Here is a 112703-nt window from a genome sequence, read left to right on the forward strand (position 1 = left end):
TGGGGGGGGGGGGGGGGGGGGGGGGGTGGGGGGGGGGCGGGGGCGGGGGGGGGTGGGCCCGGGGGGGGGCCCCCCCCCCCCCCCGGGGGGGCGGCCCCGCCGCCGTGTGCGCGGGCTACTCGCCGCCGCGCCGCGCCTTGATGGCCGTCAGGTCCAGGTCCAACGGGAAGGGCGCGCTCAGCTTCATCCGCTCACGGAAGATGCCGACGCTGCTGTAAGCGCCGGTTGTGGGCTCCAGCTCGAAGGCGTGGACGACTGCGAGCCCCTTCTCGTTCTCGACCCGCCAGTAGTGGGCGATGCCGGCCCGGGCGTACTTCAGGGGCTTGGTCTCGCGGTCGCGGGAGACGGACTCGGCCGAGACGACCTCGATGGCCAGGGTGACGGCGTCGGCGGGATAGCGGGTCTGTTCCGGGTCATCGACCACGTCGCCCCGCACGACGATGACATCCGGTTCGGGCCGGTTCTGCCGGTCGATGTCGATGGTGAACTCGCGAATGACCTCGAACTCCGCGGGGGCGAGGGCCTGCAGCTGCCATTCGAAGAAGCTCACAGCGCGTGAGTGGAAAAGAGTCTGCGGACTCACGAAGACGAGGCTCCCGTCGATCAGCTCCGTGTGCGGAGGCAGGTTCGGAAGCCGGTCCAGGTCGTCCGCGGTCCAGCCGCCCTCCGGAGGGACGGGCCAGGCGGGCGAGGACGCCTTCGGTGCGACGCTCATCAGTGCTCCCATGGGACGGAGTCTCGCGGGTGCAATCAGACTATCCGCCGGAAACGGACGGGTCTCCCGCGAACGTGTGAACGACTGTCGTGTCCTTGACGCGGCGCTGACGGCCGGCCTGTGGATAACTCCGGGGCTGTCGGTGCGGGCCCCTATCGTTGAGGCAGTGGTCGGGGCAGGACGGACCAGGACGGGCGAGGCAGGACATACGGGGGACGGGACTATGGTCGGGACGGGCGTGATCGGCGAGATGGCAGAGGCAGTAGCGGTGACGGACATGGACAGCGAGGCGCTGGCCACGCTGCACCGGGTCTTCGGGTACGAGGCCTTCCGCGGCGAGCAGGAGGCGGTCGTCGAGCATGTGGTGGCGGGCGGCGACGCCGTCGTGCTCATGCCGACCGGTGGCGGAAAGTCACTGTGCTACCAGATTCCGGCCCTGGTCCGGCCCGGCACGGGCGTCGTGGTCTCGCCGCTGATCGCGCTGATGCAGGACCAGGTGGACGCGCTGCGGGCGCTCGGTGTGCGGGCCGGGTTCATGAACTCGACGCAGGACTTCGACGAGCGGCGCGTGGTGGAAGCCGAGTTCCTCGCCGGCGAGCTGGACCTGCTGTACCTGGCGCCCGAGCGGCTGCGGCTGGAGGGCACCCTCGACCTGCTCTCCCGGGGGAAGATCTCCCTCTTCGCGATCGACGAGGCGCACTGCGTCTCGCAGTGGGGCCACGACTTCCGGCCCGACTATCTCGCCCTGTCCCTGCTCGGGGAGCGCTGGCCGGACGTGCCCCGGCTGGCGCTCACGGCAACGGCCACGCACGCGACGCACCGCGAGATCACCGAGCGGCTGCACATGCCGACGGCCCGGCATTTCGTGGCGAGCTTCGACCGGCCCAACATCCAGTACCGGATCGTCCCGAAGACCGACCCCAAGAAGCAGCTCCTGGGATTCCTGCGCGAGGAGCACCAGGGCGACGCGGGCATCGTCTACTGCCTTTCGCGCAACTCGGTCGAGAAGACCGCCGAGTTCCTCTCCCGCAACGGTGTCGAGGCGGTTCCGTACCACGCGGGTCTGGACGCGGGCACCCGCGCGGCGCACCAGTCCCGGTTCCTGCGGGAGGAGGGCCTGGTCGTGGTGGCGACCATCGCCTTCGGCATGGGCATCGACAAGCCGGACGTGCGGTTCGTCGCCCACCTTGACCTGCCGAAGTCGGTCGAGGGCTACTACCAGGAGACCGGCCGTGCCGGGCGGGACGGGCTGCCGTCGACCGCCTGGATGGCGTACGGCCTCAACGACGTCATACAGCAGCGCAAGCTGATCCAGTCGGGGGAGGGCGACGAGGCTTTCCGGCGCCGGGCCCAGTCCCACCTGGACGCGATGCTCGCCCTGTGCGAGACCGCCCGGTGCCGCCGGGGTCAGCTCCTCGCCTACTTCGGACAGGAGCCGGAGCCGACCGGCTGCGGCAACTGCGACACCTGCCTCACCCCGCCCGAGACCTGGGACGGCACCGTGGCGGCGCAGAAGGTGCTGTCGACCGTGGTGCGTCTGAAGCGGGAGCGCGGGCAGAAGTTCGGCGCAGGACAGATCATCGACATCCTGCTGGGCAAGCGCACCGCCAAGGTCATCCAGTTCGACCACGACCAGCTCTCCGTGTTCGGCATCGGCGAGGAGCTGACCGAGGGCGAGTGGCGGGGCGTCGCCCGGCAGTTGTTGGCCCAGGGCCTGCTCGCCGTAGAGGGGGAGTACGGCACGCTGGTGCTGACCGAGGCCAGCGGGTCGGTGCTGCGGCGGGAGCGCGAGGTGCCGCTGCGCAAGGAACCCAAGAAGCCGGCCGCGGCCCGGACGGCCGGCGGTGGGCGAGGGGACCGCAAGTCCAAGGCCGCCGCGGCCGAGCTGCCCGCGGAGCTGCTCCCCGCCTTCGAGGCGCTGCGCGCCTGGCGTGCGGAGCAGGCCCGCGAGCAGGGCGTTCCGGCGTACGTCATCTTCCACGACGCGACGCTCCGGGAGATCGCGACCGCCTGGCCCACCTCGATCGGGCAGCTCGGAGGCGTCAGCGGCGTCGGCGAGAAGAAGCTGGCGACATATGGGGAGGGCGTGCTGGCGGTGCTGGCGGAGCAGGGTGGACCGGCCGGCACGACGACGCCGAACCAGGGTCCGCCGACCGACTCCGACCCCGGCACGGACGACTGGCCCGAGCCGGAGCCGGAGCCCGACGACTGGATATAGACGACTGGACGTAACGGCCGGGCGAGGCCGGCCGGCCGCGGGCGCCGTCGGCGTCACAGTGCCCGAGCCGCGTACGCCCTGACATCGGCGTCGGTGTCGGCAGTGGCCGTGGCGAGTGCCGACCGGGCGTCCGGGGTGTCGTCCGAGTGCCGGGTCAGAGCCAGGACGGCTGCCTTGCGGACGTCGGCGTTCGGATCGGCGAGGGCCTTGGCGAGGACGGGGACCGCGCGCTCGGAGTCGGCGGCCGCCAGCGCGGTGGCCGCACCGGCCCGGACCTGCCAGGCGGGGTCGGTCAGCGCGGTGACCGCCCGAGTCGCCAGCGGTGCCGGGCAGCCCGTCTCCGCCAGGGCCGCGAAGGCAGCGGCACGGACCAGGGCGTCGGAGTCCTCGGTGAGCCGGTCGAGGGCACTGCCGGTGAGGGGTGCCGCCCTCAGCGTCCCCAGCGCCTTGGCCACGGTGACGCGGACTTCGCGGGACGGATCCGCGGAGGCCGGGGAGAGGGACTCCGCGGCGTCCAGGGAGACCAGCCCGCGCACGGCCTCGATGCGCACGGCGGTGTCCGGGTCGGCGAGGGCCGTGGCGAAGGCGACGGTGCTGCCCAGCCGCAGGATGCGCAGCAGGTCGAGGGCGGTGGCGCGGACGACGGGGTCGGACTGGGCCAGCGCCTGGACGAGCGGCTCGCCCAGCGCGGGTTCCGGGGTCAGCGTCTCGACCAGTTCGCGCAGGGAGGCCGCCGCGGCGGCCCGCACCTCGCCGTCGCTGTCGGACAGGGCGGCGGCGAGCGCCGGGCCGGTGCCGGGAGGCACGGTCTCGGTGAGGACGGTGACCGCCGTACGCCGGACGGCGGGCTCGGGGTCGGACAGGTACGGCCGGAGAGCGGAGAGTTCGGGTTCGCCCTCGGCCAGGGTGAGGAGCTCCAGCAGCCGGGGCGAGGCCGTGGTGGTCGGCTCGGCGGCGTCGGGGCCGCCGTCGGCCGGCGCGGACCCAGCGGGTGGGAGACCCGTGGCGACCGGCGCGACATCGCGTGCGCCGGCCGTCGCGACCTGCTCCGGGTGTACCTCGCCGAGGTGCCGGGAGGGCCCGCCGACCGGCGTGAACTCGTCGATCGGAACCAGATAGGGAGCCACGGGACGTGCCGTGAACTCCATCGCACCGGAGGGGGACTTGTGCAGGTCGAGGTGATGGAACCAGGAGGCGTCGTCGCGCTCGGGGAGGTCGACACGCTCGTGATAGAGGCCCCAGCGGGACTCCGTACGGGCCAGGGAGGCCCGGGCGGCCATCTCCGCGCAGTCGCGGATGAAGGTGACCTCGGCGCAACGCATCAGCTCGTGCGGTGTGCGCGCGCCCATCGCCGCGATGTCCGCGCGCATCCGCTCGAACGACTCCAGGGCGAGCGACAGCCGGGCGCCGGACTTGGGCGGGGCCACGTAGTCGTTCACGAAGCGGCGCAGCTTGTACTCGACCTGGGTCTGCGGAGGGCCGTCCGGGTTGCGCAGCGGGCGGTAGGCCAGCTCGTGCGCCTCACGCAACTGGTCGGCGGGGAGCACGCCTTCGTACGCCGAGTACTGGGACGCGTCCGCGCCCGCCAGGTCGCCGAAGACGAACGCGCCGATCATGTAGTTGTGCGGCACGCAGGCCAGGTCGCCGGCGGCGTAGAGGCGGGGGACGGTGGTGCGGGCGTGGTCGTCGACCCGTACGCCCGAGGCGGAGTGGCCGCCGCACAGGCCGATCTCGGAGATGTGCATCTCGACGTCGTGGGTGCGGTAGTCGTGCCCGCGGCCGGCGTGGAAGGTGCCGCGGGTGGGGCGTTCGGTGGAGTGCAGGATGGACTCCAGGGCGGAGACCGACTCCTCTGGGAGGTGGCTGAGCTTCAGGTACACCGGGCCGCGGTCGCCGGCGATCTCCGCCGCGAACTCGGCCATCATCTGCCCCGACCAGTAGTCGGAGTCGACGAAGCGCTCGCCGTGCCGGTTGACCTGGTAGCCGCCGAAGGGGTTGGCGACGTAGGCGCAGGCCGGGCCGTTGTAGTCCTTGATCAGCGGGTTGATCTGGAAGCACTCGATGCCGGTCAGTTCGGCGCCCGCGTGGTAGGCCATGGCGTAGCCGTCACCCGCGTTGGTGGGGTTCTCGTAGGTGCCGTAGAGGTAGCCGGAGGCGGGCAGGCCGAGCCGGCCGGCGGCGCCGGTCGCCAGGATCACGGCGCCCGCCCGCACGGTCACGAACTGTCCCGTGCGGGTGTTGAAGCCCGCCGCGCCGACGGCCCGGCCCTCCGCGGTCAGGACCCGCACCGGCATCACGCGGTTCTCGATGCGGATCCGCTCCCGCATCTCGCGCCGCCGCAGTTGCCGGTACAGGACCTTCTTGACGTCCTTGCCCTCCGGCATCGGCAGCACGTAGGAACCGGAGCGGTGCACCTGGCGGACCGCGTACTCGCCGTGCTCGTCCTTCTCGAACTTGACCCCGTACGACTCCAGCCGCTGCACCATGGCGAAACCGCGAGTGGCGGTCTGGCGGACGGTGGACTGGTCGACGATGCCGTCGTTGGCGCGGGTGATCTCGGCTACGTAGTCGTCGGGTTCGGCGCGGCCGGGGATGACGGCGTTGTTGACGCCGTCCATGCCCATGGCGAGGGCGCCGGAGTGGCGGACGTGGGCCTTCTCCAACAGGAGGACGTTCGCGCCGTGCTCCGCGGCGGTCAGCGCGGCCATGGTGCCGGCGGTGCCGCCGCCGATGACGAGGACGTCGCAGGAGAGTTCTTCGGCGTCGGTGAGGGCGGGGATCTCCACCAGAGGGCCTTTCAGGAGCCGAGGGATGTCAGGACGTCGCGTCGCAGCGCCACGCGCGCCGGGTCGTCGTGCGCCGAGCGGTCCCGGGGGTGGGGCACGTCGCGTACGGCCGTGAGACGGCCGGAGCCGAGCAGCGCGACGCGGTCGCCGAGGAACAGGGCCTCGTCCACGTCGTGGGTGACGAAGACGACGGTCGCGCCCGTGCCGTGCAGGACCTCCACCAGCAGGTCCTGCATGCCGGCCCGGGTCTGGGCGTCGAGGGCGCCGAAGGGTTCGTCCATCAGGACGGCCCGGGGGCGTCCGGCCAGGGCGCGGGCCAGCTGTGCGCGCTGGCGCTGGCCGCCGGAGACGCGGTGCGGCAAGTGCCCGGCCTGTGCGGCGAGTCCGACCCGTTCCAGCCAGGACGTCGCCTGCGTGCGGCGTTGGGTGCGGGGCATGCCCTGGATGGCCAGGGGGAGTTCGACGTTGGCGCGCAGGGTGCGCCAGGGCAGGAGGGCGTCCTCCTGGAAGACCAGGGCACGGGCCGCAGCCGGGCCGTCGATCCGGTGCCCGTCCTGTTCGGCGGTCCCGGTGAGCGGGGGCAGCAGCCCGGCCAGGGTGCGCAGCAGCGTCGACTTGCCGCAGCCGGACGGGCCGACCACGGCGAGGATCTCGCCGGGGGACACCTCGATGTCCACGCCGGTCAGTGCCGGGACGTCCAGGCGTCCGAGGGTGGCGTCGCGCAGGGCGAGCCTGGTGCCGCGCGGGGACGTCCGCGTGCCGACCGACGACGGGCGGGCCTCACGCCCAGGCCTGGTACGGGCCCCGGTACCGGTTTCAGTCTCGGACGAGGTGCTCATCGCGTGCCTCCTCGGGTCGGGAGCCCTTGCGTACGGCGCTGTGTACGGCGTTGTCGGCGGGTGGGGTGGTGGTCGCGCCCGGCCGGGCGGGTTTCGGGCGGGTGGCGGGGTCGTACGACGTGCGCGGCAGCCAGCGGGTCAGGCGGCGGCCCAGCAGTTCCACGGCGGTGGAGGTGAGCCAGCCCAGTACGCCGATGGTGACCATGCCGACGAAGACGCCCGGGTAGTCGACGACCGTGTAGTCCTGCCAGGTGCGGTAGCCGACGCCGTACTGGCCGGAGATCATCTCGGCGGAGATGACGCAGATCCACGAGACTCCGATGCCGACCGACAGGCCGCCGAAGACGCCGGGCAGGGCGCCCGGCAGGACCACCGAGGCGAGCACCCGCCGTCGGCCGCCACCCAGGGTGCGTACCGCCTCCTCCCACACGGGGGTCAGCGCGCGCACGGAGTGCCGGGTGGAGACCAGGACGGGGAAGAAGGCAGCGGTGCAGGTGATGAAGACGATGCCCTGTTCGTTGGAGGGGAAGAGGAGGATCGCCACGGGGACCAGAGCGATCGCCGGGATGGGACGGACCACCTCCAGCACCGGGCCGAGCAGGTCCTCGGCGAGGCGCGAGCGGGCGACGAGCACGCCGGTGGCCACGCCCAGGACGGCGGCGAGCAGGAACCCGGTGAGGATGCGGGTGAGGCTGTCGGTGAGGTCGGTCCAGTAGTCGGGGCCGGCCAGCCGGTCGGCGAAGGCGTGGGCCACGTCGGTGACGGTGGGGAACTGCGAGAAGCGCAGCCAGAGGTCGATGTCCCGGCTGGTCAGCAGCTGCCAGAGACCGAGGGCGACGGCGAGCGAGGCGACGCGCAGCGCATACCGGGTCACGACGCCCGCTCCAGTGCCTCGGCGTATGTGACGACGCGCGCTCCGTCGTGCCCGGCGACGTACGCCTCGGCGGTCTCCGGTGCCACGAAGGGCAGCAACTGCTCGCCGTCGGCGACCCAGACGGCCTGGTCGGCGAACCAGAGGGTGCCGGTGGTGGTGTCGGGGACGTAGGCCGCCCGGACGTCGGCGCGATGCTCGGCCACGTGCCGCAGCAGCGCCGTGGGGGAGGCGAAGGCGATGGTCTTCTGCGCGCCCCTGGACCAGACCTCGCCGGCCGGTTTCGGGGGTGTGGCGGCGAGTCGTTCGGCGTACTCCGCCGGGCCGAGCGCTCTCTTCACGTACTGGTCGTCGACGAAGGCGTCCACGTCCACGTCACCGGTGAGTTCGGCGTCCTTGAGGATCGACACGTCCTTCTTCAGGGCGGCGACGAGCTGCGGTTTGATCGCCGGGTCGAAGGTGGCGATGCCCTGGGCGCCGTTGTAGAGGTAGACGGCCTCGGCGGGGAGGCCGGTGGCCTTGGCGACCTTCTCGGCGGCGGCCACCGGGTGGTCGTCGAGGTAGTCGGTCGCCTCGGCCTGCGCCTTCAGGAAGGCCTCCAGTACGGCCGGACGCTTCTTCGCGAAGTCCTCGCGGGCGGTGACTCCGTGGAAGGCGGGCAGGTTCAGCTGCGCGCCGTCGTACAGCGCCTTCGCCTTGCCCTGGTGCGCGAGCAGCCCGGGCCAGGCGACGAACTGCGACAGGGCGTCGGCGCTGCCCGAGGAGAGGGCCGAAGCGCCCACCGCCGGCTGCTGGTTGAGCTTCTCGATGTCCTTGCCGGGGTCGAGGCCGGCGCGTTGAAGGGCGCGGACGAGTGTGCCGTCGGCGGCCGAGCCGACGCTCGTCGAGACCTTCTTGCCCTTCAGGTCCTTCAGGGAGGTGAGTGAGGAGCCGGGGGCGGTGACGATCGTGTTGAGACCGCCGCGGAGGTTGTAGCCGGTGATCGAGACCAGGCGGGTCGGCTTGCCGAGCTGCTTGCCGCGGGCCGCGTTGATGAGCAGGGGGAAGTCGCCCATCGAGCCGATGTCGATCTTCCCCGCGGTCATCTGGGCGGTGATGGGGGCGCCGGTCGCGTAGTCCTGCCAGTTGACCTTGTAGGTGACGCCGTCGCCGAGGGCGTTGAGCTGTTTCTCGAAGGAGCCGAGGGAGCGGAGGAGGGTGCCGGCCGTGACCGTGTTGATCGTCCTGGACTGGTAGCCGACGGTGACGGTGACCGTGTTGCCGCCGCCCCCGGCCGCCGCGTCGCCGCCGCAGGCGGTGAGGGGAAGGAGGAGGGCGGCGACGGCCGAGGTGGCGAGGAGAGCGGTGCGTCGGGGTTTCATGGGAGCGGGTCTCTCACCGGAGCAGGTAGGGCATGTTGACCGTGACCGCCCCGGTGGGGCAGCGGGCGGCGCACGGGCCGCAGTACCAGCACTCGTCGACGTGCATGTACGCCTTGCCGTTGCGCTCGTCGATGGCGAGGGAGTCCAGCGGGCACATGTCCACGCAGAGCGTGCAGCCTTCGATGCACTTCGACTCGTCGATGGTCACGGGCACGTCGGCCTGCTGGGGCGCCAAGGGCATGGCTGTCTCCAGGGAGGGTGCGCGAGAGGGCGGGTGATTACAGGGAACGGTGCAGGAGGCCGCTCATCGTGATGCGGTCGCCGCGGAAGCGGATGAACTCCAGATCCACGGGCCGGCCGTCCGCGAGGTGGGTGAGCCGTTCGAGCATGAGGACCGCCGCGCCGCGCGGGGCCTCCAGTACGGCGGCGGAGTGCGCGTCCGCGGCGACGGCCTCCAGCGTGATCTCGGCGTGGCCGAGGGGCCGGCCGGTGACGGACTCCAGGAGGCGGAAGACGTCGGTGTTCTCGAGGTCGGCGCCGAGGAGTTCGGTGCCGATGTCGAGAGGGAGGTAGGTGAGGTCCAGGGAGAGGGGGACGCCGCCCAGGCGGCGCAGGCGTTCGATGTAGAGGACGTCGGCGCCGGGCGGGACGTGGAGGCGTTCGGCGACCGGAGCGGGGGCCGGGACGGGGACGGTCGTACGGACCTCGTTGGTGACCCGGCCGTGTTCGTGGAGGGTTTCCGCGAGGCCCATCAGGCGGTCCAGTCCGTGGGCGTACTTGCGGGCCACGATCACGGTGCCGACGCCGGGCTGGCGGGCCACGAGGCCTTCGGCACGCAGGAGGTCGAGGGCCTGGCGGACGGTGTTGCGGGAGGCGTCGTACTCGGTGGCGAGGGCGTCCTCGTGGGGGAGTACGCCGGCCGGGAAGGCGTCGGTGAGGAGTTGACGGCGGAGCAGGTCGGCGAGTTGACGGGCCCGGTCGGCGCGCAGCCGGCGCCGCGTGCGGTGGGCGGCGACGGTGGCCGCGCCCTGGCCGGCGTGGTCTCGGATGCGGTCGGTGGCGGGCATGGCTGGAACCATACCTATCCGGTCGGGTTGGTGGTGTTGCCGGAATGTTGCGCCACCGGGGGCTCCGCCGGGTGGGCGGGTGAGCTGGGGGTTTGTGGTGGGGTGGAGGAGTTCTGCCACCGGTGTTCACGGGGTGGCCTGCGTGGGGGTGGGCCGGGGGTGGGTCGCGTTGCCCGGCGCCGGCGGGGTGCCGCTGCGCCCACCCGCGCCGCCCCAGCGGCACGACTGCCCGCAGCTGGGGCGGCACGACTGCCGGCCGCTGGGGTGGCACGTTGCCCGCGGCTACGTCAGGGCTGTCAGACCCGGGGCGAAGGTGATCAACAGAGGGAGGAAGGGGACCAGCGCGGCTGTTGCCGTGGTCAGGGCGCGGTGGCGTGGGGTCAGGCGGGGCGGGGGTTCCAGGAGGCGGTCGACGCGTTCGCCGAGGAGGCGGTGGCTGGAGGAGCAGGACAGGACGCCGCGGTGCTGGTTGAGCTCGATCAGGGCCAGCGCGGTGGTCAGGTGGCCGCAGCGGCGGGAGGCGGTGTCGTCGGCGGAGAGTTCGACCAGCCGGTGGGTCTGGTCGCAGAAGTGGGCGAAGAGCGGGACCCGCGGGAAGCCGGTGGCCAGGGCGGTGGACAGATGCAGCAGCCAGTCGTGGCGGGCCCGGGCGTGGCCGCGTTCGTGGGTGAGGACGGCGTCGAGCTGGTGGTCGGTGAGGCGGTGCAGGGCGCCGGTGGTGACGACCAGCTGGGGCGGGTTGCCGGGCATCCACCAGGCGTCCGGGTACTCGTCCTCCAGAACCAGCAGGGGACCGCGGGTGGCGTGGAGCCCGGCGGGCAGGTCGGGGGCGCGTTCGCGCAGGTGGGCGCGGGACCGGTTGCGGCGTCGGCGGGCCTCGACGAGCTCGCGGGCGAGCATGGCGGTCGTCCAGGCGGCACCGGCGGCCAGCAGCAGGGTGACCGCGGCCGCCCAGGGCGGGCCGGCGGAGAGGTTGTAGGCCGCGGTCACCGCCGGCGGCGCCGGTGCGAAGAGCTGAGCGCGCACCGTGCCGAAGACGGCCGCGGCGCCGAGGACGAGCGCCGTCAGACAGCACAACAGGACGGTGGCGACCAGGCACTGCCACACCCACAGCGCGACCACGGGGTCCCGTTCGGGCCACGCGGACCGGGTCAGCGCGCGCGGTGCCGGTACCGCGGCGGTCACGGCGACGACGAACAGCAGGAGCAGGCAGACGGTCATGCCACGGGCTCCGGATCCTGGTCGGAAGGGCGGCTCTGGCTGTGCTGGCGGTGCTGGGGAGGCGCTGGGTGGCACCCCGGGCGGTACCGGGGTGGTGCTCGCCTCGGTTGCGGCTCCGAGGTCTGCTGTGGACGGCGAGCGTGTCGCGCACACCGCCCGACGCCAGTATGACGGCGACGGGCGGTGCGAGTCAGGCCCCGACGGGCAACAGGTCCGGTATGCGGGCATCCGGGACCCCGGCACCAGGCATCCGGGACCCGGCACCGGGCATCCGGGACCCGGCACCGGGCAACCGAGACCCGGCACCGGGCAAACCGATACCCGGACGCGGCACCCAGACGCGCGCGGAGGCTACCGCTCCGTCGGCCGGCCGACCACCCGCCCGGTCACCTCGCCCAGCCCCACCCGGGTGCCGCCCGGACCCGGGGCCCAGGCCGACAGGGTCACCACGTCCCCGTCCTCCAGGAACGTCCGCTTGCCGTCGGGGAGTTCCAGCGGGTCGCGTCCGTTCCACGTCAGTTCCAGCAGGGACCCGCGCTCCCGCTCGGCCGGTCCGCTCACCGTGCCCGAACCATAGAGGTCGCCGGTGCGCAGCGAGGCGCCGTTGACGGTCATGTGGGCCAACTGCTGGGCGGCCGTCCAGTACATGGTGGAGAACGGCGGCTCGGAGACGACGTGACCGTTGACGGCGACGGAGATCCGCAGGTCGTAGCCGCCGGGGCCGTCCCCCTCCCCGTGCGTGTCGTCCAGGTAGGGCAGCAGTTCGTGCGTCCGCTCCGGCGGCGCGACCCGCGCGTCCTCCAGGGCGTCCAGCGGTGTGATCCAGGCCGACACCGAGGTGGCGAAGGACTTGCCGAGGAACGGGCCGAGCGGGACGTACTCCCAGGCCTGGACGTCCCGCGCGGACCAGTCGTTGAGCAGGCACAGCCCGAAGACGTGCTCGCGGAAGTCGCCGAGCGCCACCGGGCTCCCCTGCTCGGACGGCACGCCCACCACGAAGCCGACCTCCGCCTCGATGTCGAGGCGGACGGACGGGCCGAAGACGGGCGCGGCGTCGGCCGGGGCCTTGCGTTGCCCGGACGGCCGTACGACGTCCGTGCCCGACACGACGACCGTGCCGGAGCGGCCGTGGTAGCCGATCGGGAGGTGCTTCCAGTTCGGGGTGAGGGAGTCGGCGGCGTCGGGGCGGAAGATCCGGCCGACGTTCCGGGCGTGGTTCTCGGAGGCGTAGAAGTCGACGTAGTCCGCCACTTCGAAGGGCAGGTGCAGGGTCACCGACGACAGCGGGTGGAGCAGCGGGGCCAGGGTCTCCCGGTGGGAGGGGACCGTCACCCAGGCCGTCAGCGCGCGCCGTACGTCCGACCAGGCGGTGCGGCCGGCCGCCAGCAGCGGGTTGAGGGTGGGCCGCGCGAGCAGGGAGGCGTACGGCGATCCGAGCGCGTGGGCCGCCGCGCCGGCGTCGAGGACGTGGTCGCCGAGCCGGACGCCCACCGTCCGCTCCTGCGTGCCGGGGACCGAGAACACGCCGTACGGAAGGTTGTGCGGGCCGAAGGGATCGCCCTCGGGGACATCGAAGGGGGGCATCGGGTGCTGCCTCGCTTTCGTGCTCGCCATGTGCGCCGTGTGCGCCACGTGATCGGTGTGCGCCACGTGGTCCGTGGTCGGGCCACACGTTACGGGTGACATACCGGTCTTGGGCAGAGCCTCGGGAGGGGGATGCGCGTGGCGGGGGAGGGCGCGTGCAGGCGGGCTGACGTGCGGGGAGTGCGCTGGGCGCCGGTACGTGGGGCGCGGAGAGTGGCCGGTGGGGCGGCTGCGTCGGCGCCCGCGTACGCCCGCGTGAACGGACGGGGTCGTGGCGCTCCGCGTCCGATCGTGTGCGGGAAGTTGTCCACAGGCCGGAACGCAATCTTGACGGAGCGGTGCGAACGGGGCGACTCTGGGCGGGTGCCGGAAGGCCTCGGGGAGGGGGCGTTCAATGCACACCAGGGGGACGGATGGCCATTGGGGAGGCCGGTCCGGGATCGGTGCGGGATGGTTCGCAGCCGAGAAGACGGCTGGAAGAAACCATGCGCGGCCGACTCGGCCGGGAATGCGTGTACGTACCGTCGTGCCGCTTCGGGCTCTATGCGGCCCTGCGTCACTGGTGCCCGCCGGGCGGCCGGGTGCTGATGTCGCCGGTCAACGACGACGTCATCTTCTTCGTCGTGCTCGCGGCCGGACTGCGGCCGGTGCAGGCGCCGCTGAAGCCGTCGGACGCGTCCATCGACATCGATGCCGTACCCACGGAGGTCTGGGGCTCGCTGTCGGCCGTGCTGACGACCAACCTGTACGGAAACCCGGACCCGGCTCCACGACTACGGGCCCGCTGCGACGCCTTGGGCATCCCGCTGTTCGAGGACGCGGCGCACGCCATCGGCAGCGAGGTGGGCGGGCGACCGGTCGGCGCCTGGGGTGACGCGTCCGTCTTCAGCCTGTCCAAGCACGTCGGCGCCAAGGCCGGAGGGATCCTCTCGGTCGCCGACCCGGGGCTGCGGGAGGCGCTGGAGAAGACCTGCGACGCCCTGCTGCTGCCGCGCCGCACGACGGCGGAGCTCGCCTACGCCGTACGGCCGTACGCGGAGGCGGCGGTGCGCGGGCTGCGGCTGCGGCGGGCCGCCTGGGCCACGATGCGGCTGCTGGGGCTGATGGAGCGGGAGGAGATCCGGATGCCGCTGCGTCCGGACGAACTGGCCTGCGCGGTCGCCGCCGCCCCCGATCTCGGCGCCCACGACCCCTGGGTCCGCGTGGACATGCACGACTACCGCCTGGGGGCCGGCCGGTTCCGGCTCGGGCGCATCGGGCGCAGACTCGACCGGCTGGACGGCGTACTCGCCGACTGCCGGGCGGGGACGGAGCTGCTGCTGTCGACGCGCTGGGCCAAGCCGGCCGGATGGCCGGGCCCGCAGAGCCCGCCGACGGGCACGGCACAGCCGCTGTTCCGGGTGCCGTTGCTCGTGGCGGACCGGGAGGCGGCGGTCCGGGCGCTGGCCCGGCGCGGCATCGTCGTCGGCTACCTCTACGACCCGCCCCTGGACGACTACGCGGGCGCCGCCTTCACCGACCTGTCGCCCTCCCCCGAGGGGGCGCGCTGGTTCGCACGGCACGCGCTGCCCGTGGACCCGCTGCGGGCCCGTGCGGCGATCGCGGCGCTGGAGGAGTCCGGGGCGCGGCCTGCCGAGCTGCCGGAGGGACTGGTTCCGTCCGGTGGCTGAGACCCAGGTGCACGAGACCGCCGAGGCCTCCGCGGGCGGCGGCTCGAAGCTGTCCGAGGGAGGGCACGGCGGCGACTCGCTCTTCAAGAACGCGTACTTCCTCATGCTCAGCACCGGCGTCTCCGCCGTGCTCGGCCTCGGCTTCTGGCTCGTGGCCGCCCGGTACTACTCGGAGGAGGCCGTCGGGCAGGGCTCCGCCGCCATCGCCGCCATGCGGCTGCTCGCCAGCATCACGGCGACCACGATGATCGGCGCCGTGGTCCGTTTCGTGCCGCGCGCCGGCCGCGCCACCGGGCCGCTGGTGTGGCGTGCGTACGCGGCGAGTTCGGTGGTCGTCGCCCTGGCCGCCGTCGTCTTCCTGCTCACCCTCGACCTGTGGGGCGCCTCGTACGCCCCGCTCGGCACCGCCGAGGCGGGCGCGCTGTTCGTCGCGGCCTGCGTGGCCTGGGCGCTGCTCACCCTCCAGGACGGGGTGCTGACCGGGCTGCGCCGGGCCGAGTGGGTGCCGGCCGGGAACGCGGTGTTCTCGATCGGCAAGCTGATCCTCCTGGCCGTCTTCGCCACCACGCTTCCGGTGCTCGGCATCTTCGTGTCGTGGGCCGTGGCCATCGCCTTCTCGACGCTGCCGCTCGGCTGGCTGATCTTCCGCAGGCTCATCCCGCGCCAGGCCGCCGCCGACCACGACGTGGAGCCGCCCAAGGCCCGCGAGATGGGCCGTTTCCTGGCCGGGGACTCGCTGGGCGCGCTGTTCAGCCTGGCGATGATCAACCTGCTGCCGGTGATGGTCGCGGTCAACTTCAGCGCCGCGGAGAACGGCTACTTCTACGTCGCTTACACCGTCGGCGGCACGATGGAGTTCATGGCCATCAACATGGCCTCCTCCCTCACCGCGCACGCCTCGCACGACCCCCGCCGCCTCGCCGACGGCGTCCGCGGAGCACTGCGCCGCATGACGCTGCTGCTGGTGCCGGTGGTGCTCTTCCTGGTGGCCTTCGCCCCGCAGATCCTCGCGCCCTTCAACGCGGACTACTCCGAGCACGGCTCCACGGTGCTGCGGCTGCTGGCCATCGGGGCGCTGCCGCGCATCGTCGTCGAGCTGTACATCGGCGTGCTGCGCGTCCAGGGGCGCACCGGCGTGCTCGCCGCCGTGCAGGGCACGATGTGCGTCCTCGTCCTGGGCAGCGCGACGATGCTGTTCACGCCGGCCGGGATCGCGGGCGCCGGCTGGGCGGTGCTGCTGAGCATGACGGTGGTCGCCCTCGGCTGCGCGCCCGGACTGCGCGCCACCCTGCGCGGCGCCGACGAGGCCGGCCGCAAGGCGCCGCGCGCGGGCAGGAGGCCGCGCCGGGGGAGGGGCCCGACCGCCACCGGGCCGGACTACGGCACCCGATGGGCGCGACTGAACGCGACGGCCGGCTACGGCACCAATTGGGCGCGCTGGGCGGCCTACGAGAACAAGGGCACCGACGAGGACACGGCCAGCCTCTTCATCGGCCGTCCCGGATACGAGCGCGAGGCGCTGCAGGCGGACACGCTGGCGCTGGTCGTACGACCGCACCAGCGCGATGCCGATGCCGATGCCGATGCCGATGCCGACGTCGGCGCACGGGCCGCGATGTCCGACGGGCGCGCGTCGACCGGGGAGGACGAGCCCGGCGCCGCGCGCGAGCGGTGGCTGAGGGGCGGCCTGTGGTACGCGCTCGCCGCTGCCACCGTGGTCTTCTGGGCGGCGCTGCGGGGACTGCCGTGGCTCGACGACGCGAACGGCGCGGCCGGGGATTCCACGGCGGAACTGACCGGACGCCGGCTGCTGGAGGGGCTGCCGTTCCCGGCGCTGGTCGCGGGAGGTCTGCTGCTCGTGGTGTTCGTGGCGTCGGTGACGCTGTGCGCGGCGCGTGACGTGTGGCTGCCCGGGGCGGCTCTGGGTTCCGCACTGCTCGCACTGCACGTCACGCCCGTGTCCCTGGGGTGGGAACCCCGGGCTCTCGCCGGGACGTTGTACGTGCGGACGGCCGATGCTCTCACGGGGGCGTTGGGGCTGGGCGGGCCCGAGCCGCTGCTGCGGTGGGTGCCGCAGGTCGCCCTTCTCCTCTGCCTCGTCCCCCTGTGGCTGTTGCTCGCGCGCGCCGTCGGTCGGCTGACGTGGCAGGGGTGCTGGGGGGTCCTGTACCTCGTCGCGGTGGGCGGCTGGGTGTGGCGGCAGGCACTCGCCCCGGCAGCGCTGCCGCTGCTCGCCGTCCTCGTCCTGCTCCTGCTGCTGACCCGCGCCGCCTCGGCGCGACACCTCCCGCGCCCCGACAAGCCGAGCCGCCGACCCGGCCCCTGACCGGGGCCTCGGAGCCCTCCGGGCACCGCGGACAAGGCGCCCATGGGGGCCCCGAAGCTCCGTCCGCGACGACCGCGCCCGGCCCTGGGACCGGGATGCGGTCAGCGGGGTGGCACCGGCTGCCGGAAGTACTCGTTCTTCCCCGCCTCCCGGTAACCCTCGAGCCCCGGACCGTCGTTGACGGTCAGGTCGCACACGGGCTTCTCGGAGGGCGGCCGGTTCCAGTGCACCAGTGCCCTCACCTCCGGGAGTTTCTTCACGTCGGCGGGAATCCGGGTGTACCAGTCGCGCTGGCGCGTCGGGTTCTCGGCGTCGGGCGCGGTGGCGAACTCCGCCAGCATCACCGGCTTGTCGTCGCTGATGTTCTCGCGCAGCCATTCGTAGCTGGGCTGCTGGCTGCGCAGGAAGTCCTTCCAGTCGGTGGTGTTGTGGCACTGGTAGTAGTTGTACTGGTCCATGGCGAGCCAGTCGACGTACTCGTCCCCGGGATAGAGCGCCTTCATCTCGTCCGCGCTGCCGAGATAGCCCGAGACGGTCCACACCCACACGACGTTGTCGGCCCCCAGTTCACGGAACCGGTCGTGGAGATGGCGGTACGCCGCGACGAACTCCTCCGGGGTGCCGGCGCCCTCCTTGATGCGGGCGTCGGTCTCCTGGTCGAAGGAGATGAAGACCCGCTTGCCGTAGGCCTTGATGCGCCGGATCTGCGGATCGAGGATCTCCTCGTCGTACTTCCCCGAGGCGATGTTCTTCCAGCCGAGCTGGGTCTCGGTCCAGTTCTCGTGGTGCGGCTCGGTCCAGATGGTGGACTCCCAGGCCAGCATGAGCAGCCGGTCCCTGCCGAGCTCCTGTTCGTCAGCGGTGAGCAGCTGTCCGTCGAGCTCGGTGCCCGACATGTCGTGGTAGTTGTAGACGAGGTCCAGCTTGCGACCGATCCGCTTCTCGAAGCCGAGCACGGCGTCCTTGAGGGACCCGTTCGCGGCGTACGGCACGTAGGCGCCCCACCAGGCGCCGCAGCCCGGGACCAGTGTGTCGCTGGGCGCGCAGGGACCGGTGGGCATCTTGCCGGAGGCGGCGTTGTCGGGCAGGGCGTCCCCGGAGGCCTCCGGTTCCTCGGAGCGGCCGGCCCAGACGCCGAGCCCGGCGATCAGGGCGGCCACCGCCACCAGTACGACGGCCGTGTAGGCGCGTTTCGCCGCGCCCATGTCCGTCAGCGCGCGGGATTCGGACGGCCCGCTCACCCGGTGCCGGCCCGTCATGTGCCACCACCGGCCGCGGGCCGGCGTTTGGCACGTTCGGCCGCACCCCGCCGGGCGGCGGGCAGGGGCAGCCCCGGCAGGGCCGCGGTGACCGTGGTGAAGACCGCGAGCGAGACGAGGAAGGCGATCATCGAGAAGGCCTCCACCAGGAACAGCGAGGTGGCGGCGAGCACACCGAGCGAGAGGCTGACGGGCGCGGCGAGCGCGATGGCCTCCAGCCGTGCACCGGCGGCCAGCCCGCCCGGCTGTGGATACAGCGCCGCGCAGCCCGGACCGAACAGGGTGAAGAGCAGCACCGGTATCCAGCGCAGCGGTGAGGGGCCGGGGAGGGTGGTGGCGGCCAGCGCGAGCCAGCCGGAGGCCGCGACGAGGAGTCTGAGGTGGGTCGGGGTGACCCTGACGCCCCGGGGCTCTTCGCCGTGGTCGGTGCGCTCCACTCCGTGGCTGGTGTCCTGGGAGTCTGTGGTGTTCATGGACTGACCTGACTGCCCTTCGTCTCTGCGTCTCTGCGTCTCTGCGTCTCTGCGTCTCTTCGGCTCTTCGGTCACCTGGTGGTCGTCATCGGGTGGCGGGGCGGTACTCCAGAACGACGCCGTAGGGGTGGCTCTCGACGGTTCGGAAGAGCGGCGAGGCGGACAGCCTGGTCCGCAGTGTCTCGAAGCCGCCGGCCGGCAGCAGGCCCTCTCCGGCGGTGTAGATGTCCTGCGTGCGGGTGAGGATCACGTAGGCCCTGGTCCCCGGCGGGATGCCGTCGGCGAGGTAACGGGCCGGGTCCTTCAGCATCTTTTCGTTCTCGGGCAGTTCCTGCTCGGCGAAGTACCAGTGCTCGATGCTGTCGTAGCGGTGCAGTGCCTGCGGGAACGAGCCGGTGGTGGCGAGGATCAGCGAGCCCTCGGGGGCGTTGTCCAGGGTCCGGGTGACCAGCGCGGTCTCCGCGGGCGGCGTGTAGTACATCTTCTCCTTGCCGTAGTACGACGGCAGGAAGCCGGCCAGCAGCACCAGCAGTACGGCCGGCAGGGCGACGGCCGCGGCCCTGGTGCGCAGCACCTTCGCCCGGCCGCGGGGCGTGCCCGCGAAGGCCGGTACGAGCGCGGCGGCGGCGAAGAAGGCCCCGCCGGGCAGGCCGAACAGATAGACGCGGAAGAGCATCTCACCGCCGTAGTCGTTGACGACGAACAGCGGCACCGGGGCGACGGAGACCAGCAGCAGCGGCAACGCGCTGCGGGTCAGCCGGCGCCGCAGCACGACGGCGGCCCCGGCGAGGGCGGCGACCGCCAGCACCATCAGTACGTTGGCGGTACCGGCGAGTTCGGGGCCGGGCCCGGTGAGTTGGCCCGCGTAGCCGGCGCGGGAGTTCTGGGTCAGTTCGCCGAGGGACTCCTTGAGGGTGGAGAGCGTCTCGACGAACAGGGGCCGGCCCATGGTCAGGTCCCAGGTGAGCATCAGCAGGCCGGCGACGACCAGCAGCCCCACGTTCCGGTAGCGGCGGGTGAGGTTGAGCGCGAGCAGGCAGATGCAGAGCATCACCGGGGTGAGCTGGTGCGTCGCGTTGACGGCGGCGATCAGCGGGGCGAGGATCACCACGCAGAGCGCGCGCTGTCTGCTTCCCGTCGGGGGCGGCACGGTGGCCGCCGCCGGGTCGAGGAAGGACCGGTCGCGCAGCCGTCCCGCGGAGCCGGGGCGCACGAAGTGCCGCAGCACCACCGCGATGACCGTCAGATGCAGCAGGTAGGCGAGGCCCTGCGGGGCGAAGTAGTCCTGGCCCACCCAGTTGGCGAGCTGGAAGATCCAGACGGCGGTCCACACCAGGCGCCAGTCCCGGCTGAAGGTGCGGTAGATCAGGACCAGCACCGGCATCATGAGCAGGCCGAAGACGATCGGCGCCCAGTTGGCGTATGCGGCGGCGTCCTCCACGCCGAGGGTGCGGACCAGACCCCCGTTGAGCGTGAAGAATCCCGGCCACTGGTCGTACGCCGACATGTTGCCCGACAGTGCCGCCCCCGGCCGCAGTTCGCCGTTGCGGAGCACGGTGTTGACGACGGCGTCGTGCTTGGAGGCCCAGGGATAGCGCACCGCGTCGTAGAGCACCGCCGGTGGCGCCTTGAGGGCGAACAGCAACGCGGCGCAGTGCGCGGCGGGCCACCAGGGTGCGGTGGCCGCGCGCCGCAGGCTGAGGACGAAGCCCGCGGTGAGGACCAGCAGCGAGAGGTAGTAGGCGGCCGGCAGACGGTCCAGCAGGCCGTAGTCGCCCATTTCGCGGAAGCCGATGCGGGGCAGGGCGTACAGCCACAGTGCGGCCGCGAGCAGCAGCGTCAGCAGGGCACCGGTGCGGGGCCGGTGAAGGGCGGTCCGCCAGGGACCGGGCCGACCGGGCCGACCGGATTCACCGCCGGTGGGCCGTCCCGGCTGCCCCGGGCCGGCGGCGGGATCGGGGGCGGGCGGCATGCTGCTCTCGGCGGTCGGTACGGGCACATGTTGCTGCACGCTGAGGCTCCCCTCCCCCGGGGACAAGTATAGGAATTTACTCTGCTTTTCACACCGAAATCGTCAGACTCGCCCCGACGCGGCTGTTGTCCGCCTCATCACGGCGCATCACGGCGCATCACGGCTCACCCGGCGAAGACGGGGCCGTGCACGGCGGCGCGAGCGCGGCGGTACCACCGCCAGCCGACCGTCTTCGGGCCGTCCCGGTACGGCGCGATCCGGGCGCCGCCCCCCGCCAGCCAGCCCTCGAAGTCGGCGAGGGTGTGGCTGCGGCGCACGATGAGCCGGGCGATGCGGTAGGGCTCGTCGCGGTCCGAGCTGAGCGCGTGCCGCACGGCGGTGGCCGTCTCGTAGCCGGCGCGGGCCGACTCGGCCCGTACCCGTGGGCTGTTGTAGCCGTGCGGGTAGGCGAGATGGCGGACGGGATGGCCGAGGACGTCCTCCAGCACGGCCCTGGACGTACGCAGTTCGTGGGCCAGCGCCTTCCCGGACAGCGTGTCCAGCTGGGCGTGCGTGACCGTGTGGCTGCCGATCTCCATGCCGGAACGTTCCAGCTCCGCCGCCCGGTCCAGGGTCATCATCGGCGCGGGCGGCAGCAGGCTGCGGCCACCCGGCGCGATGGCCCCGGTGGTGAGGTAGGCGGTGGCGGGCAGTCCCCGGGCGGCCAGCGCCTCGGCGGTGGGACCCGGCAGGTCGGCGAAGCCGTCGTCGAAGGTCAGCACCACGGGCCGGGGCGGCAGCGGCGCCCGTCCGGCGAGGTGGTCGGCGACCGCGCTGATGGTGACGGGCGTCCGCCCGCTGTCGACGATGGCGTCGAGCTGGGCGGCGAAGTCCCTGGGGCTGACGGTGAACTCGGCGATCCAGGCGGGCGGGTCGTCCATCACGGCGTGGTAGAGGAAGACGGGAATGCCGGGCCCCTCGGCCGGGGCGCCCGCGGGGGCGCCCGCGTCGGCCGGGGCCGGCGCCCGGCGGTGGCGCGGCGCCGGTACGGCCGCCCTGCTCGCGCCGCCGGCCACCGCCGGGCGTCGTCCCGTTCGTCTGCCGCCCGCCGCGTCCCCGCCGCGGCCGTCCGTCGTTCTCATCTCGGCCCCCTGAGCGCCGTCCGGAGGGCGTACCGCGCGCGCAGATAGCCCACAGGTCCGTACACCATTCCCCGCCACTGCAACCGCGAAAGCCGCCGCGGCCACGGATGGGTCCGTTCGTCGTGGTCACCCGGCGCGGCGTCGCCCCCCGTGTCCCGTACGGCGGTCAGCCCCCGCGCGTGCGCCAGTCCGCCCGGCACCCGGGCGAGGAGGGCCGGCAGCAGCGCGGGCCGGTTCACCAGGATCGCCGTGAGGTAGGCGGTGAGGCCCGCGCCGTAGCCGTACGCCTGGGTCTCCAGGTCCCGCCAGGTCTCCCGGTGGTGGTGCCACACCAGGGCAGAAGGGGTGTAGCGCAGCCGGTGTCCCTGGGCGAGGACGCGGACGAACCCGTAGAGGTCGTCGCCGCCCCGCGCGCGCGTGCCCGCGCCGGTCGCCGGGTCGAAGCCGCCGACGGCCCGCAGCGCGGTCGTGCGGAAGGCCATGTTGGCACCGGAGCCGAAGCGTCCCGCGGTGAACGGGAACAGCGGCTCGTCGGCGGGCGGGTGCTCCGGGTCGTACGTCCGCGGGGTGAAGCCCTTCGCGAAGCCGCCGTGGCTCTCCAGCAGGACCTGCGCCGGAGTGCGCAGCCGCGCGGGCAGGATCAGCCCCGTGGTGCAGCCCAGGCGAGGGTCGGCGGCGAAGGGCGCGGTCAGTTCGGTCAGCCAGCGCGGGTCGGCGACCACGTCGTCGTCGGTGAAGGCGACCACGTCGCCCCGTACGGCGGCGAGCCCCCGGTTGTGCGCGACCGCGAGCCCGGGGAGCGGTTCGCACACGTACCGCACCCGCTCGCCGTACTTGCGCTCGACCAGCTCCCGGGTCTCCCGGGTCACGGGCGCGTTGTCGACGACGACGATCTCGAAGTCCGGGTGGTCCTGCGCGAGCAGCGAGTCCAGCGCCCGGGCGAGCCGGCCGGCACGCTCACGGGTGGCGACCACGACACTGACGGCCGACACGCCCCCTCCGCCGCCCCCACCGACCGAGCCGCGCACAGCCCTCCGCGCCGACTCGTGCGGTGCCCCCTCCGGCATGTCCCCGGCGAGCTCCGCCAGGACCTCCGCCGGATCCGCGCCCTCCGGTACCTGGGCCAGCAGGGTGCCGACGGGCAGCCCGTCCCTCCTGACCAGGACGAACACCGCACCGGACGTCACCGGCGGACTCCCCGGCCCCGGTCTGAGGCCCCCCGCCCCGGCGCCGAGGTCCAGTTCGGCCACCTGTACCGGGCCGATGCTCAGGAACCGTGCGATCTCCTCTTGTGTCTCCTGTCGCGCACGCGCCGTACGGAACACGCGCCCACCCCCCTCACTCGAGGCCCCCCGGGCCGCGAAAGTCCCCTCATGACCGGCGCAGCCGGGCCGCGCCCTTCAACGTCCGTGCCGCCAGCGAGGCGAGCCGGGGCCGGGTGCGCACGAAGCCGTGCGCGCGGCGGGCCGGTTCGCGGCCGAGCCAGTGCAGCGCGGCGCCCGCCCCCGGACGGGTCACCGTCCCCTCGTACACGGGAAGTTCACCGGTCTTCAGCGAGTCCTTGTACTCCGCCGCCCCCCGCCCCATGTCGAGCATGCCGATGCCCCCGGCGGCCGCGGCCTCGGCCATCCGCAGATGCAGCACCAGCCCCGGCGAGTACTTGGCGAAGCCGGGGTCGTACGCCGGGAACCAGCAGGCCAGGACCGTCGCCGAGCGCAGCCCGAAGTGGGCGGCGACCGGCCGGCCTCCGGCGTAGAGCACGGACAGCGTGCCGGTGCACTCGGGCGCCCGGGTCTCGGCCAGCCGGGCCACGAGCCGGCTGATCCAGTCCTGCGCGAACCGGTCCCGCCGCCCCGTCCTGCGGTACTGCGCCGACTTCCACTCCATGAGCGTGCGCAGTGCGGCCGGTTCGCGCTCGTCGAACACGAAGCGCACGTCCCCGACCTGGCGGCCGAGCCTGCGCTCCTTGGCGAGGGTGGTCTTCAGGAACTTCGGCGACTGGGCGCGCAGCACGCTCTCGTACGCCTCGTACCCCTTCTCCACGTCGATGACGTAGGCGGTGTGCTCCTCGGCCGCGTGCGGCACGAACAGCCCCTGCTCCGCCTCCAGGTTGTCGAAGGCGAAGCTCGACAGGGAGCAGGCCCGCAGCAGGCGCCGGGTGTCCGGGGCGAGGCCCGGTCGCAGTACCGCGCCCTGGCAGTCCGACACCCCGAGCCCGATCGCCCGGCCCTGGCCCAGCGGTCCGCGTTCGTGCGGCAGGAAACCGGCCGCCTCACCCCCGTCGTACAGCACCGCCACCCGCGCCCGCGGCCGTACCCGGCCCACGACGTCGGTGAACTCCGGTTCCATGAACGGGTTGCGTGGTGTCGTCGCTCCGGCGCGCAGCTCGCGCCAGTGTCCCCGTTCCCCCTCGCCCAGCTCCTCCGGCCTGAGCACACGTACACGTCCGCTGTTCAACCCGACCCCCCGATCAAGTCCCCCTGGACAACAGGAAGGTACCCCCGGGCCGCCCCGGAGGGTAGGTAGCGGAGGATGTTGTTGCCAATCGGTGCACAGGCCTTTAACCGGCTTTAGCCGATGATGTGCCAGGTTTCGGACACGTTCGTGCTGACCTTGCGCTGTCCTCGCGCCTTGTCGTGCGTTGTCGTGCGTCCTCGTTCGGATGCGATCGCGGGTGAGTCGGACAGGTGCGGTGTCCGTATTCTCTGATCATGGACCGCACCCCGTATTCACTCGTCGCCACCGACCTCGACGGCACGCTGCTCCGCGGCGACGACACCGTCTCCGACCGGGCGCTGGCCGCGCTGGCGCGGGTGGCCGAGGCCGGTGCGCGGCATCTGGTGGTGACCGGGCGGCCGGCGCCCCGGGTGCGCTCCCTGCTGGACCGCCTCGGCTGCACGGGGCTCGCGGTGTGCGGACAGGGCGCGCAGGTGTACGACGCCGGTGCGCACCGGATGCTGTGGTCGGTCACCCTGGACCGGGAGCTGGCCGAGACCGCGCTCGGCAAGATCGAGGCCGAGGTGGGGCAGGTGTACGCCGCGGTCGACCAGGACGGCGTCGACGGCCTCACGCTCATCGAGCCGGGGTACCTGATGCCCCACCCGACGCTGCCGGCGGTGCGGGTCGAGCGGCGCGACGAGCTGTGGGACGCGCCGATCAGCAAGGTGCTGCTGCGCCATCCCGACCTGTCCGACGACGAGTTGGCGGCGACGGCGCGCACGGTGGTCGGCTCCCTCGCGACGGTCACGATGTCGGGGCCGGGCACGGTGGAGCTCCAGCCGTGCGGCATCACCAAGGCGACCGGCCTGGCGCTGGCAGCCGAGCACCTGGGCCTGTCCCGGCGCCGGACGATCGCCTTCGGGGACATGCCCAACGACATCCCCATGTTCCACTGGGCGGCCCGCGGCGTCGCGATGGCCGGCGCCCACCCCGAACTCAAGGCGGTGGCCGACGAGGTCACCACGACGAACGAGGACGACGGCGTGGCCGTCGTCCTCGAGCGAATCTTCGGTACCTCTTAGTCCGTCCCGGTTGGTACGTCCCGGGCGGTACGGCTCAGTACGCGCCGAAGACGTTGTCCATGGAGCCGTACCGGTCGGCCGCGTAGTTGCAGGCGGCGGTGATGTTGGCGACCGGGTCGAACGGGTCCCAGGAGGTGCCGGGCACGTGGTACGCCCGGAAGGTCGGGTCGATCACCTGGAGCAGGCCCTTGGACGGGGTGCCGTTGACGGCGTTGATGTCCCAGTTGTTGACGGCCAGCGGGTTGCCGGACGACTCGCGCATGATGTTGCGGTGGATGCCCTCGTAGGAGCCGGGGATGCCGTGCTGGGCCATGATGTCCAGCGACTCGCGGATCCAGCCGTCGAGGTTGTTCGAATACGCCGTCGCCGCCGTGGTGGCGGTCGTGGTGGCGGCGGCGGCCGGGGTGGCCGCGGAGGCGCCGGTGGCACCGACGAGCGGCAGGGCGAGGACGGCGGCGCCGGTGCCGGCCAGGGCGAGCTTGCGAGCGATACGGGCGGTCCGGGCGTGACGGTTCTGACCGTTGGCAGACATGCTGAATCCCTCTCCTGACGCCTGCGAGGTGAGCTGTCGGGTTCGGGCGGGGAGGTGCCCGGCCGTGCCCTGACGGGTACGGCTTCACCCCGAGCCGCTCCGGTGGTGACCGGTGCGGCGACTTACCTGGGTCCCCCGCTCCTGCCGGCGAGTGTGTTGGTGGATGACTGTGCGTTCGGGCGGTGGCAGGACTCGGCGTCCGCCCGACAGGCCGGGAACGTATGCGAGAGCAGATGTCCGAAACAAGTGCAGGAATCACCCAACGCGCATGTTGACCTTGATCTGAGGCGTTTGGGGTGCTTGATCCTTTGCGGTTGCCAAGCCTCAACTGGCCTACGGGGCAAAGGGAAGGCAAAGGGAGGGCGCAGCGTGCGGCAAGGTTGCCCGCGGGGGGTGTGGCGTGAGCCAACTCACGGGCCTCGAGGAGAGCGGCAAATCGGGCATTACGCCCAACTCGTCGTCAACCGGCTGTCGGTGGCGTGCGCTTCGGTGTCGGCCGGCGGTCGGGCGGGGGCGGTCGTCCCGTGCGCCCCGCGATCGGCCCGGGCCCTGTCGGTGTTCTCGCACGCTGAACGGGCATCTGTTCGGGAGCGGGAGAGGGGGAGGTCCGTGTGGAAGGGGAGGGGGGAGAGGGGCGTGCGCCGAGCGGGTGACGTTCCGGGTGTGCGGGTCGCCCGGAGTGGTGGTGGGATCTTCGGCGGCGACTTCCGGCCAACCGTGTTCCGTGCCGCACCTCGCGGGCCGTGTCGATCAATATGTGCTCATATCGGCTGATCAAAAACTTGCCGCGCATGATCCGATACCGACCGGCCTGTAACGGTGGGCGCTAGCGGTGATCGAAACATGACCGGATACGCTGACACGAGTGGTGGCAGCGACCTATCGACAAGCCGGGTAATCGCCAGTAGACACCAGCAGACAGGAGATCCCTCGTGACCGTCGTCGGGCCGTTCGGGCTGAGCGTGCGGGACCAGGCTCTGGAAGCCGATGTCCAGGCCGGATTGGTGGCTGTCGAGGAAGGGTTGCTTGAGGCAACCAAGAGTGAGGTGCCCTTCATCACGGAGGCCGCCCAGCACCTGGTCCGGGCCGGCGGGAAACGATTCCGGCCGCTGCTGGTGATGCTCGCGTCCCAGTTCGGCGACCCCTACGCCCCCGGGATCGTGCCCTCGGCCGTGGTCGTGGAGCTGACCCACCTCGCCACGCTGTACCACGACGACGTGATGGACGAGGCCGCCGTGCGGCGCGGTGTGCCCAGCGCGAACACGCGCTGGGGCAACTCGGTCGCGGTCCTCACCGGCGACTTCCTCTTCGCCCGCGCCTCCCAGATCCTCGCCGACCTCGGCCCCGAGGCGGTCCGCGTGCAGGCCCTCGCGTTCGAGCGGCTGGTCACCGGTCAGATCCTGGAGACCGCGGGACCGCAGGACGGCCGGGACCCGGTCGACCACTACCTGGATGTGCTGGGCGGCAAGACGGGATCGCTGGTGGCGGTCTCCTGCCGGTTCGGCGCGATGATGTCCGGCGCCGACGAGACGGTCGTCGACGTCCTGACCCAGTACGGCGAGCGCCTCGGCGTCGCCTTCCAGCTCGCGGACGACGTCCTGGACATCGCCTCCGACTCCCACGAGTCGGGCAAGACGCCCGGGACCGACCTGCGCGAGGGCATCGCGACCCTCCCGGTGCTGCGGCTGCGCGAGCGGGCGGCCCGGCTGGGGCTCGCCGAGGACCTCGCCCTGTGCGAGCTGCTGGACGCCGACCTGAGCGACGACGCCCGGCACGCCGAGGCGCTGCGCCTGCTGCGCGCCCACCCCGCGCTGGAGCAGGCGCGCAAGGACACCGTCCGGTACGCCAAGGACGCCCGGGCGGCGCTGGCCCCGCTCAGGGAGTGCGAGGCGAAGGCCGCGCTGGTGGAGCTCTGCGACGCCGTGGTGCACCGGGCCGGCTGAGCGCGAGCCCCTCCCCGGGGTGCGTGCGGACCGGCTGAGCGCGAGCCCCTCCCCGTGCCGGGCGGCGTACCCCACCCCTACGGGCCGGGGGAGCCGCCGCCCCTCCGTGTCATCCCGCAGGAGTACGTGGAGTTGAGCCCGGGGTCTGACGATTCCGCGCGGCCGATTTGGTCGGATGGACACCACGGAAAACACCAATCCTCACCGATTCGGGTGAGAATGGCGGCTCACGGGTGAACGAGTGCGAGGTCGAGAGACAGCCGCCGCCGACGACGGAGGTAGGGCACAGATGGCACCGATCGATTCCGACGACAACACGACCGCCGGGCAGGGCGAGGACCTGCGGACCGGACGGCGCAGGGCCGCGCGGTACGTCGTCCCGGTCGCGGTGATGGGAGTGGCGGCCGCGACGATCGGCCTCGTCCCCGCGCTCGCCGACTCCGGGGACCCCGACCTGCCCGAGATCACGGCGGAGCAGCTCATCGAGAAGATCGCCGCGTCGGACGTCCAGCAGCTGTCCGGCACGGTCAAGATCAGCACGGACCTTGGCCTGCCGGACCTCGGGGGCCTGGAGAGCGGCCTGATGTCCGGAGTGTCCGCCGGTCCGGGCTCGGGTCCGGGTTCCGGCGGGGACGAGGACGGCTCCGCCGCCGACCCGTCGGCCAAGCTCACCGAGCTGGTGACCGGCACGCACACGCTGCGGGTCGCCGCCGACGGCCCCGACCGGCAGAAGCTGTCGCTCCTGGAGAACGCCGCCGAGTACAGCCTGATCCACAACGGCAAGGACGTCTGGGGCTACGACAGCAAGTCCAACGAGGTCTACCACTCCACCGCGTCCGACAGTGCCGAGCAGCCCGAGAAGGAGGTGCCGGCCACCCCGAAGGACCTCACCGACCAGGCGCTGAAGGCGGTCGACGACACCACGTCCGTCACGGTCGACGGCACCGCGCAGGTGGCCGGCCGGGACGCGTACCGACTGGTCGTCAAGCCCAAGCAGGACGGTTCCACGGTCGGCGCGATCACCGTGGCGGTGGACGCCGAGACCGGCATGCCCCTGAAGTTCACGCTGACCCCGTCGAGCGGCGGCGCCGCCGTCGTGGACGCGGGCTTCACCCAGGTCAGCTTCGCGAAGCCGGACGCGTCGACGTTCGACTTCACCCCGCCCAAGGGTGCGAAGGTCACCGAGGGCGACGAGGCGGCCAAGGCGCCGGAGCGCGGACGGGGGGCCGGGGGCGACCTCGCCAAGGAGCTGGACGGCCTGAAGGGCGACGACGGCCTGAAGGGCACGGAGGGCCCGAAGGTCATCGGCGAGGGCTGGACCGCGATCGCCACCTTCGACACCGGCGGCCAGGGCCTGCCCACCGCCTCGGCGGGCGGCGACCTCGGCGGCTTCCTCGGCTCGCTCGGCGACCAGGTCAAGGGCGACTTCGGCTCGGGCACGGTCTTCAAGACCCGCCTGGTCAACGCCCTGATCACGGACGACGGCAAGGTCTACGCCGGTGCGGTCACCAAGGACGCGCTGGTGAAGGCGGCGGAGGCCGCGCGGTAGAGCAGCGGTAGAGCAGTGGACGGGGGCGGGCTCCGTCCGTCCCGTACGACGACGAGGAGCCGAAGAGCAGACGAGGAGAGGAAGCCGATGGCCGAACCGTCCGCCACGGAGCGGGAGCGCCCGGACCGGGGGAGCGCGGAGGACGCCGTGATCGCCACCCGGGGGCTCACCAAGCGCTACCGCGGCGGACAGCTCGCCGTCGACGGTCTGGACCTGACCGTCCCGGCGGGCAGCGTCTTCGGCTTCCTCGGCCCCAACGGCTCCGGCAAGACCACCACCATCCGCATGCTGATGGGCCTGATCGAGCCCACCTCGGGCACCGCCCGCCTGCTGGGCCGGCCCGTGCCGCGCGCCGCCCGCGCCGTACTGCCCCAGGTCGGCGCCCTCATCGAGGGCCCGGCGCTGTACGGCTTCCTCTCCGGCCGCGACAACCTCCTGCGCTACGACGCCGCCGACCCGACCGCCGACCCGCGCACCCGGCGCGAGCGCGTCGCGGCGGCGCTGGAGCGGGTGGGCCTCGCGGCCGCCGCCGGCAAGAAGGCGAAGGCGTACTCGCTCGGCATGAAGCAGCGGCTCGGCCTCGCCGCGGCACTGCTCCAGCCGCGCCGCCTGCTCGTCCTGGACGAGCCCACCAACGGACTCGACCCCCAGGGCATGCGCGAGATCCGCGCGCTCGTGCGCGAACTGGCCTCCGACGGCACCACCGTCTTCCTCTCCTCCCACCTGCTGGACGAGATCGAGCAGGTGTGCACGCACGCCGCCGTGATGGCGCGGGGGCGGCTGATCACCCAGGGCGCGGTCGCCGACCTGGCGGCCGGGGCGCGGGGCCGGGTGGTGGTGACCACGCCGGACACGGGGGAGGCGGCCCGGGTGCTGAAGGAGCAGGGGGCCGGGGACGTGGTCGTCGCCGCGGACCGGGTGACGGCGGAGCCCCCCGACCGCGACCTCGCCGAGGTGAACGCAGCCCTGGTCACGGCCGGGGTCCGGGTCCGCGGCTTCGGAGTGGAACGGGCCTCGCTGGAGGACACGTTCGTGGCGCTGACCGGGGAGGGCTTCGATGTCGCGGGCTGAGGCGGCGCGGACGGAGGCGGCGCAGGCCGAGGCTTCGCGGGCGGTGGTGCAGAAGGCAGGGACGCGCACCCCGAGTCCGCTGTGGTCCCTCGGGCTGCTCCGCAGCGAGCTGCTGATCACCTTCCGGCGCTGGCGCACCCTCGCGCTTCTGGCCGTACTGGCCGCGGTGCCGGTCCTGGTCGGCATCGCCGTGAAGATCGAGACGGGCGACGGGTCGTCCGTCGGAGGCGGCGGCGGGGGTGGCGGCGCGGGTCCGGCATTCATCTCGCAGATCAGCAACAACGGCCTGTTCCTGGTCTTCACCGCCCTCGCCGCGACCCTGCCGTTCTTCCTGCCGATGGCCATCGGCGTCGTCGCGGGCGACGCCATCGCCGGCGAGTCGAGCGCCGGCACCCTCCGCTACCTCCTGGTCGCCCCGGCCGGGCGCACCCGGCTGCTGCTCACCAAGTACGCGACGGTGATCGCCTTCTGCCTCGCCGCCACCCTGGTGGTCGCGGTCTCGGCGCTCGCGGTCGGCGCGCTGCTGTTCCCGGTGGGCGACCTGACCACCATCTCCGGCACCCGGATCTCCTACGCCGAGGGCCTGGGCCGGGCGCTGCTGATCGCCCTGGTCGTCGCCGCCTCACTCGTCGGCGTCGCGGCCCTCGGCCTGTTCGTCTCGACCCTGACGGGCAGCGGCATCGCGGCGATGGCGACCACGGTCGGGCTGCTGATCACCGTCCAGATCCTCGACCAGATCCCGCAGCTCGACGCGCTCCAGCCCTACTTCTTCTCGCACTACTGGCTGTCCTTCGCCGACCTGATGCGCGAACCGGTCTACTGGGACGACCTGGTGAAGAACCTCGGTCTCCAGGTCCTCTACGCGGCGGTCTTCGGCTCGGCGGCATGGGCGCGCTTCACGGCGAAGGACATCACCGCGTAGGCGCGCCCCCGTCGCGCAGGCGTCCTCACGGCGTGGCCACGGCGGCGCCCGTCCGCTCGTAGGGGAAGCGGGCGAGCGGCGCCTGATCGGCGAAGAAGGTCTTGGCGCGGGCCAGCGCGTCCGCGTCCCGCAGGACGTCACCGGGCCTGCTGCCGTTGCCGAGCAGCACCCCGCCGAAGCGCATGCCCATGTAGGCCGCCGAGTTGTTCAGGCTGCCGATCAGCGGGGCGGCGACCTCCTGCTCCTCGTGCGCGAGCGCGGTGACGCCCCACAGGGTGCGGCCGGACAGGGTCGCCTTGAAGTCGAGGCCGGGCGTGCGCAGCCAGCCGGACCAGTGGTCGAGGTAGCGCTTGACCGGGGCGGACAGCGAGTACCAGTACAGCGGCGAGGCGATCACGAGGTCGGTCGCGGCGAGCGTGGCGTCGAGCAGCAGGCCCGCGTTGCCCTCCGTGGGGCGCCGGTGGTCGCTGTCGTGTCGCAGGTCCTCGAACTCGGGGAGCGGATGTTCGGCCAGGTCGATCCAGCGCTGCTCGACGTCCGCGGGCAGTTGTTCGGCGGCGCGGCGGGCGAGCAGTTCGGTGTTGCCGTCGGGGCGGCTGCTGCCGAGCAGGAAGAGGAAACGGCGGGTCATGAGGTCCCCCGGAGTGGTCGTCACGATTACCAGCACGTGCATTATATGCACACGCATGCAATCTGCGTCGACACGCGCGTGACCTCCTGGAACGAGCCTGTGACACCCCGGTGACGTGAGAATCGCGAGCGAGCGGCGAGACTCGACAGTAGGTGTACGACAGGCATGACAGGCTCTGGACGGCAGGAAGACCGAAACCGCCGCCGGAAGCCGCCGATGAGTGGGGGAACGATGTCTCGACTCGGCCGCGACAAGCAGCGGGACCATGAGCGTGCCGGGCGCTCGCCCGCGCCCGCGGTGCCGCCGATCGACGTCCGCGTGCCGGCGGCCGGTTCCGGTGCGCGCAGCGCCTCGGTCGACGGTTCGCTGGTCGTCGCGGCTCCCGGCGAGGAGGTCCAGAACGCCGTCCTGAACCGCCTCCACCGGCTCGCCCTCGCCGCCGGGCGCCCGGTCCTCGCCACGATCCACGACGAGCGCCTCGGGTACGCCGTCCCGCTCCGGGTCGACCCGGACGGCTCCAGCCACCTCGCCGCGGACCCGGTGCCGACGGCTCCGGAGGAGGTCCCGGAGGCCCCCGTACGGCGCGTCCCGGAGGTCGGCCCCGTACGGCGGGACCGGCCCACGCACGTCCTGCGGTCGGTGGAGCCGGTGGCCGAGTCGCAGCCGGCGTCGGCCGGCGAGTCCGCGCCGACGTTCACGCTGCGGGCCCTGCCGGAACCGGCCGGAGCCGCGGCGCCGGGTACGGTGGCGCCGCCGACGGGGGTGTTCGGGCCACCGCCCCGGATGGACGGCACACCCGCGACCGACGCCCCTGCGACCGATGCGCCCGCGGCCGATGCGCCCGCGACCGGCGCCCCTGCGACCGGCGCCCCCGCGACCGATGCGCCCGTGACCGGCGCCCCCGAGAAGGCGGCACCGACCACCGCACCGGCGCCGGTCGTCGTCCCCGACGTCGACCCCGACCCCAAGCCCACCCCCGCCCGCGGCTTCGACGCCGTGGCCGAGGCGGTGCTGGGTGACGAGCCGCTCACCGCCCCCGGGGACGCCACCACCCCCGCGCTCCTCGCGGAGCCGACGGCCCGGATCAACGAGGCCGTCAAGGAGGGACGTACGGAGGAGGCGGCGCGGTTGGCGGAGCAGACGGTGCTGGAGGCCTCGCGGACGCTGGGGCCGGAGCACCCGGAGGTACTGCGACTCCGTGAACTCACGGCGTACATCGCCTACTTGTCGGGCGACCCCGGCCGCGCCTTCGGCCTCTCCCTGGACCTGGCCCGGATCCACCGCCGCGCGGGCGACGCGGAGGCCGCGTACGGCAACGTCCAGAGCGCGGCGACCGCCTGGCGTGCCGTGCGCGACCCGGAACGGGGCCTGGAGCTGGGGCACGACCTGGTCGGCCTGTGGGGCGAACTCGCCGCCGAGGCGGGCCCGGCCGCGGACGACGCCGAGCAGCTGGAGTCCGCCCGCACCCGTATGGGGCGCCTCACCGAACGCGCCCGCGCTCGGTGAGGCCGGGGCCTAGGTCGGGGCCTGGGCCTAGGCCGAGATCGAGCCCGAGGGCCTACTCCGACAGCTCCCACATCGCGTACGCGATGGCGTCGCTGTTGCGGTTCAACGCCGTGTCGTCGATGTTGGCGGTCGTGTCGCAGGACGAGTGGTAGCAGCGGTCGAAGGGCTGGCCCACGGTCCCGCCCCACTTGGCCGCCTGCGCCGACGTCTTGCGGTAGTCGGCGCCGCTGAAGAGGCCGCCCACGGGGACGCCCGCGTTCTTGAAGGGCGCGTGGTCCGAGCGGCCGTCGCCCTCGGTCTCGATCTCCGTGGCGACGCCGAGACCGGCGAAGTAGTCCTTGAAGGTCTTCTCGATCACCGGGTCGTCGTCGTAGACGAAGTAGCCGGGGTTGGGTGAGCCGATCATGTCGAAGTTGAGATAGCCGCTGATCTTCGCGCGGCCCGCCGAGCCGAGGCTGTTGACGTAGTAGCGGGAGCCGACCAGTCCCAGCTCCTCCGCGCCCCACCAGGCGAAACGCAGGTGCTTGGCGGGCTGGTGGCCGGACCGGGCCACGGCCAGCGCGGTTTCCAGGACGGCCGCCGAGCCGGAACCGTTGTCGTTGATGCCGGGGCCGGAGGAGACACTGTCCAGATGTGACCCGGCCATGACAACCTGATTCGCGTCACCGCCCGGCCAGTCGGCTATCAGGTTGTAGCCGGTGCGTCCGGAGGCGGTGAACCGCTGGACGGTGGTCGCGAACCCGGCCGCGTCCAGCTTGGACTTCACGTAGTCGAGCGAGGCCTGGTAGCCGGGCCGGCCGTGGGCGCGGTTGCCGCCGTTCGCCGCGGCGATCGACTGCAACTGCGACAGGTGGGCCTTGACGTTGGCCAGCGGTATGTCGGGCGCGGCAGCGGTGGCGGTCGCGCCCTCGGAGGCGGACGCGGCGCCGGCCACGGATCCGCCGGACATCAGCGTGGCCACCGCGACGGCACCGGCCGCCAGTGCGCGCCCGGAAAGGGGGAGCTTCATGTGGGGGGCTCCGAATTCCTAGGGAGTCCCTGGGGAGGGGACTCCGCAGTGAATGGGGTGCCTGGATGGTGTGGCCGGGACTGACCTGCCGTCAAGACCGCTATTCGGCCACGGTGTTGCGCATATCGGAAGCTCCTGAGGGGGCCGCGGTCTCCGGCTGCCTCGGCACGCCTTCCTTGCCCGCCGGTACGCCGGCGCCCGCCCGGTCGAGCTGCTCCCTGAGCGCCCGGGCGGTCCGGCGGGCCGTGCGCAGGGCGTCCCAGGTGAGCAGCGTGAGCGCCAGCCAGACCAGGGCGAAACCGGCCCAGCGCTCGGGCGGCATGGCCTCGCCGAAGTAGAGGACGCCGAGCAGGAACTGGAAGACCGGGGCCAGGTACTGCAGCAGCCCCAGCGTGGACAGCGGCACGCGGATCGCGGCGGCACCGAAGCAGACCAGGGGGATCGCGGTGACCAGGCCGGTCGCGGCGAGCAGGGCCGCGTGTCCCGCGCCCTCGGTGGTGAAGGTGGAGTCGCCCTGTGCGCCCAGCCACAGCAGATAGCCGAGGGCGGGCAGGAACTGGATCGCCGTCTCGGCGGCCAGCGACTCGACCCCGCCGAGGTTGACCTTCTTCTTCACCAGACCGTACGTGGCGAAGGAGAAGGCGAGGCAGAGGGAGATCCACGGCGGCTGGCCGTAACCGATGGTCAGGACGAGCACGGCCGCGAAGCCGGTGGCGACCGCCGCCCACTGCACGGGCCGCAGCCGTTCCTTCAGCAGCAGTACGCCCATCGCGATGGTGACCAGCGGGTTGATGAAGTACCCGAGCGAGGCCTCGACGACGTGACCGCTGTTCACGGCCCAGATGTAGACGCCCCAGTTGACGGTGATGACCGCGGCGGCCACGGTGATCAGCCCCAGCTTCCCGGGCTGCCGCAGCAGCTCGCCGGCCCAGGCCCAGCGCCGCACGACGAGCAGGGCCACGGCGACGAAGGCGAGGGACCACGCCATCCGGTGGGCGAGGATCTCCCCCGCCCCCGCGGGCTTGAGCAGCGGCCAGAACAGCGGGACGAGCCCCCACATCCCGTATGCGGCGAAGCCGTTCAGCAGACCTATGCGCTGCTCACTCCTCGACGACCCTGCCACGGGCACCTCCTTCTCGCCTACGGCATGCCGGGACGGCGGATGCATGCCAGGACGAAGGTAGCGCCGCACCCGGCCGCCTGTCATGCCCGTATCGGCATACGGTCATGACAGGCGGGGATGTCACGAGGGCAGTCGTGAAGGCCGGCCGTGGGGTTCAGTCCTTGAGCGCGGCGGCGATCGCCTCGGTGAGCGGCGTGGTCGGACGGCCCGCCAGCCGGGACAGGTCCCCGGTGGAGACGACCAGCTCGCCCTTCTCGATGGCGGCGTCCACGCCCGCGAGGACGGCGGCCAGCGGCGCAGGCAGGCCGGCGCCGGTGAGGACGCCGGTGTAGGCCTCGGTCGAGACCGGGCTGTAGACGATCTCCTTGCCGGTCTGCCGGCTCAGCTCGGCGGCGTACTCGGCGAAGCTCCAGGCCTCGTCGCCGCCCAGCTCGTACGCCGTGTTCTCGTGGCCCTCGCCGGTCAGTACGGCGACGGCGGCGGCCGCGTAGTCGGCGCGGGAGGCGGAGGAGATCCGGCCCTCGCCGGCCGCCTGGACGACGGCACCGTGCTCCAGGACCGGGGCGAGCTGCTCGGTGTAGTTCTCGTGGTACCAGCCGTTGCGCAGCAGCACGTACGGCACGCCCGAGCCGACCAGCACCTCCTCGGTGGCGCGGTGGTCGTCGGCGAGCGTGGCCGTGAGGCTGCTGGGGGCGCTGGTGTAGGCGAGCAGGGCGACTCCGGCCGTCCCGGCCGCCTCGATCACGACGGTGTGCTGCTGGACGCGGCCCTTGTCGAACTCGTTGCCGGAGATCAGCAGCACCCGGTCGCCGGCCGCGAACAGGCCGTCGAAGGTCTCGGGGGCGTTGTAGTCGGCGACCGCGAGGCGGACCCCGCGGGCGGCGAGGTCGGCGGCCCTGTCGCGGTCCCGGACGACCGCGGTGACCTGGTCGGCCGGCACCTTCTCCAGCAACTGGTGTACGACGTGGCGGCCGAGGTGTCCGGTGGCTCCGGTGACGACGATGCTCATGGCTTCCGTGCTCCTTGTGGGGGTGGGATGCCACTAACCCTAAAAGATGCGCTAACCATGGGAAAGTGCCCACTTTGAAGTAAGGTACTTACCTAGCCGTAAGCGGTCATGGCTGAGCCAGGTAACCCGAAGGGGCCCGGACGTTCCCCGTCCGGGCCCCTCGGTGTTGCCGTGAACGCCGGCGTGTCAGCCCACGACCGTCCAGGTGTCGCCGCCGGCGAACAGCGCGGAGAGGTCGCCCTTGCCGTCCCGCTCGACGGCGGTGTCGAGCTGGTCGGACATGAGCGTGTCGTAGACCGGCCGCTCCACGGAGCGCAGGACGCCGATCGGGGTGTGGTGCAGCGTGTCCGGGTCGGCGAGGCGGGACAGGGCGAAGGCGGTGGTCGGGGACGCGGAGTGCGCGTCGTGGACCAGGACGTCGTCCTCGTTGTCCGCGGTGACGGCGACGACCTTGAGGTCGCCGGTCTCCCGGTCGCGTACGACGCCCTTGGTGCCGTCGGCCCCGAAACGGATCGGCTTCCCGTGCTCCAGACGGATCACCGCGTCCTCGGCCTGCTCCCGGTCCTTGAGGGCGTCGAAGGCACCGTCGTTGAAGATGTTGCAGTTCTGGTAGATCTCGACCAGGGCCGTGCCCGGGTGGTCGGCGGCCTGGCGCAGCACCTCGGTGAGGTGCTTGCGGTCCGAGTCGACGGTCCGGGCGACGAAGGACGCCTCCGCGCCGATGGCCAGGGAGACCGGATTGAAGGGCGCGTCCAGCGACCCCATCGGCGTCGACTTGGTGATCTTCCCGACCTCGGAGGTGGGGGAGTACTGGCCCTTGGTCAGGCCGTAGATGCGGTTGTTGAACAGCAGGATCTTGAGGTTGACGTTGCGGCGCAGGGCGTGGATCAGATGGTTGCCGCCGATGGAGAGCGCGTCGCCGTCACCGGTGACGACCCAGACGGACAGGTCGCGGCGGGAGGAGGCGAGCCCGGTGGCGATGGCGGGGGCGCGGCCGTGGATGGAGTGCATCCCGTACGTGTTCATGTAGTACGGGAAGCGCGAGGAGCAGCCGATGCCGGAGACGAAGACGATGTTCTCCTTCGCCAGGCCGAGCTGGGGCATGAAGCCCTGCACGGCCGCGAGGACGGCGTAGTCACCGCAGCCGGGGCACCAGCGCACTTCCTGGTCGGACTTGAAGTCCTTCATGGACTGCTTGCCCTCGGCCTTGGGAACGAGCTGCAGCAGCGCGTTGGCGTCAGTCATCGATGGCCTCCTTCAGCGCCGTGGCGAGCTGCTCCGCCTTGAACGGCATGCCGTTGACCTGGTTGTACGAGCGGGCGTCGACCAGGAACTTCGCCCGGATGAGCGTGGCGAGCTGCCCGAGGTTCATCTCGGGGACCACCACCTTGTCGTACGTCTTGAGGACCGTGCCGAGGTTGTGCGGGAAGGGGTTCAGATGGCGCAGGTGCGCCTGCGCGATCGACTCGCCGGCCGCCCGCAGCCGCCGCACGGCCGCCGTGATCGGCCCGTACGTCGAGCCCCAGCCCAGCACCAGGGTGCGCGCCCCGTCCGGGTCGTCGACCTCCAGGTCGGGGACGTCGATGCCGTCGATCCTGGCCTGCCGGATGCGGACCATGAAGTCGTGGTTGGCCGGGTCGTAGGAGATGTTCCCCGTGCCGTCCTGCTTCTCGATGCCGCCGATCCGGTGCTCCAGCCCCGGCGTGCCCGGCACGGCCCAGGGCCGGGCGAGGGTCTGCGGGTCGCGCTTGTACGGCCAGAACACCTCGGTGCCGTCGTCCAGGGTGTGGTTGGGACCCTGGGCGAACTGCACCGCCAGGTCGGGCAGCTCGTCCAGCTCCGGGATCCGCCACGGCTCGCTGCCGTTGGCCAGGTAGCCGTCCGAGAGGAGGAAGACCGGGGTGCGGTAGGTCAGCGCGATCCGCGCCGCCTCCAGCGCGGCGTCGAAGCAGTCCGCCGGGGTGCGCGGGGCGACGACCGGAACCGGCGCCTCGCCGTTGCGCCCGTACATCGCCTGCAGCAGGTCGGCCTGTTCGGTCTTGGTCGGCAGGCCGGTGGACGGCCCGCCGCGCTGGATGTCCACGATCAGCAGCGGCAGCTCCAGCGAGACGGCCAGCCCGACCGTCTCGCTCTTGAGCGCCACGCCCGGACCGCTCGTCGTCGTCACCGCCAGCGAGCCGCCGAAGGCCGCACCCAGCGCCGCGCCGATGCCGGCGATCTCGTCCTCGGCCTGGAAGGTGCGCACGCCGAAGTTCTTGTGCCGGCTCAGCTCGTGCAGGATGTCCGAGGCCGGGGTGATGGGGTACGAGCCGAGGAAGAGCGGCAGGTCGGCCTGGCGGGAGGCGGCGATCAGGCCGTAGGCCAGGGCCAGGTTGCCGGAGATGTTGCGGTACACGCCGGGCGGGAACGCCTTCGTCGCCGGCGCCACCTCGTAGGAGACCGCGAAGTCCTCGGTGGTCTCACCGAAGTTCCAGCCCGCCCGGTAGGCCGCGATGTTCGCCGCGGCGATGTCGGGCTTCTTCGCGAACTTCGACTTCAGGAACTTCTCCGTGCCCTCGGTGGGCCGGTGGTACATCCAGCTCAGCAGCCCGAGCGCGAACATGTTCTTGCTGCGCTCGGCCTCCTTGCGGGTGAGGTCGAAGTCCTTGAGGGCCTCGACGGTCAGCGTGGTCAGCGGCACCGGATGCAGGTGGTAGCCGTCGAGCGAGCCGTCCTCCAGCGGGGACGTGTCGTAGCCGACCTTCTGCATCGCCCGCTTGGTGAACTCGTCCGTGTTGACGATGATCTCCGCCCCGCGCGGCATGTCGTCGATGTTCGCCCTCAGCGCGGCCGGGTTCATCGCGACCAGCACGTTGGGGGCGTCGCCCGGGGTGAGGATGTCGTGGTCGGCGAAGTGCAGCTGGAAGGACGAGACACCCGGCAGGGTGCCGGCGGGCGCCCGGATCTCGGCCGGGAAGTTCGGCAGCGTCGACAGGTCGTTGCCGAAGGACGCCGTCTCCGAGGTGAAACGGTCGCCGGTGAGCTGCATTCCGTCGCCCGAGTCCCCCGCGAACCGGATGATCACCCGGTCCAGCCGTCGGACGTCCTTCGCGCCGACCGGTTTGCGCTGCTCTCCTACGACGGTTCCGTCGGCCTGCTCCGCTGCGCTGCTGACCTGGCTGGTCACTGAACTGGACCTCCCTCGAGGCGGCTGTCCGGGGACTGGCTTCCACCTACCATCCCGGGATCAACCCTACGTCCGCAGGGGTTGACTTCCGGTGGACATTCGCATGATGGACACGACGTCGAGAGGGCCCGCGGCCCTGGTTTCCCACCGTTTCCCCGCCCCTCGGCGCTGGTGAAGACGCACCCTGCCCCCGCTTCGGTTTCTCATTCGTTCGGATGAGCAGACCAGTCGCTGATCTCAGGAACTGAGACCCCGATGTCAGCGGCTGAGAGGTCGATGTCAGGAATTGAGATACGTCAGCACGGCCAGCACCCGCCGGTGGTCCCCGTCGCTCGGGGACAGCCCCAGCTTCAGGAAGATGTTGCTGACGTGCTTCTCGACGGCTCCGTCGCTCACGACGAGCTGCCGGGCGATGGCCGAGTTCGTGCGGCCCTCGGCCATGAGGCCCAGGACCTCCCGCTCACGCGGGGTGAGCCCCGCGAGCACGTCCTGCTTGCGGCTGCGGCCGAGCAACTGTGCCACCACCTCCGGGTCCAGGGCCGTACCGCCCTCGGCCACCCGCACCACGGCGTCCACGAACTCCCGCACCTCGGCCACCCGGTCCTTGAGCAGATAGCCGACGCCACGACTGGAACCGGCCAGCAGCTCGGTGGCGTAGCGCTCCTCCACGTACTGCGACAGCACCAGTACGCCGAGACCGGGATGCGCCTTGCGCAGCTGCACCGAGGCCCGCACGCCCTCGTCGGTATGCGTCGGAGGCATCCGTACGTCCGCCACGACGACGTCCGGCAGCTCGCCCTGCGCGTCCAGCTCGGTGATGGTCTTGATCAGTGCCTCACCGTCGCCGACACCGGTCACGACGTCGTGCCCGCGGTCGGTCAGCAACCGGGTCAGCCCCTCTCGGAGCAGCACTGAATCCTCGGCGATGACCACCCGCACCCTGTCCTCCACGATCTTCGTCCCCCACAGCCCGCCCACCCCACGGCTCGCGCGGCCCACGCCGCGGCCACGAACCGTCCGTGCGACAGGTCCAGCATCCCAGCATCCGGGGCCGGATGCGTACGGGCGGCGAGAAGACACCGCGAGAAGACACCGCGAGAAGACGCGGCGAGAAGATGCGGCGAGAAGATGCGGCGAGAAGAGACGTGGCGAAGAAAAGGCGCGGCGAGAAGAGACGCGACACGGCACTGCGCCGCACCACGGGTGTGGTGCGGCGCAGTGCCGTGTCAGTGGCCGCTCACCTCAGGGCCGGCTCGCTGCGCCACGGCAGTTCCGCCGTCACCCGCGTCGGTCCACCGGTCGGCGAGTCCACCACGAGGATTCCGTCCACCGCGTCGAGCCGCTCCGCCAGCCCCCTCAGCCCCGTCCCGGTGGCCACGTCCGCCCCGCCCACGCCGTTGTCCACGACCTGGAGCATCAGCCGGTTCTCCACCCGCCAGACCTCCACGTAGGCCGCCGTGGCCCGCGCGTGCTTGCTGACGTTCTGCAGCAGCTCCGAGACGGTGAAGTAGGCGATGCCCTCGATCGCCGACGCCGGCCGCTCCGCCAGGTCGACCTCCACCCGCACCGGCACGGTGCAGCGCGAGGCGACCGCCGACAACGCCGCGTCCAGGCCGCGGTCGGTCAGCACCGCGGGGTGGATGCCGCGGGCCAGGTCCCGCAGCTCCTGCAGCGCGGTCTTCACCTCGCCGTGCGCCTCGTCCACCATGCGCGCCGCCGCCTGCGGGTCCTCCCTCAGCTTCTCCTTCGCCAGCCCCAGATCCATGGCCAGCGTGACCAGGCGGGCCTGCGCCCCGTCGTGCAGGTCGCGCTCGATGCGCCGCAGGTCGGCGGCGGCCGTGTCGACCACGGCCCCCCGGTCCGACTCCAGCTCCACCACCCGCGTCGCCAGCCGCGACGGGCCGAGCAGCCCGTGCACCATCAACCGGTCCACCGTGGTCAGCGCCCGGACGATCCACGGCGTCACCAGCGTGAACAGCAGCCCGACCAGCGCGGTCACGGCGACCTCGAAGGGGTTGTCCAGATAGACGTGGTGCGTCTCGTCGCCGTACAGCTGGAGCCCGTCCTGTCCGGCGTACGCCGGGAAGACCCAGAACCACAGTGGATACGTCAGCATCGCCCACCCGACGGTCCAGAAGTTCACGGCGACGACGAACGAGAACACCGACCACGGGAACTGCACCACCGCGTACAACAGGCTCCGCCAGGACGTGCCGCTCTTGAGCACGGCACCCATCCACCCCATCACGCCGTGCTTCTTCACCCGCAGCGGCTCCGGGTCGGCCACCCGCAGCCCGAGCAGGGCACGGGCCCGTGCCCGCTCCAGCATCCCGAAGCCCCGGCACCCGGCGAGCGCCGCCGCCAGCACCGGGACGCCCAGGAAGGTCACCAGCAGGCCCGCCCCCAACGACACCATCGTGACGGCGAACGTGAAGAGCAGGATGCCGATCGGCAGCCCCAGCAGTACGTAACCGAACTCCCGCCAGCTGCGCGCCTCGAACGGCGCCCGAAGCCCCGCCGGCAGCCGGTGGTCTCGCGCCCCGGCGTCCCCGGGGAAGCCGGACCCGCTCCCGAGCCCGTAACCCTGTCCGTATTCCGTGGCCATCGGCGCCGTCCTTCTCCTCGTCCTACGGCTGTGCTGTCGTAAGTCCTGCGGCTGTGCGGCAGTGACTCCACCTGCGTAACTCCACCCTCCTGGCCCGCGGGCCCGCGGGCCATGGAGCTCGTCGGCGTCTGCGGAGGGGGGTTTTCCCTACCTCGCGCCGTCGGAGGCCGTACGGTCCCGCCACGGCAGCTCGGCCGTGATCGCCGTGGGGCCGCCCTGCGGGGAGTCGACGACGAACAGGCCGTCGACGGCGGTGAGCCGTTCGGTGAGGCCCCTCAGCCCCGTACCGCCGTCGAGACGCGCTCCTCCGCGGCCGTCGTCTCCCACCTGGATGAGCAGCCGGTCGGCGGAGCGCCACACCTCCACGGAGGCGGACCTCGCGCCGCTGTGCTTGCTGATGTTCTGGAGCAGCTCCGAGACCGTGAAGTAGGCGATGCCCTCGATGGCCGCCGCGGGGCGCTCCGCCAGGTCCACGGTCACCTTGACCGGCACGGTGCAGCGGGAGGCGACCGAGGAGAGCGCCGCGTCCAGGCCGCGGTCGGTCAGGACGGCGGGGTGGATGCCGCGGGCCAGATCCCGCAACTCCTGAAGGGCCAGCTTCACCTCGCCGTGCGCCTCGTCGACCATGGCCGCCGCCGCGTCCGGGTCCTCCAGCAGCTTCTCCTTGGCCAGGCCCAGGCCCATGGCCAGGTTGACGAGGCGGGCCTGTGCCCCGTCGTGCAGGTCGCGCTCGATGCGCCGCAGGTCGGCGGCGGCCGTGTCGACCACCACGCCCCGGTCCGACTCCAGCTCGGCGATCCGCCGCTCCAGCTCGTCGGACGGCGACAACAGGCCGCGCACCATCGCGCGGTCCGCGTTGGCCAGGCCCCGCGCGATGAACGGCAGCACGGGCCACAGCACGAACAACGACGTCAGCGTCACGACGAAGGTGAGGATGCCCCAGGGCAGCCGTATGAAGTCGTACAGGACGGTGCGCCAGCCCACCGGGTCCTTCAGCGCCATCCACAACAGCGGCAGGAACCCGTTCCCGCGCCGCAACGGCAGCGGGCTCGGCTCCTCCACCCGTACGCCGAGCAGCGCCCGGGCCCGCGCCCGCTCCAGCTTGCCCAACTGCCGTGCGCCCAGCAGCCCGGCGGCCAGCAGCGGGAACCCGATCACCGTCACCGTCAACCCGGCGCCCACGAACAGCATCGTCACGACGTAGGTGAATCCGATCAGCGCCGCCGGGAGATTCGCCAACAGGTGGGCGATCTCCTTCCAGGTGTGCCGGTCGAAGGCGAAACGGGCCGGTGGCGGGCGATCGCCGGTCGCGGCGCCGGTGTCCCCGGCGGGGCTCGGGGTCGAGAGGAGTGCGGTCATACGAGTCAGCGTGCCGTGCGGCGGGGCCGCGCGCCATGAGGTGGGCCGCCGGGAAGTACTGAGGAAAACCCCACCCCCGCGTCCCAGCGTGCGACGGGCTGCTTACCGTGTCTTTATCAGGCCCTAGACTCCCGTGCGTACAGATCGTCGAACAGCAGCCTTCACCACACCAGCCTTCAGAACCACAGCAGCCTCAGGACAGGGAGCGAGGGACGGACGTGGACTACTTCCAGTCCTACTCGGTCGTCGGACTGCTCGCCGTCGTCGGCGTGCTCTTTGTAGCGGTCGCCTTCGGGGCCGGGCGCCTGCTGCGGCCCGTGGTCCCCACGCCCGAGAAGCTTCTGACGTACGAGTGCGGCGTCGACCCCGTCGGCGAGGGCTGGGCCCACACCCAGGTCCGCTACTACGTCTACGCCTTCCTCTACGTCATCTTCGCGGTCGACTCGATCTTCCTCTTCCCCTGGGCCACCGTCTTCGCCGATCCTGGTTACGGCGCGACGACCCTCGTGGAGATGTTCATCTTCCTCGGCTTCCTGGCCGTGGGTCTGCTGTACGCATACAAGAAGGGCGTCCTGTCATGGACGTGAACCCCTCCGAGCCCGTGCTGCTCCCGGAGCCCAAGAGGCTGGGCCCGCTCGCGCGTCTGGCCCCCGAGCCGATGAAGGTCGTCCTGAACTGGGGCCGCCGGTACTCCCTGTGGGTCTTCAACTTCGGCCTCGCCTGCTGCGCGATCGAGTTCATCGCCGCGTCGATGGCCCGCCACGACTTCATCCGGCTCGGCGTCATCCCCTTCGCGCCGGGGCCCCGCCAGGCCGACCTGATGGTGGTGTCCGGCACGGTGACCGACAAGATGGCGCCCGCCGTCAAGCGCCTGTACGAGCAGATGCCCGAGCCGAAGTACGTCATCTCCTTCGGCGCCTGCTCCAACTGCGGCGGCCCCTACTGGGACTCCTACTCCGTGACGAAGGGCGTCGACCAGATCATCCCCGTCGACGTGTACGTCCCCGGCTGCCCGCCGCGTCCCGAGGCGCTGCTCCAGGGGATCCTCAAACTCCAGGAGAAGATCGCGCGGGAGTCGCTGGGGGAGCGGTACGGCCCGCCGGTCCGCCCGTCCGCGGCGGCGCTGCAGAGCGGCCTGGTGCGACCGCCGGCCGCTGAGACGGCCCCGGCCCCGGCCTCTGCCTCGGACTCGGCCTCGGGGGAGACCCGATGACCGCGGTCGGCTGGCTGCCCGCCGACGCCGAGGAAGTCTTCGGGACGCAGGCCACGGCCGAGGAGTCGTACGACGTCCTGACCGTGGACGTGCCGCCCGAGTCCTGGATCTCCGCCCTGGAGACCGCGCGCGACCGGCTGGGCTGCACGTACTTCGACTGGCTGAGCGCGGTCGACGAACCGGGCACGGGGTTCCGCGTCGCGGCCCATGTCGTGGCGCTGGGACCGGTACGCCGACTGTTGCTGCGCACGACCGTCCCGCACGAGGCACCGGCCCTGCCCACGGCCGTCACCGTGTACGCGGGCGCGGCCTGGCACGAGCGCGAGACCCACGAGATGTTCGGCGTCACCTTCGAGGACCACCCCGCGCTGGACCACCTGCTCCTGCCGGAGGGCTTCGAGGGACACCCCCTGCGCAAGGACTTCGTCCTCGCCGCCCGCGTCGCCAAGGCCTGGCCGGGGGCCAAGGAGCCCGGCGAGTCCGAGCACGGCGGTCCTCGACGCCGCCAGATGCTGCCGCCGGGCGTCCCCGACCCCAATGAGTGGGGGCCGCTGAAGGGACAGCTGCCCGCCGCTCCGGCCCGTCCGGCCCGTGGCGCGGGGCGCGCGGCGGGTGAGCGTCCGGTCCGCGCGGCCGGTGACCGCCCGGCCCGCCGGACCCGTACGGCGGGGGAGGGCTCCGCCAGCCAGACGGCGCCCGGCACCGAAGCCCCGGCCACCGCCACCCCGCGCCGCACCCGCACGGCGGCGGAGGGCTCGGCGAGCCAGACCTCCCGGGCCGGCGAGCCCTCGGCCGCCCCGGCGCCCCGGCGGGCGCGCAGCGCGAGCGCAGGGTCCGCCTCCCAGCGGCCGGCGGCACCGTCGGAGGACACCACCCGGGACGGCGACGACAGAGCCGCATCCTCGCGCACCGGGGAACCGGCCACCACGCCGGCGCCCTCGGAGCGACCGCGCAGCGCAGACGCTCCGTGGCACCACGCCCGCCCGGCGTTCGAAGAGGCAGCCGAGCCCGAGGCCGACACCTCCAAGTCCACTCCCGATACCCCCGCCACCCCGGACGGCTCCGACACCGCCGACGCACCCGCCACCCCCGGCGACTCCGAGACACCAGTCGACCCCGAGACCACCGGCGACTCCGAGACCCCCGGCGACTCCGAGACACCAGTCGACCCCGAGACACCAGACGACTCCGAGACCCCCCGGAACCGCCCGAACCCCCCAGGAGGCCCGCAGTGAACGACGCTCTCGACGTCACCCTGCGCCTCCTCGTCGTCTTCGTCGTCTTCCTCACCTTCCCGCTGATCGTCGGCCAGACCGAGCACAAGGTGATGGCGCACATGCAGGGCCGTCTCGGTCCGATGTACGCCGGCGGCTTCCACGGCTGGGCCCAGCTCGTCGCGGACGGCGTGAAGTTCGCGCAGAAGGAGGACGTGGTCCCCGCCGACGCGGACCGCCGGATCTTCCAACTGGCCCCCGCCGTAGCCCTCCTGCCGTACCTCCTGGTCCTCCTCGCCATCCCCATCGGCCCCGGCGAGGGCGCGGTCGGCCAGGTCGTCGACGCGGGGATCTTCTTCGTCCTCGCCGTCATGGGCGTGGGTGTCCTCGGCTCCCTCATGGCCGGCTGGTCCTCCGCCAACAAGTTCTCCCTCCTCGGGGGCCTGCGCACCGCCGCCCAGCTCCTCGCCTACGAACTCCCGATGCTGCTCACCGCCGCCTCCGTCGCCATGGCGGCCGGCACGGTCTCGCTCGTCGGCATCCTCGACGCCTTCGAGTGGTGGTGGCTCCCCTGGCAGATCGTGGGCGCGATCGTCTTCTTCGTCGCCGGTCTGGCGGAGCTGCAGCGGCCTCCGTTCGACATGCCGGTCGCCGACTCGGAGATCATCTTCGGCGCCTACACCGAGTACACCGGCCTGCGTTTCGCCCTGTTCCTCCTCGCCGAGTACGCCGGGATCGTCGTCCTGTGCGGCCTGACCACCGTGCTGTTCCTGGGCGGCTGGCACGGCCCCTGGGGCGCCGACGGTCTCGGCTGGGTGTGGACCCTGCTGAAGACGGCCGTCCTCGCCTTCGTCGTCATCTGGCTGCGCGTGACCTATCCACGCCTGCGCGAGGACCAGCTCCAGAAGCTCTCCTGGACCCTCCTCGTCCCCCTCTCCCTCGCCCAGATCGCCCTCACCGGCATCGTCAAGGTGGTGATCCAGTAACCATGCCCCCCATCCCCGGCTCGGGTCTGGCCAAGGGCCTGGCCGTCACCCTCCGCACGATGACGAAGAAGACCGTCACCGAGCAGTACCCGGATGCCCAGCCCGAGCTCCCGCCCCGCACCCGCGGTGTGATCGGCCTGTTCGAGGAGAACTGCACGGTCTGCATGCTGTGCGCCCGCGAGTGCCCGGACTGGTGCATCTACATCGACTCCCACAAGGAGACGGTCCCGGCGGCGACCCCCGGCGGGCGCGACCGCAGCCGCAACGTCCTGGACCGCTTCGCCATCGACTTCTCCCTGTGCATGTACTGCGGTATCTGCATCGAGGTCTGTCCTTTCGACGCCCTGTTCTGGTCCCCGGAGTTCGAGTACTCCGAGACCGACATCCACGACCTCACCCACGAGCGCGACAAACTCCGCGAGTGGATGTGGACGGTCCCGGCCCCGCCCGCCCTCGACCCCGGCGCCGAGGAGCCGAAGGAACTCGCCGCCGCCCGCAAGACCGCCGACAAACTGGCCGCCCAGCAGCAGACAGACCAGCCGGGCCCGTCGGAGCAGCCGGGGCCGTCGGACCGGCCGGGAACCCCGGACCAGCCGGAGCCCGGGCAGGAGGGCCGGGGATGACCCTCGCAGCGACCGTCACCCGCCTCGCCGCCGGCTCCACGTCCACGGCGGCCGAATCCCACGGCTTCCTCTCCCCGACCGGCGTCGAGATCGCCTTCCTCCTCGTCGGCCTGGTCACCTTCGGGGCCGCCGTCGTCACCGTCACCACCCGGCAGCTCGTCCACGCCGCCCTGTGGCTGGTGGTGGCGCTCGGGGGCCTCGCCGTCGAGTACCTCCTCCTCACCGCCGAGTTCATCGCCTGGGTGCAGGTCCTCATCTACGTCGGTGCCGTCGTCGTCCTCATCCTGTTCGGCCTGATGCTCACCAGGGCCCCCATCGGCCGGTCCCCGGACGCCGACTCCGGCAACCGCTGGGCCGCCCTCACCGTGGCCGTCGCCGCCGCGGCGGCCCTGGTGTGGGTCGTCGTCGACGCCTTCCGCACCACCTGGATCGACCTGGACGGCCCGGCCGCCGGCTCCACCGCCGTCACCGGAGCGAGCCTCTTCCAGAACTGGGTGCTCCCCTTCGAGGCCCTCTCCGTCCTCCTCCTCGCCGCCCTGGTCGGTGCCATCGTCCTGTCCCGCAAGGCCAAGGCGGACCGGACGGCCGACGCCCCCACCCACACCCCCGGTGCCGACAAGGGCGGTGTCCGCTGATGCACCTCGCCTATCCCGCCGTTCTCTCCGCCCTCCTGTTCTGCACCGGCCTGTACGGCGTCCTCGCCCGCCGCAACGCGATCCTGGTCCTGATGTCGGTCGAGCTGATGCTCAACGCCGTCAACCTGAACCTGGTCGCCTTCGACGTCTGGCTCAGCAAGGCCGCCGAGGAGACCCTGCACTCCGGCCAGGCCCTGACCCTGTTCACCATCGCCATCGCGGCCGCCGAGATCGGCATCGGCCTGGCGATCGTGCTCGCCGTCCACCGCAACCACGGCACCTCGGACATCGACAAGCTCCGCGACACCGCCGAGGGCCACGAGCCGGACGGCCCCGACACCCCCGCGACCGGGACGGCCGCCGAGAAGGCTGAGGCCACCGCGTGACCACGACCACCCTCGCCGTACTCGTCCCCCTCCTCCCCTTCCTGGGGGCAGTCGCCGGCCTCCTGCTGGGCCGCACCGCGCCCGGATTCGTCCGCCCGCTCGCCGTCCTGCCGACACTGGCCTCCCTGGTCCTCGCCGTACTGGTCGCGGCCCGCCAGGGCGGTGACCGGGCCGTCGACGCCGTCACCGAGCTGACGCCCACCGGTTCGGTCCCCGTCGAGCTCGCCCTGCACATCGACGGCTTCGCCGCCCTCGTCGCCGTCCTGGTCGGGTGCGTCGCCACGTGCGTGCAGATCTACTCGACGGGCTACCTGCGCGACGACCCGCGCTACCCCTCGTACGCCGCTCTCGTCTCCCTGTTCACCTCCGCGATGTTCCTCGTCGTCTACTCCGGCGACCTGATGGTGCTCCTGGTCGGCTGGGAGATCATGGGCATCTGCTCGTACTTCCTGGTCGGCCACTACTGGGAGACCTCGGAGGCCCGCGCCGCCTCCCTCAAGGCCTTCCTGGTGACCAAACTCGGTGACGTCCCCTTCCTGATCGGCCTGCTGGCGCTGGCCACCGAGGCCGGCTCCTTCCGCATCACCAAGATCCTCGGCGCGGTCGCGAGCGGCTCGCTCGACCACCCGACACTGATCGCGCTCCTGCTGCTGGCCGGTGTGGCGGGCAAGTCGGCCCAGTTCCCGCTGCACACCTGGCTCCCCGACGCGATGGCGGGCCCGACACCCGTCTCCGCGCTGATTCACGCCGCGACGATGGTCGCCGCCGGTGTCTACTTCGTCGCCCGGCTCCTTCCGCTCTTCGAGGCCTCACAGGCGGCGATGGTCGTCCTCGCCGTCATGGCCGCGGTCACGATGGTCGGCTCGGCACTCGCCGCGCTCGCCCAGGACGACATCAAGCGCGTCCTCGCCTACTCGACCATCGGACAGCTCGGCTACATGACCGGCGCCCTCGCCGCCGGCGACCGTGGAGCCGCCGTCTTCCACCTCCTCACCCACGGCGCCTTCAAGGCGCTGCTGTTCCTCGCCGCCGGCGTGATCATCCACGCCGCCGGTACCAACTCGCTGGCCGCCATGTCCCGTATGCGGGGCCTGCGCGACCGTGTCCCGGACGCCTACTGGACGATGACCGTGGCGCTGCTCGCACTGGCCGCGATCCCGCCCTTCAGCGGCTTCTTCTCCAAGGAGTCCGTCCTCGGCGTCGCGGAGCACGTCGCCACCGGTCACACCGAGCACGCGCCCGGCGCCGCGGGCTGGACCGTCCTCGTCGCCGGTCTGCTCACGGCCCTCCTCACCGCCGCGTACGCGACGCGCCTGTGGCTGCTCGCCTTCCGCGGGCGGGGTACCGAGGCCCCCGACCACGGCAGGCAGCCGGTGGTCATGAACGCCGTGCTCTGGGTGCTCGCCCTCCCCTCACTCGCGCTCGGCGGGCTCGCCTTCCGCCTGCTGCCCGACTGGTTCGACGGCCACGACCTCACCCCGACCCTCACCACCTCCGTGCTCGGCACGGGCGTGGCCCTGGTCGGCGGCATCGTGACCTACGCCGCCTGGCGCCACACCACGGCGCTCGCCGCCCGCCCGCCGCTCGGCGCGGTCGCGGCCCACCCGGAGGGCGACGCCGCGCTGGTGGAGGCCGAGGCCATCGCCAGCCACGAGCCGGCCTACGGAGACATCGCCTACGCCCCCGACCCGTCCGACCCCGGACGACTCCTGCTGGGCCCGCTGCACCGCCACGCGGCCGTCGGCTTCCACCTGGACGCGGTGTACACGGCCCTCTTCGTCCGCCCGGTCCAGGCCGGCGCGAGTCTCGTCCGGTTCCTCGACCGCGAGGTCGTCGACACCTACGTACGCGCGGCGGGCACCCTGCCCCGCTGGCTCGGGGCCGCCGCACGACGCGCCCAGACCGGCAACGTGCAGACCTATGTGAGCGCGCTGCTCGCTGGCACCGTCGTCCTCGCGGTCGCCGCCGTCCTCGTCGCCACGGGAGCGTGAGCAGGCGTGATCGATATCAACGAGTCCGTGATGCAGTTCCTTCTCGCATTGGTCGTCGTCGGCCCGCTCATCGGTGCCGCCGCCGCTCTCCTGCCGGCCCCGCCCGGACTGAAGGGGAAGTCGCCCGACCAGGCCGTCCTGCGGCACGGCGTCACCGTCACCGGCGCCGTCCTCATCGCCGCGATCGTCCTCGCGCTCGGCTTCGACCACGACCAGCCGTCGAAGATGCAGGCCAGCACGGACATCAGCTGGATCCCCGCACTCGACGTGCGCATCCACCTCGGCATCGACGGCATCTCCCTCCCCCTCCTGGTCCTGACCGCGCTGCTGACCTTCCTCTGCGCGCTCTACTCATACTTCAGGATGTCCCCGGGCCCGAGCCCGAAGGCGTTCGTCGCGCTGCTGCTCGTCCTCGAGTCCGGCACCCTCGCGACCTTCGCCGTCCTCGACCTGATCCTGTTCTTCCTCGCCTTCGAGATGGTCCTCATCCCGATGTACTTCCTCATCGCCCGCTGGGGCGGCGAGGGACGGGCCGGGGCCGCCTGGAAGTTCATCCTCTTCACGCTCCTCGGCTCCGTCGTCATGCTGCTCGGCCTGCTCCTGATCGGACTCAGCGCGGGCACATTCGACATGGTGGCACTCGCCACTGACAACGGCCGGTCGCTGACCACATCCGTGCAGGTCATCGCCGTTCTGGCGATCGGGATCGGCCTCGCGGTCAAGACCCCGATGTGGCCGCTGCACAGCTGGCTGCCCGACGCGCACACCGCCGCGCCGACCGTCGGCTCGGTCCTGCTGGCCGGCGTCCTGCTGAAGATGGGTACGTACGGGTTCGTCCGTATTCTCCTGCCGGTCGCACCGGACGGCTTCCGCACCTTCGCGCCCTACCTCGCCGCCTTCGCCGTCGTCGGCATCATCTACGGCTCCCTGGCCTGCCTGGCCCTCGCCAAACGGGGCGCGAAGGGCGACCTCAAGCGCCTCATCGCCTACTCCTCCGTCGGCCACATGGGCTTCGTCCTGCTCGGCATCGCGACCATGACCCCGACCGGCGTGAACGGCGCCCTGTTCGCCAACATCGCCCACGGCCTCATCACCGGCCTGCTCTTCTTCGTGGTCGGCGCACTCAAGGACCGCACCGGCACCACCGACCTCGACACCCTCGCCGAGGAGACGGGAGCCGCCCTGTACGGCAAGGCACCGCGCCTCGGCGGCCTGCTCGCCTTCGCGGCGGTCGCCTCGCTCGGGCTGCCGGGCCTGGCCGGGTTCTGGGGCGAGATGCTGGCCCTGTTCGGCGCCTTCGACCCCCACGACGACCTCAGTCGGCCCGCCTTCCTCACCTTCATGGCGATCGCCGCGTTCGGCACCCTGCTGACCGCCGCGTACATGCTGATCGTGGTCCGCCGCGTCTGCATGGGTGCCGTCCCGCAGGAGACACCGAAGCTGACCGACGTACGCACCTACGAGTTCGCCGCCTGGACGCCGCTCGTCGCCCTGACCGTCGTCGCCGGACTGTGGCCCAGGACCCTCCTCGGACTGACCGACCCGGCCGTGCAGCAGCTCCTCTCAGGAGGCACCCGATGAGCTCCCCGGTCCAGCCCCTCGCCGAGACCCTGGCGCAGCCACTGGCCCAGAACCTCGTCCAGTCCGTCGACTGGCTCGCCATCGCGCCCCCCACCATCACGGCGGTCGTGGGACTCGTCGTCCTCGTCGCCGACCTGTTCGTCAAGGACGCCCGCAAACCGCTGCTCGGCTGGATCTCGGTCGCCGGACTCGCCGCGGCCGCCCTCATGCTGCTGCCCCTGGTGAACGGTGACCGCTCGACGTTCTGCCTGACCGGCGACGCCGACGTCTGCAGCTACACCGCGGACACCTTCACCCTCGCCATCCAGTTCCTGGTGCTCGGCGGCGCCCTTCTGACCGCCCTGCTGTCCATCACCGCCGTGAAGGACGCCGACCGCGGGCTGCCCGAGGGCGAGTTCTGGTTCCTGCTGCTCTCCTCCGCGGCCGGCGCCGCCCTCCTGCCCGCCTCCCGCGACCTCGCCACCCTGATCGTCGCCCTGGAGGTCGCCTCTCTCCCCGCCTTCGCCCTCGTGGGCCTGCGCCAGGGCGACCGCCGGTCCTCCGAAGCGGCCCTGAAGTTCTTCCTGTCCTCGGTCACCGCGACCGCGGTCAGCCTCATGGGCATCAGCTTCGTGTACGCCTCCACCGGCACCCTCTACCTCACCCAGGTGGCCGAACGCATCCAGGACGTCGACGGGCAGCTCACCACGCTCGCCCAGACCGGCGTCGTCCTCACGCTCGTCGGCTTCGCCTTCAAGACGGCCGCCGTCCCGTTCCACTTCTGGGTGCCCGACACCTACGTGGGCGCCCCCCTGCCCGTCGCCGCCTATCTGTCCGTCGTCGGCAAGGCGGTCGGCTTCTCCGGCCTGATCCTCGTCACGGTCATCGCCCTCCCGTCCTACGCCGACGTCTGGGGGCCGGCCCTCGCAGCACTGGCCGCGCTCACCATGACCGTCGGCAACGTGGGAGCCCTCCGGCAGCAGGGCACGCGCGCGTACAGCGCGGTACGCCTCCTCGCCTGGTCCTCCGTCGGCCAGGCCGGCTACCTCCTGGTGCCGATCGCCGCCGCCGCGTACTCCGACGACCCCGAACGGTCGATCGGCTCCACCGTCGCCTACGCCCTCATGTACGCGGCGGTGAACCTCGGCGCCTTCGCGGTGGCCGCGTTCGTGGGCCGCACCAGGACGTCGAACCGCGTCGCCGACTACCGCGGCCTGTACGCCTCCAACCCGCTGACGGCCCTGCTCCTGGCGTTCTTCCTGCTCTGCCTCGCCGGACTGCCGCCCGGCATCATCGGCCTCTTCACCAAGGTCACGGTCTTCTCCGCCGCCGTCGACGCGGGCCTCGGTTGGCTGGCCGTGGTCATGGCCGTCAACGTCGTCATCGCGCTGTTCTACTACCTCCAATGGACGGCACTGCTGTTCCGCGCACCGGAGGGCGCGACCGTCGGGCACCGTGTTCCCGCCCCCGTCACCGCCGCGATCACCCTGACCGCGGTCCTCGCCGTGGCCCTGTCCGGAGCACCCCAGCTGATCCTGCGCTTCGCCGACACGGGCCTCTTCTGACCGGCAGCCGCCCGCCGAAGCCTTCACCCGTACGGACTACGCGCCCCGCCGCAGACGGCGGGGAACTGGTTGCCCTCGCCTGGCGTTGACCAGTACGGAAGGGTCCACTGGACGTGATGCCACGGCACCGGTGGCATCGAGGACCAGGAAGCAACCACAGCGAGCGAGACCAGCAAGCGAAGGGTTCCCCTGCCGCACCACTTGGAGGGCGTACCGTGCACCGCCGGCACAACGGGCTCAGGACCGCAGTTCTCCTCGGGGGACTGTCCGCGCTCATCATCGTCATCGGCAGTTTCTTCGGCCGAGCGGGGCTCGTCGTCGCCGTTCTCGTCGCCCTGGGCACGAACGCGTACGCGTACTGGAACAGCGACAGACTGGCCCTGCGCGCGATGCGTGCCCGCCCGGTCAGCGAGTTCGAGGCCCCGGCGCTCTACCGCATGGTCCGCGAGCTCTCCACCCAGGCCCGCCAGCCCATGCCCCGCCTGTACATCTCGCCGACCGAGGCACCCAACGCCTTCGCGACCGGCCGCAACCCGCGCAACGCGGCCGTGTGCTGCACCGAGGGCATCCTGCGCCTGCTCGACGAGCGCGAGCTGCGCGGCGTCATCGGACACGAGCTCAGCCATGTCTACAACCGCGACATCCTGATCTCCTCGGTCGCGGGCGCCCTCGCCTCCGTGATCATGTTCCTGGTCAACTTCGCCTGGCTGATCCCCATCGGGCGGTCCAACGACGATGACGGACCCGGATTGCTGGGCATGCTCCTCATCATGATCCTCGGTCCGCTCGCCGCCACCGTCATCCAACTGGCGATCAGCCGCTCCAGGGAGTACGAGGCCGACGCCTCAGGCGCGCAGCTCACCGGCGACCCGATCGCCCTCGCCGGCGCCCTGCGCAAGCTGGAACAGGGCACGAAGCAGCTTCCGCTGCCCCCGGAGCCCCGGATCGAGACCGCCAGTCACATGATGATCGCCAACCCGTTCCGCCCGGGACAGGGACTGTCGAAGATGTTCTCCACTCACCCTCCGATGGCGGAGCGGATCGCCCGACTCGAAAAGATGGCAGGTCGACAGCAGTGAAGACGATCCTCAACGTCATTTGGCTCATATTCAGCGGCTTCTGGCTGTTCCTCGGCTACCTGCTCGCGGGCGTCCTGCTCTGCATCACGGTCATCGGGATCCCGTTCGGCATCGCGGCGTTCCGCATCGGTGTCTACGCCCTGTGGCCCTTCGGGTACACGGCGGTGGAGCGCCGCGACGCGGGAGCGCCGTCCTGCATCGGCAACGTGCTGTGGCTGATCCTCGCCGGGTGGTGGTTGGCCATCGGCCACATCGTCACCGGTATCGCCCTGTGCGTGACGATCATCGGCATCCCGCTCGGCATCGCCAACTTCAAGCTGATCCCCGTCTCCCTGCTCCCCCTGGGCCGCGAAATCGTGCGGACCGACCAGCCGTTCACGGCCACCGGCTCCACACAGAGGACCGGCTGGTAGGAGCCGCGTTTTCCACAACCGGGGGGTTGTCCACAGGCCCGCTCGCCTGTCGGTGGCGGCCTGCATCATGAACTCATGACCGAGATCGAGCAGTTGCCGGCACGAGTGGCCGTCGAGGCACGCAAGGCCCGTTCCCGGGGCTGGGCTTCCCTGCCCGAGCCCGCGACGGGCCTGTCCCTTCCCACGCTGCTCGCCGAGCTCCGTCCGCGGATGGGCGACGGCGGATTCGCCCCGGCACAGGCCTTCTGAGAGGCCGTCGGCACAGCACCACGACCGCCGAGCCGCGGCAGGACATGTACGGCGTCGCAGCGGCCGCCTACCGCGAAGCCCCTCTGCGCACCCCGTACGCCACCACACCCACCGCAAGCACACCCACGCCCACGACCACCGACATCACCGGAAGCGAGAACGCGAGCACCACGCACCCGACCAGCCCCAGCGCCGGTACGACCCGCGCCGCCCTCGACGAGCCCAGCGTCCAGGCCGACGCGTTGGCGACGGCGTAGTACGTCAGCACCCCGAAGGAGGAGAAACCGATCGCACCCCGCACATCCACCGTGGCGGCCAGTACCGCCACCACCGCGCCCACGGCCAGCTCAGCACGGTGCGGCACCTGGAACCGCGGATGCACCGCGGCCAGCACCCCGGGCAGATGACGGTCCCGGGCCATGGCCAGCGTCGTCCGCGAAACGCCCAGGATCAGCGACAGAAGCGCGCCCAGCGCGGCCACCGCGGCGCCCACCCGCACGACCGGCACCAGCTCCGGCAGGCCCGCCGCCCGTACCGCGTCGGCCAGGGGCGCCGTCGCCTGCCTGAGCCCCCCCGAGCCCAGCACGGAAAGGACAGCCACCGCGACACACCCGTACACCGCCAGAGTGATGCCCAGGGCCAAGGGGATCGCGCGGGGGATCGTGCGCTCCGGGTCCCGTACCTCCTCGCCCAGGGTCGCGATGCGGGCGTACCCCGCGAAGGCGAAGAACAGCAGCCCGGCCGCCTGCAGGACCCCGCCGGCGCCGTCCGACAGCCCGATGTCCAGCCGCCCGGCGTCGGACCGGCCGGACCCCAGGCACACCACCACCACGGAAGCGAGGACAGCCAGGACCACCGCCACGATCGCTCGCGTCAGCCAGGCCGACTTCTGGATGCCGCCGTAGTTCACCGCGGTCAGCGCCACCACGGCCGCGACGGCCACCACATGCGCCTGCTCGGGCCAGACGTAGGCGCCCACGGTGAGCGCCATCGCAGCGCAGGAGGCCGTTTTGCCGACGACGAACGACCAGCCCGCCAGGTACCCCCAGAACTCCCCGAGCCGCTCGCGCCCGTAGACGTACGTGCCGCCGGAGGCCGGATACCGGGCGGCCAGCCGCGCCGACGACATGGCGTTGCAGTAGGCGACGACGGCGGCCACGGCGAGGCCGGGCAGCAGCCCCGACCCGGCCGCCCGGGCCGCGGGCGCCAGGGCGGCGAAGACCCCGGCGCCGATCATCGAGCCGAGCCCCACGACCACGGCATCGCCGACGCCGAGGGTGCGCCGCAGCTCCGAACCCGCAGGTGTCATGCGTCGCACCCTACTGTTCGGCGCAACCACGGGGCGCGCCCGGGACGTCCTCCCCACCAAGAGAACATGAACACGCGCGGAGGAAACGGCCCCACAGCACTGGGACAGCGCGGGCACAGCGAGAAAGGGCAGGGTCGCGGCATGACCGTCATCAGCTGGATCATCCTCGGACTGTTGGCCGGAGCCATCGCCAAGTTCCTGCTCCCGGGCCGTGACCCCGGAGGGCTCGTCGGCACCACCCTCATCGGCATCGCGGGCGCCTTCATCGGCGGCTGGATATCGGCCCGCTGGCTGGACCACCCGATCAGCAAGGACTTCTACGACGGTGCCACCTGGGCGGCGGCGATCGGCGGTTCCCTGGTCCTCCTGGTGGCCTACCGGCTCCTGTTCGGCAACTCGCGCGACTGAACGCCCTGGCGGCACGCACCGACCGCAGTGAGAAGGGTGGACACCGTCGGGTGCCCACCCTTCCTCGCGAGTCGCGGCCTGTGCGTCGACGTCTCAGCAGGTCACCGATAGTTACCGGTAGTTGACGAACTGCAGTGCGAAGTCGAAGTCCTGGCTCTTCAGCAGGGCGATCACGGTCTGGAGGTCGTCCCGGCTCTTCGAGGAGACCCGCAGCTCCTCGCCCTGCACCTGGGCCTTCACGCCCTTGGGGCCCTCGTCACGGATGAGCTTGGCCACCTTCTTCGCGTTCTCCTGGGAGATGCCCTCCTCGATCGACGCGAAGATCTTGTACTCCTTGCCGGAGAGCTGGGGCTCGCCCGCGTCCAGAGCCTTCAGCGAGATGCCGCGCTTGATCAGCTTGGACTGGAAGACGTCGAGGACAGCGCTTACCCGGTCCTCGGAGTTGGCCTCCATGAGGATCTTCTCCCCGGACCAGGAGATGGAGGCGCCCACGCCCTTGAAGTCGTAGCGCTGCGAGATCTCCTTGGCGGCCTGGTTGAGGGCGTTGTCGACCTCCTGCCGCTCGACCTTCGAGACGATGTCGAAACTGGAGTCGGCCATGTCCTGTGGCTCCTTGTATCTGGGTGCGTGGTATCTGGCTGCGTGTCGGGCCGCGTATCGGGTCCGTGCCGGCACACGTCGGCGGCCGCCGAGCCCGGCAGGCGTCCTCGGCCGCATCCGGACCAGCCTAGCCACCCCCCGCCCCCGGAGTGGCGATCAATCGGGTGGCGAAGCACCCCTCCACATCGGGTATTGTTTACGTCGTTGCCACGGAGCACCGCCGAAGAGCGGTTCGAAGGGCAGCGAACCCCGGCGGTGTGCCCGAGCGGCCAAAGGGAGCAGACTGTAAATCTGCCGGCTCAGCCTTCCCAGGTTCGAATCCTGGCGCCGCCACACGGGAACGAGAGGCCCCGTGACCTGCCCGAACAGCAGGTCACGGGGCCTCTCGTCATTTCCTTGTCCGAAAAGGCCGATCATCGGCGCGGCTCGGTGCCCGGGTTCCGGGCAGACTGGGGCCATGGCCTCGTCCTCCCGTCGTAGAACCTGCCCCGAGTGCCGTCGTGAGATCGCCGTCGTCGCGGGACGGTACGCGCGTCACGACCCGTCCGGTGCGCGGGGGAGTGGCGATCTGGTCTCCTGCCCGGGGTCACGCAGGCCGGCGCAACTGGGGGCGGTGCAGCCGTCCTTGGACGGGTACGTCGTCCCTGGATTTCCCGGGCAACTGCCCCTGTTCTGACGTTCCCGACGTTCCGGCCGTACGCGGCGGCACGCCGCTCGCGCTCAGTTCCCGGCCACCGACTTCACCGCGACCGACACGGGCGTCGAGCCGCTGATCAGCTCCAGGGTCAGGCCGTTGGTGGCCGGGGTGTCGACCAGTTCCGCCAGGACGGCGGCCACGTCGTCGCGCGGGACCGGGCCGCGGCCGGTGTGTGCCTCCAGGCGGACCAGGCCGGTGCCGGCGTCGTCCGTCAGCATGCCAGGACGCAGGATCGTCCAGTCCAGCTCGCCCAGCGCACGCACATAGGCGTCGGCCTCGCCCTTGGCGCGCTGGTAGACGTCGAAGACCTCGTCCCCCTGGTGCTGTGGGTCGGCGCCCATGGACGAGACGACCAGGAAGCGTCGTACACCCGCCCGGACCGCCGCGTCCGCGAAGAGGACCGCAGCCGCCTTGTCCACGGTCTCCTTGCGGGCCGTCCCGCTCCCGGGGCCCGCGCCCGCCGCGAAGACCGCCGCGTCCGCGCCGCGCAGCCGCTCCGCGACCTCCTCGACCGAGGCCGACTCGAGGTCGAGCACAACCGGTTCGGCGCCGGCCGCACGCAGATCGTCCGCCTGCTCGGCCTTGCGGATGATGCCCGCCACCTCGTCACCGCGCGCGGCGAGCAACCGCTCCAGCCGCAGCGCGATCTGACCATGACCACCAGCGATGACAATGCGCATGTCTTCGACCGTACGCCCCGACGGCCGCCTCCGCCGCACCACTTCGGCCGTTTCGCACCACGCCCCACCCGGGCGCCAACCGGGCCCTCATCGGCCCCGTTCGTGCCCCACCCGACCCCACCCGACCCCAGCCGGTCCCACCGAGGAGCCATCCGGGTCCCGTCCGGCGCCACCGGCCTCACCGGCGGCCACCCGGGCCCCATCGGGCACGCCCCGGCTCACCGGCGGCCACCCGGGAGTCATCGGCCCCCCCCGAGCGGCCACTGAGCCCCACCCGGGCCGGCCCACCTGACCCCACCGCCACCCGCGCCGCTCCCCTGGGCGCCGATCGCCGCACCGTCGTCAAGGCCGCTCCCCACGCTCCCCCCGCCCCTGCCGGGGCAGTTCCAGGTCGGTCGCGGTCGTCGAGTCGCCGTACTCGCGTACCGCGCTCGTCCGGGCCACCACGCGCCCCCGGTGCACCACGATCCTGCTGTACGCCAGCGACAGCGCGCCCGCCAGCCGGTCCCCGCGCACCGCGAGGAGTTCGGCCGGGAAGCCCGCCTCCACCCGCACCTCGGGCAGCCCCAGCGCCGCCCGGGCCGCCGTGCTCACCGTGTCGTACGCGTCCTCGGGGCGCAGCCCGTGGCGTGCGGTCAGCAGGAACGCCGCCTCCAGGGGGTCGCCGCGCCCGACCGGGTTGGAGACGTCCCGGAGCGCGCCGCTGCCGGCGGCGACCCGCACCCCGGCCGCGCGCAGCAGCCGTACCGGAGCCGTGCCGTCGCGCCGGTCCACGGCGCCGCAGGCGCCCTGCGGCAGGCACACCACCGTCACTCCGGCTGCCGCGAGCCGGTCCGCGGCCCGGGAGGCTGCGTCGGCGGGCAGCCGGCCCAGGCCGCCGCAGGGGCCGAGGGTCACTCCGGGACGCAATCCGCCCGCCATCGCCGCCAGCCGGGCCAGCCGTGCCGGATCGTCGGCGTCCGTGTGCAGGTCGACCGGGCGGCCGTGCTCGCCGGCGACCTCCAGGACCGCCTCCACGTATCCCGCCGGGTCGGGATCCAGGTCCGGGCAGCCGCCCACCACGTCCGCGCCCATCTTCACCGCGTCCCGCAGCATGGCCAGCCCGTCGGCCCCGGCCACTCCGGTCAGCACCCTCGGCATCGCCACCGTGGTCAGCTCGGCCAGTCCACGCAGCGTGCGCCGCGCCCGCAGTACGGCGGTCAGCGCGCCCAGGCCCGGAACGTCACCCACGCGCACGTGCGCCCGTAGCGCGGTCGCCCCGTGTCCCAGCTGGAGCAGGGCGGCCTCCGTGACCCGGCGCTGGACGTCCAGGGGGTCGTAGGAGACGGGGCCGGGGGCGTCGGCCGTCAGTGCCGTGTCGCCGTGGGCGTGGGGTTCGGCGGGGGCGGGGAGGAGCAGGTAGCCGCTGATGTCCACGCGGGTGCCGGGGCCGGGCGTACGGGCCGTCGACAGGCTGCCGGCGGTGCCGACCGCCTCGATGCGTCCGTCGTGCACCCGTACGTCCACGGTCCGGCCGTCGGCGAGCCGCGCCCCGGAGAGCAGCAGTGCGCCGCGCCCGGCCGGACCCGAGGCGGAGGACGAGTGGGGCGGCTGCGGCTGGCTGTCGGGCATCGCGCTCCTCTGGGCTCGGGGCTGCGCAGTGGGGGACGCAAGATCACGCAGAGTGAGTCGAGCCTAGGACGGTGATCTCCCGGCGGCGCGGAGGAGCGCAATAGTCGTACCGATGCGGTCCGCCGGATGCGGGGTCCGGGGGGAGCGCAGGCGCGGTCCGGGGGAGGGGCCGGGGACGGGACGGGGCAGGGACGGCGAAACGGATTTGGGCGAACGGCGGGCGACCGTGTAATGTCTTCATCGCTCGCCCCAATAGCTCAGTCGGCAGAGCGTCTCCATGGTAAGGAGAAGGTCAACGGTTCGATTCCGTTTTGGGGCTCTGGTGTGAGAGGTTCCCGCCGCAAGGCGGGGCCCGATCGCATCGCAGCGGTGTAGCTCAGTCGGTAGAGCAAGCGGCTCATAATCGCTGTGTCACCGGTTCAAGTCCGGTCACCGCTACTGACAGTAGCCGATTGCGGGGTCGGTCCTTCGATCGGCTACTCTTCTATGCGTTAATCAGTCCCATCCGTTCGTCAAGGAGCACTCACGTGGCTGCCACCGACGTCCGCCCGAAGATCACGCTGGCCTGCGTGGAGTGCAAGGAGCGGAACTACATCACCAAGAAGAACCGGCGTAACAACCCGGACCGACTGGAGATGAAGAAGCACTGCCCGCGTTGCAACGCGCACACCGCGCACCGCGAGACGCGATAAATCAGGCTCGTACGCGAGGCCGTCCCCGAAACCTGGGGGCGGCCTCGCGTCGTTTGGGTCAGTGGTGCCGAGACGGTGCCGACAGCCGCAGAGAGCAGCAGGAGGTTGCGAGCCCATGGCGCTCGACCAGTCGTTCGTGGGGCGGGTCTATCCGCCGACCGCGCCCTACGAGGTGGGCCGGGAGAAGATCCGTGAGTTCGCGGAGGCGGTGGGGGACGCCAACCCGGCGTACAGGGACACGGACGCCGCGAAGGCGCTCGGCCACCCGGATGTGATCGCGCCGCCGACCTTCGTGTTCGCGATCACGTTCAAGGCGGCGGGGCAGGTGATCGAGGACCCGCAGCTGGGCCTGGACTACAGCCGGGTGGTGCACGGCGACCAGAAGTTCGCGTACGTCCGTCCGGTGCGGGCCGGTGACCGGCTGACGGTCACCTCGACCATCGAGGCGATCAAGTCGATGGCGGGCAACGACATCCTGGACATCCGCGGCGAGGTGCACGACGAGGCCGGCGAGCACGTCGTGACCGCCTGGACCAAGCTCGTGGCCCGTGCGGCCGAGGAGGCGTGAGCATCCCATGACGGAACCCGTGACCCGTCCCATGACGGCGAAGCCCGCGTACGGCGACGTCGAGGTCGGCACCGAGCTGCCCGCGCAGACCTTCCCCGTGGACCGTGCCACGCTCGTGCGGTACGCGGGTGCCTCCGGCGACTTCAACCCGATCCACTGGAACGAGAGGTTCGCCAAGGAGGTCGGCCTGCCGGACGTGATCGCGCACGGCATGTTCACCATGGCCGAGGCCATCCGCGTGGTCACCGACTGGACCGGTGACCCGGGCGCGGTCGTGGAGTACGGCGTCCGCTTCACCCGGCCGGTCGTCGTCCCGAACGACGACGAGGGCGCCGTCATCGAGGTCAGCGGCAAGGTCGCGGCCAAGCTCGACGACAACAAGGTCCGCGTCGACCTCACGGCCACCAGCGCAGGACAGAAGGTCCTCGGGATGTCCCGGGCCGTCGTGCGCCTGGGCTGACCCGCTGATTGTCGCGTAAGGGGCGTCCTCCTGAGAGGGCGCCCCTTACGCGATCCTCCCCGGCCGGCGACCGGGGACCGCGCCTTGACTTAGTTAGTGATTGAGTACTAACTTTTCTTGCATGGTCAGGATGAGCGCAGAGGAACGACGTGAGAGCGTCATCCGCGCGGCGATGAGCGAGTTCGCCAAGGGCGGCTACTTCGGCACGTCCACGGAGGCCATCGCCAAGCGGGTGGGCGTCTCGCAGCCGTACCTCTTCCGTCTTTTCCCGAGCAAGAAGGCGATCTTCCTCGCGGTGGCCGAACGCTGCCTCGAGGAAACGCGCCGCGTCTTCGTCGAGGCGTCCGAGGGGCTGCACGGCGACGAAGCGCTGCACGCCATGGCGGAGGCCTACACGCGCATGATCGCCGAGCAGCCCGAGCGGCTCCAGATGCAGCTGCAGACCTACGTGACGGTCGCGGCCGCCGAGGCCTCTGGGGATCACGAGTTCGGTGAGATGGTGCGCAAGGGCTGGATGGAGCTCTGGGACGCCGTGCACATCCCGCTGGGAGGCGACGTCGACGAGACGACGACCTTCATGGCGTTCGGGATGCTCATCAACACGCTGGCCGGCATGGGCTTTCCGCCGGAGCACCGGATCTGGGACGGCCTCTACCTCTCGGCGCGGGTCAAGCGGAGCCCGGAGGGCGACTCCTAGGGTCGCCGCGCCGCGCTGGCCCGACCGGCCCGACCGTGCCGACGCGTCCGCGTACCTTCGGCGCATCTCCATGACCATAAAAGTTAGTGATCAATAACTAATCCTGTCACCAAGGAACCTCAGGGGGAGAGATGTCACAGCAAGGCGCACGTACCAGCTCACGAGGTGGGGGAGCAGCCTGGGCCCTCGTCATCACCAGCGTCGCCGGCTTCATGGCGGCCCTGGACAATCTCGTCGTCACCACCGCCCTGCCCTCCATCCGCGAGGACCTGGGCGGGGCGCTGCACGACCTGGAATGGACGGTGAGCGCCTACACGCTCACCTTCGCCGTCCTCCTCATGTTCGGCGCGGCCCTCGGTGACCGCTTCGGCCGCCGACGGCTCTTCCTCGTCGGTCTGACCGTCTTCACCGGCGCCTCCGCCGCCGCGGCCATGGCACCCGGCCTCGACTCCCTCATCGCCGCCCGCGCGGTCCAGGGCGTCGGCGCGGCGATCATGATGCCGTTGACGCTCACCCTGCTGACGGCCGCCGTGCCCGCCGAACGGCGCGGGATGGCGTACGGCATCTGGGGCGCGGTCAACGGGCTCGCGGTGGCCTCCGGTCCGCTGGTCGGCGGCAGCCTCACCGAGCACATCTCCTGGCAGTGGATCTTCTGGCTGAACGTACCGCTGGGCATCGCCCTGCTGCCGCTCGCCCGCCTCCGCCTCGCCGAGTCGCACGGCACCGGCGCCCCGCTGGACCTGCCCGGAACGCTGCTCGCCAGCGGCGGTCTCTTCGGCGTCGTCTACGGCCTGGTCCGCGGGCCCGTCGACGGCTGGACCGGTGCCGTGGTGCTGACCGCCCTGTTCGCCGGCGCCGCGCTGCTCGTGGGCTTCGTGCTCTACAGCACCCGCGCGAAGAACCCCATGCTCCCGATGCGGCTGTTCCGCTCCCGCGCCTTCGCCGGGATCAACGCGGCGAGCCTGCTGATGTTCCTGGGGATGTTCGGTTCGATCTTCCTGCTCGCCCAGTACATGCAGGGCGTGCTCGGCTACACGCCCACCGAGGCGGGGCTGCGCATGCTGCCCTGGACCGGCATGCCGATGCTGGTCGCGCCGATCGCCGGCATCCTCTCGGACCGCATCGGAGGGCGCCCGGTCGTCGCCGCCGGACTCTTCCTCCAGGCGGCCGGCCTCGGCTACCTCGCCTCGGTGACCACGGCCGACGCCTCCTACGCCGCCCAGCTGCCCGGTCTGATCGTCAGCGGGATCGGCATGGCCCTGTTCTTCGCCCCGGCCTCCGCCCTGGTGATGTCCAGCGTCGTACCGAAGGAGCAGGGCATCGCCTCCGGCGCCAACAACGCGCTGCGGGAAGTGGGCGGCGCGCTCGGCATCGCCGTCATGTCCTCCATCTTCGCCGCCCGGGGCAGCTACGCGTCCGCGCAGTCCTTCGTCGACGGGCTGCGGCCCGCGGTCGCGGTGGGCGCCGGGATCGTGGCCCTCGGCGGCGTCGCGGCCCTGCTGATCCCGGCCCGCCGCCGGGGCGGCCCGACGGCACCGGACGGGGCCGGGAAGGGGCCCGCACCGGCAGCCGAGCAGGCGCTCGTCACCACCGCGCAAACGGCCTCCGGCTGACGCGCACGCCACCGAGATGCGACGCAGATATGCGACGCACGAGAAGCGACGCACGAGAAGCGACACACGAGAAGCGACACGCGAGAACCGAAAGGAGCCCGACATGCCCACTCTGCCCTGGACCGTGCCCAACCGGCCGCCGCAGGCCACCGAGGTCCACGTCTTCGCCTCCCGCTTCGAGACCCGCACCCTGTGGGGAGCGCTGAAGTTCCTGGCGCGCACCCCGGGCGTGTGGCGGCAGGTCAGGGGCGCGCGGGGAGCGTACGGCGCCTCCCTGAAGGCGGAGCCCTTCAAGCGCACCTTCTGGACGCTGTCCGCCTGGGAGTCGCCCGAGGCCCTCAAGGCCTTCGCCCACTCCGGCACCCACGCACCGACCTCCCGCGGGCTGTCCGCACAGATGCGGGACGCGAAGTTCACCGCCTGGTCGGCGCCGGGCGACGCGCTGCCGGTGAGCTGGGCGGAGGTACGCCGCCGCCTGTCGTGAGCACGCGCGCGTGGACAACGCCTCGGCCGGCCGGTCGGGGCGTTTCCCGCTGCGCGGGGCTGTCGGTGCCGTCTCGTAGTCTTGAGCGCGTGCAGGAACTCCACGACGCCCCCCTCGCCCCGCTGACCACCTTCCGGCTGGGAGGACCGGCGACCCGCCTGGTCACGGCCACGACCGACGCCGAGGTGATCGCCGCCGTCCGCGAGGCCGACGACACCGGCACGCCCCTGCTGCTCATCGGCGGCGGATCCAACCTGGTCATCGGCGACAAGGGCTTCGACGGCACCGCCCTGCACATCGCCACGCGCGGCCTCTCCCTGGAGGGCACGACGCTGGAGCTGGCGGCCGGCGAGATCTGGACCGACGCCGTCGCCCGCACCGTCGAGGCCGGACTCGCCGGCGTCGAGTGCCTGGCCGGCATCCCCGGCTCGGCGGGCGCCACCCCGATCCAGAACGTCGGGGCGTACGGTCAGGAGGTCGCCTCCACGATCACCGAGGTGACCGCGTACGACCGCAGGTCCCGTGAGACGGTCACCCTCGCCAACGCCGACTGCGCCTTCTCCTACCGCCACAGTCGCTTCAAGGCGGAACCCGAGCGCTATGTGGTCCTGCGCGTCCGCTTCGAGCTGGAGGACGCCGGCGGACTCTCGGCACCCCTCCGGTACGCCGAGACGGCCCGTGCCCTCGGCGTCGGACCCGGCGAGCGGGTGCCGCTGGCCACCGCCCGCGACACCGTGCTGAAGCTGCGCGCCGGCAAGGGCATGGTCCTGGACCCCGAGGACCACGACACCTGGTCGGCCGGATCGTTCTTCACCAACCCGATCCTCACGGACGAGGAGTTCGCCGCCTTCCGCGCGCGCGTGGACGAGCGCCTCGGCGCGGGCGTCGAGCCGCCCGCCTTCCCCGCCGGGGAGGGCCGCCTCAAGACCTCCGCGGCCTGGCTGATCGACAAGGCCGGCTTCACCAAGGGCTACGGCACCGGCCCCGCCCGCATCTCCACCAAGCACACCCTCGCCCTCACCAACCGCGGCGAGGCGACCACGGAGGACCTGCTGGCCCTGGCCCGCGAGGTCGTCACCGGCGTGCACGAGGCGTTCGGCATCACCCTGGTCAACGAACCGGTGACGGTCGGCGTCAGCATCTAGCCCGTGACGACAGGGCCTAGGCCAACCAGTCGTCGACGCCCGCCAGCAGCCTGCCCTTCACATCCGCCGGTGCGGCCGACCCCCGCACCGACTGACGGGCCAGTTCCGCCAGCTCCGCGTCCGTGAACCCGTGGTGCTGGCGCGCGATCTCGTACTGCGCCGCCAGCCGCGACCCGAACAGCAGGGGGTCGTCCGCGCCCAGCGCCATCGGCACCCCCGCCTCGAACAGCGTCCGCAGCGGCACGTCCTCCGGCTTCTCGTAGACGCCCAGGGCGACGTTCGACGCCGGACACACCTCGCACGTCACCTGCCGGTCCGCCAGCCGCTTCAGCAGCCGCGGATCCTCCGCCGCCCGTACCCCGTGCCCGATCCGGTCCGCCTCCAGGTCGTCGAGGCAGTCCCGCACCGACGCCGGCCCGGTCAGCTCACCCCCGTGGGGCGCGCTCAACAACCCCCCGTCCCGCGCGATCGCGAACGCCCGGTCGAAGTCCCGGGCCATGCCCCGCCGTTCGTCGTTGGACAGCCCGAACCCGACCACCCCCCGGTCCGCGTACCGCACCGCCAGCCGGGCCAGCGTGCGCGCGTCCAGCGGATGTTTCATCCGGTTGGCGGCGACCAGCAGCCGCATCCCGATCCCGGTGTCCCGCACGGTCGTCTCCACCGCGTCCAGGATGATCTCCAGCGCGGGGATCAGCCCGCCCAGCCGGGGTGCGTACGACGTCGGGTCCACCTGGATCTCCAGCCACCCGGAGCCGTCCCGCAGGTCCTCCTCCGCGGCCTCCCGGACCAGCCGCTGGATGTCCTCCGGCTCCTGGAGGCACGACCGTGCCGCGTCGTACAGCCGCTGGAAGCGGAACCAGCCCCGCTCGTCCGTCGCCCGCAGCCGCGGCGGCTCCCCGCTGGTCAGCGCCTCGGTCAGGGTGTCGGGCAGCCGCACGCCGTGCTTGTCGGCGAGTTCCAGCAGCGTCCCGGGCCGCATCGACCCGGTGAAGTGCAGGTGCAGATGGGCCTTCGGCAGCTCAGAGACATCACGTACACGCTCCATTCCGTGATCCTGCCGCACGACACGCCCGGCCCGACAGCACTTTCCCCGTACGTGGTCTTGCTCGCACAAACAAACAGGGCCACACCGGAACCGTTCCGGTGTGGCCCTGTCGAGGAACCGCTGAAGAGCGGCGCTCAGTCGCGCGCCTCCGCCAGCAGCTTCTGGATCCGGCTCACGCCCTCGACGAGGTCCTCGTCCCCGAGCGCGTACGACAGCCGCAGGTACCCGGGCGTACCGAACGCCTCGCCCGGCACCACCGCGACCTCGGCCTCCTCCAGGATCAGCGCGGCCAGCTCGACCGTGTCCTGCGGGCGCTTGCCGCGGATCTCCTTGCCGAGCAGCCCCTTCACCGACGGGTAGGCGTAGAACGCGCCCTTGGGCTCCGGGCACAGCACGCCGTCGATCTCGTTGAGCATCCGCACGATGGTCTGACGGCGCCGGTCGAAGGCCTCCCGCATCTTCGCCACGGCGTCCAGGTCACCGGAGACCGCGGCCAGCGCCGCTGCCTGGGCCACGTTGGACACGTTGGACGTGGCGTGCGACTGGAGGTTCGTCGCGGCCTTGACGACGTCCTTCGGGCCGATGACCCACCCGACCCGCCAGCCGGTCATCGCGTACGTCTTCGCGACGCCGTTGACCACGATGCACTTGTCGCGCAGCTCGGGCAGCAGCGCCGGCATGGACACCGAGAAGGCGTCGCCGTAGACGAGGTGCTCGTAGATCTCGTCGGTCAGCACCCACAGGCCGTGCTCGACGGCCCACTTGCCGATCGCCTCGGTCTCGGCCTCGCTGTACACGGCACCCGTCGGGTTCGACGGCGACACGAAGAGGACGACCTTGGTCTTCTCCGTGCGGGCGGCCTCCAGCTGCTCCACGCTCACCCGGTAGCCGGACGTCTCGTCGGCCACGACCTCGACGGGGACACCGCCGGCCAGCCGGATCGACTCGGGGTACGTCGTCCAGTACGGCGCGGGGACGATGACCTCGTCGCCCGGGTCGAGGATCGCGGCGAACGCCTCGTAGATGGCCTGCTTGCCGCCGTTGGTGACCAGGATCTGCGAGGGGTCGACCTCGTAGCCGGAGTCGCGCAGCGTCTTCGCGGCGATCGCGGCCTTCAGCTCGGGCAGCCCGCCCGCCGGCGTGTAGCGGTGGAACTTCGGGTTCTTGCAGGCCTCGATCGCGGCCTCGACGATGTAGTCCGGCGTCGGGAAGTCGGGCTCACCGGCGCCGAAGCCGATCACCGGTCGCCCGGCGGCCTTGAGGGCCTTGGCCTTGGCGTCCACGGCGAGGGTGGCGGACTCGGAGATCGCGCCGACTCGGGCGGAGACCCGGCGCTCGGTGGGAGGGGTTGCAGCGCTCATGACCCCCATCGTTCCAGACCGGAAACCTCCCCAGCACACGGGTTTCACGGACTGAACAGGACCGGACCACGCCCTGAACATGAGTCCGGACGTGCTTACTGTTCGACGCCCGGCCCGCGAGCACGTACACTCTCACCTCGTTGGCCTTCAACGGCCCGCGCTCATCGGGAGCACACCAGGCTTCCGGGCGGATGCGGTACGTTGGGGGGCACACAAAGGGTCGTAGCTCAATTGGTAGAGCACTGGTCTCCAAAACCAGCGGTTGGGGGTTCAAGTCCCTCCGGCCCTGCTACACACACCTTCGCCAGGATGTGTGCGCATGTACGTACAGCAATGCACCGCCGTGCGGCTCAGACCGGGCGCGGCACGGCCACGACCCGGAATCAGGTGAGGACGAGTGACGGACGCCGTGGGCTCCATCGACATGCCTGATGCCCAGGACGAGGCGCCGGACTCCAAGAAGAAGCCCCGCAAGGGTGGCAAGCGCGCCAAGAAGGGCCCGCTGAAGCGCCTCGCGCTCTTCTACCGCCAGATCGTCGCGGAGCTCCGCAAGGTTGTCTGGCCGAGCCGCAACCAGCTGACGACGTACACCACCGTCGTGATCATCTTCGTGGTCATCATGATCGGCCTGGTGACTCTGATTGACTATGGCTTCTCTCACGCCGCCAAGTACGTCTTCGGCTGAGTCGAGAGCGAAGGGCGCCGAGGTACCCGGCGCCCCTTTCGCGTGTTCCACCCCTATGTATCCAGGAAGAAGCAGCCACCGTGTCTGACCCGAACGTGAACGACGCCATCGAGCCGGTCGAGTCCGTCGAGGACGAGCTCGGCACCGTCGAGGGCGCCGACAACGAGGACACCGAGGCCTCCGCCGAGGCCGAGGCTGCCGACGACGCCGTCGTCGCGGAAGCGGAAGCGGACGAGGCCGCCGAGGCGCAGGACGAGAGCGCCGAGGACGAGGCCGCCGAGCCGACGGACGAGGACGAGGACGAGGCCGCCGAGGAAGAGGCTGCCGAGCCCGAGCCCGAGCTCGACCCGATCGAGGCGCTCCGCCAGGAGCTGCGCGTCCTCCCCGGCGAGTGGTACGTGATCCACACCTACGCCGGCTACGAGAACCGCGTGAAGACCAACCTCGAGCAGCGCGCCGTCTCGCTGAACGTCGAGGACTACATCTTCCAGGCCGAGGTGCCGCAGGAAGAGGTCGTGCAGATCAAGAACGGCGACCGCAAGACGATCCGTCAGAACAAGCTGCCGGGTTACGTCCTGGTCCGCATGGACCTGACCAACGAGTCCTGGGGCGTCGTCCGCAACACCCCCGGCGTCACCGGCTTCGTCGGCAACGCCTACGACCCGTACCCGCTGACGCTGGACGAGATCGTCAAGATGCTCGCCCCCGAGGCCGAGGAGAAGGCCGCCCGCGAGGCCGCCGAGGCCGAGGGCAAGCCGGCTCCGCAGCGCAAGGTCGAGGTCCAGGTGCTGGACTTCGAGGTCGGCGACTCGGTCACCGTCACCGACGGCCCGTTCGCGACGCTGCAGGCCACGATCAACGAGATCAACGCCGACTCGAAGAAGGTCAAGGGCCTCGTCGAGATCTTCGGCCGCGAGACCCCGGTCGAGCTGAGCTTCGACCAGATCCAGAAGAACTAGTACCTCACCGGAACTTCTGGACGTACCGCTTCCGACCAGGTCAGGCGAACGCTCACGCGTCGTCTGACCTGCTCGGTTTTTGGCCGCGCATCCATACCCGTTATCGTTGTGCGGTATGCCTGTGTCCGGGTAGCTCCCGAACGCGGGCAGGACCCGAATCGAAAGGACCCGGAGAGCTATGCCTCCCAAGAAGAAGAAGGTCACGGGGCTCATCAAGCTCCAGATCCAGGCCGGTGCCGCCAACCCGGCTCCGCCGGTCGGCCCCGCGCTGGGTCAGCACGGCGTCAACATCATGGAGTTCTGCAAGGCCTACAACGCCGCGACCGAGTCGCAGCGCGGTTGGGTCATCCCGGTGGAGATCACGGTCTACGAGGACCGTTCCTTCACCTTCATCACCAAGACGCCGCCGGCCGCCAAGATGATCCTCAAGGCCGCGGGTGTGGAGAAGGGCTCCGGCGAGCCGCACAAGACCAAGGTCGCGAAGATCACGCGCGACCAGGTCCGTGAGATCGCCACCACCAAGATGCCCGACCTCAACGCCAACGACCTGGACGCCGCCGAGAAGATCATCGCCGGCACCGCGCGTTCCATGGGCGTCACGGTCGAGGGCTGACCTCCACCCCCGTAAGCAAGCCACGCGGCGTCAGCCGCATGGTCAGGACAGTGTGGCAGGGCCTGCTCGGCCCGCACCACGACTCCTCAGAAGCCAACAGGAGCAGTAGTGAGCAAGCGCAGCAAGTCTCTCCGCGCTGCGGACGCCAAGGTCGACCGGGACAAGCTCTACGCCCCGCTCGAGGCCGTCCGTCTCGCCAAGGAGACCTCCACGACCAAGTTCGACGGCACCGTCGAGGTCGCCTTCCGCCTGGGTGTCGACCCGCGCAAGGCCGACCAGATGGTCCGTGGCACCGTGAACCTCCCGCACGGCACCGGTAAGACCGCCCGGGTCCTGGTCTTCGCGACCGGTGACCGTGCCGAGGCCGCGCGTGCCGCGGGCGCCGACATCGTCGGCGCCGACGAGCTGATCGACGAGGTGTCGAAGGGCCGTCTGGACTTCGACGCCGTCGTCGCCACCCCGGACCTCATGGGCAAGGTCGGCCGCCTCGGCCGCGTGCTCGGTCCCCGTGGTCTCATGCCGAACCCCAAGACCGGCACCGTGACCCCGGACGTCGCCAAGGCTGTCAACGACATCAAGGGCGGCAAGATCGAGTTCCGCGTCGACAAGCACTCGAACCTGCACTTCATCATCGGCAAGACGTCGTTCGACGACACCAAGCTGGTGGAGAACTACGCCGCGGCGCTGGAGGAAGTCCTCCGTCTGAAGCCGTCGGCCGCCAAGGGCCGGTACATCAAGAAGGCCGCCCTCAGCACCACGATGGGTCCCGGCATTCCGCTGGACTCCAACCGCACCCGCAACCTCCTCGTCGAGGAGGACCCGGCCGCGGTCTGAGCCCACGGCTCGCCCCACCGGTTCACGGGCCCCGCACCTTCCGAGGTGCGGGGCCCGTTCCCGTCTTCCCGCAGGGTTTCCCGGCATTTCCCGCAGGGTTTCCCCGTACGGGTGTCCGTGCGCTGGGTTAGCGTGCGGGCACGGGACTCGCACGGGGGTGGGGCGGATGACGCGCACGACGGGACGCCGTACGGTCGTCCGGGCCGCGGTGACGGCGGCGCTGGCCTGCGTCACCGCCTGCACCGTCTCGGACGGGCCCTCCGACGACCCCGGCGCGTCCCCGGCCCTCTCCGGCCCGGCGGCCGATTCCCTGCGCGACGTGGAGCGGGCCACCGGGCGGGCGGGGTCGGCCCGGGTCGAGTCCACGACCGTCATGGGCCGTGAGCTGTCCCTGGAGGCCGCCGGCGCCCTCGGCTGGGGCGACGGCCTCACCGGCACCCTGACGATCACGTACACGGGCGGCACGACGGCCGAGACGATGCGCCGGCTCGGCACCACCGCCATGGAGGCCCGGTACCTGCCCGACGCCTACTACGCCAGGATGGGCGACACCTTCGCCGACCGGGTGGGCGGCAGGCACTGGATCAAGTACGTCTACGCCGACCTGGAGGACCTCGGCGGCGGCGCGGGCGCCGGATTCGCGGACCAGATGCGCAGCACCACGCCCCAGCAGGCGGTGAAGCAGCTGCTGGCCGCCGACGACGTACGCAGGGTCGGCGAGGAGACGACCCGCGGCCGGCGCACCACGCACTGGACCGGCACGGTGGGCGGCGCCACAGCCCAGACCGTCGACGTCTGGGTCGACGACCGCGACCTGCTGGTCAAGAAGGTCGAGCGGGGGCGGACCCGGACCGGGGAGCTGATCCAGACCGCGTACTACAGCGACTACGGTGTCGCCGTGTCCGCAGAGCGACCTCCGGCCGCCGACACGGCCGACTTCAAGGAGCTGCTGAAGGCCCAGGGCCACGGCTCCTGAGCGCCCGTGCGCCCGGTGCGCCGAGTCGCCGTACGGTCGGATTTGCTTGACACTGCCCCGTTCACGTACGCTCCCACAGAAGCCAAAGACCGCTGGTCGTTGCCGTGTGCTCGCGAGAGGGCACGGTGGCCGAAGGATCCGCTGAACTGCGGACGACCCGCGCAGGTGACAGTGGATGAGCTCCCTTCGGTCCGCGCCTCGTGCGTGTGGCAAACGGTCGAGCCACGCCCCGTGCGCCTGCGCCGGGGCGTTTCGTTTTCCCCAGTCCTCCTTCGGGTCCGCGCGGTCCGAATCACCCGGAAGGAGGCCGAGGCTCTATGGCGACGCCCGACAAGGCTGCCGCGGTTGCCGAGCTGACGGACAAGTTCCGCAGCTCCAACGCCGCAGTGCTGACCGAGTACCGCGGTCTCACCGTGGCGCAGCTCAAGACGCTGCGCCGGTCGCTCGGTGAGAACGCCCAGTACGCCGTGGTGAAGAACACGCTGACCAAGATTGCGGCCAACGAGGCCGGGATCACGACGCTGGACGACCAGTTCAATGGTCCGACGGCTGTCGCCTTCATCACCGGTGACCCGGTGGAGTCGGCGAAGGGTCTGCGCGACTTCGCCAAGGACAACCCGAATCTCGTCATCAAGGGCGGTGTCCTTGAAGGCAAGGCGCTGTCCGCCGACGAGATCAAGAAGCTTGCGGACCTCGAGTCCCGCGAGGTTCTGCTCTCCAAGCTGGCGGGTGCCTTCAAGGGCAAGCAGTCCCAGACTGCGCAGCTCTTCCAGGCGCTTCCCTCGAAGCTCGTCCGCACCGTGGACGCGCTCCGTGCCAAGCAGGACGAGCAGGGCGGTGCCGAGTAACTCGGCTCGCTTTTTGATCCTCGCCGCATGAACCGCATGAGGTGAGGGTCGATGCGGGCCCGACGTACGCCCGCCTCACCCCGTACATCCGGCACCTGCCGAATTAGTGGAAGGACCGCCATCATGGCGAAGCTCAGCCAGGACGACCTGCTCGCCCAGTTCGAGGAGATGACCCTCATCGAGCTCTCCGAGTTCGTGAAGGCCTTCGAGGAGAAGTTCGACGTCACCGCCGCCGCCGCGGTCGCCGTGGCCGGCCCCGCCGCCCCGGGCGCCCCGGTCGAGGCCGAGGCCGAGAAGGACGAGTTCGACGTCATCCTCACCGGCGCCGGCGACAAGAAGATCCAGGTCATCAAGGTCGTGCGCGAGCTGACCTCCCTGGGTCTGAAGGAGGCCAAGGACCTCGTCGACGGCACCCCGAAGCCGGTCCTCGAGAAGGTCAACAAGGAGGCCGCTGACAAGGCCGCCGAGTCCCTCAAGGGCGCGGGCGCCTCGGTCGAGGTCAAGTAAGACCGCGAAGGCTCCACGGATCCGTCAGGATCTGTAACGCCGTAGCACTGAAGAGCGATCATCCATCCGGGTGGTCGCTCTTCGGCGTATCCGGAGCCCGGCGACGGCTGCCTTGCACGCGTGACGGCGGAGAGTATGGTGATCTTCGTCGTGCCGTCGCCGGGGCGCTGAGAGCCCTTCGGTGACAACCGGTTCGGGCAAGGGGGGCCTTGACGAACCGCACGCAGCGCGCAATTCTCAGGACGCGTCGTCACAGGATCCGAATCCGAGGCATGGATCGACGACGAAGAGGGCAGTATCTGGGTGCGTTGAGGGCGAGGCCTTACCGCACAGGTGGTGAGAACAACGAGGAGCGAACACGGTCCCCGAGAACCGCACTGGACATCAGTGAGCCAAGTGGCTACACTGACCCTTTGCGCTGCCTGTTAGCTGCCCCCTGCCCGTCACCAGGGGTCTGCCCTCGCCCGAGCACCGACGACCAGAGCTGTCCGACCTGGCCCAAGGCCACATCGGACACCCCCTGTCTTCGTGAACGGAAGAGGGGCCGGTACGCGCGTAGTGAGTCCGAGCCCTCGGAAGGACCCCCTCTTGGCCGCCTCGCGCAATGCCTCGACCGCGAATACGAACAACGCTGCCAGCACCGCCCCGCTGCGCATCTCCTTTGCAAAGATCAAGGAGCCCCTCGAGGTTCCGAACCTTCTCGCGCTGCAAACCGAGAGCTTCGACTGGCTGCTCGGCAACGACGCGTGGAAGGCTCGCGTCGAGGCGGCTCTGGAGTCCGGTCAGGACGTCCCCACCAAGTCCGGTCTGGAGGAGATCTTCGAGGAGATCTCGCCGATCGAGGACTTCTCCGGGTCGATGTCGCTGACGTTCCGCGACCACCGTTTCGAGCCCCCCAAGAACAGCATCGACGAGTGCAAGGACCGCGACTTCACGTACGCGGCGCCGCTCTTCGTCACCGCCGAGTTCACCAACAACGAGACCGGCGAGATCAAGTCCCAGACGGTCTTCATGGGCGACTTCCCGCTCATGACCAACAAGGGCACCTTCGTCATCAACGGCACCGAGCGTGTCGTGGTGTCGCAGCTGGTCCGTTCGCCGGGTGTCTACTTCGACTCCTCCATCGACAAGACGTCCGACAAGGACATCTTCTCCGCCAAGATCATCCCGTCCCGGGGTGCCTGGCTGGAGATGGAGATCGACAAGCGCGACATGGTCGGTGTGCGCATCGACCGCAAGCGCAAGCAGTCCGTGACCGTCCTGCTCAAGGCCCTCGGTTGGACGACCGAGCAGATCCTCGAGGAGTTCGGCGAGTACGAGTCCATGCGCGCCACCCTGGAGAAGGACCACACCCAGGGCCAGGACGACGCGCTGCTCGACATCTACCGCAAGCTGCGTCCGGGCGAGCCCCCCACGCGTGAGGCCGCGCAGACGCTGCTCGAGAACCTCTACTTCAACCCGAAGCGCTACGACCTCGCCAAGGTCGGCCGCTACAAGGTCAACAAGAAGCTCGGCGCCGACGAGCCCCTGGACGCCGGCGTTCTCACCACCGACGACATCATCGCCACGATCAAGTACCTGGTGAAGCTGCACGCCGGTGAGACCGAGACGGTCGGCGAGTCGGGCCGGGAGATCGTCGTCGAGACCGACGACATCGACCACTTCGGCAACCGCCGCATCCGCAACGTCGGTGAGCTGATCCAGAACCAGGTCCGTACGGGCCTCGCCCGTATGGAGCGCGTCGTGCGCGAGCGCATGACGACCCAGGACGTCGAGGCGATCACGCCGCAGACCCTGATCAACATCCGGCCGGTCGTCGCCTCCATCAAGGAGTTCTTCGGCACCAGCCAGCTGTCGCAGTTCATGGACCAGAACAACCCGCTGTCGGGGCTGACGCACAAGCGTCGTCTGAACGCCCTCGGCCCGGGTGGTCTCTCCCGTGAGCGGGCCGGCTTCGAGGTCCGCGACGTGCACCCGTCGCACTACGGCCGCATGTGCCCGATCGAGACGCCGGAAGGCCCGAACATCGGTCTGATCGGCTCGCTCGCCTCGTACGGCCGGATCAACCCGTTCGGCTTCATCGAGACGCCGTACCGCAAGGTCGTCGACGGCCAGGTCACCGACGAGGTGGACTACCTGACCGCCGACGAGGAGGACCGCTTCGTCATCGCGCAGGCCAACGCCACGCTCAACGACGACATGCGGTTCGCCGAGGCCCGCGTCCTGGTCCGCCGTCGTGGCGGCGAGGTCGACTACGTCCCCGGTGACGACGTCGACTACATGGACGTCTCGCCGCGCCAGATGGTGTCGGTCGCGACCGCCATGATCCCGTTCCTCGAGCACGACGACGCCAACCGTGCCCTCATGGGCGCGAACATGATGCGTCAGGCGGTGCCGCTCATCAAGAGCGAGTCCCCGCTGGTCGGCACCGGCATGGAGTACCGCTCCGCCGCCGACGCCGGCGACGTGGTCAAGGCCGAGAAGCCGGGTGTGGTCCAGGAGGTCTCCGCGGACTACATCACCACCACCAACGACGACGGCACGTACATCACGTACCGCCTGGCCAAGTTCGCCCGCTCCAACCAGGGCACCTCGGTCAACCAGAAGGTCATCGTCAACGAGGGCGACCGGGTCATCGAGGGCCAGGTCCTCGCCGACGGTCCGGCCACCGAGAACGGCGAGATGGCGCTCGGCAAGAACCTGCTGGTCGCCTTCATGCCGTGGGAGGGTCACAACTACGAGGACGCGATCATCCTGTCGCAGCGCCTCGTGCAGGACGACGTCCTCTCCTCGATCCACATCGAGGAGCACGAGGTCGACGCCCGTGACACCAAGCTCGGCCCCGAGGAGATCACCCGGGACATCCCGAACGTCTCCGAGGAGGTCCTCGCCGACCTCGACGAGCGCGGCATCATCCGCATCGGTGCCGAGGTCGTCGCCGGCGACATCCTCGTCGGCAAGGTCACGCCCAAGGGCGAGACCGAGCTGACGCCGGAGGAGCGCCTGCTCCGCGCGATCTTCGGTGAGAAGGCCCGTGAGGTCCGTGACACCTCGCTGAAGGTGCCGCACGGTGAGATCGGCAAGGTCATCGGTGTCCGCGTCTTCGACCGCGAAGAGGGCGACGAGCTGCCGCCGGGCGTGAACCAGCTGGTCCGCGTCTACGTCGCGCAGAAGCGCAAGATCACCGACGGTGACAAGCTCGCCGGCCGTCACGGCAACAAGGGCGTCATCTCCAAGATCAACCCGATCGAGGACATGCCGTTCCTGGAGGACGGCACGCCCGTCGACATCATCCTGAACCCGCTGGGTGTCCCGTCCCGAATGAACCCGGGACAGGTCCTGGAGATCCACCTCGGCTGGCTCGCCAGCCGCGGCTGGGACGTCTCCGGCCTCGCGGAGGAGTGGGCGCAGCGCCTCCAGGCCATCGGCGCCGACAAGGTCGAGCCCGGCACCAACGTCGCCACCCCGGTCTTCGACGGTGCGCGTGAGGACGAGCTGGCCGGTCTGCTCCAGCACACCATCCCGAACCGGGACGGCGAGCGCATGGTGCTCCCGACCGGTAAGGCGAGGCTGTTCGACGGCCGCTCCGGCGAGCCGTTCCCGGACCCGATCTCGGTCGGGTACATGTACATCCTCAAGCTGCACCACCTGGTCGACGACAAGCTGCACGCCCGGTCGACCGGCCCGTACTCGATGATCACCCAGCAGCCGCTGGGTGGTAAGGCCCAGTTCGGTGGCCAGCGCTTCGGTGAGATGGAGGTGTGGGCGCTGGAGGCTTACGGCGCCGCGTACGCCCTCCAGGAGCTGCTGACCATCAAGTCCGACGACGTGACCGGCCGCGTGAAGGTCTACGAGGCCATCGTCAAGGGCGAGAACATCCCTGAGCCCGGCATCCCCGAGTCCTTCAAGGTGCTCATCAAGGAGATGCAGTCCCTGTGCCTCAACGTGGAGGTGCTGTCCTCGGACGGCATGTCCATCGAGATGCGTGACACCGACGAGGACGTCTTCCGCGCTGCGGAGGAGCTCGGCATCGACCTGTCCCGGCGCGAGCCGAGCAGCGTCGAAGAGGTCTGACGGGAGTTTCGGCAGGCCTTGAGCGATCAAGGCCTGCCGGCCCCAGGACCCCCGTTTCAGACCCCAAGACTTACAACCCTGAGAGGGATTGACGCATAGTGCTCGACGTCAACTTCTTCGACGAGCTCCGGATCGGTCTGGCCACCGCTGACGACATCCGTCAGTGGAGCCACGGCGAGGTCAAGAAGCCCGAGACCATCAACTACCGCACCCTCAAGCCCGAAAAGGACGGACTCTTCTGCGAGAAGATCTTCGGTCCGACCCGGGACTGGGAGTGCTACTGCGGCAAGTACAAGCGCGTCCGCTTCAAGGGCATCATCTGTGAGCGCTGTGGCGTCGAGGTCACGCGCGCCAAGGTGCGCCGTGAGCGGATGGGCCACATCGAGCTGGCCGCTCCCGTCACCCACATCTGGTACTTCAAGGGCGTTCCGTCGCGGCTGGGCTACCTGCTCGACCTCGCCCCGAAGGACCTCGAGAAGGTCATCTACTTCGCCGCGTACATGATCACGTACGTGGACGAGGAGCGCCGTACGCGCGACCTGCCCTCGCTGGAGGCCCACGTCTCCGTCGAGCGCCAGCAGATCGAGAACCGTCGCGACGCCGACCTCGAGGCCCGCGCCAAGAAGCTCGAGACCGACCTGGCCGAGCTCGAGGCCGAGGGCGCCAAGGCCGACGTGCGCCGCAAGGTGCGCGAGGGTGCCGAGCGCGAGATGAAGCAGCTGCGCGACCGTGCGCAGCGCGAGATCGACCGCCTCGACGAGGTGTGGAACCGGTTCAAGAACCTCAAGGTCCAGGACCTCGAGGGCGACGAGCTGCTCTACCGCGAGCTGCGCGACCGCTTCGGCACCTACTTCGACGGCTCCATGGGTGCCGCTGCCCTGCAGAAGCGCCTGGAGTCCTTCGACCTCGACGAGGAGGCCGAGCGCCTCCGCGAGATCATCCGCACCGGCAAGGGCCAGAAGAAGACCCGTGCGCTCAAGCGCCTCAAGGTCGTCTCCGCGTTCCTGCAGACCAGCAACAGCCCCAAGGGCATGGTGCTGGACTGCGTGCCGGTCATCCCGCCGGACCTTCGCCCGATGGTGCAGCTGGACGGTGGCCGCTTCGCGACCTCCGACCTGAACGACCTGTACCGCCGTGTGATCAACCGCAACAACCGCCTGAAGCGGCTTCTCGACCTCGGCGCGCCCGAGATCATCGTGAACAACGAGAAGCGCATGCTCCAGGAGGCCGTGGACGCCCTCTTCGACAACGGTCGTCGTGGTCGCCCGGTCACCGGTCCCGGCAACCGCCCGCTGAAGTCCCTGAGCGACATGCTCAAGGGCAAGCAGGGTCGTTTCCGTCAGAACCTGCTCGGTAAGCGAGTCGACTACTCGGCGCGTTCCGTCATCGTCGTCGGCCCGCAGCTGAAGCTGCACCAGTGCGGTCTGCCCAAGGCCATGGCGCTGGAGCTCTTCAAGCCGTTCGTGATGAAGCGCCTGGTCGACCTGAACCACGCGCAGAACATCAAGAGCGCCAAGCGCATGGTCGAGCGCGGCCGCACGGTCGTGTACGACGTGCTCGAAGAGGTCATCGCGGAGCACCCGGTTCTGCTGAACCGTGCGCCCACGCTGCACCGCCTCGGCATCCAGGCCTTCGAGCCGCAGCTGGTCGAGGGCAAGGCCATCCAGATCCACCCGCTCGTCTGCACCGCGTTCAACGCGGACTTCGACGGTGACCAGATGGCCGTGCACCTGCCGCTCTCCGCGGAGGCGCAGGCCGAGGCCCGCATCCTGATGCTGTCCTCGAACAACATCCTCAAGCCGGCCGACGGCCGTCCGGTGACGATGCCGACCCAGGACATGGTCCTCGGTCTGTTCTTCCTCACCACCGACGGCGAGGGCCGCGACCTCAAGGGCGAGGGCCGTGCCTTCGGTTCCGCCGCCGAGGCGATCATGGCGTTCGACGCGGGCGACCTGTCGCTCCAGTCGAAGGTCGACATCCGCTTCCCGGTGGGCACCATCCCGCCCCGCGGCTGGGAGCCCCCGGCGCGCGAGGAGGGTGAGCCGGAGTGGCAGCAGGGTGACACCTTCACCCTGAAGACCACGCTGGGCCGCGCGCTCTTCAACGAGCTGCTGCCCGAGGACTACCCGTTCGTCGACTACGAGGTCGGCAAGAAGCAGCTCTCCGAGATCGTCAACGACCTCGCCGAGCGCTACCCGAAGGTCATCGTGGCGGCGACGCTCGACAACCTGAAGGCGGCCGGCTTCTTCTGGGCGACCCGTTCCGGCGTCACCGTGGCCATCTCCGACGTCGTCGTTCCCGAGGCGAAGAAGGAGATCGTCAAGGGCTACGAGGCGCAGGACGAGAAGGTCCAGAAGCAGTACGAGCGCGGTCTGATCACCAAGGACGAGCGCACGCAGGAGCTCATCGCGATCTGGACCAAGGCGACCAACGAGGTCGCCGAGGCGATGAACGACAACTTCCCGAAGACCAACCCGATCTTCATGATGGTGAACTCGGGTGCACGAGGCAACATGATGCAGATGCGTCAGATCGCCGGTATGCGTGGTCTGGTGTCGAACGCGAAGAACGAGACGATCCCGCGGCCCATCAAGGCCTCGTTCCGTGAGGGTCTGTCCGTGCTGGAGTACTTCATCTCCACGCACGGTGCCCGTAAGGGTCTGGCGGACACCGCTCTGCGTACCGCCGACTCGGGTTACCTCACGCGTCGTCTGGTCGACGTCTCCCAGGACGTCATCATTCGCGAGGAGGACTGCGGCACCGAGCGCGGTCTGCGGCTGCGGATCGCCGAGCGTGGCGACGACGGTGTGCTGCGCAAGACGGACGACGTCGAGACCAGCGTGTACGCCCGCATGCTCGCCGAGGACGTCGTCATCGACGGCAAGGTCATCGCGCCGGCCAACGTCGACCTCGGTGACGTGCTCATCGACCAGCTGGTGCACCACGGTGTCGAGGAGGTCAAGACCCGTTCGATCCTGACCTGCGAGTCCCAGGTCGGCACCTGCGCCATGTGCTACGGCCGCTCCCTGGCCACCGGCAAGCTGGTCGACATCGGTGAGGCGGTCGGCATCATCGCCGCCCAGTCCATCGGTGAGCCCGGTACCCAGCTGACGATGCGTACCTTCCACACCGGTGGTGTGGCCGGTGACGACATCACCCAGGGTCTGCCGCGTGTCGTCGAGCTCTTCGAGGCCCGTACCCCGAAGGGTGTCGCCCCGATCTCCGAGGCCTCCGGCCGCGTCCGGATCGAGGAGACCGAGAAGACCAAGAAGATCGTCGTCACCCCGGACGACGGCAGCGACGAGACGGCGTTCCCGATCTCGAAGCGTGCCCGTCTGCTGGTCGGCGAGGGCGACCACGTCGAGGTGGGCCAGAAGCTCACCGTGGGTGCCACCAACCCGCACGACGTGCTGCGCATCCTGGGTCAGCGTGCCGTCCAGGTCCACCTGGTCGGCGAGGTCCAGAAGGTCTACAACTCGCAGGGCGTGTCGATCCACGACAAGCACATCGAGATCATCATCCGGCAGATGCTGCGCCGCGTGACGATCATCGAGTCCGGCGACGCCGAGCTGCTGCCCGGCGAGTTGGTCGAGCGCACGAAGTTCGAGACCGAGAACCGTCGTGTGGTCCAGGAGGGCGGTCACCCGGCCTCCGGTCGTCCGCAGCTGATGGGTATCACCAAGGCCTCGCTGGCGACGGAATCCTGGCTGTCGGCCGCCTCCTTCCAGGAGACGACCCGAGTCCTGACGGACGCGGCGATCAACGCCAAGTCCGACAGCCTCATCGGCCTCAAGGAGAACGTCATCATCGGTAAGCTCATCCCGGCCGGAACGGGCCTGTCCCGCTACCGCAACATCCGGGTCGAGCCGACCGAGGAGGCCAAGGCCGCGATGTACTCGGCCGTCGGCTACGACGACATCGACTACTCGCCGTTCGGCACGGGCTCCGGCCAGGCCGTTCCGCTGGAGGACTACGACTACGGTCCGTACAACCAGTAAGCGGGCAGCTTGACGCACTGAAGGGCGGTCACCCCACGGGGTGGCCGCCCTTCGGCGTGTTCGGGGCGGGGTCTTTTACGGCACGCCCAGTTCGAAGATGACGTAGTGCGCGTACCAGCCGGAGGCGAGCGCGGCCGTGGTGAAGAAGACCACCAGGCTCGGGCGCTTCAGGCGGCTCAGGGCGACGGCCGGGGCGAGGAGCAGGGGGAAGGCGGGCAGCAGGTAGCGCATCGTGTTGCCGAACATCTGCTGGGTGCCGAGGACGGTGATGATCGTCGCCAGGGTGTAGGCGACGAGGACCAGCGGGGGCTTCTTGCGCAGCATCAGGGCGATCAGGAAGGGCAGTGCCAGGACCAGCTGCACGGAGAGCAGGTCCGGGGTGGAGAAGGCGAAGGGGTAGTCGCCGCGGCCCACCGCGAGGTTGCGCAGCACGTCCAGGGTGTAGGCGCCGTAGTCGAAGAAGTGCGCCCAGCCCTCGCGCTGGAGCGTGAAGTACGCGGTCGCCTCGCCGGTGCTGTAGCCGACCCAGGCGATGTAGCCCAGCAGGCCCAGGGGAGCGACGACCATGGCGTAGACCGGGCCGCGTACGCCGTGTTCGCGTCGGCTCGCGGGGCGCGCGAGGGTCACCAGCGCGGCCAGCCCCACGGCGCCGATGAGCACGGCGGACGTGGGGCGGTTCAGGCCCGCGGTGAAGGCGAGGAGGCCCGCCGTCACCCAGCGCTTGGTCATCACGGCGTAGCAGGTCCAGGCGGCGATGGCGACGAACAGGGACTCGGAGTACACCGCCCACTCGACGCCGGCGCCGGGCGCCACGGCCCACAGCCCCGCGGCGATCGTGCCGGCCCGGGCTCCCGCGATCAGCTGGATCACGGCGTAGATCCCGGCCGCGGCGACGAACGACGACAGAACGGAGACCAGGATTCCGGAGCCGTAGAGGCCGAGGCCTGTGGACTCCGAGACCATGCGGATCAGGGCCGGGTAGAGCGGGAAGAACGCGACCGAGTTCTGCTGGACCGTGAACAGGCCGTCGGAGTCGAGCCGCACCAGCGCGGGGTGGTAGCCGTGCTCGGCGACCTGGAGGTACCACCAGCCGTCCCAGGTGGCCAGGACGTCCCACCAGTGGGCGCCGCCGCCGAAGCGCGGGTTCTTGCCCTTGTAGTCCCCGGCGTACTCCAGCAGGGAGGCGAAGACCGCGAGGCCGACGAGCTTGGTGACGCCGTACAGGGCGAGCGGGGCCAGGTAGGGCCGGGCGCCGGGGGGCAGGGACGGGGGCCAGGTCCGCCAGGAGCGTTCCCGGCCCCCGTCCGACAGCCGTTTCCCTGCGCCGGCCGACGTGTCGGTCACCATGTCGTCGGCAGCCGTGTCCATGGCTGTCATCCCCTCAGTCCATCCTCAACCGTGCGTTGCTGCCATAAGATCGCACAAGAGTCGCACAGCTGTGCTCAATGTCAGGCTGTCAGGGGGGAGGGGAGGCACGGTGCCCGAGAAACGGGACGAGGAGCAGCGAGAAACGATCCTGCTGTCGGTCGTCATTCCGATGTACAACGAGGAAGAGGTCCTGCCCGCGCTGGTCAGCAGGCTCCGCCCGGTCCTGACCGAGCTGGGCGTCCCCCACGAGGTCGTCGCGGTGGACGACGGCAGCGGTGACCGCACGGCGGAGCTGCTCGCCGCCTTCCGGCTGGGCTGGCCGGAACTGCGCGTGGTGTCGCTGCGGCGCAACTCCGGCCACCAGGCGGCCCTCACCGCCGGACTGGACCGCGCGGAGGGCGCCTACGTGGTGAGCCTGGACGCCGACCTCCAGGACCCGCCGGAGAAGATCCCCGACATGCTGGCGCTGGCCCGCGGCCAGGGCCTCGACATCGTGTACGGCGTCCGCGCCGACCGCAGCAGCGACACCGGGTTCAAGCGGTGGACGGCCGGTGTCTACTACCGGCTCATGCGGCGTCTGGCGGGTCCCTCGGTCACCGCGCAGGCGGGCGACTTCCGGCTCCTCAGCCGGGCCGCGGTGGACGCCCTGAAGGCACTGCCGGACCAGCAGCGGGTCTACCGGCTCCTCGTGCCCTGGCTGGGCTTCCCCAGCGGGCAGGTGACCTACGAGCGCGCTCCGCGCACCGCGGGGCGTACCAAGTACCCGCTGGGCCGGATGATCCGCCTCGCGGTCGACAGCGTCACCGGCTTCTCCGCGGCCCCGCTGCGGCTGGCCACCTGGCTGGGCGCCGGTGCCTTCGTGGTCTGTCTGGGGCTGCTGGTCTACACGCTCACCGCCTTCGCGCTGGGGCGTACGGTGCCGGGCTGGACGTCGCTCTTCACGGGGATCGTGTTCATCGGCGCCGTCCAGCTGATCTGCGTCGGTCTGCTCGGCGAGTACGTCGGGCGCATCTACACGGCCGTGCAGAACCGGCCGACGTACTTCGTCCGCCACGACACGGCGCAGGACGCGGCACAGGATGCTGCGCACGACACGGTGCGCGACCCGGCGGCGGCGACGCGTGCCGAGGGCGCCGACGTGTCCGCCGGCGTGAAGGGGCCGCGCGTGTCGGTGCGTTGAGTGCCGGCGCCGGGGCTCGCGACCGCCGTGCCGGGTGCCCGGCGCAGACCGGGTGAAACCGGTGCGGGCCGGGCGCCGCTGCCGGTCCCGCCCATTTGTTTTGACCGCAGCGAATGCGATAGGTACGCTCAGACCTTGTGCCTGGGGTGTGCCCTGGCCTTCGTGCGTGCCTTCAACCGCACTGGGGGTCGTGACCGGCCACCGCAATCCGCGCTTCCCTCCGCCTGGCGGTGGGGCCGCGGTATTCGACACACCCGACCGCGTGGGTCGGAGATGTTCCAGGTTAGCTTCACCATTCGGCACACAGAAACCGGAGAAGTAGTGCCTACGATCCAGCAGCTGGTCCGCAAGGGCCGGCAGGACAAGGTCGAGAAGAACAAGACGCCCGCACTCGAGGGTTCCCCTCAGCGTCGTGGCGTCTGCACGCGTGTGTTCACGACCACCCCGAAGAAGCCGAACTCGGCCCTGCGTAAGGTCGCGCGTGTGCGTCTGACCAGCGGGATCGAGGTCACCGCTTACATTCCGGGTGAGGGGCACAACCTGCAGGAGCACTCCATCGTGCTCGTGCGCGGCGGCCGTGTGAAGGACCTGCCTGGTGTTCGCTACAAGATCATCCGCGGTTCGCTCGACACCCAGGGTGTCAAGAACCGCAAGCAGGCCCGCAGCCGCTACGGCGCCAAGAAGGAGAAGTAAGAATGCCTCGTAAGGGCCCCGCCCCGAAGCGCCCGGTCATCATCGACCCGGTCTACGGTTCTCCTCTGGTGACCTCCCTGATCAACAAGGTGCTGCTGAACGGCAAGCGCTCCACCGCCGAGCGCATCGTCTACGGCGCCATGGAGGGCCTGCGCGAGAAGACCGGCAACGACCCGGTCATCACGCTGAAGCGCGCTCTGGAGAACATCAAGCCGACCCTCGAGGTCAAGTCCCGCCGTGTCGGTGGTGCGACGTACCAGGTTCCGATCGAGGTCAAGCCCGGTCGCGCCAACACGCTCGCGCTGCGCTGGCTCGTCGGTTACTCCCGCGCCCGTCGCGAGAAGACCATGACCGAGCGTCTGCTCAACGAGCTCCTCGACGCCTCCAACGGCCTGGGTGCCGCTGTGAAGAAGCGCGAGGACACGCACAAGATGGCCGAGTCCAACAAGGCCTTCGCGCACTACCGCTGGTAGTCGCTACCCACATCGAGACCGAGAGAAGACTGAAGCCTTATGGCTACCACTTCACTTGACCTGGCCAAGGTCCGCAACATCGGGATCATGGCCCACATCGACGCGGGCAAGACGACCACCACCGAGCGGATCCTGTTCTACACCGGTGTGTCGTACAAGATCGGTGAGGTCCACGACGGCGCCGCGACCATGGACTGGATGGAGCAGGAGCAGGAGCGTGGCATCACGATCACGTCTGCTGCGACCACCTGTCACTGGCCGCTCGAGGACAACGACTACACGATCAACATCATCGACACCCCGGGGCACGTCGACTTCACCGTCGAGGTGGAGCGTTCCCTGCGTGTGCTCGACGGTGCCGTGACCGTGTTCGACGGTGTCGCCGGTGTCGAGCCGCAGTCCGAGACGGTGTGGCGTCAGGCCGACCGTTACGGCGTGCCGCGTATCTGCTTCGTCAACAAGCTGGACCGTACCGGCGCCGAGTTCCACCGCTGCGTGGAGATGATCTCGGACCGCCTGGGCGCCCAGCCGCTCGTCATGCAGCTCCCGATCGGCGCCGAGGCCGACTTCAAGGGCGTCGTGGACCTGGTCCGCATGAAGGCGCTCGTGTGGTCCGCCGACGCGGCCAAGGGCGAGATGTACGACACCGTCGACATCCCGGCCACGCACACCGAGGCCGCCGAGGAGTGGCGCGGCAAGCTGGTCGAGGCCGTCGCGGAGAACGACGAAGAGATCATGGAGCTGTTCCTGGAGGGCCAGGAGCCCACCGAGGAGCAGCTGTACGCCGCGATCCGTCGCATCACCATCGCGTCCGGCAAGTCCGACGACACCACGGTCACCCCGGTGTTCTGCGGCACCGCGTTCAAGAACAAGGGCGTCCAGCCCCTGCTCGACGCGGTCGTGCGCTACCTGCCGACCCCGCTCGACGTCGAGGCCATCGAGGGCCACGACGTCAAGGACCCCGAGGTCGTCGTCAAGCGCAAGCCGTCCGAGGACGAGCCGCTGGCCGCGCTCGCGTTCAAGATCATGAGCGACCCGCACCTCGGCAAGCTCACCTTCGTCCGGGTCTACTCGGGCCGCCTGGAGTCCGGCACCGCGGTGCTGAACTCCGTCAAGGGCAAGAAGGAGCGCATCGGCAAGATCTACCGCATGCACGCCAACAAGCGTGAGGAGATCGAGTCGGTGGGCGCCGGCGACATTGTCGCCGTCATGGGCCTGAAGCAGACCACCACCGGTGAGACGCTGGCCGACGACAAGAACCCGGTGATCCTGGAGTCCATGGACTTCCCGGCGCCGGTCATCGAGGTCGCGATCGAGCCCAAGTCCAAGGGCGACCAGGAGAAGCTGGGTGTCGCCATCCAGCGTCTCGCGGAGGAGGACCCCTCCTTCCAGGTGCACACCAACGAGGAGACCGGCCAGACCGTCATCGGCGGTATGGGCGAGCTTCACCTCGAGGTGCTGGTCGACCGGATGAAGCGCGAGTTCAAGGTCGAGGCCAACGTCGGCAAGCCGCAGGTCGCCTACCGTGAGACGATTCGCAAGGCCGTCGAGCGCGTGGACTACACCCACAAGAAGCAGACCGGTGGTACCGGTCAGTTCGCCAAGGTGCAGATCGCGATCGAGCCGATCGAGGGCGGCGACGCCTCGTACGAGTTCGTGAACAAGGTCACCGGTGGCCGCATCCCGAAGGAGTACATCCCTTCGGTCGACGCCGGTGCGCAGGAGGCCATGCAGTTCGGCATCCTGGCCGGCTACGAGATGACGGGCGTCCGCGTCACGCTCATCGACGGTGGCTACCACGAGGTCGACTCCTCCGAGCTCGCCTTCAAGATCGCCGGTTCGCAGGCCTTCAAGGAGGCCGCGCGCAAGGCTTCGCCCGTGCTCCTCGAGCCGATGATGGCCGTCGAGGTCACCACGCCCGAGGACTACATGGGTGAGGTCATCGGCGACATCAACTCCCGCCGTGGCCAGATCCAGGCCATGGAGGAGCGGGCGGGTGCCCGCGTCGTGAAGGGCCTCGTGCCCCTGTCGGAGATGTTCGGCTACGTCGGAGACCTCCGTAGCAAGACGTCGGGTCGCGCAAGCTACTCGATGCAGTTCGACTCCTACGCCGAGGTTCCCCGGAACGTCGCCGAGGAGATCATCGCGAAGGCCAAGGGCGAGTAACGGACTCCGTTTAACGGACCCCGTGAACACGCTTTAGGCTTGACCCCGGAGCCTGCAAGGGGCATTCCGCCGCCAACCCGGCGGAATGCCCCGGGCCCGGGTTTCCCAGCAAAGATCACCTGGCGCCGATGAGTAAGGCGTACAGAACCACTCCACAGGAGGACCCCAGTGGCGAAGGCGAAGTTCGAGCGGACTAAGCCGCACGTCAACATCGGCACCATCGGTCACATCGACCACGGTAAGACGACCCTCACGGCCGCCATTACCAAGGTGCTGCACGACGCGTACCCGGACCTGAACGAGGCCTCGGCCTTCGACCAGATCGACAAGGCTCCCGAAGAGCGCCAGCGCGGTATCACCATCTCCATCGCGCACGTCGAGTACCAGACGGAGACGCGTCACTACGCCCACGTCGACTGCCCCGGTCACGCGGACTACATCAAGAACATGATCACGGGTGCGGCGCAGATGGACGGCGCCATCCTCGTGGTCGCCGCCACCGACGGCCCGATGCCGCAGACCAAGGAGCACGTGCTCCTGGCCCGCCAGGTCGGCGTTCCGTACATCGTCGTCGCCCTGAACAAGGCCGACATGGTGGACGACGAGGAGATCCTGGAGCTCGTCGAGCTCGAGGTGCGTGAGCTCCTCTCCGAGTACGAGTTCCCGGGCGACGACGTTCCCGTCGTCAAGGTCTCCGCTCTGAAGGCCCTCGAGGGCGACAAGGAGTGGGGCAACTCGGTCCTCGAGCTCATGAAGGCCGTGGACGAGGCCATCCCGGAGCCCGAGCGCGACGTCGACAAGCCGTTCCTGATGCCGATCGAGGACGTCTTCACCATCACCGGTCGCGGTACGGTCGTCACCGGCCGCATCGAGCGTGGTGTCCTCAAGGTCAACGAGACCGTCGACATCATCGGCATCAAGACCGAGAAGACCACCACCACGGTCACCGGCATCGAGATGTTCCGCAAGCTCCTCGACGAGGGCCAGGCCGGTGAGAACGTCGGTCTGCTCCTCCGTGGCATCAAGCGCGAGGACGTCGAGCGCGGCCAGGTCATCATCAAGCCCGGTTCGGTCACCCCGCACACCGAGTTCGAGGCCCAGGCCTACATCCTGTCGAAGGACGAGGGTGGCCGTCACACCCCCTTCTTCAACAACTACCGTCCGCAGTTCTACTTCCGTACGACGGACGTGACCGGCGTCGTGACCCTCCCCGAGGGCACCGAGATGGTCATGCCGGGTGACAACACCGAGATGAAGGTGGAGCTCATCCAGCCCGTCGCCATGGAAGAGGGCCTGAAGTTCGCCATCCGTGAGGGTGGCCGGACCGTGGGCGCCGGCCAGGTCACCAAGATCAACAAGTAAGCTCCGCTTGCTTGTCGGTCCGTCGACCTGACATGGGCTGATGCCTGAAAGGGCCCGTACGACTTCGGTCGTACGGGCCCTTTCGCCTTTTCCGGGTGTTCACTCCCGGGTGCCCGCGAGCTCCACCGGCCGGCGTCGCAGGGCCAGGGCGGCGGGGGCGACCGACGCGACCACTGCGAGCACCGCGCAGGCGGAGACGGCCGCGGCGATCGTCGCCCACGGCAGTTCCAGCGTGGTGCGCACCGACAGCAGGCCCAGCGCCGCCCACATCCCGGCCAGGTTGAGCCCGGCCACGGCCAGTCCCAGGACCGCGCCGACCGCGACGACCGTCAGGGATTCGGCGCCCACCAGGCGCAGTACCTGACCGTTGGTCGCCCCGGCCAGGCGCAGCGCCGCCAGGTCGCGGGTTCGGTCGGAGGTGGCCATCACCATCGTGTTGACCAGGGAGATGCCGGTGTAGAGCAGGGCGATGCCGAGGATCAGGAGGAGGCCGAGGCGGGTCGGGCGGTTGGTCTCCGGGTGGGTGGCCGCGACCCACTCGTCCCTGGTGAGCACCTGCCCGCCGGCCGGCCGCACCGCCTCGCGCAGCCCGGCGGCCACGGCCCCGCTGTCGGCGCCGTCGGCGAGGGTGACGTCCACCCGGTCGACGGGGGCGCCGGGGGCGTTGGCCGCGGTGACGTAGACGCCGTTGCCGCCGGTGCCGGTGCGCATCACCGCGGCGATGCGCAGCGTCCGCTCCGTGCCGTCCCCGAGCCACACGCGCACGCTCTGCCCCACGGAGTGCCGCTCCCACTCCTCGTTGACGATGATCGAGTCGTCGTCGAGGGCGGACACGTTCCCCGCGGCGAGCGGCAGCCGGGTGGTGGCGGCGAGGGCCGCGGGGTCGGTGACGGCGCGTGCGTCGGACCTGATCAGTGCCACGCCCTCCTCCAGGACGTACACCGCGCTCGTCGCGGTCGGCGCGACCTCGGCCCCGGACACCGCACGCAGCCGCGCCACGGTCCGCGCATCGAAGCCCGTGCCGCCGTCGGGTGAGGTGACCACGAAGGCGGCGGTGGTCCGCTCGCGCGTCTCCGTGGCCTTCGCCGCGTTCAGCGTCGCGGTGGCGCCGAGCAGGGAGCCGGCGAGGGCGACGGTGACCAGTACGGGGGCCGCGACGGCCGCGGTGCGGCGCACGCCGGCCGCCGCGTTCTCGCGCACCAGCATGCCCGCGGCGCCCGGCAGGCGGGCCGGCAGCCAGGCCAGCAGGCGGGTCAGCGGACGCACCACGACCGGTGCCAGCAGCGCCGCGGCGGTGATCAGCAGCATCGGGCGGCTCACATAGGTCTTGCGGTGCAGCAGGTCGCCGGGGTCGTCGAGCAGGGCGAGGCAGAACGTCACCAGGGCGGTCAGCAGCAGCCCGAGACCGCCCAGCCACCGGCCCCGGGTCATCGCCCCGGCGTCCACCGAGGCCTCCCGCAGCGCCTCGGTGGGCGCGGTCCGGCCGGCCCGCCAGGACGCCGCGACCGCTCCGCCCAGGGCGACGAGGAGCCCGGTCCAGAAGGCCGTGTGGTAGGGCCAGGTGTGGTCGCCGATGGTGAACCAGACCGGTGCCAGGCCCTCGTCGACCACCCACTCCGCCAGCCGCGGCGCCCCGTACGCACCCAGCACGCAGCCGGCCGCGGAGGCGAGCACCCCCACGCCGAGCGCCTCGGCGAACACCGCCCGGCGGATCTGCCCCGGCGTCGCCCCGGCCGTGCGCAGCAGCCCGAACTCCCGGCGCCGCTGGGCCACCGCGAAGGCGAACGTGGACGCCACCACGAACACCGAGACGAACGCGGTGACACCACCGGCCGTGCCGAACAGGGCGTTCATCGCGGTCAGCGCCTCGCTGTCCCGGTCGGGATCGGCGTCGGCGTACCGTCGGTCGTCCCCGGCGAGGACCTGGACGCCCGTGCTGCTCCGCACCGCCTCCCGTACGGCGGAGACCTCCGCGTCGACCACCAACTGCACGCTGTGCGGGGCGAGCCGGACGGCCCGCGCGTCGGTGAAGAAGACGGCGTCCTCGAAACCGCGGTCGGGCACGGTGCCCACGACCCGGAGGGTGCCGCGGTCCGTCCTGAGGCGCTCGCCCGGCGCGGCCCAGCCGCCGGTGACGACGACCTCGTCGGCCGCGCGCGGCGCACGGCCCGCGTCGAGGGCGTACGGGGCGAACGCGGCGGTCGACCAGGGGTGGCCCACCAGGCCGCCGGGCCCGTCGTCGGCCCGTACGGGGAAGGACCGGTCCTCGACGACCGTGCCGAGCCGCGCCAGCTTCGCCACCGTCGGGGCGGGCACGGCACGCGGCTGCGCGAGCCGCTCCGTACGGTCGCCGATCGGCGTCGGCACGCGCAGGGTGTCCTGCCCCCGGACCACCACCGGCGCGGCGGCGAAGCGCTCCGGCGCGCGGTCCGGCGCGTCCGTCGAGGAGGCCAGGGCCAGCCCCGTCACGGCGAGCAGGGCGACCCCCAGGGACAGCGCGACGAAGCTGCCGGTGAAGGTGACCCAGCGGATGCGCAGGGTGCGCAGGGCGGTACTCAGCACGGGACGGTCTCCAGGTGGGTCATGCGGGTGGCGATGGTGTCGGCGTCCGCGCCGGTGAGCCGGCCCTCCACGCGGCCGTCGACCAGGAAGATCACATGGTCCGCGTGGGCCGCGGCCACCGGGTCGTGCGTCACCATGACGACCGTCTGGCCCTCGCCGTCGACCATGCCGCGCAGCAGCGTCAGCACCTCGCGCCCGGTCCGCGAGTCCAGCGCGCCGGTCGGCTCGTCGCCGAACAGCACCTCGGGGCGGGTGATCAGCGCGCGGGCCAGGGCGACGCGCTGCTGCTGGCCGCCGGACAGCTCCGTGGGCCGGTGCCGGGCCCGGTCGCCGAGGCCGACCCGGGCGAGCACCTCGCGTACCCGGGCGCGGGAGGGGCGGCGGCCGGCCAGGCGCAGGGGGAGCGCCACGTTCTGCGCCGCGGTCAGGGACGGCAGCAGGTTGAAGGCCTGGAACACGAACCCGATGCGCTCGCGGCGCAGCAGGGTCAGCCTCCGTTCGCTCAGCGCGGTCAGATCGGTGCCGCCGACACGGACCGACCCCGACGTGGGCCGGTCCAGGCCGGCGGCGCACTGCAGCAGGGTCGACTTGCCCGAGCCGGAGGGGCCCATCACGGCGGTGAACGTGCCCCGGGGGAAGGTCAGGGAGACCTCGTCGAGAGCCGTCACGGTGCTGTCGCCCGTTCCGTAGCGCCTGCTGACGGAGCGCAGTTGGATCGCGTCGTCGTTGCTCATCTGTCCCCACTCTTCGGTCGGCTGCTCGGTGCCTTCACGAAACCGTCCGGGGCGTCTCCGGCGCAGTGCGGCAGGGGCGAGAACAGGGGTATGGCAGGCCCTACCCCCGGTCCTCGCCCTGGGCCGATGGCCCTGCTGCGCACCGCGGATCTACGGTGATCCGCATGCACCCCCGAAACGTGTGGCGGGCCCTGTCCGCCCCCGGCTACCTGCTCTCGGCGTGGCCCTGGCGCGCGGTCGCCTACCTGGTGACCGGCGCGCTGGCCGGTGCCGTGACCCTGGTGGGCCTCGTGGTCGCGGTGGCCCTCGGCAGCGTTCTCGCCGTCGTCGTGGTGGGGCTGCCGATCCTGGTGCTCACCGCCCTCGCGGGCATCCCCGTGGCGCGGTCGGAACGGCACAGGTTGCGCCTGGTCGACCGCGACCCCGTGCCCGTCCGGCACCGGCGGCAGCCTCCCGCCACGGGCCCCTGGCCCTGGCTGACCACCCGGCTGCGGGAGCGGGCGACCTGGCGGGAGCTCGGCTTCGCCCTGCTGTTCGCCCTCCTGCTCTGGCCGGTGGACGCCCTCGTCGTCGCCACCGCGCTGGCGCTGCCGCTCGCCACCGTCGCCACCCCGCTGCTGATGGCCACCGTCGGCGACGGCGAGGAGGCGAAGGTCGTCAAGCTGTGGACGGTCACCACCTGGCCGACCGCGTTCGGCGCGGCCGTGCTCGGGTTGCTGCTGCTCGCCCTGGGCGCCTACGCGCTGGGCCTGACGGCGGGCGCACGGGCCGCGCTGACCCGCGTACTGCTGGGAACGCCGCGCGAGGCGGACCTGGACGCACGCGTCGTCGAACTCGCCCGCTCCCGCGTCCGGTTGGTGGACGCCTTCGACGCGGAGCGCCGCCGGATCGAACGCGACCTGCACGACGGCGCCCAACAGCGCCTCGTCGCCCTGACGATGACCCTGGGCCTGGCCCGCCTCGACGCGCCGCCCGGGCCGCTCGCGGACCAGCTGGCCAAGGCCCACGGAGAGGCGGGCAGGGCCCTGGAGGAGCTGCGCGAGCTGATCCACGGCATCCACCCGAAGGTGCTCACCGACCACGGCCTGGCGGCGGCCGTCGATGACGCCGCCGACCGCTCCGCCGTCCCGGTGGACGTCCGCCTGGTGCTGCCGGGCCGACTGCCCCGCGCCGTGGAGGCCGCCGCCTACTTCGTGGTCTGCGAGGCCCTGGCCAACGTCGCCAGGCACAGCGGCGCCGACCGCGCGGAGGTGACCGGCGGGCACGGCGACGGACGGCTGTTCCTGGAGGTCCGCGACGACGGCCGGGGCGGCGCCGAGGCCGGGGCGGGCAGCGGCCTGACCGGACTGGCCGACCGGGTGTCGGTCCTGGATGGCAGACTCTCCCTGTCCAGCCCGCCGGGCGGACCGACCCTGTTGCGCGTGGAGATTCCTTGCGAATGGACCGAACGCTTCGCGTAGTGCTGGCCGAGGACAGCGTGCTGCTGCGCGACGGGCTGACCGGCCTGCTGGCCCGCTTCGGCCACGAGGTGGTGGCGGCCGTCGGCGACGCGGAGGCGCTCCTCGCGGCCGTGACGGAACACGCCCCGGACATCGTCGTCACGGACGTCCGCATGCCGCCCGGCTTCCAGGACGAGGGCCTGCACGCGGCGGTGCGGCTGCGCGAGCGGCGCCCCGCCCTGCCCGTCCTCGTCCTCAGCCAGTACGTCCAGCGGTCCTACGCCGCCGAGTTGCTGGACTCCGGCGACGGAACCGGCGTCGGGTACCTGCTGAAGGACCGCGTCGGCCAGGTCGAGGAGTTCGTCGACGCCCTGGCCGAGGTCGCGGCCGGCGGCACGGTCGTCGACCCGGAGGTGGTACGCCAGTTGCTGCGCCGCCGCCGGGACCCGCTGGCGCGGCTCAGCCCCCGCGAGCGGGAGGTGCTGGCGTTGATCGCCGAGGGCAGGTCCAACGGCGCCATCGCACGCCAACTCGTCGTCTCCGAGGCCGCCGTGGGCAAGCACATCGGCAGCATCCTCACCAAGCTCGACCTGCCCCCGGCGACCGAGACGCACCGCAGGGTGCTGGCGGTGCTGGCGTATCTGCGGGCCTGATTCTCCTGCGTCCTGCGTCCTGCGTCCTGCGGACACGCGCGGGCCCGGGTGCCCCCACAGGTGCACCCGGGCCCGCCCCCCGTACCTCCGTCGCCTCAGTGGCCGATGTGGCTCACACCCGCTGCCACAGTGCCGGGACGTTCGGAGGTTCCCAGCCCGGCTGGGCCTGGTGGCCCTGGAGGCAGCGGTACGTGGCGCCGCCGTACGTCGCCGTGTCGCCCGGCTGGTAGACGGTTCCGGCCGCCCAGGTGCCGCCGGGCGGGGGCTCCTCGGGGCCGCCGTCGTCGGTCGTCTTCAGGGTGAGGCCGTAGTTCTGGAGCAGCGGGTTGATCGGCTGGAAGAAGGTCTCGCCGCCGCTGCGGCAGTCGCCCGAGCCGCCCGAGGTGACGCCCTGTGCCTGGCTGCCGGAGATGTACGAGCCGCCCGAGTCACCGGGCTCGGCGCACACCGTGGTGCGGGTGACGCCGCTGATGGTGCCCTCGGGGTAGGTCACGCTGGTGTTGTGCTGCTGGATGGTGCCGCAGTGCCAGCCGGTGGTGGAGCCGGAGCGGCACACGGACGCGCCCACCGGCGCCTGCGTGGACCCGGTGACCTGGACGTTCTGGCCGCCGGCGCCGTTGACGTACGGGGTCGCCCTCCAGTTGGAGTTGACCGCCACCCACGCCATGTCCCGGCCCGGGAAGGTCGAACCCTGGAAGGTGCCCTGCGCCACGCGGTTGTACCCGGTCGTGCTCGCACCGGTCCGCCCGCAGTGACCGGCGGTGGCGAAGCCCTCCTGGGTGCCCTTGGTGACCGGGAAGCCGATCGAGCAGCGTCCGCTGTTGTTGATGTAGTACGCCTCGCCGCCGCGCAGGTCGTACAGCGGGCGGGGCCTCTGGGCCGTCTTCTCGACCCGGGCGAGCCCGGCGTCGACCCCGGCCGCGTCGAGGAGGGCGCGGGCCGCGGACGGGCGTACGGCCTGCACGGTGACCGTGTTCGTGCGTACGTCGACGTACCGGACGGGCGCGTCGGTGGTGTCCCGGTCGGCGGCGACCCGGTCCAGCCGGAACTTGGCCGCGTCCAGCTCGGCGAGCGAGTGCCGTACGACCTGTGCCACGGCACCCTGCGCCTCGATCGCCGCGACGTCGGCCGCGTCCGTCGTCGCGACCGTCAGCGTGCCGGACTCGGCGCCCCGCACCCACGCGCCCGCGAAGTCGCCGCCCAGCGCGGCCCGGAGCCGGCCCGCGGTGGCGCCCGCCTCGGCCTCGTTGGCGAGGCGGCGCTCGGCCTGCTGCCGGTCGAGGCCGAGGTCGCGCTGCATGGCGATGAGGAGCGCGGGGGGCGCGGCGTCGGTGCGGAGGGCCTCGGCCGCGGTGGGTGCGGAGCCGGTGGGGGCCGTCCCGGCGCTCGCGGAGCCGCTGAGCCCGGCCACGAGCAGGGCGGCCGTCGCCGCGAGCGCGGCGCCCGCGGCCCTGGCTCCGGGTCTGAACTGTCGGTGGGGCATGGGGGATCTCCTCGGTTTCGGTGGGGAGGTGCCGAAACCGTAGGGAGGGCCGACCGGCGCGCGGAAGACGTCGGCCGACCCTCTCCCCGGCGTTATGGAAGCGGCGTGCGACCGCCGTCACGGGACCCGGTGCGCCGCCATCCACTCCGTGTAGCTGTCGCTGCTCGCCGCCACGCCCGCGTGGGCCATGCGGGCCTGCGCCAGCACGGTCGCGGCGGTGTCCTGCCGCTGGGTCACCGCGTGCCAGCCCAGCAGGTGCCGCCAGGCCAGCGGCGTGCCGGTGAGGGGCCGGGTGACGATGCCGGGCGTGGTCGGGAAGGTCGCCCGGCACAGGCCCACCGCTCGTCCCACCTGCACCAGGTGTACCAGGGACGCGGTGTCCGTCTCGTACATGCGGCGGGGGGTGAACCCGGCGCGGGCGCAGGACGCGGTGAAACAGTCGCCGAAGCAGCCGTCACCGGGTACGCAGGCCCACTCCTCGCCCGCCAGCTCGGTCAGCTCCACCTCCGGCCGGTGGGCGAGCGGGTGACCGTCGGGCACCATGACGAAGACCGGGTCCACGGCGACCTCCCGCCACACCAGCCCCGCGGCACCGGGCGGGGACGCGGAGCCGCAGGTCCCGGCGAGCGCGAAGTCCAGCCGCCCTTCGGCCAGTTGCTCGGCGAGTTCCCGCTCCGACCACGACGTACAGGTCGTCATCCGGGCATCCGGCGCCACGTCCGCCAGCCGGTGCACCAGGGCGCCCAGTAAAGGCCCGTGCGTCCCGCCCAGCCGCAGGTGCCGTGCCGTACGGGGCGCCCGCGCGAACCGCGCCGCCTCCTGCTGCAACTCGGTCACCGCGGGCAGCACGATCCGGCTCCGCTCCAGCACCAGTTCCCCCAGCGCGGTCGCCCGCACCCCGTGTCTCCCCCGCTCGAACAGCGCCCCGCCCAGGGCGCGTTCGATCCGCTTGAGCTGTGCGCTCAACGCGGGCTGTGCGAGACCGAGTGCCGTCGCCGCCCGGGTGAGGCTGCCGGCGTCGGCGATGGCCCGGACCGTCTTGAGATGCCGCAACTCCAGCTCCATGAGGGGAGCTTGCGACGGGGGAGAGGCGGGGGCAAGAGGTTGGTCCGGACCTGTGACGGTGAACCGTTTGGCACGAGCAGGACCGAGTAGGACCGAACCTGTCCTACTGTCCTCCTAACGTCTCCCTCATGACCACGCCAGAGGACACCCAGGCACCCTCGTTCCGCTACTCCGCCGTCACCTTCGACTGCCCCGACCCCGCCGAACTGGCCCGCTTCTACGGTGAGGCCCTCGGCCTGCCCGTCGCCTTCTCCACCGACGACTTCGTCCTGCTCGGCGGCGGCCCGGACGGCGCGGCCGGCCTCGGCTTCAACCGCCTCGCCGACTACCGCCGCCCCACCTGGCCGGACCCCTCCCAGGAGAAGCAGGCCCACATCGACCTGGGCGTCGACGACCTGGACACGGCCGAGGCCCGCCTGCTCGCCCTGGGCGCGACCAAACCCGACTTCCAGCCGGAGCCGGACCGGTGGCGGGTCCTGCTGGATCCGGCGGGACATCCGTTCTGCGTGTCGACGGTGGCGTGACGGGAGGTCGGAGAGCGATCAATAGACGAAGCTGTGCATGATGCCGCCTACGTTCGGTGAACGGAACTGCGGGACCGGTGCGTCACGGGGGACGACTCCCACGCAGACCTCGTACGACGTTCCGGGCATCAGCCGCACTTCCACGACATGCTCCCTACGCAGGGGCGTGAGCTCGGCTCGCATGTCGTGCCATCCGTAGGGCTGGTCCGTGGCCGCCACATAGTCGACGACCTTCTTCGTCGCCGTCTCCTCAAGCCACATGTACACGTCGACCAGACGCGGCGTCTCCGTCCCGGTCAGCTCGTACACCATGTAGGCCTTGGTGCCCTCCCGGCGTACACATACATCGACGGTCACGCCCTCGGCAGTCGTACGACCGCGGCAGTCATCGGCCTGCGTCTCCTGCGGGGACGGAGAGGAGGGCGGCGAGGCTTCGGGGGGCGGGGCGGCGGCACCGGAGGGCGAAGGGCTGCTGGTCGGTTCCGACCGGGCGGCGGGTGGCGGCGCGGTGTCCTTCGCTTCGGCCGTGGGCCCCTTCGATGGCGAGAAGCTCGGGCTCGGTGACGAGGAGACCTTCGCGGCGGTGGTGCCCTGATCGTTGCGGGCCGACTGCCATGGACCGAAGGCCCACAGAGCCACGCCCCCACCGCCGAGTACCACCGCCAGTCCCGCGGCGAGCAGCATGCGCATCGAGCGGGACGCGGAGCGAGTCGGCGGGCTGGGCGGTGGGCCGTGGTAGTGGTACTCGGTGATGTGCTGCGCCCCGCCCGTCTGGTAGGTCCGGGCCTGGTCCTTGGGCGTCGCCTCGTACTTCACCGACGCGGGGTCGGGAGGGGTGTCGCTCATCGCTCGGTGATGTGCTGATCGCGAGCAGACTGGTAGACGCGCGCGTTGCCCGACGGGCTTGCGTTGAACACGACCGACGGCTGGTGGTCAGGGGACCGCGTGGGCACCGTCAGCTCCTCGTCGACCATGCGCCGCAGTTCCGGTGCGAGTTCCGGATGGCGGGCGAGCAGCCGTACGAAGCGGGCCCGCCACGCGTCGACGGCGGCCTCCCGCAAGGGGTCTACGTCTGTGTCGGAGATCGTGCCCTCGGAGCCCTGCCGGGAGCCGTCCTGCTGTCGGCCTGTAGCCGTGCGCAGCAGTTCGCGGTCCTCGGCCAGATCCGACTCGACATCGGCGGTTCGGCCCGGCTGGACCCTGCGCCACAGGCCGACGACGGCGTCCCGGCCGCGTTCCCAGGTCTCGGAGGCCAGCACGTTCACCAGAGCCGTGCCCGCTACCGACGCGAGAGTCAGCAGTTCGGCTTCCATGGGTGGTATCCCCTTCGTGATCCGACACCCCGCTCCGTCGGTGGCGACGTGTCCGCCGGGGTGATTGAGAGTGGCTCAGTTTAGAGGACAACAAGCCTCAGGGAAGCCGTAGTTGATGGCCAGTCAGGTGATCACCGGCTTGTCGTGTCGTCGCTTCGCGCGGTTCAGGAATCCAGCGGGATCGACGCTTGCTCTGCGGCCGAGCCCAGGTATGTGTACTCGGTGGCCCGTGCGATACCCACAGCTGCCACCAGTCATCCCACACACCCCTTTCCGTAAAGTATGTCCGTTCCTCGGGCGTCATGCGCTCTAACCGGAAGACGTTGCCGACGGGGCGGTACCCGACTCTCGTCGGCGAGACGCCGTACCTTTCTTTCACGCTGTCCCTGCTCTTGAACGCGACGGTCAGCCACTTCGAGCCGGGCTTACCGCGTACTGCGCGCTCGGCCCTGGCATCGATCAGCAGAGTCGCGTCGATGTTCTGTGTGTCGATTTTTGCGCTGACATAGCTGCCGCCCAGCCACAGCCGGTGGACGAGGGCGAGTCCGCCGAGGTCATCGGCGTGCCTGTCCTCAAGGGTGAAGAATCTCTCCAGGTAGTCCTGCAGCCCGTCCCACAGTCGGGTGCGGGTGACGGACTCGCGAAACTCCGGCGCGCTGACCAACGTGGATTCCGCTTCGTCGAAGGAAACCGAGTACCGGCCCAGCGGCAGGAATCCGTTGGGAGCGAAGGAAGGCAACACGGGCTGTGGGTCCTGTCGGTGTGTTGATGTCCAGGGAGAGTCACGATGTGCCGTGCGGTCCATCCTGCCGCCACAGGAGTCGGGCCGACGGAGCTTTCGGTGACGTGACTCACCGCGAGGGAGCACTTCAGGCAGTGGGTTTCCGGGGGCTGTGCGCTTCAGACGCGTGTGCAAGCTGTTCTCAGAAGCCCAGGTAGGTGATCTGGACGACATAGACGCGTTCAGTCCGCACGACGATCTGGTACCTGAACATCCCGCCGGGGACTGTGATGTCGGCGCCCTTCGGATCGTCTCCGCCGTACGCGTGGCCTTGTAGGTATCGTGCTTCTGCCGCTCTGACCAGTTCGGCGGCCTTGCGTTCCACTGCGGTGAGAAAGCCGGGCGGGGCGGTGCGGGCGGTTTCCTCCGCGCCGAAGGCGTACTCCCAGGCCCAGCTCAAGCGTGTACAGCCTTCATCGCCTCGTTCAGGACGATGCTCAGCTCTCGCAAAGCCTCACGGGCGGTCGCCGGGTCCTCGTGTTCCAGGTTGCTCTCGGCATGGGCGTGGCGGGCTGCGAGGTCGGGTCGGCGGGCGATCTCGATATCGCGGGCCCAGGCCAGGGCCCAGCTCCGCACGGGGCTGAGTGACTGCCATTCCAGAGCCTTGGCGAAGGCCTCGTCTTTGGTTTGCTGCATCTCCGGCAGGCGGCCGGGGGCGACGACGGCGAGGGCGGCCCGCAGTGCGTCCGGCGTCTGCTCGGGACGGGGGACCAGCTCGTGTCCGTGGTCGGCCTGCGTGCTCATGGAGTCCTCCCGGGAGTGCACTGGCCAGGGTAGTCGTCCGGGAGGGCTGGGGTATCGGGGCGCGAACATCGAACCTGTTTCTCCTGTTCAGCGAGTGTGTGAAGGGGAGCGGCAGTCGCGGCAGCGGTCCTCTGCTTCGGGGGCTCGGAAGCCTCGGTCGCAGCCGTCGCAGTTGCGGAGGGGGTGGCGGGGTGGCGGTGGAGCCGCGGACGCCCGGGCGCGGAGTGGGGCCGGGGGCGGCAGCTGGTCGGCCAGGCGGTGGGCGAGGAGGGCGGCGGGGCGGCGCAGGGGCTCGTCGGGCAGGCCGGCGGTCAGGGCTTCGCGTACGGCTGTGGAGGTGACGTTCCGTTCCAGCCAGGCGGCGACGCCGGGGGCCAGGTGGGCGGTGTCGGTCGCGGAGAGAAGGAGGCGGGGGTCGTGTCGGCGCAGAGTGGTGAGGAGGTCGGTGGCCTGCTGGAGGAGCGCGGGGGCCTTGCTGCTCGGCTGCGGTACGGCGAGGAGGGCCTTGCGGGGGCGGGTGCCGCGCGGGTGTGGCCGGTTCGTTCGCTCCGTTGCCGGGCGCTCGGGGCGCTCGGGGCACCCGGTGTCGGCCGGCTCGCGCCGGTGCTTCGGCTGGTTGCAGGAGACGGTGCGGGTGATGATGCGGCCTGTGGGGGTGCGTACGCGTTCGCGGCGCAGGTAGCCGTGGGCCTCCAGCTCGCGCAGGGCGGCGGCGATCCGGGTCGGTCCCTCGGGGAAGCGTGCGGTGAGCGACTTGATGTCGGCGCCCGCGCCGGTGGGCAGCGACTGGAGGTGACAGCTGAGGCCGATCGCCAGCAGCGACAGCTCCTTGTGCTGGACCAGGTGGTTGCCGATCACCACGAAGCGGGTGGTGTGGCGGGTGTTCTCGTGGATGATGCCGCCGCCGTGACGACGCGAACGGGTCGGATCGGCGGCGGGGGCTGACTGGGCGCGCGTGGGCGCGCTAGGGTTTTGGGTACCCATCGGGAAGGTCTTCCTCTTCCTTGGTGGTAGGCCCTCGCACCGGGATGCCAGTCCCGGCGGGGGCCGAAGTCTTTTTGCGGTTGTGTGCGCTGAGCGTAGGAGAGTTGGGGGCTCGGAAATCCAGCTCAGCCGGTGATGTTCACCCGCCCGAGTGATGACGAGCCTCGGGCGGAGGGGTGGGGCTTGGTGGGGTTCTTTCTCCCAAGTTCTTTTTATTGGTAAGGCACCGAGGGCACCGGAACCTCAAAACGTGGGTTCCGGTGGCGTGAAGCCCAGTTCGGCCCAGACGGTCTTGCGCGGAAACCGGTCCTCCGATACTCCCCAGCGGTCCGCCAGCGCCTCGACGAGCAGCAGGCCCCGGCCGGATTCGGCGTCGGGCGCGGGCGTTCGGAGGCAGGGCAGTTCCTCGCCCCGGGTGTCGGTGACCTCGATGCGGAGGGTGTCGCCGACGACGTAGAGCGTGAGCCGGAAATCGCGGCCGGGGACGCGTCCGTGGGCCGCCGCGTTGCTCGCCAGCTCGGCGACGAGAAGGCGTGCCGGGTCCAGGGGCAGTCCCCAGGAGCGGAGTTGCTCGGTCGCAAGCAACCGGGCGAGGCGGGCACCGCGACGCGTGGGGGAGAGCTGCACGCTGAAGTTGCGGACAGAAGTCGTGAGTTCGGCGGATTTCTGCTTCACGTCACTCAGCGTGGCCGCGTGTGCGTACCGTGAGAAGTGACTCAGCGGGTACGTACGGTGACTGTCCGGTGGTTGTCCACTGGTGTCGGTGCTGTCGGGTGGGGCGTACGGGTAGGGCGCTGGGGGCGATTCGGCCAGTACGACGAAGGGGCGCGGGATGACGACGGTCGAGGTGGACGAGCCGGGGTGGGAAGTGGACCCCGATGACGAGTGGGGCGTCGCGGTCATCACCACGGTGGGGCGGCAGTTGAAGCTCCGGCGCGAGGCGGTGGGGATGCGGGCCGCCGAGTTCGGAGAGGCCGTCGGGTACGGGGAGGACCTCGTATACAAAGTCGAGGGCGGGAAACGGATTCCCCGGCAGGAGTATCTGGACAGGGCCGACGAGATCCTGGACGCGGGCGGGCTGATCTCGGCCACTTGGGAGGACGTGAAGAAGGTCCGGTATCCGAAGCGGGTGCGGGAGTTGGGCAAGTTGGAGGCGAAAGCGGCTGAGATCGGTATCTACGAGTGCAACAGCGTCCATGGGCTGTTGCAGACGCCGGAGCACGCTCGCGCCCTGATGGAGGCGGCACAGCCGCCGTACTCCGCAGATGACGTGGAGCGCATGGTGGCTGCCCGCCTGGCTCGGCAGACAGTTCTCGAACGCGATCCGGCCCCATCGATCCACTTCGTCCTGGAAGAGGCGCCGTTGCGTCGGCCGGTTGGAGGCACAATGGTGTGGCAGCGCCAGCTCGAACGTTTGCTAGAGGTGGGGCGGTTGAACCACGTCACGCTGCAGGTCATGCCGACGAACACCGATGCCCATCCTGGGGTGGACGGCAAGATCGAGCTGCTGAAGTTCCCGGACGGTACGGCGGTGGGGCGTTCCGATGGTGCGTTCAATGGGCGGCCAATCGCTGAGCCCAGGGACTTGCGCATCCTTGAGTTGCGGTATGGCACCATCCGGGCGCAGGCTCTCCCGCCCAGGGAGTCGTTGGCCTTCATCGAGACACTGCTGGGAGAAACATGATCCGCGAGGCCGAACTGGTCTGGTTCAAGAGCAGCTACAGCAGCGGCACCGACGGCAACTCCTGCGTCGAACTGGCCCTCACCCCCAGCACCATCCACGTCCGCGACTCCAAGCACGTACAGGACGGCCCCCGCCTGGCGCTCACCCCGACCGCCTGGACGAACTTCCTCCCGTACGCGTCGGAGAGCTGACGACCTCCTGCGTGCCCACGACCGCCAGCAGCTCCAGCAACCCCGCGCTGTCCGTCCCCACGGCCGGTGTGAACCACAGGAGCCGCTGGCGGCCGTCCTCGCTGAACAGGTTGAGGCAGTTGACCTCGATGACGCCGATCGTCGGGTGGACGATGCGTTTGCGGTCGTCCCGCCGGAAGGCCACGTCGTGCTCGGCCCACAGCGCGGCGAACTCGGGGGAGACGTCGAGCAGCGTACGGATCATCCCGCCGACTTCCGCGTCCTTCGCGTCCCGCCTCGCGGCGGCCGCACGCAGGTCGGCGACGAAGGCGCGGGACTGGCTCGCGTGGTCGGCCTCGGGATACAGGCGCCGGGTGTCGGGCTCGGTGAACCACCGGTGGACGAAGCTGGCCCGCGGCCCCCGGAAGCCGGACTGGTCGCCGACCAGCGCCACGGCCAGTGGATTCTGCACGAGCGTGACGTGCAGGTCGGTGATCACCTGGGCCGGGGTCGACGTCAGACGGCCGAGCAGGTCGAGCATGCCGGGGTGGACGTGCGAGGCGGCCCCGCCCTGCACGGGCACCGGCCGGTCGGCGAGCCGGTAGAGGTAGTCCCGCTCGTCGGCGGACAGCCGCAGCGCCCTCGCCAGCGCGGCGATCATCTGCTCGGACGGCTGGGACCCGGCCCCGCGCTCCAGCTCGTTGTAGTAGTCCACGGACGCCCCGGCGAGGTGGGCGACCTCCTCGCGGCGCAGCCCCGGCACCCGGCGCCGCGGCCCGGCCGGAAGTCCGACGTCGGCCGGGCGGATGCGCTCCCGCCGCGAACGCAGGAACGCTCCCAGCTCGGCGTACTTCACAGCGCTCATACCGTCCATTCTGCGCCGGGCGGGGGCGGTGACCCATGGGATGACATCCCCTGGCTGCGCAGGCCGGCCGGGCGCATCGTGGACGCATGACCACGAACACGAACACGAACACAGCGGCGGACACCCGCGTGGCGATCGTCACCGGCGGATCCCGCGGCATCGGCCGGGCGGTCTCCGAGAAGCTCGCCCAGGACGGCCTGGCCGTCGTCGTGAACTACGCCCGCGACGCGGCGTCCGCCGAGGAGACCGTGGCGGCGATCACCGGTGCCGGCGGGCGGGCGATCGCCGTACCGGCGGACGTGGCGGAGGAGAAGGAGATCGCCGCGCTGTTCGACCGGGCGGAGGAGGAGTTCGGCGGCGTCGACGTGGTGGTGAACTCGGCCGGGCGGATGACCCTGTCGACCATCGCCGACCTGGACCTCGCGGCACTGGACGCCATGCACCGCACCAACATCCGCGGCACCTTCGTGGTCGCCCGGGAGGCGGCCCGGCGGCTGCGGGCGGGCGGGAGCTTCGTGGGCTTCTCGACCTCCGTGGTCGGCACGCAGTTCCCGACCTACGGGGCGTACGCGGCGAGCAAGGGCGCCGTGGAGGCGATGACCCTGATCATGGCCCGTGAGCTGCGCGGACGGGACATCACGGTGAACGCCGTGGCCCCCGGCCCGACGGCCACGGACATGTTCCTCACCGGCAAGACCCCCGAGCAGATCGACCAGCTCGCCAAGACCCCGCCGCTGGAGCGACTGGGCACCCCGGACGACATCGCCGCCGTGGTCGCCTTCCTCGGCAGCCCCGCCGGTCACTGGGTGAACGGCCAGGTCCTGCGCGCCAACGGGGGGATGATCTGATGCCCTTCGCCCACTTCAAGGTCCCCGCGGGCACCCTCACCGCCGAGGACAAGCGGAAGATCGTCGAGCGCACCACCGACTTGTATACGGAGATCTACGGTGAGCGGGCCCGCCCCACCACCGTCGTGCTCGTCGACGAGGTCCCCGACGGCGGCTGGGGCGTCGCGGGCAACGTCCTCACCGCCGCGATGCTCAATGGTGACGCCGGTACGGAGGCCGCTCACACCGCCCACTGAATGGCGTCTGTTTCTCACATGGTGGACAGAATTGGCGCGGGACACTGGCCAGGATGTTTACATGCGCGTAACACTTATGTGTCCCGCGCGCGGCAATGGCGCCGAGCGCCCCTCACCGGACCGACCGGTCGACCGGATGGCCGTACAGCCTCCGTCCCGGCAGGGCCGGTGTCAGCCGCGCCAGAAAGGGCCCCCGTGACGACACGAAGCGAGACCAGGACCGCGCTCGACCAGCTCCTCACCGAGATCGAACACCGCAACCCGGCCCAGCCGGAGTTCCACCAGGCCGCCCACGAGGTGCTGGAGACCCTGGCGCCGGTGCTCGCGGCCCGTCCCGAGTACGCGGAGCCGGGCCTCGTCGAGCGGCTGGTCGAGCCGGAGCGGCAGGTCATGTTCCGGGTGCCGTGGCAGGACGACCAGGGCCGTGTCCAGGTCAACCGGGGCTTCCGCGTCGAGTTCAACAGCGCGTTGGGCCCGTACAAGGGCGGCCTGCGCTTCCACTCCTCCGTCAACCTGGGCGTCATCAAGTTCCTGGGCTTCGAGCAGGTCTTCAAGAACGCGCTGACCGGCCTCGGCATCGGCGGCGGCAAGGGCGGCAGCGACTTCGACCCGCACGGGCGCAGCGACGCGGAGGTCATGCGGTTCTGCCAGTCGTTCATGACGGAGCTGTACCGGCACATCGGCGAGCACACGGACGTCCCGGCGGGGGACATCGGCGTCGGCGGCCGGGAGATCGGCTACCTGTTCGGCCAGTACCGCCGGATCACCAACCGCTGGGAGGCCGGTGTGCTGACCGGCAAGGGCCAGGGCTGGGGCGGCTCGCTGATCCGTCCGGAGGCGACCGGCTACGGCAACGTCCTCTTCACGGCGGCGATGCTGCGCGAGCGCGGTGAGGACCTGGAGGGCCAGACGGCGGTCGTCTCCGGCTCCGGCAACGTCGCCATCTACACGATCGAGAAGCTGACCGCCCTCGGCGCGAACCCCGTCACCTGCTCGGACTCCTCGGGCTACGTCGTCGACGAGAAGGGCATCGACCTCGACCTGCTGAAGCAGATCAAGGAGGTCGAGCGCGGCCGCGTCGACGCCTACGCCGAGCGCCGGGGCTCCTCGGCCCGATTCGTGCCGGGCGGCCGCGTCTGGGAGGTCCCGGCGGACATCGCCCTCCCGTCGGCCACGCAGAACGAACTGGACGAGAACGACGCCGCGACCCTGATCCGCAACGGCGTCAAGGCGGTCTCCGAGGGCGCCAACATGCCGACGACCCCCGAGGCCGTCCACCTCCTCCAGCGCTCCGGCGTCGCCTTCGGCCCCGGCAAGGCGGCCAACGCGGGCGGTGTCGCGGTCAGCGCCCTGGAGATGGCGCAGAACCACGCCCGTACGTCCTGGACGGCGGCGCGGGTCGAGGAGGAGCTGACGCACATCATGAACGACATCCACACCACCTGCCACGAGACCGCCGAGCGCTACGACGCCCCCGGCGACTACGTGACCGGCGCGAACATCGCGGGCTTCGAGCGGGTGGCCGACGCGATGCTCGCCCAGGGCGTCATCTGAACCGGAGGGGAACACTCCATAAACGCGGCGGGGAGGGTGGGTGGGGGCCTGCCCAACCCTCTACCGCTCGTGCGAACACTGTTCTTGTCTGTTCGGATGGTGCGTACAGCGGACAAGGAGACATCGGTACCCGAGCGGGTGCCTGAACGGCTGAGGGGGCGGCTGACGGGACGATTGACGGGACGGTCGGGACAGCCCCTCCCACCCCTTCCACCGCCCGCGCCCCGCCGGCTGTACGTCATCGACGGCATCCGCCTGCTCGCCGCCCTGATGGTGGCCGCACACCACTACGCCGGCACCTGGCGCGCCGACCGCCCCGGCAACCTGATCTGGGACCGGCCGGTGTCCGAGATCATGCCCACCGTGTTCCGCGTCGCCTCCTACGGCTGGATCGGCGTCGAGATCTTCTTCGTGATCAGCGGCTTCGTGATCAGCGGCTTCGTGATCTGCATGTCGTGCTGGGGCCGCACCCCGCGCCAGTTCTTCGTCTCCCGCGTGATCCGGCTGTACCCGGCGTACTGGTTCGCGGTCCTGTTCACCACGACCGTGCTGATCGCCGTACCGGGCGTGTGGGAACGCCTCCGCCTGCGCGAGGTCCTGCTCAACCTGACCATGCTCCAGGCCGGCTCCGACGTACCGAACGTCGACGGCGTCTACTGGACCCTCTGGGCCGAGCTGCGCTTCTACCTGCTCTTCCTGGTCGTGGTCGCCATGGGCCTCACGTACCGCAGGGTCGTGCTCTTCTGCTGCGTGTGGGGCGCGGTCGCGATGCTCGCCCCGGCCGCCGACCTCCCCCTCCTGGAACTGATCGCCAACCCGGAGGGAGCCTGGTACTTCATCGCCGGCCTCGCCCTCTACCTCATGCACCGCTTCGGCCAGGACCTGCTGCTGTGGGGCATCCTCGGCATGGCGTGGCTGATGGGCCAGATGGAACTCGGCAACCGGATCGAGTACGTCGAACGCGTCTCGAGCTGGCGGGGCAGCGTGGCGATCTTCACCGTCTTCCTGCTCTTCATGGTCGCCGTCGCGCTCGGCCACACCGACCGCATCCGCTGGAAGTGGCTGGTCACGGCGGGCGCCCTGACGTACCCGCTCTACCTGATCCACTACGCGGCCGGCACAAGCCTCATCGCCCGCCTGCACGGCACGATGGACGCCCGACTGCTGCTCGCCCTGATCATCACGGGCTTCCTGCTGCTGAGCCACCTGATCCACCGCTTCGTGGAACGCCCGGTGTCGAGGCTGCTGAAGAAGGGGCTGGACACATCGTTCGCACGGCTGCGCAACGCGGGGGGCCACTGACCGGTGGTTGATCCGATGGGCCTTCTCGCCGCGCCCCGCCGAGGGCGCCCGCGGTGCACCGGCAGTCCGGGAGCCGCGGCTGTCAGCGTTCGCGTTCCCACGTGTGCAGGACCGCCAGGGCGTAGGCGACGCGGGGGTCCAGCCGGCGGGGGTCGAGGCGGTAGAGCTTGTTGATGCCCCGATAGTCCAGCACCGTCCCGGCACCGCGCGTGCGCCAGCGGGTCCGGGCCGGCCTGCCGAACGTGTAGTCGTCCGCCTCGCCCACGAAGAACGAGTACAGCGCCGCGCACAGCGCGAGGACGAACCACAGGGGTGCGGTCACCACGTGGACCAGCCACGCGTACCACGTGCCCGCCCTGCCGCTGACCCCGTGGGACGGTCCGGCGAACTCCGCGGACCACCGGACCCGCCGGGGCCACGGGAGGAGCCGGCCGCCGCGACGGGTGACCCGGGCCAGCGGGGTGCCGTCGGCCGCGTGGACCTCGTAGACGTCCGGGGCGACCGGGCGGACGGAGCAGAAGGGGGTGCCGTCCGCTCCGTCGTCGACCCAGAAGGGGACCGGCGTCTGCCGGCTCCAGCGCTGTGCGCTGTGCGCTGTGCGGGGTGAACACCCGGGCCAGCGGGGTGTCCTCGGGCCGGCGGGCGGTCGTCGCCCGGACCGCCGAGACCGCCTCGGCGTCGGGCGGCAGGTGCCCGGGCCGTGGGTCCGTCACCGGAACCGGGTTGTTCACGGAGACCACGAACGCGTACGGGGTGGTGTCTTTCACGAGGTCCACGGTGTCATCAGAAGGGGTAGAGGCTCGACAGGCCGTCCACGACGTCTCCCGCCGTCCGGCGTGCCTGGTCGATCGAATCGTGAATCTTCTCGGACGCGTACCGGACCGCACTGGTGGGGGAGGTGTGACCGGAGAACGACGGTTGGTAACGGCTGAGGTATGGTGACTGACGGTGATCATCCAGTCGGAGCACACATCACTGGGGGAGACAGTCGTGAGTGGCGTCGCGGGACCTGGCCCGGTGGGTGGCGGCCGGAGGGATCTCGCCTCCTCGCCCGCCGAGAAGGCGGCCGCCGTGAAGGCGATCGAGGAGCACATCCAGCCCGACACCGCCAAGGCCGGGGCGTGGGCGGACGAGGACACGGGGGACGCGGTCAAGGCGTTCGCCGCGAAGGACGGGGACGGCTGGGTCACGTCGTCGGCGCTGAAGAAGGCCCACAAGACCTGGGGCGACCAGGTGAAGAACCTGATGGACCGCCTCGACTCGGAGAAGGGCGCGCTGCGCGGCGCCGGCACCATCCTGCAGAGCACGGACTACGGGGTGGGCGCCCAGACCCTGAAGATCCGGCAGCCGTCTCCACTGGACCGGTTCTGAAGGCGCGAGGCGGGGAAACGGGCGGATGCCGACGTACCACGAGATCATGACCACCGACCTCGGCGCGCTCACCACCGCCGCCGACCGGTGGGACGGCATGGCGGGCGAGTTCGCCAAGCAGGAGAAGGCCTATGACCGGGATGTGCACGGCATCTCCATGGGCACCGGCTGGGTGGGACTGAGCGCCGACGCGGCCAACCGGCGCTTCGACATCACCCTCAAGGAATTCCAGTACGCGCAGACGGAGGCCAAAGCGGTGGCGGGCCTGCTGCGCGATGCGCACACGCAGTTCGTCGAACTGCGCGGCCGGCTGAAGTCGGCCCGGCAGGACGCCATCGACGCGGGCATGAAGGTCTCCGACCAGGGCCTCGTGAGCCTCGACACCGAGCGGCTGACGGAGGCGGAACGCAGGACCTTGAACCACGACCCGGCGTGGCGGGAGGTCGTCCAGTCGTGGCAGAACCACATCAACAAGGCGGTGCGGGACGTCACCGACGCCGACGCCGGCGTCCAGATCGCCCTGCAGGCCGTCGTGATCGACTCGAGCGTCATCGCCGGGGGCAAGGGCTTCAACGGCGAGGCGAAGGACGACATCGAGAAGTACGAGGGCGAAGCGGCCGAGGAGGCGCTGGAGAAGCTCCGGGCGGGTGAGCGGCTGTCCGACAAGGAGATCGCCGAGCTGGAGCGCACGTTCCGGGACAACAGCGACGACGCGGCGTTCTCGCGCACCCTCCTGGACGGCCTGGGCGCGGACGGCACGATCACGCTGACGAACAAGCTGAACGACCTCATCCACGTGCAGGGCGGCGACCGCGCGGGCCACTACTCGACGATCGAGACGGGCCTGGCCAACGCCCTTGCCTCGGCGACGAAGGACACCAAGTCGCAGTGGTACGAGGACTGGCGCGAGGACATGCGCGCAGCCGGCGTGGAGCGGCACGGCACGGATGTGCAGGGCGCGCGCCTCGACAAGGCGGTCGGGTACCAGTCCCTCGTCACCCTCATGGAGAAGGGCCACGGATACTCGTCCGGCATGCTCGGGGACCTCACCGACGACATGATCGCGGCGGAGAAGAAGGACCCCGGCATCTGGCAGCTGAAGCACGAGTACAGCGGCAAGGAGGACGGCTGGTTCGCCAACGATCCGGTGGACGGCATGCTCGGCATCATGAGCCACGATCCGGACGCGGCGGCGGCTTACCTCAGCTCCGACGAGAAGATGAAGTACCTGATGAAGGACCGGGACTGGGACGTCACGCTGCATGAGCGGGAAGGTGCGAAGGTCAGCACGTACACGCCGGGCGTGGACGGGGACAGCCGGGCCGGTTTCGGCGCGGCGCTCCAGGCGGCGGCGACGGGGATCGACCCGTCGGACCCGAACGCGCGCTACGTCGAACACACGAAGCAGAACGACGCGGTCTTCAAGTCGGCCCTCACGTCCCTGGCCGACAGCGGCGACGACTTCCCACCGAACCTGCGCGAGCCGATGGCCAACATCCTGGTCAACCACGGGGCCACGGTCCACACGGCGATGAGCGAAGTCGCCATCGCCGGCTCCCCCCTGGACCAGGGCGACCTCTTCGAAGTCACCAAGCAGGTCTCCAAGGACCAGGATGCCTACAACACCCTGAACGCGGGGCTGAACCAGGCGATGGTCGCCGACATCCACGACGACCCCCAGTCCAAGTCGACGGAGTCCCTCGTCCGGGCCGGCCGCACGGTCGGTTTTCTGGAGGAGGCGCGCATCCAGGCACAGGGAGACCCCAAGGTCGCGGAGTTCACCTGGAAACCCGTCGTGGACGAGGCGATCGGCTACATCCCGGTCGCCAGCGACAAGGTGCAGCAAGGGGTTGACTACGTCACGGACAGGTGGCTGTCGGACGAGCAGAGGCGGCTGGATGATCAGGCGACCGAAGAGAACGTGAACGCATACAAGACTCGGAACGGTCAGCTCGCTGCGCTGTCGGATGAATGGAAACGAACCCACGGCGTGGCTGCCGAAGAATACGGGCCGATGGACACCATCGAGAAGTCGACCGAAGCAGGTGTCCAGCACGCACAGGGAATCTCAGGAGCAGGGGCTACGCAGTGAGTCGGGGTTGGCGAGCGGGCTTGTTGACCGCCGTGGTCGCGTGCCTGGTCGCACTTATCGTCCTGTGGGCCGGCCAAGGCGATGAGAAGCACGCACTTCCGCAATCGCTCTGCGGCACACGAATCGCTCCGGAAATCCTGGAACCCCTGATTCCCGCTGAAGGCGACATCACCGAGCGGAGTGACGTGGACCGGCAGAACCCGAGTTCCTCGTCGTGGTGCAGTTTGCATGTGGATGGCAAGGCAGCTCTTGACGTGCGATTCGCATGGCACAGTGATCTCGTGGATCCCTTGGAGATTGCAAATTCGGTGCAATCCGTCTCGCAGCTCCAGATGCCGGAGCGCGTGACCGAAAATCCGGACATGGTCCTGGGTAACGACGGGGCCATCGCGACCACGTCGTGCCACACCAAAGGTGGGGCGTATTTCACCTTGTCGGTGCTGTTGAAGCAGGGCAACCCTACGGATGCCGGTCACCGGCGTGACATCGACAAGTTCATGCGCGCCTACTTCCCCGCCACCGTCAAGACCCTGCACTGCCGGTGAGTCTCTCCCCGGAGGTGGTCGCTCGGGTGTCCGTGTGTAGGGCTTGGTGACGTGGGGTACAGTCATCCGCTTCGATTGGCCAGCCCCGCGTCCCGTATGGCAGACTAGCGGGGTTGCTCGGTCGAGTGCCGATGCTGCGCGCCTCCCGCCGGGAGGACCGGAAGCGAGTCCCACAGTACTCGTCGCCCCTGCTCAGGAGCGGACGTACGGGAATCTTCCGGGAAGTGTCAGCGGGGTACCGGCCAGGCGCCCGGTGGGCCTCTCGCCCCCGGTCCGCGGTTCCGGAAGGGCCCGCACCTCCCAGT

General features: G+C 71.0%; 102 protein-coding genes, 4 tRNA genes and 1 riboswitch. Of the genes, 61 read left to right on the top strand and 45 right to left on the bottom strand.

Going from position 1 to position 112703, the window contains the following annotated elements:
- Positions 1-115: 115 nt before the first annotated feature.
- Entirely contained in the window at positions 116-715 is a 600-nt protein-coding gene (locus ACIGO6_RS21520; RefSeq protein WP_399878540.1) for a Uma2 family endonuclease, read from the bottom strand.
- Between the two features lie 223 nt (positions 716-938).
- On the opposite strand from ACIGO6_RS21520, the gene recQ reads away from it, so the two are divergent.
- Entirely contained in the window at positions 939-2933 is a 1995-nt protein-coding gene (recQ, locus tag ACIGO6_RS21525; RefSeq protein ID WP_399878541.1) for a DNA helicase RecQ, read from the top strand.
- Positions 2934-2986: 53 nt separating this feature from the next.
- On the opposite strand, the gene ACIGO6_RS21530 is transcribed toward recQ, so the two are convergent.
- From ACIGO6_RS21530 to fahA, 8 genes are all read right to left on the bottom strand, one after another.
- On the bottom strand, positions 2987-5719 hold the full coding sequence (locus ACIGO6_RS21530) for a fumarate reductase/succinate dehydrogenase flavoprotein subunit (protein ID WP_399878542.1): 2733 nt from the start codon (positions 5717-5719) through the stop codon (positions 2987-2989).
- Between the two features lie 11 nt (positions 5720-5730).
- Positions 5731-6558, bottom strand: coding sequence for an ABC transporter ATP-binding protein (locus ACIGO6_RS21535; protein WP_399878544.1), 828 nt, complete (start codon positions 6556-6558; stop codon positions 5731-5733).
- The gene (locus tag ACIGO6_RS21540; RefSeq protein ID WP_399878546.1) at positions 6536-7432 is read right to left on the bottom strand and encodes an ABC transporter permease; all 897 of its coding nucleotides are present in this window, start codon (positions 7430-7432) and stop codon (positions 6536-6538) included. Before ACIGO6_RS21540 ends, ACIGO6_RS21535 begins: the two co-directional genes overlap by 23 nt.
- Positions 7429-8790, bottom strand: coding sequence for an ABC transporter substrate-binding protein (locus ACIGO6_RS21545; protein WP_399878548.1), 1362 nt, complete (start codon positions 8788-8790; stop codon positions 7429-7431). The genes ACIGO6_RS21540 and ACIGO6_RS21545 overlap by 4 nt, the downstream gene beginning before the upstream one ends.
- Before the next feature lie 13 nt (positions 8791-8803).
- Positions 8804-9031, bottom strand: a complete 228-nt coding sequence (locus tag ACIGO6_RS21550) for a ferredoxin family protein (RefSeq protein WP_399878550.1) — start codon at positions 9029-9031, stop codon at positions 8804-8806.
- A 37-nt stretch (positions 9032-9068) separates the two neighbouring features.
- Positions 9069-9857, bottom strand: coding sequence for a GntR family transcriptional regulator (locus tag ACIGO6_RS21555; RefSeq protein WP_399878551.1), 789 nt, complete (start codon positions 9855-9857; stop codon positions 9069-9071).
- A 282-nt stretch (positions 9858-10139) separates the two neighbouring features.
- The gene (locus ACIGO6_RS21560) at positions 10140-11078 is read right to left on the bottom strand and encodes a M56 family metallopeptidase (protein ID WP_399878553.1); all 939 of its coding nucleotides are present in this window, start codon (positions 11076-11078) and stop codon (positions 10140-10142) included.
- 351 nt (positions 11079-11429) lie between these two features.
- On the bottom strand, positions 11430-12662 hold the full coding sequence (gene fahA / locus ACIGO6_RS21565) for a fumarylacetoacetase (RefSeq protein WP_399878555.1): 1233 nt from the start codon (positions 12660-12662) through the stop codon (positions 11430-11432).
- A gap of 485 nt (positions 12663-13147) precedes the next feature.
- Between fahA and ACIGO6_RS21570 the strand changes: the two genes are divergently transcribed.
- Both ACIGO6_RS21570 and ACIGO6_RS21575 read left to right on the top strand, forming a co-directional pair.
- On the top strand, positions 13148-14332 hold the full coding sequence (locus tag ACIGO6_RS21570) for a DegT/DnrJ/EryC1/StrS family aminotransferase (RefSeq protein WP_399878557.1): 1185 nt from the start codon (positions 13148-13150) through the stop codon (positions 14330-14332).
- Positions 14325-16658 (top strand): lipopolysaccharide biosynthesis protein, encoded by a 2334-nt coding sequence (locus tag ACIGO6_RS21575; RefSeq protein ID WP_399878559.1) that lies wholly within the window; start codon positions 14325-14327, stop codon positions 16656-16658. Before ACIGO6_RS21570 ends, ACIGO6_RS21575 begins: the two co-directional genes overlap by 8 nt.
- A 101-nt stretch (positions 16659-16759) precedes the next feature.
- On the opposite strand, the gene ACIGO6_RS21580 is transcribed toward ACIGO6_RS21575, so the two are convergent.
- From ACIGO6_RS21580 to ACIGO6_RS21605, 6 genes are all read right to left on the bottom strand, one after another.
- Positions 16760-17917: a glycoside hydrolase family 26 protein gene (locus ACIGO6_RS21580; RefSeq protein ID WP_399878561.1), complete on the bottom strand. Its 1158-nt coding sequence runs from the start codon at positions 17915-17917 to the stop codon at positions 16760-16762.
- Entirely contained in the window at positions 17914-18390 is a 477-nt protein-coding gene (locus tag ACIGO6_RS21585) for a hypothetical protein (RefSeq protein WP_399878563.1), read from the bottom strand. Before ACIGO6_RS21585 ends, ACIGO6_RS21580 begins: the two co-directional genes overlap by 4 nt.
- A gap of 85 nt (positions 18391-18475) precedes the next feature.
- Positions 18476-20401: a hypothetical protein gene (locus ACIGO6_RS21590; RefSeq protein WP_399878565.1), complete on the bottom strand. Its 1926-nt coding sequence runs from the start codon at positions 20399-20401 to the stop codon at positions 18476-18478.
- 125 nt (positions 20402-20526) lie between these two features.
- Complete coding sequence (locus tag ACIGO6_RS21595; RefSeq protein WP_399878943.1) at positions 20527-21282, bottom strand: polysaccharide deacetylase family protein; 756 nt, start codon at positions 21280-21282, stop codon at positions 20527-20529.
- Between the two features lie 197 nt (positions 21283-21479).
- On the bottom strand, positions 21480-22766 hold the full coding sequence (locus tag ACIGO6_RS21600; protein ID WP_399878945.1) for a glycosyltransferase: 1287 nt from the start codon (positions 22764-22766) through the stop codon (positions 21480-21482).
- Positions 22767-22854: 88 nt separating this feature from the next.
- Positions 22855-23919 (bottom strand): GNAT family N-acetyltransferase, encoded by a 1065-nt coding sequence (locus ACIGO6_RS21605; protein ID WP_399878566.1) that lies wholly within the window; start codon positions 23917-23919, stop codon positions 22855-22857.
- Between the two features lie 275 nt (positions 23920-24194).
- Between ACIGO6_RS21605 and ACIGO6_RS21610 the strand changes: the two genes are divergently transcribed.
- Positions 24195-25004: an HAD family hydrolase gene (locus ACIGO6_RS21610; protein ID WP_399878568.1), complete on the top strand. Its 810-nt coding sequence runs from the start codon at positions 24195-24197 to the stop codon at positions 25002-25004.
- Positions 25005-25038: 34 nt separating this feature from the next.
- Here the strand turns inward: ACIGO6_RS21610 and ACIGO6_RS21615 are convergent, their stop codons facing one another.
- Positions 25039-25536 (bottom strand): transglycosylase SLT domain-containing protein, encoded by a 498-nt coding sequence (locus ACIGO6_RS21615; protein WP_399878570.1) that lies wholly within the window; start codon positions 25534-25536, stop codon positions 25039-25041.
- 4 nt (positions 25537-25540) lie between these two features.
- Positions 25541-25696, bottom strand: a riboswitch (cyclic di-AMP (ydaO/yuaA leader).
- 772 nt (positions 25697-26468) lie between these two features.
- Between ACIGO6_RS21615 and ACIGO6_RS21620 the strand changes: the two genes are divergently transcribed.
- From ACIGO6_RS21620 to ACIGO6_RS21635, 4 genes are all read left to right on the top strand, one after another.
- Positions 26469-27479, top strand: a complete 1011-nt coding sequence (locus tag ACIGO6_RS21620) for a polyprenyl synthetase family protein (RefSeq protein WP_399878572.1) — start codon at positions 26469-26471, stop codon at positions 27477-27479.
- Positions 27480-27768: 289 nt separating this feature from the next.
- A complete protein-coding gene (locus tag ACIGO6_RS21625) occupies positions 27769-29028 on the top strand; it encodes an outer membrane lipoprotein carrier protein LolA (RefSeq protein ID WP_399878574.1) in 1260 nt (419 codons plus the stop codon).
- A gap of 87 nt (positions 29029-29115) precedes the next feature.
- Positions 29116-30099, top strand: a complete 984-nt coding sequence (locus ACIGO6_RS21630) for an ABC transporter ATP-binding protein (protein ID WP_399878575.1) — start codon at positions 29116-29118, stop codon at positions 30097-30099.
- Positions 30086-31021 carry an ABC transporter permease gene (locus ACIGO6_RS21635; RefSeq protein WP_399878577.1) on the top strand — a complete coding sequence of 312 codons (936 nt, stop codon included), beginning with the start codon at positions 30086-30088 and terminating at the stop codon, positions 31019-31021. Before ACIGO6_RS21630 ends, ACIGO6_RS21635 begins: the two co-directional genes overlap by 14 nt.
- Positions 31022-31046: 25 nt before the next feature.
- Here the strand turns inward: ACIGO6_RS21635 and ACIGO6_RS21640 are convergent, their stop codons facing one another.
- A complete protein-coding gene (locus ACIGO6_RS21640; protein ID WP_399878947.1) occupies positions 31047-31652 on the bottom strand; it encodes a flavodoxin family protein in 606 nt (201 codons plus the stop codon).
- A gap of 231 nt (positions 31653-31883) precedes the next feature.
- On the opposite strand from ACIGO6_RS21640, the gene ACIGO6_RS21645 reads away from it, so the two are divergent.
- On the top strand, positions 31884-33158 hold the full coding sequence (locus ACIGO6_RS21645; RefSeq protein ID WP_399878579.1) for a tetratricopeptide repeat protein: 1275 nt from the start codon (positions 31884-31886) through the stop codon (positions 33156-33158).
- Positions 33159-33210: 52 nt separating this feature from the next.
- On the opposite strand, the gene ACIGO6_RS21650 is transcribed toward ACIGO6_RS21645, so the two are convergent.
- From ACIGO6_RS21650 to ACIGO6_RS21685, 8 genes are all read right to left on the bottom strand, one after another.
- Complete coding sequence (locus ACIGO6_RS21650; protein WP_399878581.1) at positions 33211-34167, bottom strand: M28 family metallopeptidase; 957 nt, start codon at positions 34165-34167, stop codon at positions 33211-33213.
- A gap of 100 nt (positions 34168-34267) precedes the next feature.
- Positions 34268-35290: an EamA family transporter RarD gene (rarD, locus tag ACIGO6_RS21655; RefSeq protein WP_399878583.1), complete on the bottom strand. Its 1023-nt coding sequence runs from the start codon at positions 35288-35290 to the stop codon at positions 34268-34270.
- A gap of 154 nt (positions 35291-35444) precedes the next feature.
- Positions 35445-36299, bottom strand: coding sequence for an SDR family oxidoreductase (locus ACIGO6_RS21660; protein WP_399878584.1), 855 nt, complete (start codon positions 36297-36299; stop codon positions 35445-35447).
- 186 nt (positions 36300-36485) lie between these two features.
- Positions 36486-37544, bottom strand: coding sequence for a 2-oxoacid:ferredoxin oxidoreductase subunit beta (locus ACIGO6_RS21665; RefSeq protein WP_399878585.1), 1059 nt, complete (start codon positions 37542-37544; stop codon positions 36486-36488).
- On the bottom strand, positions 37537-39465 hold the full coding sequence (locus tag ACIGO6_RS21670) for a 2-oxoacid:acceptor oxidoreductase subunit alpha (protein ID WP_399878587.1): 1929 nt from the start codon (positions 39463-39465) through the stop codon (positions 37537-37539). The genes ACIGO6_RS21665 and ACIGO6_RS21670 overlap by 8 nt, the downstream gene beginning before the upstream one ends.
- Positions 39466-39744: 279 nt before the next feature.
- Positions 39745-40404 carry a LuxR C-terminal-related transcriptional regulator gene (locus tag ACIGO6_RS21675; protein WP_399878949.1) on the bottom strand — a complete coding sequence of 220 codons (660 nt, stop codon included), beginning with the start codon at positions 40402-40404 and terminating at the stop codon, positions 39745-39747.
- 298 nt (positions 40405-40702) lie between these two features.
- Positions 40703-42070, bottom strand: a complete 1368-nt coding sequence (locus ACIGO6_RS21680) for a sensor histidine kinase (protein ID WP_399878588.1) — start codon at positions 42068-42070, stop codon at positions 40703-40705.
- A gap of 147 nt (positions 42071-42217) precedes the next feature.
- Positions 42218-43429, bottom strand: coding sequence for a sensor histidine kinase (locus ACIGO6_RS21685; protein WP_399878589.1), 1212 nt, complete (start codon positions 43427-43429; stop codon positions 42218-42220).
- A 218-nt stretch (positions 43430-43647) separates the two neighbouring features.
- Here ACIGO6_RS21685 and ACIGO6_RS21690 point away from each other — a divergent pair, with 218 nt between their 5' ends.
- From ACIGO6_RS21690 to ACIGO6_RS21750, 13 genes are all read left to right on the top strand, one after another.
- Positions 43648-44016, top strand: coding sequence for an NADH-quinone oxidoreductase subunit A (locus ACIGO6_RS21690; protein WP_399878591.1), 369 nt, complete (start codon positions 43648-43650; stop codon positions 44014-44016).
- Positions 44007-44642, top strand: coding sequence for an NADH-quinone oxidoreductase subunit B (locus ACIGO6_RS21695; RefSeq protein ID WP_399878592.1), 636 nt, complete (start codon positions 44007-44009; stop codon positions 44640-44642). The genes ACIGO6_RS21690 and ACIGO6_RS21695 overlap by 10 nt, the downstream gene beginning before the upstream one ends.
- Positions 44639-45877 carry an NADH-quinone oxidoreductase subunit C gene (locus ACIGO6_RS21700; protein WP_399878594.1) on the top strand — a complete coding sequence of 413 codons (1239 nt, stop codon included), beginning with the start codon at positions 44639-44641 and terminating at the stop codon, positions 45875-45877. Before ACIGO6_RS21695 ends, ACIGO6_RS21700 begins: the two co-directional genes overlap by 4 nt.
- Entirely contained in the window at positions 45874-46842 is a 969-nt protein-coding gene (locus tag ACIGO6_RS21705; protein WP_311571417.1) for a complex I subunit 1 family protein, read from the top strand. The genes ACIGO6_RS21700 and ACIGO6_RS21705 overlap by 4 nt, the downstream gene beginning before the upstream one ends.
- 2 nt (positions 46843-46844) lie before the next feature.
- Positions 46845-47465, top strand: a complete 621-nt coding sequence (locus ACIGO6_RS21710) for a NuoI/complex I 23 kDa subunit family protein (RefSeq protein WP_399878596.1) — start codon at positions 46845-46847, stop codon at positions 47463-47465.
- On the top strand, positions 47462-48100 hold the full coding sequence (locus tag ACIGO6_RS21715; protein ID WP_399878598.1) for an NADH-quinone oxidoreductase subunit J: 639 nt from the start codon (positions 47462-47464) through the stop codon (positions 48098-48100). Before ACIGO6_RS21710 ends, ACIGO6_RS21715 begins: the two co-directional genes overlap by 4 nt.
- Entirely contained in the window at positions 48100-48486 is a 387-nt protein-coding gene (gene nuoK, locus ACIGO6_RS21720) for an NADH-quinone oxidoreductase subunit NuoK (protein WP_399878600.1), read from the top strand. Before ACIGO6_RS21715 ends, nuoK begins: the two co-directional genes overlap by 1 nt.
- On the top strand, positions 48483-50477 hold the full coding sequence (locus ACIGO6_RS21725; protein ID WP_399878601.1) for an NADH-quinone oxidoreductase subunit L: 1995 nt from the start codon (positions 48483-48485) through the stop codon (positions 50475-50477). Before nuoK ends, ACIGO6_RS21725 begins: the two co-directional genes overlap by 4 nt.
- Before the next feature lie 6 nt (positions 50478-50483).
- Complete coding sequence (locus ACIGO6_RS21730) at positions 50484-52058, top strand: NuoM family protein (protein ID WP_399878603.1); 1575 nt, start codon at positions 50484-50486, stop codon at positions 52056-52058.
- Positions 52055-53602 (top strand): NADH-quinone oxidoreductase subunit N, encoded by a 1548-nt coding sequence (locus ACIGO6_RS21735; RefSeq protein ID WP_399878604.1) that lies wholly within the window; start codon positions 52055-52057, stop codon positions 53600-53602. The genes ACIGO6_RS21730 and ACIGO6_RS21735 overlap by 4 nt, the downstream gene beginning before the upstream one ends.
- 215 nt (positions 53603-53817) lie before the next feature.
- Positions 53818-54681: a zinc metalloprotease HtpX gene (gene htpX, locus ACIGO6_RS21740; RefSeq protein ID WP_399878606.1), complete on the top strand. Its 864-nt coding sequence runs from the start codon at positions 53818-53820 to the stop codon at positions 54679-54681.
- Positions 54678-55094, top strand: a complete 417-nt coding sequence (locus ACIGO6_RS21745) for a YccF domain-containing protein (protein ID WP_399878608.1) — start codon at positions 54678-54680, stop codon at positions 55092-55094. Before htpX ends, ACIGO6_RS21745 begins: the two co-directional genes overlap by 4 nt.
- A 75-nt stretch (positions 55095-55169) precedes the next feature.
- The gene (locus ACIGO6_RS21750) at positions 55170-55343 is read left to right on the top strand and encodes a hypothetical protein (protein ID WP_399878610.1); all 174 of its coding nucleotides are present in this window, start codon (positions 55170-55172) and stop codon (positions 55341-55343) included.
- Positions 55344-55410: 67 nt separating this feature from the next.
- Here the strand turns inward: ACIGO6_RS21750 and ACIGO6_RS21755 are convergent, their stop codons facing one another.
- Entirely contained in the window at positions 55411-56652 is a 1242-nt protein-coding gene (locus tag ACIGO6_RS21755) for an APC family permease (RefSeq protein WP_399878612.1), read from the bottom strand.
- A gap of 141 nt (positions 56653-56793) precedes the next feature.
- On the opposite strand from ACIGO6_RS21755, the gene ACIGO6_RS21760 reads away from it, so the two are divergent.
- Positions 56794-57060, top strand: a complete 267-nt coding sequence (locus tag ACIGO6_RS21760; RefSeq protein WP_217143371.1) for a GlsB/YeaQ/YmgE family stress response membrane protein — start codon at positions 56794-56796, stop codon at positions 57058-57060.
- Positions 57061-57171: 111 nt separating this feature from the next.
- Here ACIGO6_RS21760 and ACIGO6_RS21765 read toward each other — a convergent pair whose 3' ends face one another.
- Positions 57172-57660 carry a YajQ family cyclic di-GMP-binding protein gene (locus tag ACIGO6_RS21765; protein WP_399878615.1) on the bottom strand — a complete coding sequence of 163 codons (489 nt, stop codon included), beginning with the start codon at positions 57658-57660 and terminating at the stop codon, positions 57172-57174.
- A gap of 251 nt (positions 57661-57911) precedes the next feature.
- Here ACIGO6_RS21765 and ACIGO6_RS21770 point away from each other — a divergent pair.
- Both ACIGO6_RS21770 and ACIGO6_RS21775 read left to right on the top strand, forming a co-directional pair.
- Positions 57912-57993: transfer RNA gene (locus ACIGO6_RS21770), tRNA-Tyr, on the top strand.
- 124 nt (positions 57994-58117) lie between these two features.
- Positions 58118-58336: a hypothetical protein gene (locus ACIGO6_RS21775; RefSeq protein ID WP_399878617.1), complete on the top strand. Its 219-nt coding sequence runs from the start codon at positions 58118-58120 to the stop codon at positions 58334-58336.
- Positions 58337-58380: 44 nt separating this feature from the next.
- On the opposite strand, the gene ACIGO6_RS21780 is transcribed toward ACIGO6_RS21775, so the two are convergent.
- On the bottom strand, positions 58381-59037 hold the full coding sequence (locus ACIGO6_RS21780) for an SDR family oxidoreductase (RefSeq protein ID WP_399878619.1): 657 nt from the start codon (positions 59035-59037) through the stop codon (positions 58381-58383).
- A 342-nt stretch (positions 59038-59379) separates the two neighbouring features.
- Entirely contained in the window at positions 59380-60648 is a 1269-nt protein-coding gene (locus ACIGO6_RS21785; protein ID WP_399878621.1) for a hydrolase, read from the bottom strand.
- 246 nt (positions 60649-60894) lie between these two features.
- On the opposite strand from ACIGO6_RS21785, the gene ACIGO6_RS21790 reads away from it, so the two are divergent.
- The 9 genes from ACIGO6_RS21790 to ACIGO6_RS21830 all read left to right on the top strand — a co-directional run bounded on the left by ACIGO6_RS21790 (position 60895) and on the right by ACIGO6_RS21830 (position 66307).
- A tRNA-Thr gene (locus ACIGO6_RS21790) sits at positions 60895-60967 on the top strand.
- A 46-nt stretch (positions 60968-61013) separates the two neighbouring features.
- Positions 61014-61086, top strand: a tRNA-Met gene (locus tag ACIGO6_RS21795).
- An 89-nt stretch (positions 61087-61175) separates the two neighbouring features.
- Positions 61176-61340, top strand: coding sequence for a 50S ribosomal protein L33 (gene rpmG, locus ACIGO6_RS21800; protein ID WP_003948671.1), 165 nt, complete (start codon positions 61176-61178; stop codon positions 61338-61340).
- 115 nt (positions 61341-61455) lie between these two features.
- Complete coding sequence (locus ACIGO6_RS21805) at positions 61456-61908, top strand: MaoC family dehydratase N-terminal domain-containing protein (RefSeq protein WP_399878622.1); 453 nt, start codon at positions 61456-61458, stop codon at positions 61906-61908.
- A 31-nt stretch (positions 61909-61939) separates the two neighbouring features.
- Positions 61940-62368: a MaoC family dehydratase gene (locus tag ACIGO6_RS21810; RefSeq protein ID WP_399878951.1), complete on the top strand. Its 429-nt coding sequence runs from the start codon at positions 61940-61942 to the stop codon at positions 62366-62368.
- Positions 62369-62489: 121 nt separating this feature from the next.
- Positions 62490-63065: a TetR/AcrR family transcriptional regulator gene (locus ACIGO6_RS21815; RefSeq protein WP_399878624.1), complete on the top strand. Its 576-nt coding sequence runs from the start codon at positions 62490-62492 to the stop codon at positions 63063-63065.
- Between the two features lie 131 nt (positions 63066-63196).
- The gene (locus ACIGO6_RS21820) at positions 63197-64678 is read left to right on the top strand and encodes a DHA2 family efflux MFS transporter permease subunit (protein WP_399878626.1); all 1482 of its coding nucleotides are present in this window, start codon (positions 63197-63199) and stop codon (positions 64676-64678) included.
- A gap of 103 nt (positions 64679-64781) precedes the next feature.
- Positions 64782-65162, top strand: coding sequence for a DUF3291 domain-containing protein (locus ACIGO6_RS21825; RefSeq protein ID WP_399878628.1), 381 nt, complete (start codon positions 64782-64784; stop codon positions 65160-65162).
- 89 nt (positions 65163-65251) lie between these two features.
- The gene (locus ACIGO6_RS21830; RefSeq protein ID WP_399878630.1) at positions 65252-66307 is read left to right on the top strand and encodes a UDP-N-acetylmuramate dehydrogenase; all 1056 of its coding nucleotides are present in this window, start codon (positions 65252-65254) and stop codon (positions 66305-66307) included.
- A 16-nt stretch (positions 66308-66323) separates the two neighbouring features.
- On the opposite strand, the gene ACIGO6_RS21835 is transcribed toward ACIGO6_RS21830, so the two are convergent.
- Positions 66324-67352, bottom strand: coding sequence for an adenosine deaminase (locus ACIGO6_RS21835; protein ID WP_399878632.1), 1029 nt, complete (start codon positions 67350-67352; stop codon positions 66324-66326).
- Between the two features lie 134 nt (positions 67353-67486).
- A complete protein-coding gene (locus ACIGO6_RS21840) occupies positions 67487-68713 on the bottom strand; it encodes a pyridoxal phosphate-dependent aminotransferase (protein WP_399878633.1) in 1227 nt (408 codons plus the stop codon).
- A 216-nt stretch (positions 68714-68929) separates the two neighbouring features.
- Between ACIGO6_RS21840 and ACIGO6_RS21845 the strand changes: the two genes are divergently transcribed.
- From ACIGO6_RS21845 to ACIGO6_RS21890, 10 genes are all read left to right on the top strand, one after another.
- Positions 68930-69002, top strand: a tRNA-Trp gene (locus ACIGO6_RS21845).
- A gap of 108 nt (positions 69003-69110) precedes the next feature.
- Entirely contained in the window at positions 69111-69398 is a 288-nt protein-coding gene (gene secE, locus ACIGO6_RS21850) for a preprotein translocase subunit SecE (RefSeq protein WP_189229172.1), read from the top strand.
- 80 nt (positions 69399-69478) lie between these two features.
- Positions 69479-70357, top strand: a complete 879-nt coding sequence (gene nusG / locus ACIGO6_RS21855) for a transcription termination/antitermination protein NusG (protein ID WP_399878634.1) — start codon at positions 69479-69481, stop codon at positions 70355-70357.
- A gap of 178 nt (positions 70358-70535) precedes the next feature.
- Complete coding sequence (rplK, locus tag ACIGO6_RS21860; RefSeq protein ID WP_006130605.1) at positions 70536-70970, top strand: 50S ribosomal protein L11; 435 nt, start codon at positions 70536-70538, stop codon at positions 70968-70970.
- Between the two features lie 108 nt (positions 70971-71078).
- Entirely contained in the window at positions 71079-71804 is a 726-nt protein-coding gene (rplA, locus tag ACIGO6_RS21865) for a 50S ribosomal protein L1 (RefSeq protein WP_161166429.1), read from the top strand.
- A gap of 166 nt (positions 71805-71970) precedes the next feature.
- Positions 71971-72780: a hypothetical protein gene (locus ACIGO6_RS21870; protein WP_399878636.1), complete on the top strand. Its 810-nt coding sequence runs from the start codon at positions 71971-71973 to the stop codon at positions 72778-72780.
- Positions 72781-73097: 317 nt separating this feature from the next.
- Entirely contained in the window at positions 73098-73628 is a 531-nt protein-coding gene (gene rplJ, locus ACIGO6_RS21875; RefSeq protein ID WP_399878638.1) for a 50S ribosomal protein L10, read from the top strand.
- Positions 73629-73751: 123 nt separating this feature from the next.
- On the top strand, positions 73752-74135 hold the full coding sequence (gene rplL, locus ACIGO6_RS21880; RefSeq protein ID WP_399878640.1) for a 50S ribosomal protein L7/L12: 384 nt from the start codon (positions 73752-73754) through the stop codon (positions 74133-74135).
- A 588-nt stretch (positions 74136-74723) separates the two neighbouring features.
- Entirely contained in the window at positions 74724-78209 is a 3486-nt protein-coding gene (rpoB, locus tag ACIGO6_RS21885) for a DNA-directed RNA polymerase subunit beta (RefSeq protein ID WP_399878642.1), read from the top strand.
- 98 nt (positions 78210-78307) lie between these two features.
- Positions 78308-82207, top strand: a complete 3900-nt coding sequence (locus tag ACIGO6_RS21890) for a DNA-directed RNA polymerase subunit beta' (protein ID WP_399878644.1) — start codon at positions 78308-78310, stop codon at positions 82205-82207.
- A gap of 75 nt (positions 82208-82282) precedes the next feature.
- Here the strand turns inward: ACIGO6_RS21890 and ACIGO6_RS21895 are convergent, their stop codons facing one another.
- On the bottom strand, positions 82283-83575 hold the full coding sequence (locus ACIGO6_RS21895) for a hypothetical protein (protein ID WP_399878953.1): 1293 nt from the start codon (positions 83573-83575) through the stop codon (positions 82283-82285).
- Between the two features lie 109 nt (positions 83576-83684).
- On the opposite strand from ACIGO6_RS21895, the gene ACIGO6_RS21900 reads away from it, so the two are divergent.
- The 5 genes from ACIGO6_RS21900 to tuf all read left to right on the top strand — a co-directional run bounded on the left by ACIGO6_RS21900 (position 83685) and on the right by tuf (position 89449).
- Positions 83685-84755, top strand: coding sequence for a glycosyltransferase family 2 protein (locus ACIGO6_RS21900; protein ID WP_399878646.1), 1071 nt, complete (start codon positions 83685-83687; stop codon positions 84753-84755).
- Positions 84756-85076: 321 nt separating this feature from the next.
- Complete coding sequence (gene rpsL / locus ACIGO6_RS21905; protein ID WP_003948652.1) at positions 85077-85448, top strand: 30S ribosomal protein S12; 372 nt, start codon at positions 85077-85079, stop codon at positions 85446-85448.
- A gap of 2 nt (positions 85449-85450) precedes the next feature.
- Positions 85451-85921 (top strand): 30S ribosomal protein S7, encoded by a 471-nt coding sequence (gene rpsG, locus ACIGO6_RS21910; protein WP_003974303.1) that lies wholly within the window; start codon positions 85451-85453, stop codon positions 85919-85921.
- A 39-nt stretch (positions 85922-85960) separates the two neighbouring features.
- Complete coding sequence (gene fusA, locus ACIGO6_RS21915; protein ID WP_399878647.1) at positions 85961-88087, top strand: elongation factor G; 2127 nt, start codon at positions 85961-85963, stop codon at positions 88085-88087.
- A gap of 168 nt (positions 88088-88255) precedes the next feature.
- A complete protein-coding gene (gene tuf, locus ACIGO6_RS21920) occupies positions 88256-89449 on the top strand; it encodes an elongation factor Tu (RefSeq protein ID WP_161166423.1) in 1194 nt (397 codons plus the stop codon).
- 99 nt (positions 89450-89548) lie between these two features.
- On the opposite strand, the gene ACIGO6_RS21925 is transcribed toward tuf, so the two are convergent.
- On the bottom strand, positions 89549-92011 hold the full coding sequence (locus ACIGO6_RS21925) for an ABC transporter permease (protein WP_399878649.1): 2463 nt from the start codon (positions 92009-92011) through the stop codon (positions 89549-89551).
- Positions 92005-92745, bottom strand: a complete 741-nt coding sequence (locus tag ACIGO6_RS21930) for an ABC transporter ATP-binding protein (protein WP_399878651.1) — start codon at positions 92743-92745, stop codon at positions 92005-92007. Before ACIGO6_RS21930 ends, ACIGO6_RS21925 begins: the two co-directional genes overlap by 7 nt.
- A 164-nt stretch (positions 92746-92909) precedes the next feature.
- Here ACIGO6_RS21930 and ACIGO6_RS21935 point away from each other — a divergent pair, with 164 nt between their 5' ends.
- Together ACIGO6_RS21935 and ACIGO6_RS21940 are read left to right on the top strand one after the other, a co-directional pair.
- Positions 92910-94205, top strand: a complete 1296-nt coding sequence (locus tag ACIGO6_RS21935) for a sensor histidine kinase (RefSeq protein WP_399878653.1) — start codon at positions 92910-92912, stop codon at positions 94203-94205.
- Complete coding sequence (locus ACIGO6_RS21940; RefSeq protein WP_399878655.1) at positions 94184-94837, top strand: response regulator; 654 nt, start codon at positions 94184-94186, stop codon at positions 94835-94837. Before ACIGO6_RS21935 ends, ACIGO6_RS21940 begins: the two co-directional genes overlap by 22 nt.
- 112 nt (positions 94838-94949) lie before the next feature.
- Here the strand turns inward: ACIGO6_RS21940 and ACIGO6_RS21945 are convergent, their stop codons facing one another.
- Positions 94950-96320, bottom strand: a complete 1371-nt coding sequence (locus ACIGO6_RS21945; RefSeq protein ID WP_399878657.1) for an alpha-lytic protease prodomain-containing protein — start codon at positions 96318-96320, stop codon at positions 94950-94952.
- A 117-nt stretch (positions 96321-96437) separates the two neighbouring features.
- The gene (locus tag ACIGO6_RS21950) at positions 96438-97385 is read right to left on the bottom strand and encodes a LysR family transcriptional regulator (protein ID WP_399878659.1); all 948 of its coding nucleotides are present in this window, start codon (positions 97383-97385) and stop codon (positions 96438-96440) included.
- A gap of 128 nt (positions 97386-97513) precedes the next feature.
- On the opposite strand from ACIGO6_RS21950, the gene ACIGO6_RS21955 reads away from it, so the two are divergent.
- The gene (locus ACIGO6_RS21955) at positions 97514-97909 is read left to right on the top strand and encodes a VOC family protein (RefSeq protein ID WP_399878661.1); all 396 of its coding nucleotides are present in this window, start codon (positions 97514-97516) and stop codon (positions 97907-97909) included.
- An 18-nt stretch (positions 97910-97927) separates the two neighbouring features.
- On the opposite strand, the gene ACIGO6_RS21960 is transcribed toward ACIGO6_RS21955, so the two are convergent.
- The 7 genes from ACIGO6_RS21960 to ACIGO6_RS21990 all read right to left on the bottom strand — a co-directional run bounded on the left by ACIGO6_RS21960 (position 97928) and on the right by ACIGO6_RS21990 (position 102406).
- A complete protein-coding gene (locus tag ACIGO6_RS21960; protein ID WP_399878662.1) occupies positions 97928-98755 on the bottom strand; it encodes a hypothetical protein in 828 nt (275 codons plus the stop codon).
- Positions 98752-99222: a hypothetical protein gene (locus tag ACIGO6_RS21965; protein WP_399878663.1), complete on the bottom strand. Its 471-nt coding sequence runs from the start codon at positions 99220-99222 to the stop codon at positions 98752-98754. The genes ACIGO6_RS21960 and ACIGO6_RS21965 overlap by 4 nt, the downstream gene beginning before the upstream one ends.
- 97 nt (positions 99223-99319) lie before the next feature.
- Complete coding sequence (locus ACIGO6_RS21970; RefSeq protein WP_399878664.1) at positions 99320-99964, bottom strand: DUF6932 family protein; 645 nt, start codon at positions 99962-99964, stop codon at positions 99320-99322.
- 181 nt (positions 99965-100145) lie between these two features.
- Positions 100146-100403 (bottom strand): hypothetical protein, encoded by a 258-nt coding sequence (locus tag ACIGO6_RS21975; RefSeq protein WP_399878666.1) that lies wholly within the window; start codon positions 100401-100403, stop codon positions 100146-100148.
- Entirely contained in the window at positions 100400-100747 is a 348-nt protein-coding gene (locus tag ACIGO6_RS21980; RefSeq protein WP_399878668.1) for a hypothetical protein, read from the bottom strand. Before ACIGO6_RS21980 ends, ACIGO6_RS21975 begins: the two co-directional genes overlap by 4 nt.
- 87 nt (positions 100748-100834) lie before the next feature.
- Positions 100835-101731 carry a helix-turn-helix domain-containing protein gene (locus ACIGO6_RS21985; RefSeq protein ID WP_399878670.1) on the bottom strand — a complete coding sequence of 299 codons (897 nt, stop codon included), beginning with the start codon at positions 101729-101731 and terminating at the stop codon, positions 100835-100837.
- A gap of 243 nt (positions 101732-101974) precedes the next feature.
- Complete coding sequence (locus ACIGO6_RS21990) at positions 101975-102406, bottom strand: ATP-binding protein (RefSeq protein WP_399878672.1); 432 nt, start codon at positions 102404-102406, stop codon at positions 101975-101977.
- Between the two features lie 157 nt (positions 102407-102563).
- On the opposite strand from ACIGO6_RS21990, the gene ACIGO6_RS21995 reads away from it, so the two are divergent.
- A complete protein-coding gene (locus tag ACIGO6_RS21995; RefSeq protein ID WP_399878674.1) occupies positions 102564-103415 on the top strand; it encodes a helix-turn-helix domain-containing protein in 852 nt (283 codons plus the stop codon).
- Positions 103412-103606, top strand: a complete 195-nt coding sequence (locus tag ACIGO6_RS22000; protein ID WP_399878676.1) for a DUF397 domain-containing protein — start codon at positions 103412-103414, stop codon at positions 103604-103606. The genes ACIGO6_RS21995 and ACIGO6_RS22000 overlap by 4 nt, the downstream gene beginning before the upstream one ends.
- Here the strand turns inward: ACIGO6_RS22000 and ACIGO6_RS22005 are convergent.
- Positions 103557-104459, bottom strand: a complete 903-nt coding sequence (locus tag ACIGO6_RS22005; protein WP_399878678.1) for a helix-turn-helix transcriptional regulator — start codon at positions 104457-104459, stop codon at positions 103557-103559. The genes ACIGO6_RS22000 and ACIGO6_RS22005 overlap by 50 nt on opposite strands.
- Before the next feature lie 77 nt (positions 104460-104536).
- Between ACIGO6_RS22005 and ACIGO6_RS22010 the strand changes: the two genes are divergently transcribed.
- From ACIGO6_RS22010 to ACIGO6_RS22025, 4 genes are all read left to right on the top strand, one after another.
- Positions 104537-105298: an SDR family oxidoreductase gene (locus tag ACIGO6_RS22010; protein ID WP_399878680.1), complete on the top strand. Its 762-nt coding sequence runs from the start codon at positions 104537-104539 to the stop codon at positions 105296-105298.
- Positions 105298-105534, top strand: coding sequence for a 4-oxalocrotonate tautomerase family protein (locus ACIGO6_RS22015; RefSeq protein WP_399878682.1), 237 nt, complete (start codon positions 105298-105300; stop codon positions 105532-105534). Before ACIGO6_RS22010 ends, ACIGO6_RS22015 begins: the two co-directional genes overlap by 1 nt.
- Before the next feature lie 195 nt (positions 105535-105729).
- Positions 105730-107088, top strand: a complete 1359-nt coding sequence (gene gdhA, locus ACIGO6_RS22020; protein ID WP_399878683.1) for an NADP-specific glutamate dehydrogenase — start codon at positions 105730-105732, stop codon at positions 107086-107088.
- Positions 107089-107184: 96 nt separating this feature from the next.
- The gene (locus ACIGO6_RS22025) at positions 107185-108390 is read left to right on the top strand and encodes an acyltransferase family protein (protein ID WP_399878685.1); all 1206 of its coding nucleotides are present in this window, start codon (positions 107185-107187) and stop codon (positions 108388-108390) included.
- Positions 108391-108472: 82 nt separating this feature from the next.
- Here ACIGO6_RS22025 and ACIGO6_RS22030 read toward each other — a convergent pair whose 3' ends face one another.
- A complete protein-coding gene (locus tag ACIGO6_RS22030) occupies positions 108473-108715 on the bottom strand; it encodes a hypothetical protein (RefSeq protein WP_399878687.1) in 243 nt (80 codons plus the stop codon).
- Positions 108716-109380: 665 nt separating this feature from the next.
- Between ACIGO6_RS22030 and ACIGO6_RS22035 the strand changes: the two genes are divergently transcribed.
- The 3 genes from ACIGO6_RS22035 to ACIGO6_RS22045 are packed head-to-tail and all read left to right on the top strand — an operon-like array spanning position 109381 to position 112398.
- Positions 109381-109761, top strand: a complete 381-nt coding sequence (locus ACIGO6_RS22035) for a hypothetical protein (RefSeq protein WP_399878689.1) — start codon at positions 109381-109383, stop codon at positions 109759-109761.
- Positions 109762-109786: 25 nt separating this feature from the next.
- On the top strand, positions 109787-111853 hold the full coding sequence (locus ACIGO6_RS22040) for a hypothetical protein (protein WP_399878691.1): 2067 nt from the start codon (positions 109787-109789) through the stop codon (positions 111851-111853).
- A 23-nt stretch (positions 111854-111876) separates the two neighbouring features.
- Positions 111877-112398 (top strand): hypothetical protein, encoded by a 522-nt coding sequence (locus tag ACIGO6_RS22045; RefSeq protein ID WP_399878693.1) that lies wholly within the window; start codon positions 111877-111879, stop codon positions 112396-112398.
- Positions 112399-112703 lie beyond the last annotated feature (305 nt).

Origin of the sequence: Streptomyces sp. NPDC053750, assembly GCF_044544295.1 — a bacterium.
Classification (GTDB): domain Bacteria; phylum Actinomycetota; class Actinomycetes; order Streptomycetales; family Streptomycetaceae; genus Streptomyces.

Coding starts and splice junctions, on each gene's coding strand:
- ACIGO6_RS21520 (WP_399878540.1), bottom strand. CDS start 715: ATGAGCGTCGCACCGAAGGCGTCCTCGCCCGCCTGGCCCGTCCCTCCG.
- recQ (WP_399878541.1), top strand. CDS start 939: ATGGTCGGGACGGGCGTGATCGGCGAGATGGCAGAGGCAGTAGCGGTG.
- ACIGO6_RS21535 (WP_399878544.1), bottom strand. CDS start 6,558: ATGAGCACCTCGTCCGAGACTGAAACCGGTACCGGGGCCCGTACCAGG.
- ACIGO6_RS21545 (WP_399878548.1), bottom strand. CDS start 8,790: ATGAAACCCCGACGCACCGCTCTCCTCGCCACCTCGGCCGTCGCCGCC.
- ACIGO6_RS21550 (WP_399878550.1), bottom strand. CDS start 9,031: ATGCCCTTGGCGCCCCAGCAGGCCGACGTGCCCGTGACCATCGACGAG.
- ACIGO6_RS21555 (WP_399878551.1), bottom strand. CDS start 9,857: ATGCCCGCCACCGACCGCATCCGAGACCACGCCGGCCAGGGCGCGGCC.
- ACIGO6_RS21560 (WP_399878553.1), bottom strand. CDS start 11,078: ATGACCGTCTGCCTGCTCCTGCTGTTCGTCGTCGCCGTGACCGCCGCG.
- fahA (WP_399878555.1), bottom strand. CDS start 12,662: ATGCCCCCCTTCGATGTCCCCGAGGGCGATCCCTTCGGCCCGCACAAC.
- ACIGO6_RS21570 (WP_399878557.1), top strand. CDS start 13,148: ATGCGCGGCCGACTCGGCCGGGAATGCGTGTACGTACCGTCGTGCCGC.
- ACIGO6_RS21580 (WP_399878561.1), bottom strand. CDS start 17,917: ATGACGGGCCGGCACCGGGTGAGCGGGCCGTCCGAATCCCGCGCGCTG.
- ACIGO6_RS21585 (WP_399878563.1), bottom strand. CDS start 18,390: ATGAACACCACAGACTCCCAGGACACCAGCCACGGAGTGGAGCGCACC.
- ACIGO6_RS21595 (WP_399878943.1), bottom strand. CDS start 21,282: ATGGACGACCCGCCCGCCTGGATCGCCGAGTTCACCGTCAGCCCCAGG.
- ACIGO6_RS21610 (WP_399878568.1), top strand. CDS start 24,195: ATGGACCGCACCCCGTATTCACTCGTCGCCACCGACCTCGACGGCACG.
- ACIGO6_RS21615 (WP_399878570.1), bottom strand. CDS start 25,536: ATGTCTGCCAACGGTCAGAACCGTCACGCCCGGACCGCCCGTATCGCT.
- ACIGO6_RS21625 (WP_399878574.1), top strand. CDS start 27,769: ATGGCACCGATCGATTCCGACGACAACACGACCGCCGGGCAGGGCGAG.
- ACIGO6_RS21630 (WP_399878575.1), top strand. CDS start 29,116: ATGGCCGAACCGTCCGCCACGGAGCGGGAGCGCCCGGACCGGGGGAGC.
- ACIGO6_RS21635 (WP_399878577.1), top strand. CDS start 30,086: ATGTCGCGGGCTGAGGCGGCGCGGACGGAGGCGGCGCAGGCCGAGGCT.
- ACIGO6_RS21640 (WP_399878947.1), bottom strand. CDS start 31,652: ATGACCCGCCGTTTCCTCTTCCTGCTCGGCAGCAGCCGCCCCGACGGC.
- ACIGO6_RS21645 (WP_399878579.1), top strand. CDS start 31,884: ATGTCTCGACTCGGCCGCGACAAGCAGCGGGACCATGAGCGTGCCGGG.
- ACIGO6_RS21650 (WP_399878581.1), bottom strand. CDS start 34,167: ATGAAGCTCCCCCTTTCCGGGCGCGCACTGGCGGCCGGTGCCGTCGCG.
- ACIGO6_RS21660 (WP_399878584.1), bottom strand. CDS start 36,299: ATGAGCATCGTCGTCACCGGAGCCACCGGACACCTCGGCCGCCACGTC.
- ACIGO6_RS21665 (WP_399878585.1), bottom strand. CDS start 37,544: ATGACTGACGCCAACGCGCTGCTGCAGCTCGTTCCCAAGGCCGAGGGC.
- ACIGO6_RS21680 (WP_399878588.1), bottom strand. CDS start 42,070: ATGGCCACGGAATACGGACAGGGTTACGGGCTCGGGAGCGGGTCCGGC.
- ACIGO6_RS21685 (WP_399878589.1), bottom strand. CDS start 43,429: ATGACCGCACTCCTCTCGACCCCGAGCCCCGCCGGGGACACCGGCGCC.
- ACIGO6_RS21695 (WP_399878592.1), top strand. CDS start 44,007: ATGGACGTGAACCCCTCCGAGCCCGTGCTGCTCCCGGAGCCCAAGAGG.
- ACIGO6_RS21700 (WP_399878594.1), top strand. CDS start 44,639: ATGACCGCGGTCGGCTGGCTGCCCGCCGACGCCGAGGAAGTCTTCGGG.
- ACIGO6_RS21710 (WP_399878596.1), top strand. CDS start 46,845: ATGCCCCCCATCCCCGGCTCGGGTCTGGCCAAGGGCCTGGCCGTCACC.
- ACIGO6_RS21715 (WP_399878598.1), top strand. CDS start 47,462: ATGACCCTCGCAGCGACCGTCACCCGCCTCGCCGCCGGCTCCACGTCC.
- nuoK (WP_399878600.1), top strand. CDS start 48,100: ATGCACCTCGCCTATCCCGCCGTTCTCTCCGCCCTCCTGTTCTGCACC.
- ACIGO6_RS21735 (WP_399878604.1), top strand. CDS start 52,055: ATGAGCTCCCCGGTCCAGCCCCTCGCCGAGACCCTGGCGCAGCCACTG.
- ACIGO6_RS21750 (WP_399878610.1), top strand. CDS start 55,170: ATGACCGAGATCGAGCAGTTGCCGGCACGAGTGGCCGTCGAGGCACGC.
- ACIGO6_RS21755 (WP_399878612.1), bottom strand. CDS start 56,652: ATGACACCTGCGGGTTCGGAGCTGCGGCGCACCCTCGGCGTCGGCGAT.
- ACIGO6_RS21760 (WP_217143371.1), top strand. CDS start 56,794: ATGACCGTCATCAGCTGGATCATCCTCGGACTGTTGGCCGGAGCCATC.
- ACIGO6_RS21765 (WP_399878615.1), bottom strand. CDS start 57,660: ATGGCCGACTCCAGTTTCGACATCGTCTCGAAGGTCGAGCGGCAGGAG.
- ACIGO6_RS21775 (WP_399878617.1), top strand. CDS start 58,118: ATGGCCTCGTCCTCCCGTCGTAGAACCTGCCCCGAGTGCCGTCGTGAG.
- ACIGO6_RS21780 (WP_399878619.1), bottom strand. CDS start 59,037: ATGCGCATTGTCATCGCTGGTGGTCATGGTCAGATCGCGCTGCGGCTG.
- ACIGO6_RS21785 (WP_399878621.1), bottom strand. CDS start 60,648: ATGCCCGACAGCCAGCCGCAGCCGCCCCACTCGTCCTCCGCCTCGGGT.
- ACIGO6_RS21805 (WP_399878622.1), top strand. CDS start 61,456: ATGGCGCTCGACCAGTCGTTCGTGGGGCGGGTCTATCCGCCGACCGCG.
- ACIGO6_RS21810 (WP_399878951.1), top strand. CDS start 61,940: ATGACGGCGAAGCCCGCGTACGGCGACGTCGAGGTCGGCACCGAGCTG.
- ACIGO6_RS21815 (WP_399878624.1), top strand. CDS start 62,490: ATGGTCAGGATGAGCGCAGAGGAACGACGTGAGAGCGTCATCCGCGCG.
- ACIGO6_RS21820 (WP_399878626.1), top strand. CDS start 63,197: ATGTCACAGCAAGGCGCACGTACCAGCTCACGAGGTGGGGGAGCAGCC.
- ACIGO6_RS21825 (WP_399878628.1), top strand. CDS start 64,782: ATGCCCACTCTGCCCTGGACCGTGCCCAACCGGCCGCCGCAGGCCACC.
- ACIGO6_RS21835 (WP_399878632.1), bottom strand. CDS start 67,352: ATGGAGCGTGTACGTGATGTCTCTGAGCTGCCGAAGGCCCATCTGCAC.
- ACIGO6_RS21840 (WP_399878633.1), bottom strand. CDS start 68,713: ATGAGCGCTGCAACCCCTCCCACCGAGCGCCGGGTCTCCGCCCGAGTC.
- rplK (WP_006130605.1), top strand. CDS start 70,536: ATGCCTCCCAAGAAGAAGAAGGTCACGGGGCTCATCAAGCTCCAGATC.
- ACIGO6_RS21870 (WP_399878636.1), top strand. CDS start 71,971: ATGACGCGCACGACGGGACGCCGTACGGTCGTCCGGGCCGCGGTGACG.
- rplJ (WP_399878638.1), top strand. CDS start 73,098: ATGGCGACGCCCGACAAGGCTGCCGCGGTTGCCGAGCTGACGGACAAG.
- rplL (WP_399878640.1), top strand. CDS start 73,752: ATGGCGAAGCTCAGCCAGGACGACCTGCTCGCCCAGTTCGAGGAGATG.
- ACIGO6_RS21895 (WP_399878953.1), bottom strand. CDS start 83,575: ATGGACACGGCTGCCGACGACATGGTGACCGACACGTCGGCCGGCGCA.
- rpsG (WP_003974303.1), top strand. CDS start 85,451: ATGCCTCGTAAGGGCCCCGCCCCGAAGCGCCCGGTCATCATCGACCCG.
- fusA (WP_399878647.1), top strand. CDS start 85,961: ATGGCTACCACTTCACTTGACCTGGCCAAGGTCCGCAACATCGGGATC.
- ACIGO6_RS21930 (WP_399878651.1), bottom strand. CDS start 92,745: ATGAGCAACGACGACGCGATCCAACTGCGCTCCGTCAGCAGGCGCTAC.
- ACIGO6_RS21935 (WP_399878653.1), top strand. CDS start 92,910: ATGCACCCCCGAAACGTGTGGCGGGCCCTGTCCGCCCCCGGCTACCTG.
- ACIGO6_RS21940 (WP_399878655.1), top strand. CDS start 94,184: ATGGACCGAACGCTTCGCGTAGTGCTGGCCGAGGACAGCGTGCTGCTG.
- ACIGO6_RS21945 (WP_399878657.1), bottom strand. CDS start 96,320: ATGCCCCACCGACAGTTCAGACCCGGAGCCAGGGCCGCGGGCGCCGCG.
- ACIGO6_RS21950 (WP_399878659.1), bottom strand. CDS start 97,385: ATGGAGCTGGAGTTGCGGCATCTCAAGACGGTCCGGGCCATCGCCGAC.
- ACIGO6_RS21955 (WP_399878661.1), top strand. CDS start 97,514: ATGACCACGCCAGAGGACACCCAGGCACCCTCGTTCCGCTACTCCGCC.
- ACIGO6_RS21960 (WP_399878662.1), bottom strand. CDS start 98,755: ATGAGCGACACCCCTCCCGACCCCGCGTCGGTGAAGTACGAGGCGACG.
- ACIGO6_RS21965 (WP_399878663.1), bottom strand. CDS start 99,222: ATGGAAGCCGAACTGCTGACTCTCGCGTCGGTAGCGGGCACGGCTCTG.
- ACIGO6_RS21980 (WP_399878668.1), bottom strand. CDS start 100,747: ATGAGCACGCAGGCCGACCACGGACACGAGCTGGTCCCCCGTCCCGAG.
- ACIGO6_RS21985 (WP_399878670.1), bottom strand. CDS start 101,731: ATGGGTACCCAAAACCCTAGCGCGCCCACGCGCGCCCAGTCAGCCCCC.
- ACIGO6_RS21995 (WP_399878674.1), top strand. CDS start 102,564: ATGACGACGGTCGAGGTGGACGAGCCGGGGTGGGAAGTGGACCCCGAT.
- ACIGO6_RS22000 (WP_399878676.1), top strand. CDS start 103,412: ATGATCCGCGAGGCCGAACTGGTCTGGTTCAAGAGCAGCTACAGCAGC.
- ACIGO6_RS22005 (WP_399878678.1), bottom strand. CDS start 104,459: ATGGACGGTATGAGCGCTGTGAAGTACGCCGAGCTGGGAGCGTTCCTG.
- ACIGO6_RS22010 (WP_399878680.1), top strand. CDS start 104,537: ATGACCACGAACACGAACACGAACACAGCGGCGGACACCCGCGTGGCG.
- ACIGO6_RS22015 (WP_399878682.1), top strand. CDS start 105,298: ATGCCCTTCGCCCACTTCAAGGTCCCCGCGGGCACCCTCACCGCCGAG.
- ACIGO6_RS22025 (WP_399878685.1), top strand. CDS start 107,185: ATGGTGCGTACAGCGGACAAGGAGACATCGGTACCCGAGCGGGTGCCT.
- ACIGO6_RS22040 (WP_399878691.1), top strand. CDS start 109,787: ATGCCGACGTACCACGAGATCATGACCACCGACCTCGGCGCGCTCACC.